The sequence below is a fragment of the Kitasatospora sp. NPDC086801 genome, assembly GCF_044745805.1.
Classification (GTDB): Bacteria; Actinomycetota; Actinomycetes; order Streptomycetales; family Streptomycetaceae; genus Kitasatospora.
Map to the genome: position 1 here is coordinate 149,687 of NZ_JBIVAX010000005.1, position 109,915 is coordinate 259,601.

At 71.5% G+C, this 109,915-nt stretch carries 108 protein-coding genes and 1 tRNA gene (1 of these 109 only partly in view); 63 read left to right on the top strand and 46 right to left on the bottom strand.

Going from position 1 to position 109,915, the window contains the following annotated elements:
- Window positions 1–134 precede the first annotated feature (134 nt).
- On the bottom strand, window positions 135–902 hold the full coding sequence (locus ACIPLC_RS09155) for an alpha/beta hydrolase (RefSeq protein ID WP_400472301.1): 768 nt from the start codon (window positions 900–902) through the stop codon (window positions 135–137).
- Between the two features lie 219 nt (window positions 903–1,121).
- Window positions 1,122–1,313, bottom strand: coding sequence for a DUF397 domain-containing protein (locus ACIPLC_RS09160; RefSeq protein WP_400472302.1), 192 nt, complete (start codon window positions 1,311–1,313; stop codon window positions 1,122–1,124).
- A 150-nt stretch (window positions 1,314–1,463) separates the two neighbouring features.
- Between ACIPLC_RS09160 and ACIPLC_RS09165 the strand changes: the two genes are divergently transcribed.
- Window positions 1,464–1,841: a nuclear transport factor 2 family protein gene (locus tag ACIPLC_RS09165; RefSeq protein ID WP_363582862.1), complete on the top strand. Its 378-nt coding sequence runs from the start codon at window positions 1,464–1,466 to the stop codon at window positions 1,839–1,841.
- 130 nt (window positions 1,842–1,971) lie between these two features.
- Here the strand turns inward: ACIPLC_RS09165 and ACIPLC_RS09170 are convergent, their stop codons facing one another.
- The 3 genes from ACIPLC_RS09170 to ACIPLC_RS09180 form a co-directional block, all read right to left on the bottom strand.
- On the bottom strand, window positions 1,972–2,163 hold the full coding sequence (locus ACIPLC_RS09170) for a DUF397 domain-containing protein (RefSeq protein ID WP_400472303.1): 192 nt from the start codon (window positions 2,161–2,163) through the stop codon (window positions 1,972–1,974).
- A gap of 65 nt (window positions 2,164–2,228) precedes the next feature.
- Complete coding sequence (locus ACIPLC_RS09175; RefSeq protein WP_400472304.1) at window positions 2,229–2,420, bottom strand: DUF397 domain-containing protein; 192 nt, start codon at window positions 2,418–2,420, stop codon at window positions 2,229–2,231.
- Window positions 2,421–2,430: 10 nt separating this feature from the next.
- Entirely contained in the window at window positions 2,431–3,279 is an 849-nt protein-coding gene (locus tag ACIPLC_RS09180) for a helix-turn-helix domain-containing protein (RefSeq protein WP_400472305.1), read from the bottom strand.
- Between the two features lie 239 nt (window positions 3,280–3,518).
- Between ACIPLC_RS09180 and ACIPLC_RS09185 the strand changes: the two genes are divergently transcribed.
- From ACIPLC_RS09185 to dnaE, 4 genes are all read left to right on the top strand, one after another.
- On the top strand, window positions 3,519–3,884 hold the full coding sequence (locus tag ACIPLC_RS09185; RefSeq protein WP_400472306.1) for an ATP-binding protein: 366 nt from the start codon (window positions 3,519–3,521) through the stop codon (window positions 3,882–3,884).
- Window positions 3,884–4,144, top strand: coding sequence for a hypothetical protein (locus tag ACIPLC_RS09190; RefSeq protein ID WP_400472307.1), 261 nt, complete (start codon window positions 3,884–3,886; stop codon window positions 4,142–4,144). Before ACIPLC_RS09185 ends, ACIPLC_RS09190 begins: the two co-directional genes overlap by 1 nt.
- A 170-nt stretch (window positions 4,145–4,314) precedes the next feature.
- A complete protein-coding gene (locus ACIPLC_RS09195; RefSeq protein WP_400472308.1) occupies window positions 4,315–5,280 on the top strand; it encodes a hypothetical protein in 966 nt (321 codons plus the stop codon).
- A gap of 139 nt (window positions 5,281–5,419) precedes the next feature.
- Window positions 5,420–8,953, top strand: coding sequence for a DNA polymerase III subunit alpha (gene dnaE / locus ACIPLC_RS09200; protein ID WP_400472309.1), 3,534 nt, complete (start codon window positions 5,420–5,422; stop codon window positions 8,951–8,953).
- A gap of 31 nt (window positions 8,954–8,984) precedes the next feature.
- Here dnaE and ACIPLC_RS09205 read toward each other — a convergent pair whose 3' ends face one another.
- Entirely contained in the window at window positions 8,985–9,872 is an 888-nt protein-coding gene (locus ACIPLC_RS09205) for a LysR family transcriptional regulator (RefSeq protein WP_400472310.1), read from the bottom strand.
- A 72-nt stretch (window positions 9,873–9,944) separates the two neighbouring features.
- Between ACIPLC_RS09205 and ACIPLC_RS09210 the strand changes: the two genes are divergently transcribed.
- The 6 genes from ACIPLC_RS09210 to ACIPLC_RS09235 all read left to right on the top strand — a co-directional run bounded on the left by ACIPLC_RS09210 (window position 9,945) and on the right by ACIPLC_RS09235 (window position 16,526).
- Window positions 9,945–10,835 carry a dihydrodipicolinate synthase family protein gene (locus ACIPLC_RS09210; protein WP_400472311.1) on the top strand — a complete coding sequence of 297 codons (891 nt, stop codon included), beginning with the start codon at window positions 9,945–9,947 and terminating at the stop codon, window positions 10,833–10,835.
- A gap of 101 nt (window positions 10,836–10,936) precedes the next feature.
- The gene (locus ACIPLC_RS09215; RefSeq protein WP_363582845.1) at window positions 10,937–11,983 is read left to right on the top strand and encodes an aspartate-semialdehyde dehydrogenase; all 1,047 of its coding nucleotides are present in this window, start codon (window positions 10,937–10,939) and stop codon (window positions 11,981–11,983) included.
- Window positions 11,984–12,277: 294 nt separating this feature from the next.
- Window positions 12,278–13,663, top strand: coding sequence for an NYN domain-containing protein (locus ACIPLC_RS09220; RefSeq protein ID WP_400472312.1), 1,386 nt, complete (start codon window positions 12,278–12,280; stop codon window positions 13,661–13,663).
- Window positions 13,664–13,765: 102 nt separating this feature from the next.
- Window positions 13,766–14,764: an ABC transporter ATP-binding protein gene (locus tag ACIPLC_RS09225; protein WP_400472313.1), complete on the top strand. Its 999-nt coding sequence runs from the start codon at window positions 13,766–13,768 to the stop codon at window positions 14,762–14,764.
- A complete protein-coding gene (locus ACIPLC_RS09230; RefSeq protein WP_400472314.1) occupies window positions 14,761–15,576 on the top strand; it encodes an ABC transporter permease in 816 nt (271 codons plus the stop codon). Before ACIPLC_RS09225 ends, ACIPLC_RS09230 begins: the two co-directional genes overlap by 4 nt.
- Window positions 15,577–15,674: 98 nt before the next feature.
- Window positions 15,675–16,526 carry a hypothetical protein gene (locus ACIPLC_RS09235; protein WP_400472315.1) on the top strand — a complete coding sequence of 284 codons (852 nt, stop codon included), beginning with the start codon at window positions 15,675–15,677 and terminating at the stop codon, window positions 16,524–16,526.
- Between the two features lie 144 nt (window positions 16,527–16,670).
- Here the strand turns inward: ACIPLC_RS09235 and ybaK are convergent, their stop codons facing one another.
- The 3 genes from ybaK to ACIPLC_RS09250 all read right to left on the bottom strand — a co-directional run bounded on the left by ybaK (window position 16,671) and on the right by ACIPLC_RS09250 (window position 19,621).
- Window positions 16,671–17,165 (bottom strand): Cys-tRNA(Pro) deacylase, encoded by a 495-nt coding sequence (gene ybaK / locus ACIPLC_RS09240; RefSeq protein WP_400472316.1) that lies wholly within the window; start codon window positions 17,163–17,165, stop codon window positions 16,671–16,673.
- Between the two features lie 80 nt (window positions 17,166–17,245).
- Window positions 17,246–17,974 carry an LON peptidase substrate-binding domain-containing protein gene (locus tag ACIPLC_RS09245; protein WP_400472317.1) on the bottom strand — a complete coding sequence of 243 codons (729 nt, stop codon included), beginning with the start codon at window positions 17,972–17,974 and terminating at the stop codon, window positions 17,246–17,248.
- A gap of 72 nt (window positions 17,975–18,046) precedes the next feature.
- Window positions 18,047–19,621, bottom strand: a complete 1,575-nt coding sequence (locus tag ACIPLC_RS09250) for an oxidoreductase (protein ID WP_400472318.1) — start codon at window positions 19,619–19,621, stop codon at window positions 18,047–18,049.
- A 94-nt stretch (window positions 19,622–19,715) separates the two neighbouring features.
- Between ACIPLC_RS09250 and hisD the strand changes: the two genes are divergently transcribed.
- Genes hisD through hisF form a run of 8 tightly spaced genes read left to right on the top strand, consistent with a single transcriptional unit; the run spans window position 19,716 to window position 25,500 of the window.
- The gene (gene hisD / locus ACIPLC_RS09255) at window positions 19,716–21,023 is read left to right on the top strand and encodes a histidinol dehydrogenase (RefSeq protein WP_400472319.1); all 1,308 of its coding nucleotides are present in this window, start codon (window positions 19,716–19,718) and stop codon (window positions 21,021–21,023) included.
- 5 nt (window positions 21,024–21,028) lie between these two features.
- Window positions 21,029–22,129, top strand: a complete 1,101-nt coding sequence (locus tag ACIPLC_RS09260) for a histidinol-phosphate transaminase (RefSeq protein WP_400472469.1) — start codon at window positions 21,029–21,031, stop codon at window positions 22,127–22,129.
- Between the two features lie 6 nt (window positions 22,130–22,135).
- Entirely contained in the window at window positions 22,136–22,729 is a 594-nt protein-coding gene (hisB, locus tag ACIPLC_RS09265; RefSeq protein WP_400472320.1) for an imidazoleglycerol-phosphate dehydratase HisB, read from the top strand.
- Complete coding sequence (locus ACIPLC_RS09270; RefSeq protein WP_350885740.1) at window positions 22,726–22,878, top strand: hypothetical protein; 153 nt, start codon at window positions 22,726–22,728, stop codon at window positions 22,876–22,878. The genes hisB and ACIPLC_RS09270 overlap by 4 nt, the downstream gene beginning before the upstream one ends.
- A gap of 46 nt (window positions 22,879–22,924) precedes the next feature.
- Entirely contained in the window at window positions 22,925–23,560 is a 636-nt protein-coding gene (gene hisH / locus ACIPLC_RS09275) for an imidazole glycerol phosphate synthase subunit HisH (protein WP_400472321.1), read from the top strand.
- A gap of 19 nt (window positions 23,561–23,579) precedes the next feature.
- On the top strand, window positions 23,580–24,305 hold the full coding sequence (gene priA, locus ACIPLC_RS09280) for a bifunctional 1-(5-phosphoribosyl)-5-((5-phosphoribosylamino)methylideneamino)imidazole-4-carboxamide isomerase/phosphoribosylanthranilate isomerase PriA (protein WP_350885736.1): 726 nt from the start codon (window positions 23,580–23,582) through the stop codon (window positions 24,303–24,305).
- The gene (locus ACIPLC_RS09285; RefSeq protein WP_363582826.1) at window positions 24,302–24,733 is read left to right on the top strand and encodes a RidA family protein; all 432 of its coding nucleotides are present in this window, start codon (window positions 24,302–24,304) and stop codon (window positions 24,731–24,733) included. Before priA ends, ACIPLC_RS09285 begins: the two co-directional genes overlap by 4 nt.
- Window positions 24,730–25,500 carry an imidazole glycerol phosphate synthase subunit HisF gene (hisF, locus tag ACIPLC_RS09290; protein WP_400472322.1) on the top strand — a complete coding sequence of 257 codons (771 nt, stop codon included), beginning with the start codon at window positions 24,730–24,732 and terminating at the stop codon, window positions 25,498–25,500. Before ACIPLC_RS09285 ends, hisF begins: the two co-directional genes overlap by 4 nt.
- Before the next feature lie 76 nt (window positions 25,501–25,576).
- On the opposite strand, the gene ACIPLC_RS09295 is transcribed toward hisF, so the two are convergent.
- A complete protein-coding gene (locus tag ACIPLC_RS09295) occupies window positions 25,577–26,359 on the bottom strand; it encodes a VOC family protein (protein WP_400472323.1) in 783 nt (260 codons plus the stop codon).
- A gap of 131 nt (window positions 26,360–26,490) precedes the next feature.
- Window positions 26,491–26,823 carry a hypothetical protein gene (locus ACIPLC_RS09300; protein WP_400472324.1) on the bottom strand — a complete coding sequence of 111 codons (333 nt, stop codon included), beginning with the start codon at window positions 26,821–26,823 and terminating at the stop codon, window positions 26,491–26,493.
- Between the two features lie 143 nt (window positions 26,824–26,966).
- Between ACIPLC_RS09300 and ACIPLC_RS09305 the strand changes: the two genes are divergently transcribed.
- Complete coding sequence (locus tag ACIPLC_RS09305; RefSeq protein WP_400472325.1) at window positions 26,967–28,589, top strand: site-specific integrase; 1,623 nt, start codon at window positions 26,967–26,969, stop codon at window positions 28,587–28,589.
- A gap of 274 nt (window positions 28,590–28,863) precedes the next feature.
- Here the strand turns inward: ACIPLC_RS09305 and ACIPLC_RS09310 are convergent, their stop codons facing one another.
- Window positions 28,864–29,106, bottom strand: coding sequence for a hypothetical protein (locus tag ACIPLC_RS09310; protein ID WP_400472326.1), 243 nt, complete (start codon window positions 29,104–29,106; stop codon window positions 28,864–28,866).
- A gap of 964 nt (window positions 29,107–30,070) precedes the next feature.
- Here ACIPLC_RS09310 and ACIPLC_RS09315 point away from each other — a divergent pair.
- A complete protein-coding gene (locus ACIPLC_RS09315) occupies window positions 30,071–30,829 on the top strand; it encodes a hypothetical protein (protein ID WP_400472327.1) in 759 nt (252 codons plus the stop codon).
- Window positions 30,826–31,260: a hypothetical protein gene (locus ACIPLC_RS09320; protein ID WP_400472328.1), complete on the top strand. Its 435-nt coding sequence runs from the start codon at window positions 30,826–30,828 to the stop codon at window positions 31,258–31,260. The genes ACIPLC_RS09315 and ACIPLC_RS09320 overlap by 4 nt, the downstream gene beginning before the upstream one ends.
- A gap of 98 nt (window positions 31,261–31,358) precedes the next feature.
- Here the strand turns inward: ACIPLC_RS09320 and ACIPLC_RS09325 are convergent, their stop codons facing one another.
- Window positions 31,359–32,717, bottom strand: a complete 1,359-nt coding sequence (locus tag ACIPLC_RS09325) for a hypothetical protein (RefSeq protein WP_400472329.1) — start codon at window positions 32,715–32,717, stop codon at window positions 31,359–31,361.
- Window positions 32,718–33,504: 787 nt separating this feature from the next.
- On the opposite strand from ACIPLC_RS09325, the gene ACIPLC_RS09330 reads away from it, so the two are divergent.
- Window positions 33,505–34,383, top strand: coding sequence for a glycosyltransferase family 2 protein (locus tag ACIPLC_RS09330; protein ID WP_400472330.1), 879 nt, complete (start codon window positions 33,505–33,507; stop codon window positions 34,381–34,383).
- 21 nt (window positions 34,384–34,404) lie between these two features.
- Here ACIPLC_RS09330 and ACIPLC_RS09335 read toward each other — a convergent pair whose 3' ends face one another.
- From ACIPLC_RS09335 to ACIPLC_RS09350, 4 genes are read right to left on the bottom strand one after another with little or no spacing between them, the layout of a single operon-like run.
- Complete coding sequence (locus ACIPLC_RS09335; protein ID WP_400472331.1) at window positions 34,405–35,544, bottom strand: DegT/DnrJ/EryC1/StrS family aminotransferase; 1,140 nt, start codon at window positions 35,542–35,544, stop codon at window positions 34,405–34,407.
- Window positions 35,541–36,170: an NAD-dependent epimerase/dehydratase family protein gene (locus ACIPLC_RS09340; protein WP_400472332.1), complete on the bottom strand. Its 630-nt coding sequence runs from the start codon at window positions 36,168–36,170 to the stop codon at window positions 35,541–35,543. Before ACIPLC_RS09340 ends, ACIPLC_RS09335 begins: the two co-directional genes overlap by 4 nt.
- 19 nt (window positions 36,171–36,189) lie before the next feature.
- Complete coding sequence (locus tag ACIPLC_RS09345) at window positions 36,190–37,191, bottom strand: NAD-dependent epimerase/dehydratase family protein (protein ID WP_400472333.1); 1,002 nt, start codon at window positions 37,189–37,191, stop codon at window positions 36,190–36,192.
- A gap of 58 nt (window positions 37,192–37,249) precedes the next feature.
- The gene (locus ACIPLC_RS09350; protein ID WP_400472334.1) at window positions 37,250–37,942 is read right to left on the bottom strand and encodes an ATP-binding protein; all 693 of its coding nucleotides are present in this window, start codon (window positions 37,940–37,942) and stop codon (window positions 37,250–37,252) included.
- Window positions 37,943–38,301: 359 nt separating this feature from the next.
- Here ACIPLC_RS09350 and ACIPLC_RS09355 point away from each other — a divergent pair, with 359 nt between their 5' ends.
- Window positions 38,302–39,159: a hypothetical protein gene (locus ACIPLC_RS09355; protein WP_400472335.1), complete on the top strand. Its 858-nt coding sequence runs from the start codon at window positions 38,302–38,304 to the stop codon at window positions 39,157–39,159.
- 254 nt (window positions 39,160–39,413) lie between these two features.
- Here the strand turns inward: ACIPLC_RS09355 and ACIPLC_RS09360 are convergent, their stop codons facing one another.
- Window positions 39,414–39,947 carry an NUDIX hydrolase gene (locus ACIPLC_RS09360; RefSeq protein ID WP_400472336.1) on the bottom strand — a complete coding sequence of 178 codons (534 nt, stop codon included), beginning with the start codon at window positions 39,945–39,947 and terminating at the stop codon, window positions 39,414–39,416.
- Between the two features lie 70 nt (window positions 39,948–40,017).
- Between ACIPLC_RS09360 and ACIPLC_RS09365 the strand changes: the two genes are divergently transcribed.
- Entirely contained in the window at window positions 40,018–40,551 is a 534-nt protein-coding gene (locus ACIPLC_RS09365; RefSeq protein WP_400472337.1) for an NUDIX domain-containing protein, read from the top strand.
- 102 nt (window positions 40,552–40,653) lie between these two features.
- On the opposite strand, the gene ACIPLC_RS09370 is transcribed toward ACIPLC_RS09365, so the two are convergent.
- Entirely contained in the window at window positions 40,654–41,292 is a 639-nt protein-coding gene (locus ACIPLC_RS09370; protein ID WP_400472338.1) for a TIGR03085 family metal-binding protein, read from the bottom strand.
- A gap of 19 nt (window positions 41,293–41,311) precedes the next feature.
- On the bottom strand, window positions 41,312–41,887 hold the full coding sequence (locus tag ACIPLC_RS09375; protein WP_400472339.1) for a hypothetical protein: 576 nt from the start codon (window positions 41,885–41,887) through the stop codon (window positions 41,312–41,314).
- 204 nt (window positions 41,888–42,091) lie between these two features.
- Between ACIPLC_RS09375 and hisI the strand changes: the two genes are divergently transcribed.
- The 19 genes from hisI (at window position 42,092) to ACIPLC_RS09470 (ending at window position 63,289) form a co-directional block, all read left to right on the top strand.
- A complete protein-coding gene (hisI, locus tag ACIPLC_RS09380; protein ID WP_063347172.1) occupies window positions 42,092–42,463 on the top strand; it encodes a phosphoribosyl-AMP cyclohydrolase in 372 nt (123 codons plus the stop codon).
- 48 nt (window positions 42,464–42,511) lie between these two features.
- Window positions 42,512–44,035, top strand: a complete 1,524-nt coding sequence (locus tag ACIPLC_RS09385; RefSeq protein ID WP_400472340.1) for an anthranilate synthase component I — start codon at window positions 42,512–42,514, stop codon at window positions 44,033–44,035.
- Between the two features lie 22 nt (window positions 44,036–44,057).
- Entirely contained in the window at window positions 44,058–44,618 is a 561-nt protein-coding gene (locus tag ACIPLC_RS09390; protein ID WP_400472341.1) for a Uma2 family endonuclease, read from the top strand.
- Window positions 44,615–45,217 (top strand): TIGR02234 family membrane protein, encoded by a 603-nt coding sequence (locus ACIPLC_RS09395; protein ID WP_400472342.1) that lies wholly within the window; start codon window positions 44,615–44,617, stop codon window positions 45,215–45,217. The genes ACIPLC_RS09390 and ACIPLC_RS09395 overlap by 4 nt, the downstream gene beginning before the upstream one ends.
- A gap of 209 nt (window positions 45,218–45,426) precedes the next feature.
- Window positions 45,427–45,681 carry an HGxxPAAW family protein gene (locus ACIPLC_RS09400; RefSeq protein ID WP_400472343.1) on the top strand — a complete coding sequence of 85 codons (255 nt, stop codon included), beginning with the start codon at window positions 45,427–45,429 and terminating at the stop codon, window positions 45,679–45,681.
- Between the two features lie 89 nt (window positions 45,682–45,770).
- Window positions 45,771–46,214: a DUF2752 domain-containing protein gene (locus tag ACIPLC_RS09405; protein ID WP_400472344.1), complete on the top strand. Its 444-nt coding sequence runs from the start codon at window positions 45,771–45,773 to the stop codon at window positions 46,212–46,214.
- A 347-nt stretch (window positions 46,215–46,561) separates the two neighbouring features.
- Entirely contained in the window at window positions 46,562–47,368 is an 807-nt protein-coding gene (gene trpC / locus ACIPLC_RS09410) for an indole-3-glycerol phosphate synthase TrpC (RefSeq protein ID WP_400472345.1), read from the top strand.
- 9 nt (window positions 47,369–47,377) lie between these two features.
- Window positions 47,378–47,527 (top strand): tryptophan biosynthesis modulator TrpM, encoded by a 150-nt coding sequence (gene trpM / locus ACIPLC_RS09415; RefSeq protein ID WP_400472346.1) that lies wholly within the window; start codon window positions 47,378–47,380, stop codon window positions 47,525–47,527.
- Between the two features lie 47 nt (window positions 47,528–47,574).
- Window positions 47,575–48,846 (top strand): tryptophan synthase subunit beta, encoded by a 1,272-nt coding sequence (gene trpB / locus ACIPLC_RS09420; protein WP_400472347.1) that lies wholly within the window; start codon window positions 47,575–47,577, stop codon window positions 48,844–48,846.
- 2 nt (window positions 48,847–48,848) lie between these two features.
- Entirely contained in the window at window positions 48,849–49,658 is an 810-nt protein-coding gene (gene trpA, locus ACIPLC_RS09425; RefSeq protein ID WP_400472348.1) for a tryptophan synthase subunit alpha, read from the top strand.
- Between the two features lie 277 nt (window positions 49,659–49,935).
- Complete coding sequence (locus ACIPLC_RS09430) at window positions 49,936–50,181, top strand: hypothetical protein (RefSeq protein ID WP_400472349.1); 246 nt, start codon at window positions 49,936–49,938, stop codon at window positions 50,179–50,181.
- A gap of 187 nt (window positions 50,182–50,368) precedes the next feature.
- Window positions 50,369–50,887 carry a MauE/DoxX family redox-associated membrane protein gene (locus tag ACIPLC_RS09435; protein WP_400472350.1) on the top strand — a complete coding sequence of 173 codons (519 nt, stop codon included), beginning with the start codon at window positions 50,369–50,371 and terminating at the stop codon, window positions 50,885–50,887.
- 67 nt (window positions 50,888–50,954) lie between these two features.
- Window positions 50,955–51,818, top strand: coding sequence for a DsbA family protein (locus ACIPLC_RS09440; protein WP_400472351.1), 864 nt, complete (start codon window positions 50,955–50,957; stop codon window positions 51,816–51,818).
- A gap of 141 nt (window positions 51,819–51,959) precedes the next feature.
- Window positions 51,960–53,093, top strand: a complete 1,134-nt coding sequence (lgt, locus tag ACIPLC_RS09445; RefSeq protein ID WP_400472352.1) for a prolipoprotein diacylglyceryl transferase — start codon at window positions 51,960–51,962, stop codon at window positions 53,091–53,093.
- Window positions 53,094–53,223: 130 nt separating this feature from the next.
- The gene (locus ACIPLC_RS09450; protein WP_400472353.1) at window positions 53,224–53,976 is read left to right on the top strand and encodes a VIT1/CCC1 transporter family protein; all 753 of its coding nucleotides are present in this window, start codon (window positions 53,224–53,226) and stop codon (window positions 53,974–53,976) included.
- 452 nt (window positions 53,977–54,428) lie between these two features.
- Window positions 54,429–59,030 carry a glutamate synthase large subunit gene (gltB, locus tag ACIPLC_RS09455; protein ID WP_400472470.1) on the top strand — a complete coding sequence of 1,534 codons (4,602 nt, stop codon included), beginning with the start codon at window positions 54,429–54,431 and terminating at the stop codon, window positions 59,028–59,030.
- A complete protein-coding gene (locus ACIPLC_RS09460) occupies window positions 59,023–60,501 on the top strand; it encodes a glutamate synthase subunit beta (RefSeq protein ID WP_400472354.1) in 1,479 nt (492 codons plus the stop codon). The genes gltB and ACIPLC_RS09460 overlap by 8 nt, the downstream gene beginning before the upstream one ends.
- A 377-nt stretch (window positions 60,502–60,878) precedes the next feature.
- Window positions 60,879–61,745, top strand: a complete 867-nt coding sequence (locus tag ACIPLC_RS09465) for a helix-turn-helix domain-containing protein (RefSeq protein ID WP_400472355.1) — start codon at window positions 60,879–60,881, stop codon at window positions 61,743–61,745.
- 86 nt (window positions 61,746–61,831) lie between these two features.
- Window positions 61,832–63,289, top strand: a complete 1,458-nt coding sequence (locus tag ACIPLC_RS09470; RefSeq protein WP_400472356.1) for an aldehyde dehydrogenase family protein — start codon at window positions 61,832–61,834, stop codon at window positions 63,287–63,289.
- 202 nt (window positions 63,290–63,491) lie between these two features.
- On the opposite strand, the gene ACIPLC_RS09475 is transcribed toward ACIPLC_RS09470, so the two are convergent.
- The 5 genes from ACIPLC_RS09475 to ACIPLC_RS09495 all read right to left on the bottom strand — a co-directional run bounded on the left by ACIPLC_RS09475 (window position 63,492) and on the right by ACIPLC_RS09495 (window position 69,584).
- A complete protein-coding gene (locus ACIPLC_RS09475; protein WP_400472357.1) occupies window positions 63,492–64,061 on the bottom strand; it encodes a Uma2 family endonuclease in 570 nt (189 codons plus the stop codon).
- Between the two features lie 84 nt (window positions 64,062–64,145).
- Window positions 64,146–65,978 carry a bifunctional metallophosphatase/5'-nucleotidase gene (locus ACIPLC_RS09480; protein WP_400472358.1) on the bottom strand — a complete coding sequence of 611 codons (1,833 nt, stop codon included), beginning with the start codon at window positions 65,976–65,978 and terminating at the stop codon, window positions 64,146–64,148.
- A 282-nt stretch (window positions 65,979–66,260) separates the two neighbouring features.
- The gene (locus ACIPLC_RS09485) at window positions 66,261–66,881 is read right to left on the bottom strand and encodes a hypothetical protein (RefSeq protein WP_400472359.1); all 621 of its coding nucleotides are present in this window, start codon (window positions 66,879–66,881) and stop codon (window positions 66,261–66,263) included.
- Window positions 66,868–68,499, bottom strand: a complete 1,632-nt coding sequence (locus ACIPLC_RS09490; protein ID WP_400472360.1) for a VWA domain-containing protein — start codon at window positions 68,497–68,499, stop codon at window positions 66,868–66,870. Before ACIPLC_RS09490 ends, ACIPLC_RS09485 begins: the two co-directional genes overlap by 14 nt.
- An 8-nt stretch (window positions 68,500–68,507) precedes the next feature.
- Window positions 68,508–69,584: a hypothetical protein gene (locus ACIPLC_RS09495; protein WP_400472361.1), complete on the bottom strand. Its 1,077-nt coding sequence runs from the start codon at window positions 69,582–69,584 to the stop codon at window positions 68,508–68,510.
- A 281-nt stretch (window positions 69,585–69,865) separates the two neighbouring features.
- Between ACIPLC_RS09495 and pyk the strand changes: the two genes are divergently transcribed.
- The 3 genes from pyk to ACIPLC_RS09510 all read left to right on the top strand — a co-directional run bounded on the left by pyk (window position 69,866) and on the right by ACIPLC_RS09510 (window position 72,062).
- Entirely contained in the window at window positions 69,866–71,296 is a 1,431-nt protein-coding gene (gene pyk, locus ACIPLC_RS09500) for a pyruvate kinase (RefSeq protein ID WP_400472362.1), read from the top strand.
- A 110-nt stretch (window positions 71,297–71,406) separates the two neighbouring features.
- A complete protein-coding gene (locus ACIPLC_RS09505; RefSeq protein ID WP_363588913.1) occupies window positions 71,407–71,766 on the top strand; it encodes a type II toxin-antitoxin system RelE/ParE family toxin in 360 nt (119 codons plus the stop codon).
- Window positions 71,763–72,062 carry a helix-turn-helix transcriptional regulator gene (locus ACIPLC_RS09510; RefSeq protein WP_350881736.1) on the top strand — a complete coding sequence of 100 codons (300 nt, stop codon included), beginning with the start codon at window positions 71,763–71,765 and terminating at the stop codon, window positions 72,060–72,062. The genes ACIPLC_RS09505 and ACIPLC_RS09510 overlap by 4 nt, the downstream gene beginning before the upstream one ends.
- 82 nt (window positions 72,063–72,144) lie before the next feature.
- On the opposite strand, the gene ACIPLC_RS09515 is transcribed toward ACIPLC_RS09510, so the two are convergent.
- Window positions 72,145–72,227 (bottom strand) — tRNA-Leu (locus ACIPLC_RS09515).
- A 94-nt stretch (window positions 72,228–72,321) separates the two neighbouring features.
- Between ACIPLC_RS09515 and ACIPLC_RS09520 the strand changes: the two genes are divergently transcribed.
- Window positions 72,322–72,978 carry an ANTAR domain-containing response regulator gene (locus ACIPLC_RS09520; protein ID WP_400472363.1) on the top strand — a complete coding sequence of 219 codons (657 nt, stop codon included), beginning with the start codon at window positions 72,322–72,324 and terminating at the stop codon, window positions 72,976–72,978.
- 61 nt (window positions 72,979–73,039) lie between these two features.
- Here the strand turns inward: ACIPLC_RS09520 and ACIPLC_RS09525 are convergent, their stop codons facing one another.
- From ACIPLC_RS09525 to ACIPLC_RS09550, 6 genes are all read right to left on the bottom strand, one after another.
- Window positions 73,040–73,756: an ABC transporter ATP-binding protein gene (locus ACIPLC_RS09525; protein ID WP_350881732.1), complete on the bottom strand. Its 717-nt coding sequence runs from the start codon at window positions 73,754–73,756 to the stop codon at window positions 73,040–73,042.
- Window positions 73,753–74,574, bottom strand: coding sequence for an ABC transporter ATP-binding protein (locus ACIPLC_RS09530; RefSeq protein ID WP_400472471.1), 822 nt, complete (start codon window positions 74,572–74,574; stop codon window positions 73,753–73,755). The genes ACIPLC_RS09525 and ACIPLC_RS09530 overlap by 4 nt, the downstream gene beginning before the upstream one ends.
- Window positions 74,575–74,582: 8 nt before the next feature.
- Entirely contained in the window at window positions 74,583–76,511 is a 1,929-nt protein-coding gene (locus ACIPLC_RS09535) for a branched-chain amino acid ABC transporter permease (RefSeq protein ID WP_400472364.1), read from the bottom strand.
- Window positions 76,512–76,516: 5 nt separating this feature from the next.
- On the bottom strand, window positions 76,517–77,446 hold the full coding sequence (locus ACIPLC_RS09540; protein ID WP_196951530.1) for a branched-chain amino acid ABC transporter permease: 930 nt from the start codon (window positions 77,444–77,446) through the stop codon (window positions 76,517–76,519).
- 207 nt (window positions 77,447–77,653) lie between these two features.
- Window positions 77,654–78,892, bottom strand: a complete 1,239-nt coding sequence (locus ACIPLC_RS09545) for a branched-chain amino acid ABC transporter substrate-binding protein (protein WP_400472365.1) — start codon at window positions 78,890–78,892, stop codon at window positions 77,654–77,656.
- A 591-nt stretch (window positions 78,893–79,483) separates the two neighbouring features.
- On the bottom strand, window positions 79,484–79,948 hold the full coding sequence (locus tag ACIPLC_RS09550) for a PaaI family thioesterase (protein WP_400472366.1): 465 nt from the start codon (window positions 79,946–79,948) through the stop codon (window positions 79,484–79,486).
- Between the two features lie 283 nt (window positions 79,949–80,231).
- Between ACIPLC_RS09550 and polA the strand changes: the two genes are divergently transcribed.
- On the top strand, window positions 80,232–82,919 hold the full coding sequence (gene polA, locus ACIPLC_RS09555) for a DNA polymerase I (RefSeq protein WP_400472472.1): 2,688 nt from the start codon (window positions 80,232–80,234) through the stop codon (window positions 82,917–82,919).
- A 636-nt stretch (window positions 82,920–83,555) separates the two neighbouring features.
- Here the strand turns inward: polA and ACIPLC_RS09560 are convergent.
- Both ACIPLC_RS09560 and ACIPLC_RS09565 read right to left on the bottom strand, forming a co-directional pair.
- Window positions 83,556–83,900, bottom strand: coding sequence for a hypothetical protein (locus tag ACIPLC_RS09560; RefSeq protein WP_400472367.1), 345 nt, complete (start codon window positions 83,898–83,900; stop codon window positions 83,556–83,558).
- Between the two features lie 295 nt (window positions 83,901–84,195).
- Window positions 84,196–84,657, bottom strand: coding sequence for a hypothetical protein (locus tag ACIPLC_RS09565; RefSeq protein WP_400472368.1), 462 nt, complete (start codon window positions 84,655–84,657; stop codon window positions 84,196–84,198).
- 383 nt (window positions 84,658–85,040) lie between these two features.
- Between ACIPLC_RS09565 and ACIPLC_RS09570 the strand changes: the two genes are divergently transcribed.
- Window positions 85,041–85,646 (top strand): TetR/AcrR family transcriptional regulator, encoded by a 606-nt coding sequence (locus tag ACIPLC_RS09570; protein ID WP_400472369.1) that lies wholly within the window; start codon window positions 85,041–85,043, stop codon window positions 85,644–85,646.
- 464 nt (window positions 85,647–86,110) lie between these two features.
- Here ACIPLC_RS09570 and ACIPLC_RS09575 read toward each other — a convergent pair whose 3' ends face one another.
- The gene (locus tag ACIPLC_RS09575; RefSeq protein ID WP_400472370.1) at window positions 86,111–86,689 is read right to left on the bottom strand and encodes a hypothetical protein; all 579 of its coding nucleotides are present in this window, start codon (window positions 86,687–86,689) and stop codon (window positions 86,111–86,113) included.
- A gap of 13 nt (window positions 86,690–86,702) precedes the next feature.
- On the bottom strand, window positions 86,703–87,152 hold the full coding sequence (locus tag ACIPLC_RS09580) for an ATP-binding protein (protein WP_400472371.1): 450 nt from the start codon (window positions 87,150–87,152) through the stop codon (window positions 86,703–86,705).
- 162 nt (window positions 87,153–87,314) lie between these two features.
- Here ACIPLC_RS09580 and ACIPLC_RS09585 point away from each other — a divergent pair, with 162 nt between their 5' ends.
- The 3 genes from ACIPLC_RS09585 (at window position 87,315) to ACIPLC_RS09595 (ending at window position 89,889) form a co-directional block, all read left to right on the top strand.
- On the top strand, window positions 87,315–88,145 hold the full coding sequence (locus ACIPLC_RS09585; RefSeq protein WP_400472372.1) for a Scr1 family TA system antitoxin-like transcriptional regulator: 831 nt from the start codon (window positions 87,315–87,317) through the stop codon (window positions 88,143–88,145).
- Complete coding sequence (locus tag ACIPLC_RS09590; RefSeq protein WP_400472373.1) at window positions 88,142–88,333, top strand: DUF397 domain-containing protein; 192 nt, start codon at window positions 88,142–88,144, stop codon at window positions 88,331–88,333. Before ACIPLC_RS09585 ends, ACIPLC_RS09590 begins: the two co-directional genes overlap by 4 nt.
- A 305-nt stretch (window positions 88,334–88,638) precedes the next feature.
- Entirely contained in the window at window positions 88,639–89,889 is a 1,251-nt protein-coding gene (locus tag ACIPLC_RS09595) for a hypothetical protein (protein ID WP_400472374.1), read from the top strand.
- 43 nt (window positions 89,890–89,932) lie between these two features.
- Here ACIPLC_RS09595 and hrpB read toward each other — a convergent pair whose 3' ends face one another.
- On the bottom strand, window positions 89,933–92,446 hold the full coding sequence (gene hrpB / locus ACIPLC_RS09600) for an ATP-dependent helicase HrpB (protein WP_400472375.1): 2,514 nt from the start codon (window positions 92,444–92,446) through the stop codon (window positions 89,933–89,935).
- Between the two features lie 5 nt (window positions 92,447–92,451).
- A complete protein-coding gene (locus tag ACIPLC_RS09605) occupies window positions 92,452–93,306 on the bottom strand; it encodes a class I SAM-dependent methyltransferase (RefSeq protein ID WP_400472376.1) in 855 nt (284 codons plus the stop codon).
- A gap of 415 nt (window positions 93,307–93,721) precedes the next feature.
- Here ACIPLC_RS09605 and rpsA point away from each other — a divergent pair, with 415 nt between their 5' ends.
- Both rpsA and ACIPLC_RS09615 read left to right on the top strand, forming a co-directional pair.
- Entirely contained in the window at window positions 93,722–95,212 is a 1,491-nt protein-coding gene (rpsA, locus tag ACIPLC_RS09610) for a 30S ribosomal protein S1 (RefSeq protein ID WP_063347134.1), read from the top strand.
- 247 nt (window positions 95,213–95,459) lie between these two features.
- Entirely contained in the window at window positions 95,460–97,712 is a 2,253-nt protein-coding gene (locus ACIPLC_RS09615; RefSeq protein ID WP_400472377.1) for an MMPL family transporter, read from the top strand.
- Here the strand turns inward: ACIPLC_RS09615 and ACIPLC_RS09620 are convergent.
- Complete coding sequence (locus ACIPLC_RS09620) at window positions 97,692–98,117, bottom strand: MarR family winged helix-turn-helix transcriptional regulator (protein ID WP_400472378.1); 426 nt, start codon at window positions 98,115–98,117, stop codon at window positions 97,692–97,694. The genes ACIPLC_RS09615 and ACIPLC_RS09620 overlap by 21 nt on opposite strands.
- Before the next feature lie 62 nt (window positions 98,118–98,179).
- On the opposite strand from ACIPLC_RS09620, the gene ACIPLC_RS09625 reads away from it, so the two are divergent.
- Both ACIPLC_RS09625 and coaE read left to right on the top strand, forming a co-directional pair.
- The gene (locus ACIPLC_RS09625) at window positions 98,180–98,821 is read left to right on the top strand and encodes an MBL fold metallo-hydrolase (RefSeq protein WP_400472379.1); all 642 of its coding nucleotides are present in this window, start codon (window positions 98,180–98,182) and stop codon (window positions 98,819–98,821) included.
- Between the two features lie 84 nt (window positions 98,822–98,905).
- The gene (gene coaE / locus ACIPLC_RS09630; RefSeq protein ID WP_400472380.1) at window positions 98,906–99,535 is read left to right on the top strand and encodes a dephospho-CoA kinase; all 630 of its coding nucleotides are present in this window, start codon (window positions 98,906–98,908) and stop codon (window positions 99,533–99,535) included.
- On the opposite strand, the gene ACIPLC_RS09635 is transcribed toward coaE, so the two are convergent.
- Entirely contained in the window at window positions 99,515–100,846 is a 1,332-nt protein-coding gene (locus tag ACIPLC_RS09635) for a sensor histidine kinase (protein WP_400472381.1), read from the bottom strand. The two genes, coaE and ACIPLC_RS09635, sit on opposite strands and share 21 nt — an antisense overlap.
- A 101-nt stretch (window positions 100,847–100,947) precedes the next feature.
- Between ACIPLC_RS09635 and ACIPLC_RS09640 the strand changes: the two genes are divergently transcribed.
- Window positions 100,948–101,487, top strand: coding sequence for a GNAT family N-acetyltransferase (locus ACIPLC_RS09640; RefSeq protein WP_400472382.1), 540 nt, complete (start codon window positions 100,948–100,950; stop codon window positions 101,485–101,487).
- Between the two features lie 43 nt (window positions 101,488–101,530).
- Here ACIPLC_RS09640 and ACIPLC_RS09645 read toward each other — a convergent pair whose 3' ends face one another.
- A complete protein-coding gene (locus ACIPLC_RS09645) occupies window positions 101,531–102,334 on the bottom strand; it encodes a hypothetical protein (protein ID WP_400472383.1) in 804 nt (267 codons plus the stop codon).
- A gap of 70 nt (window positions 102,335–102,404) precedes the next feature.
- Here ACIPLC_RS09645 and ACIPLC_RS09650 point away from each other — a divergent pair, with 70 nt between their 5' ends.
- Complete coding sequence (locus ACIPLC_RS09650) at window positions 102,405–103,295, top strand: LysR family transcriptional regulator (RefSeq protein WP_400472384.1); 891 nt, start codon at window positions 102,405–102,407, stop codon at window positions 103,293–103,295.
- Between the two features lie 196 nt (window positions 103,296–103,491).
- Window positions 103,492–104,046 (top strand): hypothetical protein, encoded by a 555-nt coding sequence (locus ACIPLC_RS09655; protein WP_400472385.1) that lies wholly within the window; start codon window positions 103,492–103,494, stop codon window positions 104,044–104,046.
- Window positions 104,047–104,808: 762 nt separating this feature from the next.
- Here the strand turns inward: ACIPLC_RS09655 and ACIPLC_RS09660 are convergent.
- The 3 genes from ACIPLC_RS09660 to ACIPLC_RS09670 form a co-directional block, all read right to left on the bottom strand.
- The gene (locus ACIPLC_RS09660; RefSeq protein ID WP_400472386.1) at window positions 104,809–106,068 is read right to left on the bottom strand and encodes an alpha/beta hydrolase; all 1,260 of its coding nucleotides are present in this window, start codon (window positions 106,066–106,068) and stop codon (window positions 104,809–104,811) included.
- A 170-nt stretch (window positions 106,069–106,238) separates the two neighbouring features.
- Window positions 106,239–106,460 carry a DUF397 domain-containing protein gene (locus tag ACIPLC_RS09665; protein WP_400472387.1) on the bottom strand — a complete coding sequence of 74 codons (222 nt, stop codon included), beginning with the start codon at window positions 106,458–106,460 and terminating at the stop codon, window positions 106,239–106,241.
- On the bottom strand, window positions 106,457–107,302 hold the full coding sequence (locus ACIPLC_RS09670; protein WP_400472388.1) for a helix-turn-helix domain-containing protein: 846 nt from the start codon (window positions 107,300–107,302) through the stop codon (window positions 106,457–106,459). The genes ACIPLC_RS09665 and ACIPLC_RS09670 overlap by 4 nt, the downstream gene beginning before the upstream one ends.
- Window positions 107,303–107,602: 300 nt before the next feature.
- On the opposite strand from ACIPLC_RS09670, the gene ACIPLC_RS09675 reads away from it, so the two are divergent.
- From ACIPLC_RS09675 to ACIPLC_RS09685, 3 genes are all read left to right on the top strand, one after another.
- A complete protein-coding gene (locus ACIPLC_RS09675; protein ID WP_400472389.1) occupies window positions 107,603–108,073 on the top strand; it encodes an ATP-binding protein in 471 nt (156 codons plus the stop codon).
- Window positions 108,070–108,357, top strand: coding sequence for a hypothetical protein (locus tag ACIPLC_RS09680; protein ID WP_400472390.1), 288 nt, complete (start codon window positions 108,070–108,072; stop codon window positions 108,355–108,357). The genes ACIPLC_RS09675 and ACIPLC_RS09680 overlap by 4 nt, the downstream gene beginning before the upstream one ends.
- Window positions 108,358–108,449: 92 nt before the next feature.
- Window positions 108,450–108,911, top strand: coding sequence for a hypothetical protein (locus ACIPLC_RS09685; RefSeq protein WP_371516531.1), 462 nt, complete (start codon window positions 108,450–108,452; stop codon window positions 108,909–108,911).
- 22 nt (window positions 108,912–108,933) lie between these two features.
- Here the strand turns inward: ACIPLC_RS09685 and ACIPLC_RS09690 are convergent, their stop codons facing one another.
- Window positions 108,934–109,365, bottom strand: a complete 432-nt coding sequence (locus ACIPLC_RS09690) for an SRPBCC family protein (RefSeq protein WP_400472391.1) — start codon at window positions 109,363–109,365, stop codon at window positions 108,934–108,936.
- 95 nt (window positions 109,366–109,460) lie between these two features.
- Window positions 109,461–109,915, bottom strand: the 3' portion of a protein-coding gene (locus tag ACIPLC_RS09695) for a CatB-related O-acetyltransferase (protein WP_400472392.1). 190 nt of this gene lie beyond the right edge of the window; 455 of the gene's 645 nt are visible here — the last part of the coding sequence; the start codon falls outside the window, past its right edge — the gene reads right to left on this strand; it ends in the stop codon at window positions 109,461–109,463.

Genomic DNA, 109,915 nt, shown 5'->3' on the forward strand with positions numbered 1-109,915 from the left:
GTACCTGGGGGGGGGCGGGGGGGCGGCCGGTATCCGCCCCCGCGGGTGCCCCCGCCAGGGCCCCGGCCGCGCCCCCCGGCCGGGGGGGGGGGGGGCGGGGCTGCCCCCCCGGCCCCCCGCCACCGCTCATCTCATCAGGCCGATGAAGTGACCGCCTGGCCGAGATGCCGGGCGAGGAACCGGGTCGCGCTGTCGGCCTCGAACCTGGGCCATTCGAAGTGCTTGCCCGCGTTGGCGTGCAACGTCTTCTCCTTCGAGGCGAAGGCGTCGAACAGCGCGAGGCCGGCCTCGCGCGGGATGAGCTCGTCGTCCCACTGCAGGCCGAACTCGATCGGGACGGTGATCTGCTTCGCCTTCTCGAACAGGGCATCGGGCCACATCAGGCCGAAGACCGCGGCCGTGATCCGGGGCTCGGCCGCCACCAGCGGCACCCCGAGCGCGGTGCCCATGGCGATGCCGACGTAGCCCACCGGCCCGTCGGCGCCGATCTCCGGGAGTTCCTGAAGGGCGTCCAGGGTCGCCTGCCACTCGGGCACGGCGAGCTCCGCCAGGCGGGCGTTGTAGCGGACGACGATCGGGCCTTCCGGCTCGCCCGCCGCCTGCGCCTTGCGCAGTTCGGCGATCTCCTGCTCGTCCTGCGCGGTGCGGGGCCGGTCGCCGTGACCGGGCGCGTCGATGACGGCGACACGGTAGCCGCAGCCGGTCACGAGACGCTGGGCGCGGCCCACCATCGCCGGGTGCTTCTTGTGGGCGCCGCCGCCGTGGCCCATCAGGACCAGGGGTGCGCGATCGGTCGCGTCGGAGGCCGGAGACCAGAGAACGCCGGGGACGTCGCCCACGGTGAAGTCGCGTTCGAGCATGCCGTCCGACGACGACTCGGCGGTGAAGTGCAGAGAGTTCATGGGTGTTGCCTTTCGGGAGTGCCTTGTTGTCGAGGCGCTCCCGGCGACACCTACGTCAGTCGCCGGCCGTAACGGAAAGGGGGAGCACCCACGTCGATACAGCGTTCATGGGTCTCACCTCCTCGGGCGGTGTCACGGTCAACTGCAAGCTACAAGCCCGAGCACCGCCCCGTCCAATCCTTTTTCCGGCCACGTGATCACGACTCCAAGCGGGCCCTACTAGGCGTGGTGGTCGAACTCGCCGGTCTTGGCGGCCTGGAGGAAGGCGGCGAAGTGGGTGGGGGTGGTGGGGATGATGAGGTGGCCCTGGTCGGACTCGCGGACTTCGACCAGGCCGTCGGCGGTGCGGATCTCCACGCACTCGTTGTTCGCGGCGCTGTAGCTGGACTTCTGCCAGTTGGTGTCGGTCATCTGGGGTCCCGTTGGTTGTTCGGCGCAGGAAGTCGGGTTGGCCGACTTCCTGCGCTGTGGTGTGTCCAGCGCTGTGACCGGGATGGTCCACCGTGATCGGAAGGCGGCTCGCGGGACGAGCGTACGCGCAACGGCTGGTATTACTGGGGCATGCAGGAAGAGACGGCACGCTCCGCGATCGACACGTTCATCTCCGCGTTCAACGCCTCGGACGACAGCTATGTGACTGCCCTGCTCTCCCAGGCCCTGACCTCAGACGTGGTCTTCTGGGGGCCGTTGGGTCGCAGCGAAGGAATCGCGGCGGTCGAGCAGTTCGTGCTGGACATCCGGCGCCACCCGGCGGGGGCCGGCACGATGGCGCGCTGCTCGGCGGTGGACATGCCTGGCGAGTGGGCCCGGTACCAGTGGGTCTTCACCACGCCGGATGGAGGCCCCCGCCTGGCGGGAACGGACGTCGTCCATCTGCGGCGGAGCCTCATCGACCAGGTCATCGTCTTCGCGGGGGAGATCGAGCCGTCCGCCTCCTGAGCCGTCCTTCTGCCGCTGTCCTTCTCGTGAACCTGTCCCTTTCGGCACTCCGGGGCTGCGGTTCGCGGTCGGTCAGGCTGCGGCGTCGAGGGGGCGTCCGCCCTAGCGGCGAACCTACGCGGTCACAGCCCTAGGCGTGGTGGTCGAACTCGCCGGATTTGGCGGCCTGGAGGAAGGCGGCGAAGTGGGCGGGGGTGGTGGGGATGGTGAGGTGGCCCTGGTCGGACTCGCGGAGTTCGACCAGGCCGTCGGCGGTGCGGATCTCCACGCACTCGTTGTTCGCGGCGCTGTAGCTGGACTTCTGCCAGTTGGTGTCGGTCACCTGGGGTCCCGTTGGTTGTTTGGCGCAGGAAGTCGGGTTGGCCGACTTCCTGCGCTGTGGTGCGTCTAAGCGTGGTGGTCGAACTCGCCGGTCTTGGCGGCTTGGAGGAAGGCGGCGAAGTGGGCGGGGGTGGTGGGGATGATGACATGGCCCTCGTCCGACTCGCGGAGTTCGACTGCCCCGTTGACCGTTCGGACCTCCACACAGTTCTCGACGCTGCCGCTGAAGGAAGACTTCTGCCACTCGGTGTCGGTCATGATGGGCCTTTCATAGGTCTCGTGCGATTTTGCGGATCAGGTCGCGAGAGCCGCTCTCGCTCAGCGCAACCGATTCAGTGCGCTCGAAGATGTACCGGTAGCTGGCCAGCTCGTTGACGGCGTCGAGGTATTCGGGGCCCTGGGAGAGTTCCCGCTCGACAGTGTCGAGCTCAGGGACCGAGCCGAACGCGTAGGCGAGGTTCTCGGCGGCCCCGGGGAAGGTCTCGACGTCGAACGGTACGACTCGAATGGTCATCCAGGGCAGCTCGGAGTCTTCGAGTAGAGAGCCGAGTTGTTCCTTGAGGATCTGGGTACCGCCGAACCGGGTCCACAGTACCGACTCGTAGATGAAGGCGGTCAGCGGCTTCGGATTGCGGCGCAGGTCGGCCTTGCGCTGCATTCTGAACGCAGTGCGGGCCTCCAACTCGTGCCGAGGGAGCGGAGGAAATACTCGCCCGAAGACTGACGAGGCGTAGTTGATGGTCTGGCAAGGGCCCGGCATGTGGGTGAGGAGCCACATCATGAGCCCGTTCGAACGCTTCTCCAGCTCCGCGTTCTCAAGGATGCCGTCAGGGAGGGACCCTCGGTACTCCTCCCACCAGCCCTTGGAGCGGTCCTGGACCATGGACTCCAGCGCCTCGACCAAGGGCATGTTCGCGCACTTGCAAGCTGCTGCGAAGGAACGGAGCCGTTCTGGGCTCACGCCGATCTTGCCCGACTCCATTTGGCTGACCTGAGTTCTGTCGATGCCAAGGGCCCTGCTCAGGTTTACGGTCTGAAGGCCGGCGGCCTCGCGCATCTTCCGAAGCTCGGCACCGATACGACGTTGACGGAGCGTCGGATTGAGTCGTGGCGGCATTGGGTCCTTCCTTGCCGGTGTGCTCCAAGTCTGCCGCGCCGCTTGGGCGCGGGTCCACCTGGGGGCGGAGGGTGGCACTTGAGGGTGAACCTATCCGGTTTTCGTTCTACACGTGATACCAGTGCTGTATGTTCGGCGTCATGGCGATCCGACGGATCGTCAATAGCACCCTATTGCTGGGGCTTTCGGCGGCATGCCCGCCGGTTCTTCCCTCACCATCACGCCTCGGGAGAACTCCCATGCGCCACCTCAACACGCCCTCCCTCGCTATCGCCCGCCAGTCCCTCCGGGACGCGATGGGTCGTTGCGGGTACTCGCCCTCGGCCACTGCGGACGCCGAACTCGCGCTCGTCGAAATGCTCGTGAACGCCTGGCGGCACGGCGGCACCCCCGCGCCGCTCGTCCTCATCCTCGCTGTCGGCCCCACCCTCCGGGTGTCCGTCAGCGACGAGAGCCCGGACCTCCCCAAGAAGCAAGAGCCGGCGCCCCTCGCCCAGTCCGGTCGGGGCCTCCTGCTCATCGAAGGCCTCACCCACCGCTGGGGCGTGGACCCCCAGGAACGTGGCAAATCCGTCTGGTTCGAGCTGGAGTTGGAGGCCGCCTGATGTCCCTCCCGCGCCGTCGCCCCATGCTGCCGACCGACCCCCGGATCCGGCTCTACACCGACGAGAACATCCACACCCTCCTCGCCGAAGTCGACGAGCGCGGCCGCAAGTTCGGCCTCATCTGGCCCTCGGCCACCACCGACCGCACCATCGACGGCCGCATCCTCGTCCGCTTCAACACCGCCCCCGCGTCCACCCTCCTCAACCTCCTCTCCCTCCTCCTCGCCGCCGAACGAGACGCCGACCGGTGCGATTCCTGATCGGAGCCGCCTTCGCGGTCCTCCTCGCCCTGGCGATCGCCACCGTCGTCCTGGGCGTCATCACCGCCCTCCGCGCGACCCCGCCCGACGAGGACACCTAACCCCCAGCCCCCACCCCCACCCCCAGCCCCCGCCGCCCAGCCGTCGGGGGCTGGGGGACGATTGGGCACGTGGCACAGCGGAGATACGAGTACGCCCCGGCAGGCACCCTGCCCGGGCTGTTGCAGCGCGGCCGGGGCCTGGGCGCGCGGATGGCGGCGGAGGACCCGGCGGCAGCCGCCGACCTGGTCTACGGGTGCATCCGCTGGGACTGGCGCTGGGACCGGCAGGTGGACGACCGGCACCTCTACCTGGCGCGGCTCGTCCGGGACCTGGAACTGCCGGTCGGACCGATCGTCGAACTGCTGACCGGGGACGAGGACACCTGCCTGCGGGCCACCGGAGTCCTGGAGCTGCTGGCGCTCGGCGGCTCCGCCGAGGCCCGGGACGCACTCCGTACCCACGTCCGCGAGGGCGAGCACCGGGTGGCCGTCCTGGAGTCGGTGGCCGTGGTCTGGCCGCCCCAGTGGTGGGAGGATCTGGCGGCCGGGCAGGACGTCCGTGAGCGGCGTGGCCCTCGCGGCTCGACGGACCCGGCCCCCGAGCGGGACAGCGCGAGCCCGCGCGCCCTGCTGTCCGAGCACGGCGGCGCGAGTGATCCCGGTCTGCCCATGGCGACGGGCGAGCTGGAGCGGCAGTGGGCGGCCCAGGAGTGGTGCGGCCCGATGCACACCGCCCGGGGCCTGGCCCGGTTCGGCCCCGAAGCGGCCGGGGCCGGGTCGCTGCTGCGCCGCTTCTGGCTGTGGACGCCGCACTCCTCCGAGCGCCCCGGCTACCTGGAGTCACTGGCCGCCATCGCCCCCGCCGGGCTGGCCGAGGTGTACACCGAGTGCCTCTGGGACTGCGAGGCCGACGCCCGCCTCCTGGCCGTCGCGCACGCCCCCGACCGCCCCCACGTCCGGGAACGCCTCGCCCACCTGCGGGACGACCCGATGGAGGTACCGGAGGTCCGCGAGGCCGCCGGGGCGCGACTCGCCGGGCTGAGCTCGGGAGGCTCCGAGCCGGAGGGAGCCGCCTCCGAAGGGGAGCTAGAGTAGACGCGTGAACGTGTGAGTGATGGTCCGGACCCCACGAGGTGGTCCGGGCCACATCCGTTTCCAGGCACCTTCCGTGACCTGCGCGTACCTGCGCGTTCGCCGGCCCACCAGACCCGCACTCGCCTCCGGAGGCCCCGCCTTGAGCGATCAGCCGTTCGCGCATCTGCACGTCCACACCGAGTACTCGATGCTGGACGGTGCCGCCCGGCTGAAGCAGATGTTCAAGGAGGTCGAGCGGTTGGGCCAGACCCACGTCGCGATGACCGACCACGGGAACATGTACGGCGCCGCCGAGTTCCACAAGCAGGCGACCGCCGCCGGGATCACCCCGGTGATCGGCATCGAGGCGTACGTCGCGCCGGAGTCCCGCTCCAACACCAAGCGCATCCTGTGGGGCCAGCCGCACCAGAAGCGGGATGACGTCTCCGCCTCCGGCGCCTACACCCACAAGACCATCTGGGCCCGCAACAAGGAGGGCCTGCACAACCTCTTCAAGCTGACCTCGCGCTCCTACGCCGAGGGCTGGCTGGTGAAGTGGCCCCGGATGGACAAGGAGCTGATCTCCGACCTGTCCGGCGGCCTGATGGCCACCACCGGCTGCCCGTCCGGCGAGGTGCAGACCCGGCTGCGCCTGGGCCAGTTCGACGAGGCGGTGAAGTCGGCCGCCGACTACCAGGACATCTTCGGCAAGGAGAACTACTTCCTGGAGCTGATGGACCACGGCCTCGACATCGAGAAGCGGGTCCGCGACGGGCTGCTGGAGATCAGCAAGAAGCTGAACATCCCCCCGGTCGTCACCAACGACTCGCACTACACCACCGAGGCCGACGCCGGGGCGCACGACCTGCTGCTCTGCGTGCAGACCGGCAAGAACCTCTCCGACCCGGACCGCTTCCGCTTCGACGGCACCGGCTACTACATCAAGTCGGCCGCCGAGATGTACGCCCTGGACTCCTCGGACGCCTGGCAGGAGGGCTGCCGCAACAGCCAGCTCCTCGTCGCCTCCCGGGTCGACACCGAGGGCATGTTCAAGTTCCGCAACCTCATGCCGCGCTTCCCGATCCCGGAGGGCTTCGAGTCCGAGGCGGACTTCTTCAAGTCCCAGGTGTGGAAGGGCATGGACTGGCGCTTCCCGGGCGGGTACGACGAGGAGCACAAGAAGCTCGCCGAGTACGAGATGGACACCATCATCCAGATGGGGTTCCCGGCGTACTTCCTCGTGGTCGCCGACTTCATCATGTGGGCCAAGGAGCAGGGCATCGCGGTGGGCCCCGGCCGTGGTTCGGCGGCCGGCTCGCTGGTCGCGTACGCGATGGGCATCACCGACCTCGACCCCATCCCGCACGGGCTGATCTTCGAGCGCTTCCTCAACCCCGAGCGCATCTCCATGCCCGATGTCGACATCGACTTCGACGAGCGCCGGCGTGGTGACGTGATCCGGTACGTGACCGAGAAGTGGGGATCCGACAAGGTCGCCATGATCGTCACGTACGGCACCATCAAGGCGAAGGCCGCCATCAAGGACTCCTCGCGCGTCCTCGGCTACCCGTACGCGATGGGCGACCGGATCACCAAGGCGATGCCGCCGGACGTGATGGGCAAGGGCATCCCGCTCTCCGGCATCACCGACTCCTCGCACCCGCGCTACAGCGAGGCCGGCGAGATCCGGGGGCTGTACGAGTCCGACCCGGACGTGAAGAAGGTCATCGACACCGCGCGCGGCATCGAGGGCCTGATCCGCCAGCCCGGTGTGCACGCGGCCGGCGTCATCATGTCCGCCGAGCCGCTGACCGACCACATCCCGGTCTGGACCCGGCACACCGACGGCGTCACCATCACGCAGTTCGACTACCCCACCTGCGAGGGCCTCGGCCTTCTCAAGATGGACTTCCTCGGCCTGCGCAACCTGACGATCATGGACGACGCCGTCAAGGCGATCGAGAAGAACAAGGGCATCAAGATCAACCTGCTTGATCTGCCCCTGGACGACAAGCCGACCTACGAACTGCTGGCGCGCGGCGACACGCTCGGCGTCTTCCAGCTCGACGGCGGCCCCATGCGCTCGCTGCTGCGGCTGATGAAGCCCGACAACTTCGAAGACATCTCCGCCGTCCTCGCGCTGTACCGACCGGGCCCGATGGGCGTCAACTCGCACACCAACTACGCGCTGCGCAAGAACGGCCAGCAGGAGATCACCCCGATCCACCCGGAGCTGGAGAAGCCCCTGGAGGAGATCCTCAAGCCGACGTACGGCCTGATCGTCTACCAGGAGCAGGTGCAGAAGGCCGCCCAGATCCTCGCCGGCTACTCGCTCGGCCAGGCCGACCTGCTGCGCCGGGCCATGGGCAAGAAGAAGAAGGAGATCCTGGAGGCCGAGTTCGTGCCCTTCCAGAAGGGCTGCCGGGACCACGGCTACTCGGACGCGGCGATCCAGGCGGTGTGGGACGTTCTGGTCCCCTTCTCCGGCTACGCGTTCAACAAGGCGCACACCGCCGGGTACGGGCTGGTCTCGTACTGGACGGCCTACCTCAAGGCGAACTACCCGGCCGAGTACATGTCCGGCCTGCTGACGTCCGTCAAGGACGACAAGGACAAGTCGGCGATCTACCTCAACGAGTGCCGCAAGATGGGCATCCAGGTGCTGCCGCCGGACGTCAACGAGTCGGACTCGGACTTCACCCCGCACGGTGACACGCTCGTCCGGTTCGGCCTCACCGCGATCCGCAACGTCGGCGGCCCCGTCGTCGACTCGATGATCCGCACCCGCAAGTCGAAGGGGAAGTTCAGCTCCTTCCCGGACTTCCTCGACAAGGTGGAGTCGGTGGTCTGCAACAAGCGGACCGTCGAATCGCTGATCAAGGCGGGCTCCTTCGACTCGCTCGGGCACACCCGCAAGGGCCTCAGCGCGCAGTTCGAGCCGATGATCGACAACGTCGTCGGGGTCAAGCGCAAGGAGGCCGAGGGCCAGTTCGACCTGTTCGGCGGGGACGCCGTCTCCGACGAGCCCAGCTTCGGCCTCGACGTCGTCTTCTCCGAGGAGGAGTGGGAGAAGGCCTTCCTGCTCACCCAGGAGCGGGAGATGCTCGGCCTGTACGTCTCCTCGCACCCGCTGCACGGCATCGAGCACGTCCTCGCGGACAAGGCGGACTGCGCGGTGGCCGACCTCGCCGAACGGCCCGACGGCACCATCGTCACCATCGGCGGCATCATCTCGGGCCTCCAGCGCAAGATGACCAAGCAGGGCAACGCCTGGGCCATCGCGACCGTCGAGGACCTGGCGGGCTCGATCGACTGCATGTTCTTCCCCGCCAGCTACCAGCTGGTCTCGGCCCAACTCGTCGAGGACGCCGTGGTGTTCGTGCGCGGCAAGCTGGACAAGCGGGAGGACGTGCCGCGACTGATGGGGATGGAGCTGTCCGTCCCGGACCTGTCGAACGCGCACGCCGAGGCGCCGATCGTCATCAACATCCCGAGCGTGAAGATCACCCCGCCGCTGATCGCCCGGCTCGGCGAGGTGCTGGGCAGCCACCGGGGCACCACGGAGGTCCGGGTGCGGCTGGAGGGCCGGAACAAGACGACCGTGCTGCGGCTGGACCGGCACCGGGTGAAGTCGGACCCGGCGCTGTTCGGGGACCTCAAGCAGCTGCTCGGGCCGAGCTGCCTGGCGGGCTGAGCCGGTGACCTGATCCCCCGGGCCCGGGGGATCAGCCGTGCCCGCCCAGGCCCGGGGGGACGGCCGTGTGCAGGGCGGAGACGAAGGCCGAGATGGCCGGGTGGGAGCCGGCGCCCGCGCGGAAGGCGGCCCGGGTGCGGCGGTACATCGGCAGCCGGGTGAGGACCACACCGGGCGGGGGCTGCGCGGCGCCCAGCTGCGGGACCAGGGCCACGCCCTGGCCGGCCGCCACCAGGGCCAGGACGGTCGCGAAGTCGTCGATCTGGTGCCGGATCCGGGGCGCGAACCCGGCGGACTCGCAGGCCCGGACGGCCATGCTGTGGCAGAGCGTGCCCGGCGGGGCCATGATCCACGGCGCGCCGCGCTGCTCGGCGACCGTACCGGGGGCGCGGGCCGCCAGGTACATCGGCTCGGTGAACACCGGACGGGTCACCGCCAGGCCCGGCTCCGGATCGGCCGGGACCAGGTCGTACTCGTGGACCAGAGCGACGTCCAGCTCGCCCGCGCGCAGCGCCGCCGCGACGCCCGCCGGATCCACCTCGGTCACCATCGGCTCCAGGCCCGGATGCCAGGCGGCCAGCTCGGCCAGCACCGCCGGGATGATCGCGCGGGCCGCCGACGGGTAGGTGCCGATCCGCAGCGGGCCGGCCAACCCCCGCCGGGCGTGGGCGAGTTCGGCGCCCGCCTGCTCCAGCAGGGCGAGCACCGCCTCGGCGTGCCGGACGAGGTTGCGCCCGGCCGGAGTGAGCGCGACCCGCCGCCCGGTGCGCTCCAGCAGCGGGACGCCCGCCTCCTTCTCCAGGACGGACAGCTGCTGGGACACCGCCGAAGGGCTGAAGGAGAGCGCCTCGGCGACGGCGGCGATGGTGCCGAGGTGGGCGAGTTCGCGCAGCAGGCGCAGGCGTCGGACGTCGAGCATCGGCTCAGCTTACGAGAAGCATCACGAATGTGAACTGGACCTGGGCGATCGGCGGGCCGCAGGATCGTGGCCATGGAACTCACCGGCATCCACGTCCCCCTGATCACGCCCTTCGCCGCGGACGGCACGGTCGCGCTGGACGCCCTCGCCGTGCTCGCCGCCGAACTGCTGGAGGCCGGCGCGGCCGGGCTGGTCGCCCTCGGGACCACCGGCGAGCCCGCCGCGCTGAGCGAGGACGAGCGCTGGGCCGTGGTCGAGACCGCCGCGGCCGCCTGCGCCGCCCGCAGGGCCCTCCTGACCGTCGGCGCGCACGGCGGCGACACCCGCTCCACCGCCGAGTCGCTGGCCGCGCTCGGCAAGCGGGTGCCGCAGGCCGCGGCCGCGCTGGTCACCGTCCCGGCGTTCCTGCGGCCGGGCGAGGCCGGGACGGTCGCGCACTTCCGGGCGCTCGCCGGGAGCAGCCCGCTGCCGCTGGTCGTCTACCACATCCCGTACCGCACCGGGCAGCAGCTGTCCGCCGCCGCGCTGCTCGAACTCGCCGCGCTGGACGGCGTGGCGGGCGTCAAGTACGCGACCGGGGGAGTGGACCAGACGGCGGTGGAACTGCTCGCCGCCGCCCCCGCCGACTTCGCGGTGCTGACCGGGGAGGACGCCTTCCTGTCGCCGCTGCTGGCGCTCGGCGCGGCCGGCGGCATCCTCGCCTCCGCCCATCTGGCCACCGCCCGGTTCGTCGAGCTGACGGAGGCCTGGCAGGCCGGGGACGCCGCCCGGGCCCGGGCGCTCGGGCACCGGCTCACCGGGCTGGCGCTGGCCGCGTTCGCCGCGCCGAACCCGACGGTGATCAAGGGCGTGCTGCACGCCCAGGGCCGGATCCCCACCCCGGACGTCCGGCTGCCGCTGCTGCCGGCCGGGGAGGCGGAGGTCGAGGCCGCGCTGAAGCTGGTGAGTGGTCTGGACCACTAGCCCTCTCTCATAGCGTGGAACACCAGGCCGCCGCACCCGCGTGACAAGGCATGATGGGCAGAGTGCGGCTGTAGACAGCACCATCCAGAGGAGTAGTCGGAATGAAGATCGGCATTGTCGGGGCCACCGGCCAGGTCGGCGGAGTGGTCCGCGAGATCCTGGCGGAGCGCGCTGGTCGTGAAGGCGGACTGGGCCCGGTCGAGCAGCTGCGGCTGTTCGCCTCGGCCCGCTCGGCCGGACGCACCCTGCCGTGGCAGGGCACCGAGGTCACCGTCGAGGACGCGGCCACGGCCGACTACACGGGCCTGGACATCGTGATCTTCTCGGCCGGCGGCTCCACCTCCAAGGCCCTCGCCCCCAAGGCCGCCGCGGCCGGCGCCGTCGTCATCGACAACTCCTCCGCCTGGCGCCGCGACCCCGACGTCCCGCTGGTCGTCTCCGAGGTCAACCCCGGCGCCATCGCCGACCGGCCCAAGGGCATCATCGCCAACCCGAACTGCACCACCATGGCCGCCATGCCCGTGCTGCGCCCGCTGCACGAGGAGGCCGGCCTCGCCGCGCTCGTCGTCTCCACCTACCAGGCCGTCTCCGGCAGCGGCGTGGCCGGCGTGGCCGAACTCCAGGACCAGGCCGCCAAGGTCGTCGACGGTGCCGCCGCGCTCGCCCACGACGGCTCCGCCGTCGAGTTCCCCGAGCCCAAGGTCTACCAGCGCCCGATCGCCTTCAACGTGGTGCCGCTGGCCGGCTCCATCGTCGAGGACGGCTCCAACGAGACCGACGAGGAGCAGAAGCTCCGCCACGAGAGCCGCAAGATCCTCGGCATCCCGGACCTCAAGGTCGCCGGCACCTGCGTGCGCGTCCCGGTCTTCTCCGGCCACTCGCTCCAGATCAACGCCCGCTTCGAGCGCCCGATCAGCCCCGAGCGCGCCGCCGAACTGCTCGCCGCCGCCCCCGGCGTCGAGCTGTCCGACATCCCCACCCCGCTCCAGGCCGCCGGCCGGGACCCGAGCTACGTCGGCCGCATCCGGGCCGACGAGACCGTCGAGCACGGCCTGTCGCTGTTCGTGTCCAACGACAACCTGCGCAAGGGCGCCGCGCTCAACGCCGTCCAGCTGGCCGAGCTGGTCGCCGCCGAGCTCAAGGGCTGACACCCGGCCCCGCCGGGCCGCGGGCGCCCGCACCCCCGGGCTTGCGCCCGCTTGCACCCCCCGGCGTGACCAAGGGCGGGCCCCGTCGTTGAACGGGGCCCGCCTTTGCGTTCCGTTGGGCTTGCCGTTGCGGTACCGCGACATCCGTCGAGGTTCGGCGCGCGAACCAGGGGGAAAAGGTGACCCAACGATCGGGCGGCCACGGGGGCCCCTCACCCCACCACGCTCGGACGACGGGCGGATCCGCGCCCACCGGCCCGACCCCCCACGAGGGCGAGTGGAAAGAGGTGCGCGATGGACCGCTGTGTCGTCCTGGTGGATGCCGGATACCTGCTGGGCGCCGCCGCCAGCCTGCTCGCCGGTGACCCGTCCCGCTCCAGAGTCACCGTCGACCACACCGCGCTGATCACCGCGCTGCGCGAACGCGCCGAGGCCGAGACCGGGCTGCCGCTGCTGCGCATCTACTGGTTCGACGCCGCCCCCGACCGGCGCCCGATGCCCGAACACCGCCGGCTGCGCGTCCTGCCCCGCGTCACCGTGCGGCTCGGCGCCCTCACCCGTGCCGAAGGGCGCTGGGTGCAGAAGGGCGTGGACGCCGCCATGCACGCCGAACTCTCCGAACTCGCCCGCAACCGGGCCTGCGCCGACGTCGTCCTGATCACCGGCGACGGCGACCTGCTGCCCGGCATGATGACCGCCAAGGAACACGGCGTGGCCGTCCACCTGTGGGCGTTGCAGGCCGCCGACGGCGACTTCAACCAGTCCGAGGACCTGGTCGGCGAGGCCGACGAGCGCAGAGTGCTCGACCGCGAGTGGATCGAGGGCTCCTTCAGCCTCCGCGAGAACGCCAACGTCTTCCCCGCGCCCGGCGCCCGCCAGGAGATCGCCAAGATCCTCGCCGCTCCGCCCGCCGCCCCGCCCGTCGTGGCACCCGTCGTGGCGCCCCCGGCCGTCCGTCCGGCCGCCGTCGCCCCGGCCCCCGCGGCCGTCGCCGGGGTCGGTGCCGGGGCCGTCGCCGGGGTCGGGGTCGGTGCCGTCCCAGGGGCCGGACGGCCCCAGCCGGCCACCGCGCTCAAGGTCGTCCCCACCCCCAAGGACCTCGCCGGGCGCACCCCCGCCGTCGCCCCGGCCGTCAACGGGCACGGTGCCAACGGGCAGCTGAACGGGCACACCAACGGACAGACCAACGGGCACGTGAACGGGCACGGCACCAACGGGCAGGCCGTCGGCGCTGCGGGCGCCGCAGGACAGGCCGGCCCGGTCCTGCGCTGGTCCTCCGACCGCGGCTGGGTCGACCGCCCCACCCCCGAACCAGCCGTCACCGCCGGCGACAGCCTCCCCACCCTCGCCCACCTGACCACCGCCGAACAGCGCTGGGCCGACCGCGAGGAGGACATCACCTCCATCGGCGGCGACGCCCACGAAGTCGGCCAGGTCTTCGCCCGCCGCTGGAGCGAACGACTAGGCGACGTCGAACGGCTCACCGCGCTCTGGCCCGACTACCCCCGTATCCCGCACCGGGTCGACGGCGAACTCCTCCGCTACGCCGCCCGCTTCGGGCTGCTCGCGCACAAGGACGACCAGATCGACGAACACGACCGCTACGCCATCCGGGCCGGATTCTGGAAGGAACTCGCGGTGCGGGTGCCCGGCGGATCAATGGTCGTCGTGGACGACTGACGGACGCACGGCTCGGGTTGGACCCGGCGGGCCGCGCGCCGGTTTTCGGTGATCAGGCCCCCTTGTCCGGTTCGCCCGTGCGAACGCGTAAAGTCTTCGGTCGTGAACGAGTCGGCAGGGCGAGCACCCCAGAACACCCCGCCGTGCGTCGCCGTGCGCGACCTCGTCCGGACCTTCCGGACCGGGCGCGGGGCCGCCGCCGCCGAGATCCGGGCCAACGACGGAATCAGCCTCACCGTCCGCCAGGGCGAGGTCTTCGGACTGCTCGGACCCAACGGGGCCGGCAAATCCACCCTCGTCCGCCAGCTCACCGGCCTGCTGCGGCCGGACTCCGGGTCCGTCGAACTCCTCGGCCACGACATCGTCCGCCACCCCGAACGGGCCGCCCGGCTGCTCGGCTACCTCGGCCAGGAATCCAGCGCCCTCGACGAACTGACCGTCGCGCTCGCCGCCGAGACCACCGGACGGCTGCGCGGCCTCACCCGGGCCCGGGCCCGCGCCGAAGCCGCCGACATCCTCACCGAACTCGGGCTCGAACCCCTCGCCCAGCGGCCGCTCGCCAAGCTCTCCGGCGGTCAGCGCCGGCTCGCCTGCGTCGCCGCCGCCCTCGTCGGGGAACGGCCGCTGCTCGTCCTCGACGAACCCACCACCGGCATGGACCCGGTCGCCCGGCGGGCCGTCTGGACGGCCGTCGACCGGCGCCGCACCGAACGCGGCGCCACCGTCCTGCTGGTCACCCACAACGTCATCGAGGCCGAGACCGTGCTCGACCGGGTCGCCGTCATCGACGACGGGCGGGTCATCGCCTGCGACACCCCCGGCGGACTCAAAGCCCTCGTCGACGGCGACGTCCGGCTCGACCTGGTCTGGCGGGACGAGGCGCCGCTCGCCGTCCCCGCCGTCGCCGAACTCGCCGAACGGGCCGAACGCACCGGCCGCCGCTGGACCGTCCGCACCACCCCGGAACAGGCCCGCGAACTGGTCGCCGCCGTCACCACCGGCCCGGCCTTCGCCGCCCTCGACGACTTCACCCTCGCCACCCCGAGCCTTGAGGACGCCTACCTCAAGCTCGGGGGCCGCCACGGAGGACTGGCCAAGTGACGCTGCTCTCGGTGCCGCCGCAGGCCACCGCCCCCGCGACCGGCGCCACCCCCGCCCCGCTCGCCCCCGCGGCCCGGCTGCTGCCCGCCCTCGCCGCCGTCTACCGGGCCCAGCTCGCCCGGGCCCGGGTGGCGCGGATCCCGCTGCTGTTCGTCGCCACCTTCCAGTCCGTCGGCATCCTGGTGATGATGCGGGGCGTGGTGGACGCCGGGCAGACCTCGGCGGCGCGGTCCGTGGTCGCCGGGTCCAGCGTGCTGGTGGTGGCGTTCGTCGCGCTCAACCTGCTCGCCCAGTACTTCGGGAAGCTGCGGGCCACCGGCGGACTCGACCACTACGCGACGCTGCCCGTCCCCGCCGCCTCCGTGGTGCTCGGCGCGGCCGCCGCCTACGCCTCGTTCACGCTGCCCGGGACGGTCGCCACCGCGGCCCTGGGCGCCGTGATGTTCGGGCTGCCGCTCGGGCAGCTGTGGGTCCTGCTGGCCGTCGTCCCACTCGCCGGAGCCGCCCTGTCCGGGCTCGGGGCCGCCTGCGGGCTGCTCGCGCCCCGCCAGGAGATCGCCACCATGCTCGGGCAGCTCGGCATGTCGGCGGCGCTGCTGCTCGGCGTGCTGCCCGTCGACCACCTCCCGCAGCCCGTCCTGTGGCTGCGCGACCTGCTGCCCTCCACGTACGGCGTCGAGGCCTTCGCCCGGACCTTCGACCCCGACCCGGACTGGGCGCTGGTCGTGGGCGACCTGGCCGTCTGCGCGGGCGTCGGCGTGGTGTCGCTGGCGATCGCCACCTGGGCCTACCGGCGGGCCGTCTCCCGGTAGGGCGCGTCCCGGGGCCGTCCTCGGCGGGACCCAGGGTCCGGCTCCGCGAGGCACGGGCGACGGCTCGTCCCGGCCGCGATCGTGAAACGATGGGGCCTGTGACCGTACCGAACACACCTCCGGACCCCACCCGCGCCGACGTGGACGCGGTGCCGGACATCACCCCCGACCCGTACGCGCCGCCGCCCGCCCCCGACGCCGGGACCCTGCCGCCGGCCGGCCTCGCGGTCGCGCAGTCGCCGGGCCCCACGCTCAAGGAGCGGCTGCTGCCCGAACTGCGGCTCGGCGCGGGCACGGTGCTGGCCTGCATCGCGGTGGGACTGGTGATGGCGGGGCTGTGGGTCTGGCTGGCGCCCAAGGTGCCGCTGATCGTGGACGGCGACCGCATCCTCTACGCCGACCCCGAAGGCGAACAGCGGGCGGGGGCCGACGCGGTCTTCGTCCTGATCGCGCTCGGCGCGGGCCTCCTGACCGCGCTCGGGGCCTTCCTGGTCACCCGGCGGCGGGGCGGCGGCATCGCCGTCGCGCTCGGCCTGGTGATCGGCGGACTGCTCGGCTCGGTCGGCGCCTGGCGGCTCGGGCGGTGGCTCGGCCCCAGCGACAACCTGATCGCCGAAGCCCGGCGGGTCGGCAACGGCGGGCACTTCGACGCGAGCATCGACCTCGGCGCGCTGGGGGCGCTGCTGGTGTGGCCGATGGTGGCGATGGTGGTGCTGCTGGCGCTGTCGGCGGCGTTCGGCAAGCGCGAGGAGGACCCGCCGCCGTACTGGGCGGGGCCGGGGCCGTACGGGGTGGCTGCGCCGCATGCTCCTGCGGAGGGTGCTGGTGCTGCGGGGCCGGAGGACGCCGTGCCGTCGGACGGCGTTGCGCGGCCGGGGGATGTTGTGCGGCCGAACGATGCTGCAAGGCCGGAGGGCGCTGCGCGGCCGGGGGAGCGGGGGCAGGACTGATCGCGTAGGCGGGGGGCGAGGCCGGGGCCGGGTGCGGGCCCGGCCTGCCGGTTCGCGCAGTTCCCCGCGCCCCCGGGGTGGGCGCTTCCCGAGGCGGAGAGCCGGGTCGGGCCCGGGGAGCTCGGCAGCCCCGTCGGCCGGGGGTCAGCGCGCGATGGGGGCGGTGCGGGCGCTGGTGAGGGTGACCAGGTCGGTGGGGGCCAGCTCGACCTCCAGGCCGCGGCGGCCGGCGGAGACGTAGACGGTGGGGTGGGTGAGCGCGCTGGCGTCGACGACGGTGCGCAGCGGGCGGCGCTGGCCGAGCGGGGAGATGCCGCCGCGGACGTAGCCGCTGCTGCGCTCGGCGGCGGCCGGGTCGGCCATGGCGGCGCGCTTGCCGCCGACGGCGGCGGCGAGGGCCTTGAGGTCGAGCTGGCCGACGACCGGGACCACGCCGACGGTGAGGACGCCGTCCACGTCGGCGACCAGGGTCTTGAAGACCCGATCGGCGGCGACGCCCAGGGCCTCGGCGGCCTCGCCGCCGTAGGAGGCGGCGGCCGGGTCGTGCTCGTAGGCGTGCACGGTGAACGGGACGGCGGCGGTCTCCAGAGCGACGGTGGCGGGGGTGCCCTGGCCGCCCTTCTTCGATTTCTTCGCCATGCGGGTTCCTGGGCTCTCGTCGGGGCTGCTGGGCAGGGCTGCTGGGCGGTGCTGTTGGGCGGTGCTGTTGGGCGGGGCTGCTAGTTGGGGCTGAACGACTGGCGGGTGAGGTCGACCGCGGGCAGCGACGGCAGCCAGCTGAGCACGGCGCTCTCGCGGCGCAGCAGGTCGAGTTCGACGCGCAGCCGCTGGGCGGTGTCGGGGCAGGCCAGCAGCTGCTGCTTGACCGGGGTCTCGAACACCGAGGCGGCGGCGACCAGGTAGGAGAGCACCTGCGGGTCGTCGGGGAGTTCCTGGCGCCCGACGGTACTGGCCTCGCGGGCGCCGGCGAGGCGCTTCTGGTAGACCCGGAAGGCCCGCTCGACCTCGGAGGCGAGGGCGCCGGAGCCTTCGCCGGACTGTTCCTCGACGAGTTCGGCCTCGCCGGTCAGGTACGGGCCGGAGACGTCCACCGAGCGGAGCCGGAACCGGGTGGTGCCGGTGACCAGCAGCTCGTAGCGGCCGTCCGGCTGCTCCTGGACGGAGGCGACATCGGCGACGCAGCCGATGTGGAACATCGCCTCCAGCGGGTCCCCGGTGGCGGTGCCGAGGCCGTCGAGCGGCCCGGCCGGGCCCTCCTCGGGGCGGACCGGGGCGACCTCGCGGCCGTCCTTGATGGCGAGCACGCCGAAGCGGCGCGGCGTGTCGGCCGGTAGTTGGAGCAGGTCGGCGACGAGACGGCGGTAGCGCTCCTCGAAGACGTTCAGGGGCAGCACGAGGCCCGGGTAGAGCACGTTGTTCAGCGGGAAGAGCGGCAGCCGTTCTGTCACGGCGGACAGCGTAGTTCCCCGGGCGGTCGCGGCGCGTCGGGGTTGTGCCCGCCGGGAGGCCCGCGGCGGCGGTCAGCCCCGTTGCAGCATGCGGGTGGCGCCGGCCACGACGGTGGTGGCGAGCAGCCAGCCGACGACCACCAGCCCGGCCGAGACGTACTGGCTGAGGCCCCCGGGGTTCCAGCCCTGCTGGCCGAGGTCGACGACCGGGACCAGCTGGCTGAGCGTGTACAGCACCGGGTTCCAGTGCGGGCGCTCGTCGGCCTTCAGCGGCTCCAGCGGGTGGGTGGCGAACCAGACGCTGCCCAGCGCCCAGGCGAGCAGCAGCCACAGGCCGGCCCGGCCGGGGCGGTAGCCGTAGCCGACGGTGGCGTCCTGGACCCGGCCCCAGATCCGGGCGGGCAGCGGGAGGGTCCGGTGGCGGCGGCGCTGCTTGGCGTACAGCACCTCGCGGGCGTCGTCGTCGGCGCCGTCGCGGCGCAGGGCGGCGGCGAGCTGCTCGTAGGACTCGGGCTGGAAGTCCACCGAGGAGCCCTCCAGCCAGGCGATCCGCTGCTGGACGGTGAAGTGGCCGACCGGGCGCAGCACCTCGTAGACGAAGCCGGTGAGGCCGAGGTGGCGGCCGCGCGGCCAGGCGTCCGGGGTGTCGACGAGGTTGCCGACCCGGGCGCGGGAGAGCGAGACGGTGCCGGTGGGGCGGATCCGGCAGGTGAACCGCAGCTCGGGGGTGTGGATGCGGCGCAGCGAGAGCTCGTCGTCACCCTCCAGGTGGAACTCGCCGGAGATCAGGCAGGCGCTCTCGAAGCGGGCGTCGGAGAGCCGGACCCGGCCGTAGGCGCGGAACGGGGTGCTGGGGGCGCCGGGGGGAGGGTTCTGGCCGTAGCCGGAGCCGTAGTAGCTGCGGGAGCCGAACCAGCCGCCGTCGGCGGAGCTGGTCAGGTAGAGGGTGTGGCCGACGGTGAGCCGGACGGCGTTGAGGCAGGTGCGGTTCTGCGGGACGGCGCGCAGCTGGGCGCCGCGCAGCGACAGCCGGCCGCCTATCCGAGCCGTGCGCAGGCTCAACTCGCCCTCCACGTCGACGCGTTCGGCCTCGAAGTCCTGGTGGACGGCCAAGCCGTCGGCGGACAGCGCGCGGCCGTAGCGGTCGCCGCCCAGGACGGTCTGGTTGAGCAGCAGGTCGGTGCCGATCTTGGCGTCGGTGAGCCGTACGCCCTCGGGTATCCGGCAGCGGGCCAGGTGGAGGTCGCCGGTGGTGGTGAGCCGGGAGGCCTCCAGGCGGGGGATCAGGCAGGTGACGAAGCGCAGCGTGGAGGCCGAGGCCTCCGAGATGAGGACCTTGCGCTCGAAACGGCACTCGCGGAGTTCGACGTAGTGGCCGATGGCGCCGCCGGCCAGGTTGAGCGCGCCGGTGACCAGCACGCCGTTGAGCCGCAGCGACGCGACCCGCCCGGTGGCGGCGGCCGGGCCGGCCAGCAGCAGATGGGCGAGGACCTTGGCCCGGACGGTCCGCCCGGGGCCCCAGACGGCGTCCCCGAAGGGGTCGTCGGCGGCGGCGTCGCCACTCCGCCGGTCGAAGACGTTGCCGCGGCGGAAGGCCTCCCAGAGCTCCCGTTCGGTGTCGGTCCAGCCCTCCGGAACGCGCTCCACCGTGCCTTCCCCCGTCCCCCCGGTCGTCTCGCCTTTCGTATCACGGACTGAAATACGGGACCAGTGGTTCCGGCCACTCCTTACACTGGGTGGCGTGATCTCTCGAATCGACCTCCGCGGCTCGCTGGACGACCCGCGTGACCTGCTGCCCCGTGCCGAGTTCGACGTGGCGGCCGCCCTGGAGAAGGTGCGGCCGATCGCCGAGGACGTACGCCATCGCGGGGTCGCGGCGGTGATCGAGATCACGGAGCGCTTCGACGGCGTGCGGCTGACGTCCACCCGCGTCCCGGCCGAGCAGCTGGCCGAGGCCCTGGAGACGCTGGACCCGAAGGTGCGGGCCGCGCTGGAGGAGTCGATCCGCCGGGCCCGCGCCGTGCACGCCGACCAGCGCCGCACCGAGCACACCACCCGGGTGGTGCCGGGCGGCACCGTCACCCAGCGCTGGGTGCCCGTGGAGCGCGTCGGCCTCTACGTGCCGGGCGGGCTGGCGGTCTACCCGTCCTCCGTGGTGATGAACGTGGTGCCGGCCCAGGAGGCGGGCGTGCGGGGCATCGCCGTCACCTCCCCGCCGCAGAAGGAGTTCGACGGCCGCGTCCACCCGACCATCCTGGCGGCCTGCGCGCTGCTCGGCGTGGACGAGGTGTACGCCGTCGGCGGCGCCCAGGCCGTGGCGATGTTCGCGCTGGGCACCGAGGAGTGCGCGCCGGTCACCATGGTCACCGGCCCCGGCAACATCTACGTGGCCGCCGCCAAGCGCCTGTTCGCCGGCCGGATCGGCATCGACTCGGAGGCCGGCCCGACCGAGATCGCCGTCCTCGCCGACGACAGCGCGCTGCCCTCCGACGTGGCCGCCGACCTGATCAGCCAGGCCGAGCACGGCCCGACCTCCGGCTCGGTGCTGGTCACCGACTCGCCGGCGCTGGCCGACGCCGTCGAGGCCGAACTCGCCGTACAGGTCGCCAGGACCAAGCACAGCGAGCGGGTGGCCGAGGCGCTGGGCGGCCGGCAGTCCGGGATCATCCTGGTCGACGACCTGGAGCAGGGCCTCGCGGTGGTCAACGCCTACGCGGCGGAGCACCTGGAGATCCAGACCCGGGACCCGCACGCGGCGGCCGCCAAGGTCGTCAACGCGGGCGCGATCTTCATCGGCCGCTGGACCCCGGTCTCGCTGGGCGACTACGCGGCCGGCTCCAACCACGTGCTGCCCACCGGCGGCTGCGCCTGCCACTCCTCCGGCCTGTCCGTGCAGACCTTCCTGCGCGGCGTCCAGGTCGTCGAGTACGACCGGGACGCGCTCGCGGACGTCGCCGCGCACGTGGTCAACCTCGCCAACGCCGAGGACCTGCCCGGGCACGGCGACGCGATCAAGGCGCGCTTCGACTGGACGGTGCCGGGATCGTGACCGCCGTGACCCGCATCGACGACCTCCCCATCCGCGACGAGCTGCGCGGCCAGTCCCCGTACGGCGCGCCGCAGCTGGACGTGCCCGTCCAGCTGAACACCAACGAGAACCCGTACCCGCTCCCCGAGGAGCTGGTCGCCCGGATCGCCGAGCGCGTCGCCGAGGCGGCCCGCGGCCTCAACCGCTACCCCGACCGGGACGCGGTCGAACTGCGCGAAGGCCTCGCCGCGTACCTCAGCCGGACCACCGGCTTCGCGGTCACCCGGCAGCAGGTCTGGGCCGCCAACGGCTCCAACGAGGTGCTCCAGCAACTGCTGCAGACCTTCGGCGGCCCCGGCCGCAGCGCACTCGGCTTCGAGCCCTCCTACTCGATGCACGCGCTGATCTCCCGGGGCACCGGCACCGAGTGGATCTCCGGCCCGCGCAACGACGACTTCACCATCGACGTCGACGCCGCCCTCGGCGCGATCGCCGAGCACCGGCCGAACGTGGTCTTCGTCTGCTCGCCGAACAACCCGACCGGCACCGCCGTCGCCGCCGACACCGTGCTGCGGCTGTACGAGGCCGCGCAGGCCGCTGGGCCCAGCCTGGTCGTCGTCGACGAGGCGTACGTCGAGTTCTCGCACCGGGCCTCGCTGCTGCCGCTCATCGAGGGCCGCCCCAACCTGGTGGTCTCCCGCACCATGTCCAAGGCCTTCGGCGCGGCCGGGCTGCGCCTGGGCTACCTGGCCGCCGACCCGGCGGTGGTGGACGCGGTGCAACTGGTCCGCCTGCCGTACCACCTGTCGTCCGTCACCCAGGCCACCGCGCTGGCCTGCCTGGAGCACACCGACACCCTGCTCGGGTACGTCGGCCGGCTCAAGGCGGAGCGCGACCGGCTGGTCGACGCGCTGCGCGGGCTCGGCCTGGAGGTCACCGACTCGGACGCCAACTTCGTCCAGTTCGGCCGCTTCGCCGACACCCACGCCGTCTGGCAGGCCATCCTCGACCAGGGCGTCCTGGTCCGGGACAACGGCGTCCCCGGGTGGCTGCGCGTCACCGCCGGCACGCCCGCCGAGAACGACGCCTTCCTGGGCGCCGTCTCAACCGTGATCAAGGAGCTGTAACCCCGTATGTCCCGCATCGGACGCGTCGAGCGCACCACCAAGGAGACCGCGGTCCTGGTCGAGATCGACCTCGACGGCACCGGAAAGACCGACATCTCCACGGGCGTCGGGTTCTACGACCACATGCTCGACCAGCTCGGCCGCCACGGTCTCTTCGACCTCACCGTCAAGACCGACGGCGACCTGCACATCGACACCCACCACACCATCGAGGACACCGCCCTCGCGCTCGGCGCCGCCTTCAAGCAGGCGCTCGGCGACAAGGTCGGCATCTACCGCTTCGGCAACTGCACGGTGCCGCTGGACGAGTCGCTCGCCCAGGTCACCGTGGACCTCTCCGGCCGGCCGTACCTGGTGCACACCGAGCCCGAGCACATGGCGCCGATGATCGGCTCGTACGACACCACGATGACCCGGCACATCCTGGAGTCCTTCGTGGCCCAGGCGCAGATCGCCCTGCACGTCCACGTGCCGTACGGACGCAACGCCCACCACATCGTGGAGTGCCAGTTCAAGGCGCTGGCCCGAGCCCTGCGCTACGCCGCCGAGCGCGACCAGCGCGCGGCCGGAATCCTCCCCTCGACCAAGGGTGCACTGTGAGCAAGGCTGCCCTCGCCCTCATCTTCGTCGGCCTCTTCCTGGCCGGCGGCGTGATCTCGTTCTGGAAGCAGAAGCTGCCCAAGGGCGTCATCCTGGTGCTCGCGTTCGGCTCGGTCATGTGCCTGGCCTCCGGCATCATGCGTCTGTAGACCCGCAGTAGAGAGACTGCGCAGTAGAGAGACTGGACACCTGAACATGGGCAAGAACGTCGTCGTCCTCGACTACGGGTCGGGCAACCTCCGCTCCGCGCAGCGCGCGCTCGAACGGACCGGGGCGGATGTCACCGTCACCTCCGACTACGACACCGCGATGAACGCGGACGGCCTGCTCGTCCCCGGCGTCGGCGCCTTCGAGGCCTGCATGCGCGGCCTGAAGGCCGTCCGCGGCGACTGGATCATCGACCGCCGGCTCGCCGGGGGCCGCCCCGTCATGGGCATCTGCGTCGGCATGCAGATCCTCTTCGAGAAGGGGGTCGAGCACGGCGTGGAGACGGCCGGCTGCGACGAGTGGCCCGGCGTCGTCGAGCCTCTGGACGCCCCCGTCATCCCGCACATGGGCTGGAACACCGTGGACGCGCCCGAGGACAGCCGGATGTTCGCCGGCCTCGACCCGCAGACCCGCTACTACTTCGTGCACTCCTACGGTGTGCGGCACTGGGAGCTGGAGACCCACAGCGCGCGGATCCACCCCCCGCTCGTCACCTGGGCCACGCACGGGCAGCCGTTCGTCGCCGCCGTCGAGAACGGCCCGCTCTGGGCCACCCAGTTCCACCCCGAGAAGTCCGGCGACGCCGGCGCCGCCCTCCTGACCAACTGGGTCAACACCCTCTGAGCTTGGAAGAGTTGTGACTATGAGCCGCCTCGAACTGCTTCCCGCCGTCGACGTCCGGGACGGCCAGGCCGTCCGCCTGGTCAAGGGCGCCTCCGGCACCGAGACCTCCTTCGGCGAACCGCTGGCCGCCGCCCTCGCCTGGCAGAACGCCGGCGCCGAGTGGCTGCACCTGGTCGACCTCGACGCCGCCTTCGGCACCGGCACCAACTACGAGCTGCTGCGCGAGGTCACCGGCCGCCTCGACATCAAGGTCGAGCTGTCCGGCGGCATCCGCGACGACGAGTCGCTCGCCAACGCGCTCGCCACCGGCTGCACCCGGGTCAACCTCGGCACCGCCGCCCTGGAAGCCCCCGAGTGGGTCGCCAAGGCCATCGCCGAGCACGGCGACAAGATCGCCGTCGGCCTGGACGTCGTCGGCACCACCCTGCGCGGCCGCGGCTGGACCCGCGACGGCGGCCAGCTCTTCGAGGTGCTGGAGCGGCTCAACCAGGAGGGCTGCGCCCGCTACGTCGTCACCGACGTCAACCGGGACGGCACCCTGACCGGCCCCAACCTGCAACTGCTGCGCGACGTCTGCGCCGCCACCGACCGCCCCGTCGTCGCCTCCGGCGGCGTCTCCTCGCTCGACGACCTGCGCGCCATCGCCGGCCTGGTCGGTGCGGGTGTCGAGGGCGCCATCGTGGGCAAGGCACTCTACGAGCAGAAGTTCACCCTCGAAGAGGCCCTGGAGGCGGTTTCAGGATGACGGAACGTCGGATCGTGCGTGGCAGGGTCGGCGGATTCTCCCCCTGGGAGGACCAGTTCGGCTACTCGCGGGCGGTCGCCGCGGGAGACCACGTGCACGTGGCCGGCTCCACCGCCTGGGTGAACGGCCGGATCGAGCACGAGGGCGACCCCTACCGGCAGACCCTCGCCGCGTTCGGCGTCGGCCTCAGCGCCCTCGCCGCGTACGGTCTGACGGCGGACGACGTGGTCCGCACCCGGATGTACATCACCCACGCCCGCGACGCCGACGAGGTGGGCCGCGCCCACCACCAACTCTTCGACGCCGCCCGCCCGGCGGCCACCATGGTGGTGGTCGACGGGCTGATCGACTCCCGGATGATGGTCGAGGTCGAGCTCGACGCCTATCGTGCCGGGCTGGCAAAGACCCTGGAAGGCAACCAGCCGTGACCCTCGCCGTACGTGTCATCCCCTGCCTGGACGTCGACGCCGGGCGGGTGGTCAAGGGCGTCAACTTCCAGAACCTGCGCGACGCCGGCGACCCGGTCGAGATGGCCAAGCTCTACGACGCCGAGGGCGCCGACGAGTTGACCTTCCTCGACATCACCGCCTCCTCCGGCGACCGGGAGACCACCTACGACGTGGTCCGCCGCACCGCCGAACAGGTCTTCATCCCGCTCACCGTCGGCGGCGGCATCCGCGCCGTCGAGGACGTCGACAAGCTGCTGCGGGCCGGCGCCGACAAGGTCGGCGTCAACACCGCCGCCATCGCCCGGCCGGAGCTGGTCCGCGAGATCGCCCGGCGCTTCGGGCGGCAGGTGCTGGTGCTGTCCGTGGACGCCCGGCGCTGCCCTCCCGGTACCGAGACCGCGTCCGGCTACGAGGTCACCACCCACGGCGGGCGCAAGGGCACCGGCCTCGACGCCGTCGAATGGGCCGGCCGCGCGGCCGAACTGGGCGCGGGCGAGATCCTGCTCAACTCGATGGACGCCGACGGCACCAAGGACGGCTACGACCTGGAGATGATCCGGGCCGTCCGCAAGACCGTCTCCGTGCCGGTCATCGCCTCCGGCGGCGCCGGCAAGCTCGCGGACTTCGCGCCGGCCGTCGAGGCGGGTGCGGACGCGGTGCTCGCCGCGAGCGTCTTCCACTTCGGGGACCTGCGGATCGGGCAGGTCAAGGACGCGCTGCGGGAGGCCGGGCACCCGGTGCGGTGACCGTCCGCACGGCTTGGGGGCCCGCCGTTCCGCCCGGAACGGCGGGCCCTTTCGTGTTCTCAGGTCTCCTGCGTTCTCAGGCCTGTGGCGGCTCGCCCTTGATCAGCGCGAACGGGGTGCCGTGCGGGTCCGCCAGCCAGGCCAGCCGGCCGACGTTCGGCACGGACTCGGCGGGCATCAGCACCGAGCCGCCGGCCGCCGTCGCCTTCGCGATCACCGCGTCCACGTCGTCGGCGGCGAAGTACGGCGTCCAGGCGGAGGGCTGGCCCGGCTGCATGGTCGGGGCGATGCCGCCGAAGGCAGTGGCGTGCTGGTCGCCCTCGGAGGTCGAGATCACCCGGTAGGCCATGCCCGGGGCCGGCTCGAATTTCTCCACCCGCCAGCCGAACAACGCCTGGTAGAAGCCGAACCCGGCGCTCGGGTCCGCGGTGTGCAGTTCGGACCAGACCAGCGCGCCGTCCTCCGTCACCACGTCCAGGCCGGTGGTCCTGCCCGGCTGCCAGACCGCGAACCTGGCCCCCTGCGGGTCGGCGAACTGGGCGAGCCACCCCTCGCCCATGACGTCCATCGGCGGCACCAGGACCGAGCCGCCCGCCTGCTCGGCGGCCTTCGCGGTGGCGTTCACGTCGGCGGTGCGGAAGTACGTCGTCCAGGTCGGCTGGTCGCCCTCGTCGAGCGGGCCGACGGCGCCGACCGTCCTGCCGTTCAGCTGGAAGAAGCCGTAGCCGCCCGCCTCCGGGCCGGCGGACTGGAACGTCCAGCCGAAGACCTTGCCGTAGAACTCGGCCGTGGCGGGGATGTCCGGGCTGCCGAGGTCGATCCAGCAGGGCGCGCCCGCCGGAAAGTCGGTGGTGAGCATGAGGTGGTGCCCCTTCGACGGAAGACGTGACCGGGCCGGGTCCGCTGGGCGCGCACACGCCCTTCCCCGACCCTCTGCGAGTCTGCACCCGCCCACTGACATCCGCAGCCGGGGAGCGCGGCCGGGAGACCTCAGCCACGCCCCCGGAAACGGGCCCATCGCTGAGCTGCCCGGTTCAGCCCATCGGTCCACGGGTCCGGATCGTCTCCGGCGATCTCGGCCCACATCCGGGTCTGAGCCTGCGCGAAGACGTCCACCACCGCCGGATCGCCGCCCTGCCAGGCCGGGACCCTGGCAGCCCACGCTTCCGCCCCAGCCGGGCTGTGGCCGCCCGCAGCGATCAACCAGATCACCCACAGGGCCGGGTCGATCCAGGGCGCTCCCCGGGTGGCCCACGCCCAGTCGACCAGGAGGGCCTGACCCCTGTGGATCAGGGCGTTCTCGTTGTTCAGGTCGGTGTGCAACAGGGACTACCGCCGAACCGGGCCAGCACCTCGGGGTCGTCCACTCGTCCAGGCCGGCAAATCGCTTCTCTCCGAGGTAACAGTGTTCACAGCTTCTCTAGGCTACGTTGAACTGTCGGTTCGACACTCCTGGAGGGGGATCTGTGTCTGCCTTCGACGGCTGGACGGTGGACTTCTACGACTTCACTGCTGAGGTTCCCGAGCTCGATACTGATCAACTGTCAGGCTTTGGTGATCTCCATGCCCGTGCGGCAGGGAACGGTGCCCGGCACGGTACGCCTGTGCTCCTCGATCCCCAGGGTCGTCCCGATCCAAGGGTCAACCTCTTCTTCCGTACGGGAGCCATGGCGGATGCCCGGCCGAGCACTTGGCGCCGGTACGCGTACTCACTGGTGGTGTGGCTGCAGTTCCTGGATGTCTTCGGTCAGCACTGGGAGGACGCGACGCCACGCGATGTCGAAGCCTTCAAGGACTGGCGGCTGACGGACATTCGCAACGACGAGCGGGTGCAGGCCACGAGCTTCGATACCGACCGAGCCGCGTTGAACAGCTTCTACGCGTGGGCGGGGCAGCGGTACGGGGTGTCGAACCCGGTGGCCAGTGCCGGGGCTCGCGCCGGAAGGTGGCCGTCACCGGTTGACGGCGGCCATGAATACAGCGCCGGCAGTCGCTACCCCTTGAGGCCGGCTGGTTCATCCCGGAGGCAGGTGAAGTGGATGCTCAGGGTGGCCTTCGAGCAGTGGAGGAACATCGGACTCTGCGGATACACGTTCGAGGGGGTCCGTCGGGCGGGCTGGCGGGGTGCAAACGAGGACCGCGATGCCGCCTTCGTGGACGGCCTGTACGGGACCGGTCTGCGGCTGCTGGAGTGGGCGAGCGTCCTGGACGTGGAGATTCCCGCGGTCGGATCTGCCCGCTTCGCCTCCGCGTGGTTGTCGGCGGCGTGCATCAAGCGGGGCCGGGAAGGCCGGGTCTACCGGATTCCTCGCAGCGTCCTCACCGCGGTAGCCGCGTACGCGGACCCGCTGGAGGGATCACGCATCGAGGCCGTACGACGGGCTCAGCAGGCTCGACGCTACGAGTCGCTGTACGGCCGTCGGATCGTCACCGGTTACAACGCCCGCAATCGAACGCTGATGATCGAGGGTGGTAGCGGGCCGGTGCCGGTCTCGGTGGACGTGCTGGGACCGGACGGGCGCCGGCTGCTGTTCCGCCGAACGCCGCAGGGCCTGGAGCCGCTGTGGCTGTGGCTGGCGCCCAACGGGCTGCCGAAGAAGCCGTACGGCTGGGAGGACACATTCCAGGCGGCTAACGAGCGAATCGCCGAGGCATGGGTCAAGAACGCAGGTGAGGGGCTGTCCGCCGTGGAGCGGGAGCGACGCAAAGCGGAGTGCCCGTTGTGGGCCCGGCCGCACATGCTGCGGCACAGCTTCTGCTTGAAGTGGTTCTCGATCCTGTCGGCTGTGTGGCAGCGCAGGGTCGATGGCTTCTCGGAGGAGGAGATGCGTGACTTGCGCGACCAACTGGGCGATATCTGGTACCAGTTGGCGATGTTGATGGGCCATCGCGACCCGATGACCACGAGAGAGATCTACCTGGAGCCGTTCACCGCGCTCGAAGTGGACTATCTCATGGAGCTGTTGGACGGCGAGGAGGCTGCGGGCGTGGATGCGCTCCTGCGGGCAGTCGCGCGCGAGGGCGGTCGTACGCTCACCGGCATACCTGGTCCGCGCGGCGAGGCCGCCCAGGCAGGAGTTGGTCGGTGAGCGCCCGATCTCGTGGTGGTCGCCGCGCGGCTCAGCCGGCACCGAGTGGCAGCAGATCTTGACGGCCGCGCGGCGCGACGTTCGTATGGCACGTGATCGGATTCGCCACGGTCGTGAGCTGCTCTCTCGGTTTCGCGAGGGGCTGTCGGAACCCGGCAGTGACGAGGAGGCGGTCGGCCGCTTCCTCGATGTCTTCGAGCGGACAGGTGACGTGCCCCGCTACCTGGATGGACTTCAGCCGAACGCGGTCACCAAAGCCGGCGGGCTGGTGCAGCTATCGTCCTTGCTCTGCCTGTCTCTCAACGAGCTGACGGCCTTCGCGCTGCTGCTGACCGCGATGACCGGGCAGAACTTCGGCACTGTGGCGGCGTGGCCCGCCGCGCATTGCCGCCCGGACGGAGTCCTGACGCAGGAGGGAGCCGCACTGATCGAGGCCGTCAAGCCTCGCCGCGGTCCCGAACGCGAGCACATGGTTGTTCCCTTGGAGGATGTTCTGGCTGGCGATGACCAGGAACATCGGCTCTTCCGGTCACCGTTGCGGATCTACCTGTTGCTCTTGGACTTGGGTAGCACCGCCCGCCGCCATGGCCGGCTGACCACGCTCTTCGCTGGCTACACCGCACGCCCAGGTCGGTACGGTTCCTCGCGGTGGGCCAGCGCCCTCGGCCCGCACCACGTGAAGCGCTGGGCCGCCGACCACGGCTTTCCCGTTGCAGAAGCCGCCGCGCAATCCGGTCGCCCGGCGGTGTCGGTGCGACGCCTACGTGCCACGGTCATCGAGCGCCGCCGGCGGCCGGTGGCCCATAGCCCCCGGACCATGCAAGACATGTATCTGATGTCCAGTTCAATCGTGCAGGAGGAGAGCCGACAGGTGGTCGTCGCTGCCCTCCAGGGCGAGGTGGACAAGGCACGGGGACACCAGGCCGTTCGAGTGCTGACCTCGTCGTTCATCGAGTTGGCTGCCGCCGACCCGAAGGCTGCAGCCGCATCCGCCGGGGTCGAGCCCCAGCAGCTGAAGGGGTTGCTGAGCGGCGCCCAGGACACGGTGCTGGCCTCCTGCACCGACCATATGGCCGGACCGGACACGCCCGCCGGGCAACCATGCTCGGCATCCTTTCTCGCGTGCCTGGACTGCGTGAACGCTCGGGCGCTGCCCCACCAGCTCCCGGTCCAACTCGCGGCCATCGAAGAGCTTGAGGCCTTGAGGCCGCACATGGAGCCGCAGTTGTGGAACCTGCGATTCGCTCCCCGGCTGCAGCAGCTGGGCGACATCGTGTCGGCCTACGTACCCGGCGAGATCATCCAGTCCCGTGCCGCGATCAGTCCTGCCCAACGGCGGCTGGTAACCGAACTCTTGGAGGGCCGATGGGACCTGCGCCATACTCGAATCGCTGTCCGACTCCCCGTTCCTCTTTCCCTCCAGCTTCGTGTCCGCCCACGCACGCCGACCCGCCCACGAGCATGCCCGCGTCGCCCGATATATGACCCGTGCCCTGGACAAGTTCATCGGCTGGCTGAACAGCAGCTTCCGGCGCCCCGACGGTCAGCCGGTTGTCCCGCCCGACCCGACCCGCAACATCCACCCGTCCAGGTTCAGACGGACTCTGGCCTACTTCATCGTCCGCAGGCCCCGCGGACTGATCGCGGCAGCACTTCAGTACGCACACGTCTCAACCAAGGTCACCTTGAGCTACGCGGGACAGGCGAACGCCTCCTGGTTGGAGGACGTGGCCGTCGAGCGGCTGGAGCTGATCGTCGAGCAGAGCGAGCGGGACTGGTCGCTCCTGGAGCAGGGTGAACAGATCAGCGGCCCGGCAGCTCCGGAGTACAGGTCGAGAGTGGCGCGCGCCCACCGGTTCGCCGGCCGCGTCGTCAACCGTGTCCGCAACGTCGAGCGGCTGGTCTCCCAGGTCGACCCCAGCATCCACCACGGCGACGGCATGACCTGTGTCTGGCAGGCGGAGACAGCTGCCTGCCGCAACACCCGGATCGCCCAGAGGCTCCCGGTCGGTGACGCGCCGATCGAGGCCGAGTGCCAATCGACCTGCCAGAACCTCGCGCACACCGACCGGGATATCGCCCAACTGCACGAGAGGCTTTCAGTGTTGGAGGCGGCAGTCACCGACCCGCTCGCCCCTCATCCGCTTCGGGATCGTGCCGAAGCCCAGGTCGCCCAGGTCCGCAAGGTCCTGGAACGGCACGCAGGCACCCCTACCACTGCCACGGAGAACAGCAAATGACCCGCAAGCCCCGCGACCACGAAGCCGAGCGGGCAGCGCTCCAGGCCGCCACAGAACGGCTGCTGGCAGGTACACCCCTGCGGTCGGTCACCGGAAAGCTCACCGGATCGGAGCTGATCACCGAGTCGGGGCTTCGCCGCGACGTGGTCTACGGCGATCACAAGGACCTCGTGCACGAGTTCCAGGCCCGGGTGAAGGCCCAGAGCTCGGTGCCCGCCGCTGTGGAGAAGGTCCACGAGCAGAACAGGGTCCTCAAGGAAGAGATCAAGTCCCTCACGGCAGATCTGGCTACCGAACGTGAGAAGGGCAAGGTCCTGACGAAGATCGCCGTAGAGCTGTCGCTGGAGTTGGACCAGGCCAGGCAGGAGCTCGGCAGTGTATCGGCGGTCACTCCCTTGCCTACGAGCCGCGGCAGGTCGCGTCACCCGTAGCAGGTGGGGACCTCGGGGAATCCGAGGGCCCCACCACACCCGCGCCCTTTCCGGGGAAGCGATGTTGCCCCTGTACACGATCAACCGAGGGCGGCCGCTCACCCTGGGGCCAAGTGTCGCTTCATCCATCGCGCCTCCTCCGTGCGGTCCCGCAGTGGAGCGACCAGCCACGGCACGAGCCGGGGCGCCGGCACGGCCGCCACCTCCTCGACCGGGTGGAGGAGCCCCCGTTCGCAGGTCTCCGCCCTCCAAACTGCGAAGGTGGCGTCCGGGTAAGCGGGGTTGATGCCGATCTCCCCTTTGGGGCAGGTGCCGTTGAATGGCGTCGCGATGCGCTCGGAGTTCCAGTAGCTCCACGCCTCCAGGGCCTTGGCTTGCTCGAAGCAGTGGTAGAGCTGCGGGTAGCGGTCGATAGTCCGGACCTCCCGGAAGAGCAGCTGCCCGAGAAGATGCGGAACGCTGTCGGCGAGCGTGTCCAAGTCCACCCGGTGGAAGGCGAACGTGGCGGCATCCTGACCCGGTGCGAGGGCTGTCGCGGCGAACAGGTGCGACATGCGGCGCCGAACGTATCTGGGGAGGGAGGCTGTCAGGCCGGCCTCGATGCGTTCGACAAGTTCGAGGAGCCGCCTGTAGCCGGGATCGAATCGGCCCAAATCGAACAGGATGCCCATGCCCCGCACTGCGGAGAATGCGAGCTCCTTGTAGAGGCGGTTGTTCATCTCCCCACGGTCGGCATACCCCTTGGTCGCCGGGCTGGTGGAGTGGAGCATCAGGTACTCGGCGACCGTCTCGAAGTAGAGGTACCCGAGGTAGGGGAAGACCGGGACCGTGGCGGCCAGGGCGTCGATGAACGACTCCTCCGGCGTCGTGCCGCCGCTGGCATTGTGCAGGAGCATGTTGAGGAACGGGGCGGCGACGCGCACCCGGTCCACGACGGACCGCAGCACCTGGTCGTCCTCGGCTGCGGTGAGGACATGCCGATACGCCTGGTAGCTCCGCAGGTGGATGCCGCCGAGCCGCATGTAGTCCAGGCCTTTGGGCGGTGCCGGGCAGCTGGGGGTGACTTGGATGACCAGGGGTGTGCTGTCCCGGCGGCTGGCCAGGGCGTGGCGAGCGTCCAGCAGGTAGGAGCCGAGGTTGTGGGGCCGCAGGGCGCCGCCGGGCAACGGCGTGAGGGGCGAGCCGTAGACGGCCCCGACCAGGCAGCCGGTGGACGCGAGGAGTTGGCCGCTGGAGTGGATGGCGTCCAGGGATCGGGTCAGGTGCAGTAGGTAGACCGGGTGGCCGGCGGCAAGCGAGCCGAGCATGGCATTGGCGCTCTCGCGAAGCAGGTATCCGTTGGGAGCCAGATCGAGGCGCTGGCGCCAGTCGGCCTCGGTGTCGGTGAGTCCGGCGGGTGCCGGGCGGTCCGGCGGTGCGCTGTAGTCGGTGTGGGCGAGATCCCATTCGGTGTGCACGGGGGCTTCTCCTGCTCGGGCATCACGGCCTGGAGCGCTTGCTCCAAGGCCTGGGTGTCGGTCGCGCCGTCGAGGTGGGCTTGCTCGCTGCCCACCACCAGGTCGTGGGCGAGGACCGGCGTCCAGGCGGGAACCTGCAGGCGCAGGCGTGCGAGGTCGGGCCACCAGCGGGCCAGCGGCAGCCGGTAGCGGTCGAGCGCGTCGGCTGCCTTGAGGAGGTCCACCGCTACCTGGTGCTGCCGGTAGGCGCGTTCCTGTTCGCGGGTGAAGGCGTGGTGTGGCACGTCGTGGAGGGCGACCGCGGTGATCGCCTCCTTCGTGGCCGCCGTGCCGAAGGTCGTCTCCAGGTTCGCGGTGTGCTCGGTCAGCCAGTCGGCGGCGCGGCGGCCATGGCCGGGGTCGTCGCGGTCGCATCGCCGCCGGCAGTCGTGGCAGGCCGCCGCAGCCGCGAGCGCCAGCCCCCGGTCCAGCGTGAGGCCGTGGCCGGCGGCGAGCAGCTGCGTGAGGACGGCGACCCGGGCACCGTGGCGTATGCCGTGGATCGAGGCTGCCGTCTGCGTGCGGGCGAACCAGGAGGCGTTCGCTAACAGCAAGAGCGGCCGGTGTGGCAGTCTGGCCCGGACGCCAGGGCCAGCGGGCCGGTGGCGGGCGATCCAGTCGAGCGTTGGCCGGTCCATCACCTGGTGGTCCGGCAGACGGCCGGTGCTAGCCAGCTCGCGCAGCGATGGCCCGCCGCCTGTCCGAGGTGTCTGCGAGATCATGAAGGTTCCTCGAAGGGTCGGGTGCGATGGGCGTCACGCTGGGCGTGGTGGTGCTGACGATGGGGAACCGGCCTGCGGAGCTGACCGCGCTGCTGGCCTCGGTACGGGCCCAGGACGGCGGCGACAGCGGCGTTCGGACCGTCGTGCTGGGGCAGGGCGTGAGGCTGCCCGAGCTGCCCGGCTGGGTGGACGCGGTGGAGCTGCCGGAGAACCTCGGTATCCCTGGCGGGCGCAACGCTGGCGTCGAGCGGCTGCGCGAGCTGGGCGGCACGGACGTGCTGGTCGTTCTGGACGACGACGGGCTGGTGCCCCACACCGACACGTTCCGGCTGATCCGGGACGCCTTCGACCGGGACTCGAAGCTGGGTATTGTCAGTTTCCGGATCGCGAATGAGACCGGGTTCACCCAGCGCCGCCACGTGCCCCGCTTCGGCGCGAGCGATCCGCTGCAGTCCGGTCCGGTCACGACGTTCCTGGGCGGCGGGCACGCCATCCGGATGAGCGTGATCGACCAGGTCGGCCTGTTCCCCGCCGAGTTCTTCTACGCACACGAGGAGACGGACTTCGCCTGGCGTGCGCTGGACGCGGGCTGGCGGATCGACTACCGGGCCGACCTCGTGCTGCAGCATCCCCGCACCGACCCCGCCCGTCATGCCGCCTACTACCGGATGACGGCCCGTAACCGGGTATGGCTGGCTAAGCGCCACTTGCCCGCCCCTCTGGTGCCGATCTACCTCACCTCCTGGGCGCTCTATACGCTGGTCCGCCGGCCGCCGCTGTCCGGGCTCAAGGCGTGGTGGTCTGGATTCTTCGAGGGTGTTCGGGTGCCGTGCCCGCCGCGACGGCCGATGCGGTGGTCCACCGTGTGGCGGATGACGCGGCTGGGCCGGCCGCCGGTGATCTGACGGCCGACCCGGCGCATCCGGTCAGTTCCAGACGGCGTGGAGGGCGTCGATGACGCGCTGCACGTCCGTGCTGGTCATGGCCGGGTAGCAGGGCAGGGACAGCTGCCGTGCCGCGATGTGCTCGGTGATGGGCAGATGGCAGTCCAGGTAGCGGTACGCGGCCAAGCGGTGGACCGGCTTGAAGTGCACGCTGGTGCCGATCCCGTGGTCATTCAGGAGCAGGTCTGCTATGGCGTCCCGGGTCCGGCCGCCGATGGGTTCGATCAGGACGGGGTAGAGGAACCAGCCGTGCTGGACGCCGTCCGCGACGGTGGGCAGTTGCAGGCCCTGCATGTCGGCGAGGGAGCGGTCGTAGGACGCGGCGATCAGGGCTCGGCGTGAGGTGAACTCGGGCAGCTTGTGGAACTGCTGGATGCCGACCGCGGCCGTGATGTCCGGCATCGTGTACTTCAGGCCCGGCACGGTGACCTCGTAGTCGGCGGTGTTCCGCTTGCCGTGCCGCTGCCACACGGAGGTGTCGATGCCGTGTCGGCCCAGCAGGCGGGCGGCTTGGACGAGGTCCGCGCGACCGACGATCATCCCGCCTTCACCGCAGGTGATGACCTTGTTGGCGTAGAAGGAGAACACCGCCAGGTCGCCGACGCTGCCGGCCCGAAGGCCGTCGCGCCAGGCGTGCAGGGTGTGGGCTGCGTCCTCGATCAGGACCAGGCCGTGGTCGTCGGCGAGCTTGCGGAAGGCCAGTAGGTCGCAGGGTTGGCCGCCGTAGTGCATGACCACGACGGCCTTCGTCCTGGAGGTGATCGCCTGCTCGGCCGCCTCGGGGTCGATGGTGAATGTGACCGGATCGACCTCGGTGAACACCGGCTTGGCACCGCACTGGACGATGGCGTTCGGTGCCGCGCAGAAGGTCAGGCTCGGGGTGATCACCTCGTCGCCCGGCTTGATCCCGGCCGCCAGCAGGGCGAGGTGCAGCGCGGCGGTGCACGAGGAGACCGCGAACGCGTCCTCGACGCCGAGGTCGGACTTCACGGCCTCCTCGAACCGGCTGGCCTTCGGGCCGTGGGTGAGCCAGCCCGAGCGCAGGGTGTCCATGACCTCGGCCTCCTCCTCCTGCCCGAGGGAGGGCCGGTTCCACGGAAGGAACGGAGCGACGGTGGTCACTGCTGCCCCCAAGCGGCGGTGTAGTCGGCCAGGTAGCGTCGGCAGCCAGGGGTGCGCAGGCTGGCAACCATGCCGGCGGTGAAGGCCTCCGCCAGTCCCCGGTGGTTGTCGTACTGGGGCTCCGCCGGGTCGATGATCTGACGGGTCACCAGGAGATCGGCGATCTCCTGCACGCCGTCCTTGAGGGTGGCGGAGCACGCCCCGGGGATGCGCTGCTGGAGCCGGGTGAAGCTCACGCGGTAGTCGCGGGCGTCGGCTTCGTCCCGCTCCGGGCCGCGCTGGATCTTCGATCCGGGCACGACGGCAGCCACGGTCTCGGCGGCGAGCATCGGAGCGGCGTAGTTCAGTTCGACGGCCAGTTCCTCGTCCAGTTGGCAGGCCGGCTCTCCGACAATCCCGCCGAGGTGCACGACGGCGTCGGCGCTGTCCGAGACCCGAGCGAGCAGGTCCAGGTCGCGCAGGTCCCCGTTGACGAACGTGGCGGCACCCGGCAGGAGCCGGCCGGGGTGGTCCCCGCGGTTGTAGATCAGGCCGTCCACGACGGTGACGTGGTGGCCGAGCGAGACGAGGTGGTGGGAGGCGACAGAGCCGATGTATCCGGCTCCGCCGAGCAGCACGACGCGCATGGTGTGGTGATCCCTTCGTTCAGGCGGCCGAGGCAGCTGCGGTGGTCGGGGCGGTGAACCAGTCCGGGACGGCGTCTGGCGTGGTGTTGAGCCAGTGCACGTATCGGTCGATGCCCTCGCTGAGGGTGATGGCGGGGTGCCAGCCGAGCAGGTCGGTGGCTCGGCGGGTGTCAGCGCATCCTCCGCGCGGGTCGCCGTCGGGCGTGGGCGTCTCGACGAACGCGGCCTCGGGGTAGTGGGCGGCGATCAACTCGGCGATCCGTCGGACCGAGGTGGGGATGCCAGTACCGATGTTGATGGCCTGTCCAGCGGCCCGGTCAGTGACGAGCGCCAGGATGGTGGCGTGCGCGATGTCCTCGACGTGGACCATGTCGCGCACCTCGTGGCCGCCGCCGTTGAGCCTCATCGGCTGGCCGGTGTGGGCGGACAGGGCCAGCCAGGGCACCATCCAGGAGTGCGAGCCGGGCTTGGGGATCTGCGGGTCGCCGTAGACCGAGAAGTACCGGACGATCGAGTACTCGGTGCCGCTGCCGCCGAGCATCAGCCGCGCTTGGTGCTCTCCCCACAGCTTGGTGTTGGCATACACCGAGATCGGGGTCAGCGGCTGGTCCTCGGTGAATCGCACCACGCTGTCCTCAGCGGGGGTGCCATCGCCGTACACGGAGGCGGAGGACACGAACACGAGCCGCTTCACCGGCGAGGCCACCACGGCGTCCAGGACGGTCTGGGTGCCGTGCACGTTGGCGGCGAACGCGGTGTCAGGTCGGCGGGTGCAGGCGGCGACATCGGCGTACGCAGCAGCGTGGATCACATAGTCCGCGCGGCCCACGAGCCACTTCACGGTCGCCCGGACCAGGACGGCTTCACTCACCGGCCGGATCGCTAGTTCGGTGCCCCAGCGGGTGCGGGCGGCGTGCGCGAGCCAGAACGGGAGGTTGGCCCCGGAGTCGTGGGCGTGCTCCAGCTCCCGGAACCGTCGTTCGGGCAGCTTGGTGCCCTCCGGCCGGCCCGGTCGCAGCACAACGAAGTTTTTGAGGAGCGGACTTGCGATCAGGCTGTGCACTTTTCCTCCTCGACCGTCAGGTGTCTGAGTGGCGCAGCTGGGACTGGGCAGCCGACTTGGTGTAGAAGCGCCTGATCCGGTCCGAGGAGCCCGGAACGCGCACGTACTCGTGCTGTTCGCGGTCGTAGATCCCCCAGCACTCCAGCAGGAAGAAGTGGGGGCTTCGGGAGTCGATCAGGCGGATCTCGTACCGAGACAAGGCGGAAGGAGCGCTCACCGCGACTCCCGGCCGGGCATGAACGTGAGCCGGAAGGGTTGGTGCAGCGAGCCGCGAGTCGCCCGTCACGACCTGGTCGGGCGCCGCCTCGAACCAGATCATCTTGCCCTCCTCCGCCGGGTACCAGCCCCAGGAGTGGGTCAGCGCCTCCACCAGGAGCAGGCCGCGGCCGCCGGTGGCCATGTCGTCCGCCGTGCTCCTCACCGGTGGCAGCGGACTCCTGTCCGCGACCTCGACCCGGAGGCGGACGCCGGTCCACCGGACCGTGACGCGGCAGCGCTCCCTCACGTGCTCGATGGCGTTGGCCAGCAGTTCGTCGGCGCACAACTCCATGTCCCGCAACGCGGTGTCCGACAATGGCACACGCCAGGACTCGGCGATGCGACGAATCAGTTGACGCGCAGGCCGGACGGCCTCCGGATTCGGTTCGACATCCCAGGAACGCAGGGTTGGGATTGTGTCGGGCGACTGCTCAGTGGCGATGCTGGGCATGCGGGTTCCCAGGATGTACGGGCCGCTGGTAATCCACATCGCATGTGGAGGCCGGCGGCAGGACCGAGCGGGAATGCTGCCAAGTCTGGTAACTCTTCTGGATCTTCTGGCAGCTGATTAAGAGTCAATGAAGGATGGGTGTCTCCGCCATCGCGTAGCGGGTATCACCTGGACGCCCATACGCCGCAGACGCTACTGAAGGTCTTGGTAGATCAACGGCGCTGGCGATACGTTGACTTCGAGCGCCACTTTCGGCGCTCGGCAGCTGAACTCCTCGACGACGGAGCCCGGAACCTCACGGTGTCCGAGTCGCAGTTCCGCCGCTGGACCGCTGGCCGGGTCCGGACGCTTGCCGGGTCTTGGAGTACGTGTTCGGCATCAATGCCGCGACATTGTTCGGTCCGCCTCCCTCGGACCTACCCGCACCCGCGTTCAACCTGGAAGACGAGATCGACATGACTGCACGGGACGCCCAGAACGAGGCCAGCGCAGCCGCCGCTGCATCCATTTCCGACATCGCGCTTGACCAACTCCGCGACGACGTTGCCACCTTGGCGCGCGAGTACGTCACCACATCGACCTTCATCGTCTTCCAGAGGGCGAAGGAGATGAGGGAGCAGGCCGAGGCCCATCGCGACCGCACGCAAGTGCCTGCCCAGCAGTACGAATTGCTGATCCTCGCCGGGCAGGCGTGCGCGCTTCTCGCGACCGCGGCCTTCGATCTCGGCTCGCTCGACGGAGCGAGGCGACTCTCACGACCGGCTGCGCTGTACGGGGAAGCGGCCCGGTTCGATCCGCTGCGGGCGTTCGCCGGTGGCACACTTGCGTACATCGCCTACTTTTCCGGTCGGCCGGCCGAGGCCGCACGGCTCGCTCGCGCAGCGCAGACGTTCACCGGTCTGGGTGACGTGGCGCAGCGCAGACTGGCAGCGATCGAGGCCCGGGCCTTTGGTCACCTGGGAGATGTCGCCTCCGCGCAAAGGGCCCTGGACGCTTCCACCGCGGACGGAACCGGGCGGCGGAACGATCTCCACGACGATGTGGGAGGCGAGTTCGGATTCAGTCCGGAGCGCCTGGCGATGTCGAACGCGTCCACCTGCCTGCTCATCGGAGACGGGAGACCAAGCGGAGCAGATCGCAGTCCAGGCGTTGGAGCTGGTGCTTTCAAAGCCTGCGGCCGTCCGGTCCTCGCGGGTGGTCGGTGGTGCAGGCGCTGACCTGGCCACCGCTCGGCTTCTGCGAGACGACCTTGATGGTGCGGTGCAGGCCCTCGAAGCGATGTGGGCCGTGCCGAAGGAGCAGCGCGCCACCGGGCTTCTGGCCCGTGCGACGTGCGTTTGCCAGCGACCGGTACGTGCAAGCTGCACTCGCCGCCGAGTTGGGCGAGCGGATCGAGGACTTCGCTCGGCAGTCGGCCCCGGTCGCCCCGGTCGCGGAACTGGTCGACCGGATCGCCGGCATGGCCAGGTGATCAGAGACCGGCCTCGTCGAGTAGCAGGTAGAGCACGCCCACGAGCGTGCCGCTGCTGACGATCTCGCGGCGGTCGATCATGCCGCGCAGTTCGGTCAGGTGAATCCACTCGATCCGGTCGGACTCGTTGCGCTCGGTGGGTGGGCCCACGTACTCGACGGCATCCGAGCGAAAGACGAAGTGCTCGGAGTCGGTGATCCCGTTCGCAGGCTGGGCGTAGATCAGCGGTTTGACCTCACCGACCTTCCAACCGGTCTCCTCCAGCGCCTCCCGTGTTGCCGCCTCCGCAGGGGTCTCGTCGGGCTCGATCAGCCCCATCGGGAGTTCCCAGGCCCAGGTGTCGGTGATGAAGCGGTGCCGCCACATCATGAGGACCTGTTTCTCGCTGTTCACGACGGCGGCCACCGCGAGGTGCCGAAGCTTGACCACGTGGTGTTCCCAACGGTGCCCGTCGGGCTGTTCGACGTCGGCCAGCCACAGGTTCACCCATGGGTTCTCGTAGATCGGACGCTCCCCATGGATCTTCCACTGCATGGCTGCGGCCCCTCTCGATGGACCCACAGCATCTCAGAGACCGGGTGGATGATGTGTGTCCAGGCATGACATGACAGCCGCACCGCAGGAAGGACCCGACCGAGTGGACCAGCCGACCGCCGATCAGACGACTGCTCTCAAGCCCGCCACGGAGTCGATGACCCTGTTGGTCGCCGCCGTCATCGTCCATGACCTTGAAGCTCAACGTGTCGTTCTTCTCCGGCGGGGGCCCAAGGCCAAGTTCGCGCAAGGCCTGTGGGATCTTCCGGTCGGCAAGAGCGAACCAGGTGAGCCGATCACGGAGACTGCGGTTCGCGAGCTCAGGGAGGAGACCGGGCTCGTCGTTGCTTCCGAGGACTTGCAGCTTGCCCACGTCATCCACGGTGCTCGCGGCGTCGAGGCTCCCAACGGCTTCCTGACCGTCGTTTTCGCGGTTCACCGGTGGTCCGGTGAACTCGCGAACGGTGAACCGGCCAAGCACTCGGACGTCGTGTGGGTCGGCGTTGGCGCGGTACCGGAGGAATTCGTCTCCACTACCAGAGAAGCTCTGATCAGCTATCTCACCAATGGCCCGAGCGTCTCTCTCGATTCGTGGCAGAGCTGATAGCCAGCGGGGAGTTTCCGACCTCCTCCCAATCCTCTTGGTCTTGGGTCGTCGAGCGCTGCCCCTCGGTATTCCGAGGGGCAGCGCATCATTTTTCTCTCTTTAAGGCAGTGGCAGGACGTGGCGGAGGGCTTCGAGGGCGTCCGGGGGGCCGTCGACGGTGAGGGTGGTGTGGGCGCCGCGGCCGTAGGTGAAGAGGATCAGTTCGCCCGGGTCGCCGGTGAGTTGGACGGTGGGGGAGCCGGCCGGGCCGACGGTGAGGGACTGGCCGTCGGGGCGGCGCAGGGTCAGGCGGACGGGGGAGCGGCGGCCGGCTTCCAGGCGGGCCAGGAGCGGGAGTCGGCGCCACAGGGCTTCGGCGCGGCCGGCGGGGACCGGGGCGGGGGTCCAGTCGTCGGCGGCCCGCAGGACGTCCTCGGCGTGCACGTAGTACTCGACGGTGTTCGCGGCCTCGTCGGCGCCGGGCAGGGCGAACGGGGAGAGCACCGGCGGGCCGGAGCGGAACAGCTTCAGCAGGTCCTCGTACGGGCGCTCGGCGTACGCGGACTGCACCCGGCGGGCCCGGTCGGCGAGGGCGCCGATCAGCAGTCCGGCCGCCGCGTCCGGGCGGTGCTCGCGGACCACCAGGTGGGCGGCGAGGTCGCGGGTGGTCCACCCGGCGCAGAGGGTGGGGGCGTCCGGCCCGGCGGCGGCCAGGAGTGCGGCGAGGCGGTGGCGTTCGGCGAGGGCGTGGTTCGACATGGCGCCACGATAGAGGCTGTCAGTGCAGGGTGCCGGTGAGCTTGGGGCCGCCCTGCTTGTTGCTGGCGGTCAGGGTGCAGGTGTAGTCCCGCCAGCCCTGCTGGTAGTTGGCCTGGGCGGGGCCGAACTGGCGGCCGTAGTACGTCTTCCCGTCGTTCTGGCGGGCCTTGGCGGCCGCCTCGGCCTCCTTGCAGCCCTCGCGCATGGCGAGCGCGATCGGGATCTCGCCGGTCAGGCCGTCGGCCAGTTTCAGGTCGGCGATCACCTGGCCGTCGTGCTCGCCGGTGCAGGGGCGCTCCTCGGCCTTGGTGATCACCGGGCTGAGCTGCGGGTGGTCGAAGCAGGCGCCGACCGGGAAGAAGGCGTACGGCGGGGCCTTGGTCGGGGTGGGTGTCGGCGTGGGGGTGGGCGTCGGGGTCGGGGTGGCCGTGGGGGCGGGCGGGGGCGGCGCGGCGGCGGGCTTGCGCTCCTCCGGCCAGAGCAGGACGGTGGCCACCACCGCGAGCAGCACGGCCAGGACCGCCACGACGGCGAGGACCAGGCCCCGGGACGGGCGGGAGTCGGCGGCTGCGGGCGGCTGCTGCTCGGAGGTCATGGCCATGAGGATGGCCCACCCGGGGCCCGCCCGGCAGGCGGTTGGCCGAAATCGCCCGGTTGCCGCACAGTCGGGGGCCGGTCGGCTAGGCTCCCCGGCGGCACGGATCCGGCCCAGCGGTTGTGAGCGCACCGTGTAGGGGCACAGGGGCACAGGGGCCACAGGCCGCACCGGGGCTGCGGGCTGGACTGCAACAATGGCCCCATGTCCACCACACCCGCCACCCCCGGCACCACCGCCCTGGCCCCCGAGATCGCCGCGCGCCTCAAGCGCACCGAGGACGGCCTGCTCCCGGCGATCGCGCAGCAGTACGACACCGGCGAGGTGCTGATGCTGGGCTGGATGGACGACGAGGCGCTGCACCGCACGCTCACCACCGGCCGCTGCACCTACTGGAGCCGCAGCCGCCGCGAGTACTGGGTGAAGGGCGACACCTCCGGCCACGCCCAGGCGGTCAAGTCGGTGGCGCTGGACTGCGACGGCGACACCCTGCTGGTGAAGGTCGACCAGACCGGCGCCGCCTGCCACACCGGCGACCGCACCTGCTTCGACGCCGACGTGCTCCCGCTCGCCTGACCCCTCCTCCTGCTCCTCCTACCGGAACTCCAGAAGGTGCCGCCCGCCATGGATCTCGAAGCCTTCCGCAAGCTCGCCGTCGACACCCGGGTCATCCCGGTCACCCGCAGGCTCCTCGCGGACGGTCTCACCCCGATCGGCCTCTACCGCAGCCTCGCCGAGGAGCGGCCCGGCACCTTCCTGCTGGAGTCCGCCGAGCAGGGCCGCAGCTGGTCGCGCTACTCCTTCGTCGGCGTCCGCAGCGCCGCCGTCCTCACCGTCGGCGAGGACGGCGAGGCCCGCTGGCTGGGCACCCCGCCGGTCGGCATCCCGACCGGCGGCGACCCGTTGCAGGTGCTGCGCGCCGCGCTGGAGGCGCTGCACACGCCGCGCCGCGACGACGACGGCCTGCCGCCGCTCACCGGCGGCCTGGTCGGCTACCTGGGCTACGACGTCGTCCGCCGGCTGGAGAAGCTGCCCGACCTCAACCCGGACGACCTCAAGCTCCCCGAGCTGACCATGCTGCTCGCCACCGACCTCGCCGTGCTCGACCACGTCGACGGCACGGTGCTGCTGATCGCCAACGCCGTCAACCACAACGACCTGGCCAGCGGCGCGGACGAGGCCTACGCGGACGCGGTGGCCCGGCTGGACGCCATGGAGACCGACCTGCTCAAGCCGGTCGACCCGGGCCTGGCCACCTTCACCCCGGCCGGGCCGGGCGAGGCCCGCTCCCCGTTCGGCGGCGCGCCGTACCGGGCCGCGGTGGAGGAGGTCAAGGAGCGGATCCGGGCCGGCGAGGCCTTCCAGGTCGTCCCCTCGCAGCGTTTCGAGGCGCCCTGCCCGGCCTCCGCGCTGGACGTCTACCGCGTCCTGCGCACCACCAACCCCAGCCCGTACATGTACCTGTTCCGCTTCCCCGGGCCGGACGGCACCGCCGAGGGCGGCTTCGACGTGGTCGGCTCCAGCCCGGAGGCGCTGGTCAAGGTGACCGGCGGCGAGGCGATGGTGCACCCGATCGCCGGGACGAGGCACCGCGGCGCCACCCCGCACGAGGACGCGGCGCTGGCCGCCGAGCTGCTCGCCGACCCCAAGGAGCGGGCCGAGCACCTGATGCTGGTCGACCTGGGCCGCAACGACCTCGGGCGGGTCTGCGAGCCGGGCAGCGTGGAGGTGGTCGACTTCATGCACATCGAGCGCTACAGCCACGTGATGCACATCGTCTCCACCGTCACCGGCCGGGTGGCGCCCGGGCGGACCGCCTTCGACGTGCTGACCGCCTGCTTCCCGGCCGGCACGCTGTCCGGCGCGCCCAAGCCCCGCGCGATGCGGATCATCGAGGAGCTGGAGCCCACCCGCCGCGGCCTGTACGGCGGCTGCGTCGGCTACCTGGACTTCGCCGGGGACTCCGACACCGCGATCGCCATCCGCACCGCCGTGCTGCGCGACGGCACCGCCTTCGTGCAGGCCGGCGCGGGCGTGGTCGCCGACTCCGACCCGCACGGGGAGGACACCGAGTGCCGCAACAAGGCGGCCGCCGTGCTGCGGGCCGTCGCCACCGCCAATACGCTGCGGACGCCGGAACTGTCGTAAGTCGTCGAGGAAGGCGGCCGGGATGCCCGAGGTGCCGCTCGACGAACTGCGGCGGGTGGTCGTGCTCAGCGCGGCCGCCCAGGTCGAGGACCAGCTGGCCGGGCACGGCCGGGTCCTGTCCGACGCCGTGATCGACACCGTGATCGACGCCCCGCCCGGGGTCGGCGGCCTCGCCCCCGGCCTCGCCCCCGGCCTCGCCCCCGGCCTGACCCCTGGCCTGACCCCCGACCTGGCGGTGACCGCCCCGGGGGCGGAGCCCGACGGCCGGGGCCGGTACGCCGGGGGCGACGTCGAGGCCGTCCTGGAGGTGGCCCGGCCGCACCGCGCCGCGGCGGCGCGGGCGTACGCGCGCAGCGGGATCCCGCTGTACGTGGTGGTCGACCCGGCGGCGGCGGCCTGCACCGTGCACACCGCGCCGTCCGTCGACGACGGGTACCGGGAGGCGGAGCGGGTTCCGTTCGGCAACGATCTCTTCCTGCCGCTCGCCGGGCGGACGCTGGTGCTGCGGACGGACGAGTTCCCGGCCGGGCCGCCCACCCCGGGTGCGGGGCCGGACGCCGGGCGGGGGATAGTGGACGGGTGAGCGCACCTGACCAGACCCCCGTACCCGCCCCGCCGGCCCCCGCGTCGGGCCGCCGGACGCTCGGCGTGATGCTCCTGCTGACCGTGCTGAGCGCCGTACTGGTGCTGACCGCCGTCGGCCGGGTCTGGGCCGAGGGCCGGGCCGGCACCCTGGCGGTGTCCGTCTCCGGCGGCACGATCTCCGAACTCCCGGGCGGGCTGGCCCTGGTGGGGCTCGCGGCGGCCGTCGCGGTGTTCGCGGTGCGCGGCGTGGGCCGGCTCGCGGTGGGCGCGCTGACCCTGCTGGCGGGCCTCGGCGCGGCCGCCGCCTCGGCCGCGGGTGCAGGGGACACCGCCGCGCTGGACGCCGAGGCGGCCCGCAAGCTGGCGCTGTCCGGGTCGGCGGCCACCGAGGTCGGCCACACCGGCTGGCCCTGGGTGGCGCTGGTCGGCGGGCTGCTGCTGGCCGTCGCCGGGCTGCTCACCCTCCGCTACGGCCGGAGCTGGCCGGCCATGGGCAGCCGCTACGAGGCGCCCACCCGCAAGGCCCCGGCGAAGAGCGAGACCCCGGCCGACCTGTGGAAGGCGCTGGACCGGGGCGAGGACCCGACCACGGTCTGAGACGGCCCGAACAGGCCACAGCGGCCCCCGGCGCCGGCTCCGACGTCGAGCCCCGGCACGTGCGGCTTCCGTCGACCGGCGCGTGTGACGCGATAGACCCGCCACCCGCTTTGGGCCGCCGGTGTGTGGCCCGGCACAATGGAACCCGTCAACCCGCCGGCGGCCCCGCAGGCCCGGCCGGGCCCCGAGAGGCTAGGAGCACCACTCAGATGGCAGCAGCAGCACACGGTCACACCACCGCCGCCTGGACCGGCGTGACCATCACGTTCATCGGTTTCGGGATCGCGGGGGTCGCGATGATCCTTCCGTCGGTGATGCTGGTCTGGGCCGGCATCGCGGTCATCCTGGCCGGCGGTGTGGTCGGCAAGGCCATGTCGATGGCGGGCATGGGCCAGCAGCCGAGCACCAACGTGTACACCTCGCACGAGGAGCAGCGCGCGGCCCGGGCCGCCGTCGCCGCCTGACGACCGACTCCTCGCAGCAGTACCGAACGGCGGGCGCGCCACGCCCGCCGTTTCGTTCTGTCCGGGCCCCGTAAGGGCAGAATCGGGGCGTGACCTCTGCCCCCACCGCCTCCGCCCTGCCGCCCGTCCTGCGCCGGCTGGGCCCGCCGCTGGCCGCGCTGGCGGCGGTGGCCGTCCCCGCCGGCTACGTCGCCGCGGTGGACCCGAACGCCCCCGGGCACTACCCCGACTGCCCCTTCCTGGTCGCCACCGGCTGGTGGTGCCCCGGCTGCGGGGGGCTGCGCTGCGTCCACGCGCTGGCCCACGGGGACCTCACCGGCGCGCTGCACGACAACGCCGCGGCCGTCCTGTTGTTCGGCGTGCTGGCGCTGCTGTGGCTGCGCTGGGTCTGGGTCGCGCTGACCGGCGGCGGGCCGCGGCCCAGGCCCCCGGTCGGGGCTCGGCGCTGGGTGCTGATCCTCCTGCTGCTGCTGGTGTTCACGGTGGTGCGCAACCTGCCGGTCGGGGCGGGACTGGCGCCCCCGCTGGTTTGATCGCCCACGCCGACGGGTAGCGGCTCGCGCGGACTCGCGCACCGGTCCACACCGGGGCCCGTACATCGGTCCACTTGGTCCTCACCGCACGCTCGGGCACCGCCGGAGAACCGGTGAAACCGCAGTTGGGAGCCGCCCAGGGGGGCGTCCGGCACGCGAGACGCACACCGGGCGGATGCGCCCCGCGCCCCCGGGTGCCGATACCATCGAAGTGCCGCCGGGCCACCGCCCGGACGGCTCGTCGCCGGCGAACGAACAGAAATGTTGGGGGCACTTCGCGTGAGCGAGCGAACCATTGACAGGTGCGTGTTGCGCGCAGCGCCTGCTGAGCGAAGCGAGGTGTGCGCATGAGTGTGCTCGACACGATCATCGAGGGGGTCCGCGAGGACCTCGCCGAACGGCAGGCCCGGGTCTCCCTGGACCAGCTCAAGGAACTCGCCGCCAAGGCCCCCGAGGCCAAGGACGGCGTCGCCGCGCTCAAGGGCGACGGGGTCCGGGTGATCTGCGAGGTCAAGCGCTCCAGCCCGTCCAAGGGCGCGCTGGCCGCGATCGCCGACCCGGCCGCCCTGGCGAGCGACTACGCGGCCGGCGGTGCCGCCGCGATCAGCGTGCTCACCGAGCAGCGCCGCTTCGGCGGCTCGCTCGCCGACCTGGACGCCGTCCGCGCGGCGGTGGACACCCCGCTGCTGCGCAAGGACTTCATCGTCACCGCCTACCAGCTGTGGGAGGCCCGCGCGCACGGCGCCGACCTCGCGCTGCTGATCGTCGCCGCCCTCGACCAGTCGGCCCTGGTGTCGCTGATCGAGCGCGCCGAGTCGATCGGCCTCACCCCGCTGGTCGAGGCGCACGACGAGGAGGAGATCAAGCGCGCGGTGGACGCCGGGGCGCGGATCATCGGCGTCAACGCCCGCAACCTCAAGACCCTTGAGGTGGACCGCAACACCTTCGGCAACGTCGTCCACGCCATTCCGGACAGCGTCGTCAAGATCGCCGAGTCCGGCGTGCGCGGCCCGCTGGACGTGATCTCCTACGCCAACCTGGGCGCCGACGCCGTCCTGGTCGGCGAGTCCCTGGTGACCGGCAAGGACCCGCGCGCCGCGGTCGCCGACCTGGTCGCGGCCGGCGCCCACCCCGCCGTCCGGCACAAGGACTGACCCGCCGACATGAAGATCGCCACCCGCCTCGCCCCCGGCTGCCGCCCGCGCGGCTGCCGCGCGCCCGCGCGCCGGGTGCTGGGGCGGCGGGTGCGCTACGTGATCGGCTGCGAGCCCGGGCAGGTGCCGGGCCGCCGATGGCGGCACACGTCCGGCTGACTCCAGCCACGAGACGTCCCTGTCGTCATCTCCCAAAGGACTCCACCATGTCCGACAAGTCCGCGAAGGACTACCTGCCCGGTGCCCAGGTGCCGGACGCCCGAGGCTACTTCGGCGCGTACGGCGGCCGCTTCATCCCGGAGGCGCTGGTCGCCGCCGTGGAGCAGGTCGCCGAGGAGTACGAGAAGGCCAAGACCGACCCGGCCTTCGCCGCCGAACTCGACGGCCTGCTCAAGGACTACACCGGCCGCCCGAGCCCGCTGACCGACGTGCACCGCTTCTCCGCCGAGGCGGGCGGCGCGCGCGTCCTGCTCAAGCGCGAGGACCTCAACCACACCGGCTCGCACAAGATCAACAACGTGCTGGGCCAGGCCCTGCTCACCCGGCGGATGGGCAAGACCCGGATCATCGCCGAGACCGGCGCCGGCCAGCACGGCGTGGCCACCGCCACCGCCTGCGCCCTGTTCGGCTTCGACTGCACCATCTACATGGGCGAGGTCGACACCCAGCGCCAGGCGCTGAACGTCGCCCGGATGCGGATGCTCGGCGCCGAGGTGGTGTCCGTCACCTCCGGCAGCCGCACCCTCAAGGACGCCATCAACGAGGCGTTCCGCGACTGGGTCGCCAACGTGGACTCCACCCACTACCTGTTCGGCACGGTGGCCGGCCCGCACCCCTTCCCGATGATGGTCCGCGACTTCCACCGGGTCATCGGCATCGAGGCCCGCCAGCAGGTGCTCGACCGCACCGGGCGGCTGCCCGACGCCGTCGTCGCCTGCGTCGGCGGCGGTTCCAACGCGATGGGCATCTTCCACGAGTTCATCCCCGACGCCGGCGTGCGCCTGATCGGCTGCGAGGCCGCCGGCGAGGGCGCCGACACCCCCAAGCACGCCGCCACCCTCACCAAGGGCGACCCCGGCGTGCTGCACGGCTCGCGCACCTACGTCCTCCAGGACGAGGACGGCCAGACCATCGAGTCGCACTCCATCTCCGCCGGCCTCGACTACCCGGGCGTCGGCCCGGAGCACGCCTGGCTGAAGGACACCGGACGGGCCGAGTACCGCCCCGTCACCGACGACGCCGCCATGCAGGCACTGCGGCTGCTGTCCCGCACCGAGGGCATCATCCCGGCCATCGAGAGCGCCCACGCGCTGGCCGGCGCCCTGGAGCTGGGCCGCGAACTCGGGCCCGAGGCCACCATCCTGGTCTCGCTCTCCGGGCGCGGCGACAAGGACATGCACACCGCGGCCGAGTACTTCGGCCTGTACGACGAGCCGGCCGGCGGCTCGGCCCACGACGCGGCCCACGGGGGTAAGTGACCATGGCATCGAAGCTCAGTGGCATCCTGGCGGCCGCCAAGGCCGAGGACCGCGCCGCGCTGATCGGCTACCTGCCGGGCGGCTTCCCGACCGTCGACGGCGGCATCCGGGCGATCAACGCCCTGATCGAGGGCGGCTGCGACATCGTCGAGGTCGGCCTGCCGCACTCCGACCCGGTCCTGGACGGCGCCGTCATCCAGACCGCCGACGACATCGCGCTGCGCGGCGGCGTGCGGATCAAGGACGTGCTGCGCACCGTCCAGGAGGTCGCCACCGCCCACCCCGAGGCGGCGGTGCTGGTGATGACGTACTGGAACCCGGTCGACCGCTACGGCACCGCGCGCTTCGCCGCCGACCTCGCGGCCGCGGGCGGCGCCGGCTGCATCCTGCCGGACCTGCCGGTGGAGGAGTCCGAGGAGTGGCGCAAGGCGGCGGACGAGCACGGGCTGGACACCGTGTTCGTGGTCGCCCCCAGCAGCAAGGACCCGCGCCTGGCCGAGGTCACCGCCGCTGGCAGCGGTTTCGTCTACGCGGCCGCCGTGATGGGCGTGACCGGCACCCGCACCCAGGTCGGCTCGCTCGCCGAGGACCTGGTCGCCCGCACCCGGGCCACCACCGACCTGCCGGTCTGCGTCGGCCTCGGCGTCTCCACCGCCGAGCAGGCCGCCGAGGTGGCGGGCTTCGCCGACGGCGTGATCGTGGGCTCCGCGTTCGTGAAGCGGATCCTGGAGGCCGGCGACGACGAGGCGGCCGCGCTGGACGCGGTGCGCGCCCTGGCCGGCGACCTCGCGGCGGGCGTCCGCCGGCGCTGACCCTCGTATCACCTGACGGCCCGTCGCCCTCGGGGCGGCGGGCCGTCGCGCTTGGGGCGGCGGGCCGTCGCGCTTGGGGCGGCGGGCCGTCGCGCTTGGGGCGGCGGGCCGTCGCGCTTGGGTGCGCCCGGCTCGCCGGGCGGCGGCGCTCGCGCGGCCCCGAACGGGTGAACAGCGACGGGGACACGCATCAGGCGGGGTTGACCGGCGTTGAGTGGAGGGACGAGTGCACGAACGACGTGCACGGGGGTTGCCGAGCGAGCGAAGGAGTGAGCCGGTGCCGGGTCTCCATCGGGCCGTTCTGCTGCGGGCGGCCGCCGCCGCGCTGGCGCTCGGCGCCGCCGTCGGAGCGCACACCGAGGTGGGGCAGGCGCTGGCCAAGCGCGGTGCCGAGCGGGCCGTGCGGGACGCGTACGCCTGCGCCGAGGCGGCCCGCTGGGACGCCGCCGAGCGGGCCGCCCACGTGCGCCACGAGGGCCGCGCCGACCTGTTCGACCCGGGGCGCCCGCCCGGTTGCCGCTAGGGCGTGTCTGACAATTCCCGCCGGGCGCGAATGATGAGACCCGCCTTGGCGAACGGACGTTCGCCGGATTCGGACACACCATCACCAGACGTCACTCATCCGGCGTAATTCCTGAATATGGAGGAACCGCCCTTCATCCCTTACGGTTCATCAGGAAGTGAACGAGTTTCCCAAGGGGGGTTCCCTGATGGCCGGCCCGGCAGCGCAGCCCGGTGACTCGGCGCCCGCGCCGCCCGCACGGCGGCCGGTGCCGGCCTGGAGCCCGTGGCTGGGCACCGTCGTCCGGCTCGGTCTCGCGGTGGTCTGGGGCTGGGCCGGCCTGGCCAAGATCGCCGACCCGGCGGAGGCCGCCCAGGCCGTCCGCGCCTACGAGATCCTGCCCGAGGGCCTGGTCAAGCCGGTCGGCTACGCCCTGCCCTTCCTGGAGCTGGCGCTCGCCCTGCTGCTGGTGATCGGCCTCGGCGTCCGGCTCGTCGCCGGCGTCTCCGCGCTGCTGCTGCTCACCTTCATCGCCGGGATCGCCGCCGTCTGGGCGCGCGGCATCTCGATCGACTGCGGCTGCTTCGGCGGCGGCGGGCACGTCGACGCCTCGCAGACCGAGTACCTCCAGGAGATCCTGCGCGACACCGGATTCCTCCTGCTGGCCGGGTGGTTGCTGTGGCGGCCCCGCACCAGGTTCTCGGTGGACGGCTGGCTGGCGAGCTGACCGGCCGGCCCCGCCGCACCCCCACCCCACCCCACGAAGGCCCTCCCCGATTGTGGATGTCAAGGCAATGAGCGACAAGAACCGAGAAGGCAAGCGCACCGCCCGCGAGCGGATGCTGGAGCAGCGGGCGGCCGACGAGGCCACGTCCAAGCGCAGGAAGAAGCTGTTGGTGGGCGGCGCGGTGCTCGTGGTGATCGCCGCCGCCGTGGTCACCGGCGTCGTGGTGCAGAACGAGCGCTCCAAGCCGGAGACCCCGGTCGCCGCCCCCGCCGGGACGATCGGCGACAAGAACCTGGTCATCCCGGCCGGCTCGGCCAACGCCCCGGCCGTCCTCACCGTCTACGAGGACCCGCGCTGCCCGGCCTGCGGGATCTTCGAGCGCGAGTTCTCCTCGACCGTCGACCAGCTGGAAGACGCCGGCAAGATCTACACCAACTACCACATCGTGTCGTTCATCGACCGGGCCGTCCCGGGCAAGGGCTCCAAGGCCGGCGCCAACGCGCTGGCCTGCGCCCAGGACGCCGGGCACTTCCGGGACTTCCACGACGTGCTGTACCGCAACCAGCCGGACGAGACCAGCGACGCCTTCGGCGACAAGGCCGTCCTGATCAACCTCGCCAAGCAGGTCAACGGCCTCGACACGCCCGCCTTCCAGGCCTGCGTCAACGACAACAAGTACGGCGGATGGGTGTCGTCCGTGCAGCAGGACTTCGACAAGTCCAGCTACAAGTCCACCCCGACCGTGCTGCTCAACGGCCAGCCGATCTACCCCAAGAACGGCGCCGAGGAGATCACCCCGGCGAACCTGGTGAAGTGGGTCGACGCCGCCAACCAGGGCAAGCAGCTGGGCACCACGGGCTCCAACGGGCAGACCCCGGCGCCCACCAGCGCCGCTTCGGAGGCCAACAACCCGTCGCCGACCGCGGGCTGAGCCCCGTACACCGCCGGGTGACCGCCGCCGCCCCCTCCCCGTCCGGAGGGGGCGGCGGCGCCGTCCGGTGCCCGTTGTTCGGTATCTGTGACCCCGAGGGTGCCCAGCAGGGGCCGCAGACCCTGTAGCGTCGGAACCGCCATGGATATCGCCTACATTCCCAGCCCGTCGCGGGGCGTCCTGTACCTCGGACCGGTCCCGCTGCGCGCCTACGCCTTCTGCATCATCCTCGGTGTCGTCGTGGCCGTCTGGCTCGGCAGCAAGCGCTGGGTCGCCCGGGGCGGTGCCAAGCACACGGTCGGCGACATCGCCGTCTGGGCCGTGCCCTTCGGCCTGGTCGGCGGTCGGCTGTACCACGTGATCACCGACCACCAGCTGTACTTCGGGGACGGCAAGAACCCCTGGAACGCCTTCAAGATCTGGGAGGGCGGCCTCGGCATCTGGGGCGCCGTCGCGCTCGGCGCGGTCGGGGCCTGGATCGGCTGCCGCCGCCGGGGCGTGCCGCTGCCCGCGTACGCGGACGCCATCGCGCCGGGCATCGCGCTCGCGCAGGCGATGGGCCGCTGGGGCAACTACTTCAACCAGGAGCTGTACGGCCGGCCGACCACGCTGCCGTGGGGCCTGGAGATCGACAAGACGCTGCCGAGCGGCGAGGTCGTCAAGGGCGTCTACCACCCGACCTTCCTGTACGAGTCGATCTGGTGCGTCGGGGTCGCGCTGCTGGTGATCTGGGCGGACCGCCGCTTCAAGCTGGGGCACGGCCGGGCCTTCGCGCTGTACGTGGCCGCGTACACGGTGGGCCGGTTCTGGACCGAGTGGCTGCGGATCGACGAGGCGCACGTCTACTTCGGCCTGCGGCTGAACGACTGGACGTCGATCGTGGTGTTCATCGGCGCCGTGGTCTACCTGGTGGTCGTCGGCAAGAAGCGGCCCGGCCGGGAGGACCCGGCGAGCATCGACCCGCTGGCGAACGAGGAGGACGCGGCGCAGGGCCCGTCCGACCAGGCCGCGGCGTCCGGGAAGTCCGGCAAGGCCGCGGCGTCCGAGAAGTCCGAGAAGTCCGACAAGGCGGACAAGGCCGACAAGCTCGGGAAGGCCGACAAGGCCGTACCGGCGGAGAAGGCCGCCGGGGCCGGGAAGCCCGCGCCGTCCGAGAAGGTCGTCGGCGCCGGTGAGACCGCCGAACTGTCTCAGACCGCGGACGAAAAGGCGGACGCGGAGGAGGCCTCCGAGGCTGCCGAGAGCGCCGACAAGAATGCCAAGAACCTGACCTGACCTGGGAGTTCCCCCCCGCTTCGGCCGCCCCCGCGATGCTCGCGCAGGGCGGCCGCAGCGCTGTTCGGACAGCCTTACTTTGCTGGAAATGCCCAGGTCAGACGGTCTACGGTCGGGGCAGACGGATCGAATGGAGGGAACTGCCGTGAGCGCGACCACCTTGGAGCCCGAGGCCGGGCACCACCCCCGCATACCTGCTGCCGGGCACCACCGGGACGTGAACGGCGGCTGGCTGCGGCCCGCCGTGTTCGGGGCGATGGACGGCCTGGTCTCCAACTTCGCGCTGATGACCGGCGTGGTCGGCGGCTCGGTGTCCAGCGGCACGGTGGTGCTGACCGGGCTCGCCGGGCTGGCGGCCGGCGCCTGCTCGATGGCGGCGGGGGAGTACACCTCGGTGGCCTCGCAGGCCGAGCTGGTGCAGGCCGAGATCGAGGCCGAGCGGCTGGAGCTGAGCCGCAACCCGCACGGCGAGCTGGCCGAGCTGGCGCAGCTCTACATCGCCCGCGGGTTGGAGCCCGACCTCGCCCACGAGGTGGCGCGGCAGCTGTCCGCGAACCCGGACCAGGCCCTGGAGATCCACGCCCGGGAGGAACTGGGCATCGACCCCAACGACCTGCCGTCGCCGTGGGTGGCCGCCGGGTCGTCCTTCGTCTGCTTCGCGGTGGGCGCGCTGCTGCCGCTGCTGCCGTACCTGCTGGGGGCGACCTCGCTGGTGCCGGCGCTGCTGCTGTCGGTGGTGGGGCTGTTCCTGTGCGGCGCGGTGGTGGCCCGGGTGACGGCACGCAGCTGGTGGTTCAGCGGGCTGCGGCAGCTGGTGCTGGGCGGGGCGGCGGCCGGGGTGACGTACCTGCTGGGGTGGCTGATCGGCGGGCACGTCGGCTAGGCCCCCTTGGGCCGGGCCGTCGGCCGAGGTCCGTGTGACGACCCGGAGGACTGCATGACTATGCTGGGCAGTGGGTGACGTTCCACACACGGGCGCCGGGCAGCGCCTGGCCTAGTCTCACCATCCGGGCCCCGGGGCCGAGGAATCGCATCCGTGGGCGAGCTCGGGGGATTGATTCGCAGGCGGCCTTGATCGTCGTGTGTGGCGATCGGGTTTCGCCCCTGTTTCGGGCGGCCGACCGCCGGGCACAATCGAGGGGACGCGCATTGTGGCGCGTCCTCTCACGCACCCCTTGACCTGCGGATCTCGTCCGCCATGTGGACGAGATATTCCACTTCCCGGGATCTTGGGCATCATGTAACTTGCACGGAATCGCATCAGGGCCAACGTCGTCCCTCCTTGCACCACACAGCCGAAAGACGACGACGGGAGAGCCGATGCTGCCTGCATCCATGCACTCCGCCAACGAGCCCCAGGCCGGCGCCGCCCGCCAGCCGTACGCGCTCGTTCCGGATGCGCGACCCACCGCTCAGGGCCTGTACGACCCGCGGAACGAGCACGACGCCTGCGGCGTCGGTTTCGTCGCCACGCTGACCGGCATCGCCGACCACACCATCGTCGAACAGGCGCTGACCGTCCTGCGCAACCTGGAGCACCGAGGCGCCACCGGCGCGGAGCCGGACTCCGGTGACGGCGCCGGCATCCTCACCCAGATCCCGGATGCCTTCCTGCGCGGCAAGGTCGACTTCGAGCTCCCCGCCGCCGGCTCCTACGCGGTCGGCATCGCCTTCCTCCCCGACGAGGACGCCGCCGCCGCGGACGCCGTCGCCCGGATCGAGGCCGTCGCGGCCGAGGAGGACCTCACCGTCCTCGGCTGGCGCGACGTCCCGGTCACCCCGGACCTGCTCGGCGCCACCGCCCGCAGCGTCATGCCGCGCTTCCGCCAGCTCTTCCTGGCCAAGGAGGGCCTGGCCGGCATCGAGCTCGACCGGACCGCCTTCGTCGTCCGCAAGCGCTCCGAGCGCGAGGTCGGGGTCTACTTCCCGTCGCTGTCCGCGCGCACCATCGTCTACAAGGGCATGCTGACCACCGGCCAGCTGGAGCCCTTCTTCCCCGACCTGTCGGACCGCTCCTACGCCTCCGCCGTCGGCCTGGTGCACTCGCGCTTCTCCACCAACACCTTCCCGAGCTGGCCGCTCGCCCACCCGTACCGGTTCGTCGCCCACAACGGCGAGATCAACACCGTCAAGGGCAACCGCAACTGGATGAGCGCCCGCGAGTCCCAGCTCGCCACCGACCTCATCCCCGCCAACCGCAACGGCCGGGGCCTGGAGCGGATCTTCCCGGTCTGCACCCCGGAGCACTCCGACTCCGCCTCCTTCGACGAGGTCCTGGAGCTGCTCCACCTCGGCGGCCGCTCGCTGCCGCACTCGGTGCTGATGATGATCCCGGAGGCGTGGGAGAACCACGCCACCATGGAGCCGGCCCGCCGCGCCTTCTACCAGTACCACTCCAACCTGATGGAGCCCTGGGACGGCCCGGCCTGCGTCACCTTCACCGACGGCACCCAGATCGGCGCCGTGCTCGACCGCAACGGCCTGCGCCCGGCCCGCTACTGGATCACCGAGGACGGCCTGGTCGTCCTCTCCTCCGAGGTCGGCGTGCTCGACATCGAGCAGGAGAAGGTCGCCAGGAAGGGCCGTCTCCAGCCGGGCAAGATGTTCCTCGTTGACACCGCCGAGGGGCGCATCGTCGAGGACGAGGAGATCAAGTCCGCCCTCGCCGCCGAGCACCCCTACGCGGAGTGGGTCGCCGCCGGGCAGATCCAGCTCGCCAAGCTGCCCGAGCGCGAGCACATCTTCCACACCCACGCCTCGGTCACCCGCCGCCAGCAGACCTTCGGCTACACCGAGGAGGAGCTGCGGGTCATCCTCGCGCCGATGGCCAAGACCGGTGGCGAAGCGCTCGGCTCGATGGGCACCGACTCGCCGATCGCCGCGCTCAGCGAGAAGCCGCGCCTGCTGTTCGACTACTTCGTCCAGCTCTTCGCGCAGGTCACCAACCCGCCGCTGGACGCCATCCGTGAGGAGCTCGTCACCTCGCTGCTCAGCAACCTCGGCCCCGAGGGCAACCTGCTGGCCGCCGAGGCCGCCGCCTGCCGCTCGGTCGGCATCACCTTCCCGGTGATCGACAACGACGAGCTGGCCAAGCTCGTCCACATCAACCACGACGGCGACCAGCCCGGCCTCAAGGCCGTCACGCTCTCCGGCCTCTACAAGGTCGCCGCCGGCGGCCGGGGCCTGGCCGCCCGCCTGGCCGAGATCGCCGCCGAGGCCGACGCCGCGATCGCCGACGGCGCCCGGATCGTCGTGCTCTCCGACCGGCACTCCGACGCCGAGCACGCCCCGATCCCCTCGCTGCTGCTCACCTCCGCGATCCACCACCACCTCATCCGCACCAAGCAGCGCACCCAGGTGTCGCTGCTGGTCGAGGCCGGCGACGTCCGCGAGGTGCACCACGTCGCGCTGCTGATCGGCTACGGCGCCGGCGCGGTCAACCCGTACCTGGCCATGGAGTCCGTCGAGGACCTCGTCGCCCAGAACGTGTTCATCCAGGGCGTCGAGGCCGAGAAGGCCATCAAGAACCTGATCAAGGCGCTCGGCAAGGGCGTGCTCAAGGTCATGTCCAAGATGGGCATCTCGACCGTCGCCTCCTACCGCGGCGCCCAGGTCTTCGAGGCCATCGGCCTCTCCCAGGAGCTGGTCGACGGCTACTTCGCCGGCACCACCACCAAGCTCGGCGGCATCGGCCTGGAGGAGATCGCGCGCGAAACGGCCGCGCGGCACGCCAAGGCCTACCCGGCCTCCGGCATCCCGGCCGCGCACCGCGCGCTGGAGATCGGCGGCGAGTACCAGTGGCGCCGCGAGGGCGAGCCGCACCTGTTCGACCCGGACACCGTCTTCCGGCTCCAGCACTCCACCCGCAACCGCCGGTACGACATCTTCAAGCAGTACACGGACCGGGTGAACGAGCAGTCCACCCGCCTGATGACGCTGCGCGGCCTGTTCCAGCTCGACGCCCTCGGCCGGACCCCGATCCCGGTCGAGGAGGTCGAGCCGGTCTCCGAGATCGTCAGGCGCTTCTCCACCGGCGCCATGTCGTACGGCTCCATCTCCCGCGAGGCGCACGAGACCCTCGCCATCGCGATGAACCGCCTCGGCGGCAAGTCCAACACCGGCGAGGGCGGCGAGGACCCGGACCGCCTGTACGACCCGGAGCGCCGCTCGGCGATCAAGCAGGTCGCCTCCGGCCGCTTCGGCGTCACCTCCGAGTACCTGGTCAACGCCGACGACATCCAGATCAAGATGGCCCAGGGCGCCAAGCCCGGCGAGGGCGGCCAGCTGCCCGGCCACAAGGTCTACCCGTGGGTCGCCAAGACCCGGCACTCCACCCCGGGTGTCGGCCTGATCTCGCCGCCGCCGCACCACGACATCTACTCGATCGAGGACCTGGCGCAGCTCATCCACGACCTCAAGAACGCCAACCCGGCCGCCCGCATCCACGTGAAGCTGGTGTCCGAGGTCGGCGTCGGCACGGTCGCCGCGGGCGTCTCCAAGGCGCACGCCGACGTGGTGCTGGTCTCCGGGCACGACGGCGGCACCGGCGCCTCCCCGCTGACCTCGCTGAAGCACGCGGGCGGCCCCTGGGAGCTCGGCCTCGCCGAGACCCAGCAGACCCTGCTGCTCAACGGCCTGCGCGACCGCATCGTCGTGCAGACCGACGGCCAGCTCAAGACCGGCCGCGACGTCGTCATCGCCGCGCTGCTCGGCGCCGAGGAATTCGGCTTCGCCACCGCGCCGCTGGTCGTCTCCGGCTGCATCATGATGCGCGTCTGCCACCTGGACACCTGCCCGGTCGGCGTCGCCACCCAGAACCCGGTGCTGCGCGAGCGCTTCTCCGGCAAGCCCGAGTTCGTGGTCAACTTCTTCGAGTTCATCGCCGAGGAGGTCCGGGAGATCCTCGCCGAGCTGGGCTTCCGCACGATCGAGGAGGCCGTCGGCCACGCCGAGCACATCAACGCGGCGGCCGCCATCGACCACTGGAAGGCCGCTGGGCTCGACCTGGCCCCGCTCTTCCACGTGCCGCAGCTGCCCGAGGGCGCGGCCCGCCACCGCACCACCGGCCAGGACCACGCGCTCGACAAGGCCCTGGACAACCAGCTGATCATGCTGGCCGAGGACGCCCTGGAGCGCGGCGAGACCGTCCGCATCCAGCTGCCGATCCGCAACGTCAACCGCACCGTCGGCACCATGCTCGGCCACCAGGTGACCAAGCGCTACCGCGGCGAGGGCCTGCCCGAGGGCACCATCGACGTCACCTTCACCGGCTCCGCCGGGCAGTCCTTCGGCGCCTTCGTGCCGCGCGGCGTGACCCTGCGGCTGGAGGGCGACGCCAACGACTACGTCGGCAAGGGCCTCTCCGGCGGCGTCGTGATCGTCCGCCCGGCCCGCGACGCCGCGGCCATCGGCAACGACGCGCAGAACCACGTCATCGCCGGCAACACCATCGGCTACGGCGCCACCTCCGGCCGGATCCACCTGCGCGGCAAGGCCGGCGAGCGCTTCGCCGTCCGCAACTCCGGCGCCACTCTGGTGGTCGAGGGCGTGGGCGACCACGGCCTGGAGTACATGACCGGCGGCCGGGTCGTCGTCCTCGGTGAGACCGGGCGCAACCTGGCGGCCGGCATGTCCGGCGGCATCGCCTACGTCCTGGACCTGCGCCCCGCGAACGTCAACGACGGCCTGGTGGGCATCGAGGCCCCCACCGCGGCCGACCGCGACTGGCTGCGCGAGACCGTGCAGCAGCACTACGAGGAGACCGGCTCCACCGTCGCCGCCGAGCTCCTGGCCGACTGGGGCGGCGGGGTCTCCCGCTTCTCCAAGATCATGCCGACCGACTACAAGGCCGTGCTCGCCGCCAAGGACGCCGCCGAGCGCGATGGCCTCTCCGAGGCCGAGACCACTCGCAAGATGATGGAGGCGGCTAATGGCTGACCCCAAGGGCTTCCTGACCACGGGTAAGAAGCTGGCCGAGCGGCGTCCGGTGGACGTCCGTCTGCGGGACTGGAGCGAGGTCTACGTCGAGCGCAGCCTCCTGCCGATCATCACCGAGCAGGCCGGCCGCTGCATGGACTGCGGCATCCCGTTCTGCCACAACGGCTGCCCGCTCGGGAACCTCATCCCCGAGTGGAACGACCTCGCCTACCGGGACGACTTCGTCGGCGCGATCGAGCGGCTGCACGCGACCAACAACTTCCCGGAGTTCACCGGCCGCCTCTGCCCGGCGCCCTGCGAGTCGGCCTGCGTGCTCGGCATCAACCAGGACGCGGTGACCATCAAGAACGTCGAGGTCACCATCATCGACAAGGCCTGGGACCGGGGCGGCGTCACGCCGCAGGTCCCGGAGCGGCTGTCCGGCAAGACCGTGGCCGTCGTCGGCTCCGGCCCGGCCGGCCTGGCCGTCGCCCAGCAGCTCACCCGGGCCGGGCACACCGTCGTCGTGTACGAGCGCGCCGACCGCATCGGCGGCCTGCTGCGCTACGGCATCCCCGAGTTCAAGATGGAGAAGCGCCACATCAACCGCCGCATCGAGCAGATGCGCGCGGAGGGCACCCGCTTCCGCACCGGCGTGCACGTCGGCGAGGACATCACCGGCCAGCAGCTGCGCGAGCGCTTCGACGCCGTCGTGGTCGCCGCCGGCGCCACCACCGCGCGCGACCTGGCGGTGCCCGGGCGCGAGCTCAAGGGCGTCCACCAGGCCATGGAGTACCTGCCGCTGGCCAACAAGGTGCAGGAGGGCGACTTCGTCGAGTCGCCGATCAGCGCCAAGGGCAAGCACGTCGTCGTCATCGGCGGCGGCGACACCGGCGCCGACTGCGTCGGCACCGCCCACCGCCAGGGCGCGGCCTCCGTCACCCAGCTGGAGATCATGCCGCGGCCCTCCGAGGAGCGCCCCGGCCACCAGCCCTGGCCGACCATGCCGATGACCTACAAGGTCACCTCCGCGCACGAGGAGGGCGGCGAGCGGATCTACTCCGTGAACACCACCCACTTCACCGGCTCCGCCCCCGAAGAGGGACAGGCGGTCGGCAACGTCCAGGAGCTGCACCTCGTCGAGGTCGAGTTCAAGGACGGCCGGTTCGAGCCCGTCCCCGGCACCGAGCGGGCCATCCCGGCGCAGCTCGTCACCCTGGCCATGGGCTTCACCGGCACCGACGTCCGCAACGGCCTGGTGGAGCAGCTCGGCGTGGACCTGGACGCGCGCGGTAACATTGGCCGCGACGGCCGGTTCGCCACCAATGTCGATGGCGTGTACGTCTGCGGCGACGCCGGTCGCGGTCAGTCGCTGATCGTCTGGGCCATCGCGGAAGGCCGCTCGGCCGCCGCCGCGGTGGACAAGTACCTCGGCGGCAAGACCCCGCTGCCGGCCCCGATCCGCCCCACCGACCGCCCGCTGGTCGTCTGACGGACCGACCGGCCCCCCGAACGCCCGGCACCGCATCGCCGGGAGCTCAACCCGCTGCCCCCGCCAGCGTCGCCGGGCCAACGCGGTCTCCTGGCGCCTGCCCTCTTCCCCGACCAGTTGGAGGGCGGGCGCCGTCGCGTTCCTCCGGGCGGTTCGCCGCCCGGCGCTCCACCCCGGGGGCGGCTCTCTACCGTGCGGGCGGGCGGCCTGTCAAGGGCTGTTTCAACTCTCAGAGATTTCCCAGGACTTGGGTCTACCGTAGGCCCGTTCCGGGCGCCGTGCGGGCGGGCCTCCCCGGACGGACTGTTGTTCGTCGGTGCCAGGTGGCAGACTGCCGCCGACGGCCGGGGGGCTGCGCGAGTGCGGAGGTTGACGCGATGAGCACGACTCAGACAAGCGGAGGCGCCACGGTACGGCGCCTGCTGCTCGGCACCCAGCTGCGCAAGCTCCGCGAGGCCCGGGGCGTCAGCCGCGAGGAGGCCGGCTACTCGATCCGCGCCTCCGAGTCCAAGATCAGCCGGATGGAGCTCGGCCGGGTCGGCTTCAAGGAGCGCGACGTCGCCGACCTGCTCACCCTGTACGGCGTGGAGGCCGAGCAGGAGCGCGCCACCGTCCTCGGACTCGTCCGGGACGCCAACGCCACCTCCTGGTGGCACGAGTACGGCGACGTGCTGCCCGCCTGGTTCCAGAACTACGTCGGCCTGGAAGAGGCCGTCGCCGAGATCCGCAGCTACGAGGTCCAGTTCGTCCACGGGCTGCTGCAGACCGCCGACTACGCCCGCGCCGTCATCGCCGCCGGCGGCCACGTCACCGACCCCGGCGAGATCGAGCGCCGGGTCGAGGTCCGGCTCAAACGCCAGGCCCTGCTCACCACCGAGAACGCCCCCCGCCTGCTCGCGATCCTCGACGAGGCCGCGCTGCGCCGCCCCTGGGGCGGCCCCGAGCTGATGCGCAACCAGATCGACCGGCTGCTGGAACTCGGCGAACTGCCCAACGTCCGGCTCCGGGTGCTGCCGCTGGGCTGTACCGGGCTGAGCGCCGAGAGCGGCGCGTTCACCGTGCTCGGCTTCGCCGAACCCGAACTCGCCGACGTCGTCTACGTGGAGCAGTTCACCACCGCGCTGTACCTCGACAAGCCGGTCGAGGTCGCCGAGTACCGCCACGCCATGGAGGGACTGCTCGCCGACAGCCTCGGCCCCGAACAGACCCGGCAGCTCCTGCACTCCGTACGCCAAGAGCTCTAACACGTCAGTACGATGATGCCCAATCAGACCGGGCCGTAGCGGCTCACCCCCGCCGACGTTCCCCGAACCGGCACGAGAGGGATCAGATGTCGTACTTTTCCGAGTTGGCGCTGCAGTACATCGACGGCGAATGGTGCAGCGGCAGCGGCTCCTGGGACATCGTCGACGTCGACCCCTACACCGGCGACAAGCTCGCGACCGTCACCGTCGCCACCATCGCCGAGGTCGACCGGGCCTACCGGGCCGCCGAACGGGCCCAGAAGCAGTGGGCCGCCACCACCCCCTACGCCCGCCGGCTCGTCTTCGAACGCGTGCTGCGCCTGATCGAGGAGCGCGAGGAGGAGATCACCCGCGCCATCATGGCCGAACTCGGCGGCACCGCGCTCAAGGCCGCCTTCGAACTCTCCCTGGTCAAGGACATGCTGAGGGACTGCCTGCGGGTGTCCCTGGGCCTGGAGGGCCGACTGCTGCCCTCGATCACGGAGGGCCAGGAGAACCGCCTCTACCGGCTGCCGGTCGGCGTCGTCGGCGTGATCAGCCCGTTCAACTTCCCGCTGTACCTCTCGATCAAGGCCGTCGCCCCCGCCCTCGCGCTCGGCAACGGCGTGGTGCTCAAGCCGCACCAGGAGACCCCGATCGTCGGCGGCACCCTGATCGCCCGGCTCTTCGAGGAGGCGGGCCTGCCGGCCGGCCTGTTCAACGTCGTGGTCACCGACATCGCCGAGATCGGCGACGCCTTCATCGAACACCCGGTGCCCAAGGTCATCGCCTTCACCGGCTCCGACCGGATCGGCCGGCACGTCGCCACTGTCGCCGCCGCCAACTTCAAGCGGACCGTGCTCGAACTCGGCGGCAACAGCGCGCTGATCGTGCTCGACGACGCCGACCTCGACTACGCCGTGGATGCCGCCGTGTTCAGCCGCTTCGCCCACCAGGGCCAGGTCTGCATGGCCGCCAACCGCGTCCTCGTCGACCGCTCCGTCGAGGCCGAGTTCACCGCCAAGTTCGTCGCGAAGATCGCCTCGCTCACCGTCGGGGACCCCAAGGACCCGGCCACCCAGATCGGCCCGCTGATCAACCCCGTCCAGGCCGACACCATCACCGCCCAGGTCGACCAGGCCATCGCCGCCGGCGCCACCGCGCTGCTGCGCGGCACCACGGTCGGGAGCCTGATGGAGCCCGTCGTGCTCACCGGCCTGGCCGAGGACGCGCCGATCCTCCAGCGCGAACTCTTCGGCCCGGTCGTGCTCGTGGTGCCCTTCGACGGCGAGGACGAGGCCGTCCGGCTCGCCAACGACAGCCCCTTCGGGCTCAGCGGCGCGGTGCACACCGCCGACGTCGAGCGCGGCGTGCGGGTCGCGCACCGGATCGAGACCGGCATGATCCACGTCAACGGCGGGACCATCGCCGACGAGCCGGCGGTGCCGTTCGGCGGGGAGAAGAACTCCGGCATCGGGCGGCTCAACGGGGAGTCCACGGTGGACGCGTTCACCACCGTGAAGTGGATCTCCGTCCAGCACGGGCGCACCGCCTTCCCGTTCTGACCGCGCGTCCTACGCGGCGCGGGCCCCCGGCGGTAGCCGCCGGGGGCCCGGCCGTACTCGCGCTTGTACGCCTTCGCGAAGGCGTACTCCGAGCCGTAGCCGGTCTGCGCCGCCACCGCGGTCAGCGGTGCGTCCGACTCGCGCAGCAGGCGGGCGCCGTCTTCGCCGAATGTCCGATCGTCTCGCCGGGTGACCTGATCGGTCAGGCCGGGTAGCGGATGAGGCCGTCGGTGGCGAGCTCGAAGCCGAAGGGGGCGGGGATCGGCACCCGGTCGCCGAACCTGCCGGTCCACTGCTGGTGGTAGACGCCGCCGGAGGGCTCGGAGTAGAGGGTGATGTCGCCCTTGCGCGGGTCGATCAGCAGGTACATCGGGATCCGCATCAGCGGATAGTCGCGCACCTTGCCGACCAGGTCGTTCTCCGGGTTCGACGGCGAGACGACCTCCACCGCGATCGCCGCCTCCTCGGCCGGCACCTCGTTGCCTCCCAGCTCGACGACCGAGAGCGGGATGTAGGTCAGGTCGGGGTTGCGCAGTTTGCCCACGTTCGGCGACGCCAGATCGGTGTTCTCGCTCGGCATCAGGTCGGACGGGCGGCGCGCGTCGAACTGCTCGCGGATGAGCAGCAGGTTGCGCTGGTGGATCACCGATGGGCCGGCCATCATGATGATCTCGTCGCCGGAGATCTCGATCTTCCACCCGGCCGGAGGCGTCAGGCTCTGCGCGTAGGCCAGCAGCCGCGCGTGGCGCTCTGGGATCTGGAACTCGCTCATGGCCCCATTCTTCCACTGCGAACAGCACGAAGGCCGTCGGCGCGGGACGGTTCGTCCCGCGCCGACGGCCTTCGGGGCCGGGTGTTAGAACACCGGCTGGCCGGCGCGGACCAGGCGCCAGGAGTCGGTGAAGAAGTCGGCCGGGTCGATGACGCCCTTGGCCTTCACCCAGGCGATCATCGTGTTGCGGATCTCGTCCGAGTTCGACCAGACCAGCTTGGCCTGCGCCACGTGCGGGAAGTTGCCGCCGCCGTTCGCCCGGTAGTTGTTGACCGCCAGGACGAACTGCGCGGCCGGGTCGATCGGCTTGCCCTGGAACGACAGGTTGACGATCCGCTGACCCTTCGGCTGCGCGATGTCGATGTCGTAGCTCAGCCCGTACAGCGAGTCGTAGTTGTAGTCCGGCGTGGTCTCCGCGCCGGTCATCGCGTCCTTGTCGACCGGCGCGCCCGGGGCCAGCTGGTTGTAGTACTTGGCCGAGAACTCCAGGTAGTCCTTCAGTTGCGCACCCGTCAGGACGCGCGCCTCCAGGGTGTTCTCGTAGATGTACAGACCCGCCGCGTCGCGCAGCTTCACCTGGCCCGCCGGGATCAGCGCGGTGCGGTTGAACGGCGCGGCCTGCGCCAGCACCGGCAGGCTGGCGTACTGCCCGCCCGCCAGCGCCGCCTTCACCGCGTCCGCCTGCACCCGGCCGATCAGGTCGATGATCGGGGTCGCCCGGAACCGCGCCTCGGCGATCGACAGATCCGTCTTGCAGGTGCCGATCTGCTGGTTGACGTACGCCACGACCTTCTTGTGCTGCTCGGTCAGCGCGTCCACGATCTCCGGGTTCTCCGGCACGGTGTTGGAGTTCAGCACCCGCGAGGACACCGAGAGGACCTTCCACGTGCCGTCGGCGAACTCGACGTCGAAGTCGAAGCAGCTCAGGCGCTGGCCCCAGCACAGCGGCTCGGAGAGCACCACGGTCCTGCCGGTCTTCTTGTTGACGATCAGCCGCTGCGCCACCTCCTTGTGGGTGTGGCCCACCAGCACCGCGTCGATGCCCGGAACGGTCTCGGCCATCTCGCCGGAGGCGTCCTCCGGCCAGGGCAGCTGGTCGCCGTAGGTGGTCGGCTCGTCGATGCCGGAGTGGGCGGAGACGACGATGACGTCCGCGCCCGCGGCCTTCATCCGGGGCACGTACTTGGCGGCCGTCTCGACGATGCCCGGGAAGACCATCTTGCCGGTGACGTTGGCCTTGTCCCAGATCGCGATGCCCGGGTTGGTGAGGCCGAGGATGCCGACCTTCAGCGGGGTGTCCTCGTCCAGCCACACCTCCTTGATCACGTACGGCTTGAAGGCCGGCTTCTCGTTCTTCGCGTGCAGCGCGTTGGCGCCCAGCAGCGGGAACTCCAGCTGGTCCTCGAAGGCCTTCACGGTGGGGATGCCGTAGTTGAACTCGTGGTTGCCGAGCGCGGCGGCGTCGTAGCCCATGAGGTTCATGGCGACGGCCATGGGGTGGTCGGGCACGTTGTCGCCGTCGGTGGCGATCGGCTCGATCCGGGCGTAGTAGTAGGTCAGCTGGGTGCCCTGGATGATGTCGCCGGAGTCGATCAGCAGGCAGCGGTCCCAGCCCTTCTCCTCGCGGACCTGGTTGGCCAGGGTGGAGATCTTGGCGAGGCCGACGTCGTTGTGCGCCTTGTCGGCGTACACGGCGTCGGTGAAGTAGTCCCAGTTGAGCACCCGGCCGTGCAGGTCGGTGGTGCCCATGACGGTGAAGGCCTGCTTGCGGCCCTTGCGCTTGCCCTTGGCGGCCGCCGGGGCCGGTTCGGCGGCCGCGGCGGCGGGGGCGGCGGCGACGACTGCTCCGCCGGTCAGGGCGGCGCCTGCTGCGGTGGCGGCGGACCGGGTGACGAAGTCACGGCGGTTCAGGGGCATGGACGACTCTCCCGGTGGGGACTGACGGGCCGACGGACCGTCAACTGGTGTTCGGGTGGCGTGCCGACGCGCATCGACGCGCGTAGAAGGACGCGCGTAGAAGTGTGCCGTGCGGGCCCGGCCGGTGGATAGCCCTCCGACGTTTCCAGCAGGTGAGATCTTGGCGACTCGTTCGTGACGGCGGTGGGTGGAGGCCGGGGTGGTAGGAGGACTCGGCCTGGGCTCGTCGATCCGGGTCCTGGGTCCTCGGTTCAGGTCCGCGACTCGATGCGGGTCCGCGCCTCAGCCCAGGTCCGCGACCAGCCGGCGCACCTCGCGGCCGAGCTCCGCCTCCGGGTCCGGCGCGTCCGGCCCCGCCCACGGCCGCCAGGTCAGCGCCCGCAGGTAGCCGGCCACCGCCACCGGCAGCCGGTGCCGCACGATCTCCTCCGGCACCGGCCCCGGCCCGGCCGCGCGCAGCGTCGCCAACAGGTCCGCCACCCCCGCCGAAGCGGGCAGCGGCACCGTGGCCAGGTACTCGGCCAGCGCCGCGAGTTCGGGATCGGGCCGCGGCGCGGGCTCCGGTACGGGGATGGCTCCGGGGCGGGTTCCGGGGGCGGCTCCGGGATCGGGCGTGGACCCCGAGGCCGGCCCCGGCGGCTCCGGCAGGAGCGGCGGTACCAGCGGGACGACCGGCAGGACGGGCGGTTCGACGGGCGGTTCGCCGGGCGGGCCGGTCCGCGGGCCCGGCGTCAGCAGCGCGCCCGCCCCGTACAGCCCCGCCACCACCGCCGGCCACCACGCCCCGCCCAGCCCGGCGAAGTGCAGCCCCAGCCCCACCGCGCCGCCCCCGCAGCCGACCAGGTTCCGGGCCGACTCCAGGTACCGCAGCACCCGCCGGCCGAACCCGTCACTGGTAGCCACGAATCTCCTCGAACACGCCGTCCAGCGACCCCGAGCCGTCGAACAGCTTGCCGCCGCTCGCGTCCGCGATCCCCTGCAACTGGCCCACCGCCGCCTCCCCGAACTTGATCGGGAACACCGGGATCGACTTCTGCCCGGCCGGCAGCCCGTCGTGGAACTTCTTGAAGTCGGCGTCCGTGGCGCCCTCGTTGCTCTCCCCGTCGGTCATCAGCACGATCGACGTGAACCGGTCGTCCCCCGCCGCCGACTGCTGCCGGTCGATCACCCGGTACGCCTCCTCCAGCGAGTCGTACAACGCCGTGCCGCCCGACGCCGACAGCGACTGCACGTCCGCGTCGATCGACGCCAGCTCCGCCTCCGGGCCCGGCTTGCTCCCCGAGGCCGGCACCGCGTGCGTCTTCGCCCACTTCACCTTCGACGCGAAGGAGATCAGCGTCACCTCCTCGCGGTCCCGGAACCGGCGCACCGCCCGGGTGTCGTCCGCCCCCGTCAACCGGCCCAGCGCCGACTTCAGCGCCGAGATCCGCGGCCCCTCCATCGACCCCGAGGTGTCCAGCACGTACACCGTCCGCGACGGCCGCCGCAGCTCGTTCTGGTACGAGGCCAGCAGCCCGTCCGCCACCGCCCGGCTCCCCGGGAACGGCAGCTCCCGCCGCCGGTCCGACGGCAGCCCGGCCGCCGGCGACACCCCCGGGGCCACCGGGCGGCGCAGCGTCACCTCGGAGATCCGTTTCTGCACGTCCTCCTTCAACAGGTACGCCGTCAACCGCTGGAAGGAGTCCCGCTCCCGCTGCGCGGACGAGGACAGCAGCGACAGCGGATAGTCCGCCGACACCACGCCGTCCACCGGGCGGATCACCGTCAACTGCTGGTCCGCGGCCAGCGACTTGTTCATCGACAGCAGCACCGACTCGTAGTTCACCAGCGCCCCGACCTTGCCCGGCTCCGCCCGGGTGTACGCCTGCGCCAACCAGCCCGAGGAGCCGGACGTCAGCTTCTGCCCAGCGAAGAACTGCTTCAGCTGCGGCGCCGCCTTCTGCACGTCCCCCTCGGTCAGCGCCGCCCCCGCACCCGAGAACGCCGAGGCCACCGCCACCAGCGTCGAGAAGCCCGAGTTCGACCGGGACGGGTCCGCCATCCCGTACGCCAGCTTCCCGGCCGACGCCGCATCCCCGATCTGCGCCCAGGAGACCTTCGAACCGTCCCCCCAGTCGAGCTCGTTGAGGACCGACGAGCGTACCCCCACCGCCACCGGCGACACCATCACCGGCGTCTCCGACAGCACCTTCGACTTCCCCGCGTCGTCCAGCCGCAGGTACTGGTTGGACGGGAACCACACCGCGTCGTACTTGCCGTCCGCCCGGCCCGAGGACACCGCGTCCGCGCCGTCCAGCGACCCCGTCCAGGAGAACTGCACCGTCACCCCGGTCGCCTTCCGGGCATCCTCCAGGATCGGCGCCAGATCCTGCAGCTCACTGCCGGCCAGCACCCGCAGCACCCCCGGCTGCGCCGTCGTCGCCGGCGGGTCGGACGGCTTCGGGCTCGGTGCGGGGGAGGTGCAGGCGGCGGCCGCCAGCAGGGACGCCAGCGCGGCGACCGGCCAACTGTGCTTCTTCATCCGGGAGTTCACTGGGCCTTCCCCTTGGCGGCTTTTATCAGCCTGGTCAGGATGTCGGGCACGGGGATCTGCGGCTGGTTGACCTTCGCCGCCGCGAGATTGGGCGCCAGGACCGGGGACTTGCCCTTCACCAGCGCGGCGAAGGCATCCGGGTCGTCCTGCGGACGGAAGCCGAACTTCGCCTCCAGCCTGCGCAACTCGGCGTTGTCGTGCAGCTGGGCGGCCAGCCGACGGCCGTTCGGCGTGCGGCCGACGATCGTGTGGTCGGTGTAGATGGTGGTGTCCGGGTACAGCACCACCATGTCGCCGGTCGACTCGCCCTTCAGCACCATCGCGGCGGCCTGCGACTCGTACGCGAGCACCAGCGGATTGCCGACGCCGGCCAGGAAGGCCTTGAACGGCTCGTCGCTGCTGCTCTTCTGGCCGCCCTGGACGGCGGTCGCCGTGCGCAGCACGTCCTTGGTGGCGTCGATCCCCGCCTGGTCGTAGACCACCTGACGGTTGTTCAGCAGGTACGACAACAAGGCGATGTGCAGCGCCCCCGAGGAGGACGTCTCCGGGTCGGTGGTGGTGAGGAACACCGGCCCCTTCAGCTCCGCGTGCTCGGACGCGCCCGCGAGATCGGGCCAGGTGCGGTTGGCCTTCAGCGCGGCCAGGTAGGCGTCCATCCGGAACGTCCACAGCCCGGTCGACTGGTCCAGGGTGGCCAGGCCGTTGCGCATCAGGACGTCCGCCACCGGGCGGTGCGCGAGGATCACCAGCGGGGAGTAGAACGGCTGGACCGGAACCTCCTTGATGTTCCAGTCCGCGCGCAGCTTCTCGGCCGGCGGCTGACTGGCCGGGAACGCGAAGTCCTTCGCATCGCCGTCCATCAGCCAGGAGCCGATGCTCTCCGCGTTCACCTTCATGCCCTGCTTGGCCAACTCGGCGACGACCTGCGGATCCTGGAAGAAGTCGCGCTTCTCCGAACCGATCAGGCCGGAAACGGTGACGATCTCGCCGCCCGGGTCGTCCTTCGGGATCAGCGCGTACGTCACCCCGCCCAGCAGGGCCAACGCCGCCAACACCCCCAGAGTGCGTCTCATGCCGAACGCCTCCCCCTCGCCCGCTACGTCGTCCGGGTGGTCACCCGGGGGTGACGAGCGTCCCGCCGGGAGCAGAGCGGCGGCCGAACCGACGGTGAACCAAGGGTGAACACCCCTTCACGGGTTCGCATCGGAGGGCCGGACGGCGACGGCGCCCGGGCAGCTGCTCGCACACCGGTCCGAGGATGTGTCAGATTGTTCAACTCGCCTTACGGCAAAGGTCATCCCGCCGTCCGGACCCGCGTCGTGGTTACGCGCCGGTAATGCCTACCCTCAGCAGTATGCGCCGAGCAAAAATCGTCTGCACCCTCGGGCCGGCCACCGACTCGTACGACCAGATCAAATCCCTGGTCGACGCCGGAATGGACATCGCCCGCTTCAACCTCAGCCACGGATCCCACGTCGAGCACGAGGAACGCTACCGCCGCGTCCGCAAGGCCGCCGACGAGACCGGCCGCAGCGTCGGCATCCTCGTCGACCTTCAAGGCCCGAAGATCCGGCTCGACACCTTCGCCCACGGCCCCGTACTTCTCGAACGCGGCGACGAGTTCACCATCTCCACCGACAACGGCGTCGTCGGAGACAAGGACCTCTGCGGCACCACCTACCCCGGCCTCGCCGCCGACGTCACCCGCGGCGAACGCATCCTCGTCGACGACGGCCGGGTCACCCTGGAGGTCGTCGAGGTCGACGGGCCGCGCGTGCGCTGCCTCGTCATCGAAGGCGGCCTCGTCTCCGACCACAAGGGCCTCAACCTCCCCGGCGTCGCCGTCTCCGTCCCCGCACTCAGCGACAAGGACGTCGCGGACCTGCGGTGGGGCCTGCGCACCGGCGCCGACCTGATCGCCCTCTCCTTCGTCCGCAGCGGCCGCGACATCGAGGACGTCCACCGGATCATGGCCGAGGAGGGGCGCTTCGTCCCCGTCATCGCCAAGATCGAGAAGCCGCAGGCGGTCGACAACCTGGAAGCCATCGTCGACGCCTTCGACGGCATCATGGTGGCCCGCGGCGACCTGGGCGTGGAGATGCCCCTCGAACAGGTCCCGCTCGTCCAGAAGCGCGCCGTCAAGCTCGCCAAGCGCAACGCCAAGCCGGTCATCGTCGCCACCCAGATGCTCGACTCGATGATCAACGCCTCCCGGCCCACCCGGGCCGAGGCCTCCGACGTCGCCAACGCCGTCCTCGACGGGACGGACGCGGTGATGCTCTCCGGCGAGACCTCCGTCGGCAAGTACCCCGTCGAGACCGTCAAGACCATGGGCCGCATCATCGAGGCCGCCGAAGCCGACATCCTCGCCGCCGGACTGCCCCCGCTGACCACCGGCAACAAGCCGCGGACCCAGGGCGGCGCCGTCGCCCGCGCGGCCGCCGAGATCGGCGACTTCCTGCACGCCAAGTACCTCATCGCTTTCACCCAGTCCGGCGACACCGCCCGCCGCCTCACCCGCTACCGCTCACCCATCCCCGTCCTCGCCTTCACCTACGAACCCGCCGTCCGCAGCCAACTCGCCCTCACCTGGGGCGTCGAGACCTTCCTCGGCCCCTTCGCCCCCACCACCGACCAGATGGTCGAACAGGTCGACGCGGCCCTCCTGTCGCTCGGCCGCTGCCAGAAGGGCGACATCGTCGTCATCACCGCCGGCTCCCCGCCCGGCCTCGCCGGCTCCACCAACCTGGTGCGCGTCCACCACGTGGGGACCCTGGACAACTGACCGGAGTCCGAACGGTCATTCGTGGGCGGCATCCCTCATCCGGAGGGATGCCGCCCGCCGGTCCTCGGATCCGGGCGAGGCGGCCCTGGCGGCTCCATAACATTCGTGTTATGACTTGGGGAGAGGTGGAGCTCGAGCCGGAGGTCCGGGACTGGATTCTCGGACTGGGCCACGACGGTCAGGAAACGGTGACGTTCTACGTCGACCTGCTCGCCGCCCGCGGCCCCCTGCTCGGGGAACCGCACACCAGGCAATTGGACGGCAAGCTCCGGGAGCTGCGCTTCCACCTGGACGAGCTGGACATGCGCATCACCTACTGGATCGCGTCCGGCAGGAGGATCATCCTGCTGACCGTGTTCCGTAAGACGCGGATGCGGGAGACGGCGGAGGTCGACCGGGCGAGGCGGGCGCTGCGTCGCTGCGTGGCCGAGCAGCACACGGCTGACGAGGACGAGGAGTGGGCGAGATGAGCGAACGCACGTCCTGGCGTGCTCTGCGCGAGGAGATCCTGAACCGACCGGGGGCGGGCGCGGCCTACGAGGCGGCCCGGATCCGATTCGAACTCGGGGAGGCCGTCCGCCTGCGCCGTGAGGCGCTCGGCATGACCCAGACCCAGCTGTCCGCGGCGGCTGGTATGCAGCAGCCTGCCGTGGCCCGCTTCGAGGCGGGCGGAACGATGCCGACCATCGTGGTGCTGGAACGGCTCGCGGCGGCGCTGGGCATGCGGCTCACTGTCGAGTTGGAGCCCTTGGAGAGGGCGAGCTGAGCCGGGTGCACGGGTGGAATGCAGGTGATTCCGGGAGTATCCGTCGTGATGAAGGCCGGACGAATGAGGGCGTTGCGTAGGGTGCCGGGTGCGGGATTCGAACCCGCAAGCCCTCTCGGGCAGATGTGTTTGAGACATCCGTGTATGCCGTTCCACCAACCCGGCGGGGCCAGTCCCGACAGAGCATACCGGCTGTGTGCGGGCAGCTGCTGCTAGGTACCCTCATTTATTGCAGTACCCCGCCGGAACTAGGAGCCCCGTGAGCACCGCCGACGAGCAGGCACAGCCGCTTGAGACCGATTCGCCCCAGATCACCCGGATTGTGATCGCCGAGGATGAGGCGCTGATCCGCCTCGACCTCAAGGAGATGCTCGAAGAGGAGGGGTACACCGTCGTCGGCGAGGCCGGGGACGGGGCGACGGCGGTGAGGCTCGTGGAGGAGCTCCGGCCGGACCTCGCGATCTTCGATGTGAAGATGCCGGTGCTGGACGGGCTCTCCGCCGCCGAGCAGATCCACGAGCAGCACCTGGCGCCGGTGCTGATGCTGACGGCGTTCTCGCAGCGGGAGCTGGTGGACCGGGCGCGGGACGCCGGGGCGATGGCGTACATCGTGAAGCCGTTCAGCAAGGCGGACCTGGTGCCGGCGATCGAGATGGCGGTGTCGCGGTACACCGAGATGCGGACGCTGGAGGAGGAGATCGCGGATCTCACCCAGCGGCTGGAGACCCGGAAGCTGGTGGACCGGGCGAAGGGCGTGCTGCAGACGAAGTTCGGGTTGAACGAGCCGGCGGCGTTCCGGTGGATCCAGAAGACGTCGATGGACCGTCGGATGACGATGGCCGCGGTGGCCGAGGCGGTCATCGAGGAGGGCGCGGCGCAGGACCGCAAGAAGGCGGACGAGGACACGTCCGAGTAGGGCGTGGATGCGAGAAGGGCCCGGCAGAGGGATCTGCCGGGCCCTTCGTGCGTACCGGGGCTCAGTCCTCGCCGAGGTAGGCCTTGCGGACGGACTCGTCGTGCAGGAGGTCGGCGCCCGTCCCGGAGAGGACGATGCGGCCGGTCTCCATGACGTAGCCGCGGTCGGAGAGGGAGAGGGCGGCCTGGGCGTTCTGCTCGACGAGCAGGATGGTCGTCCCGGCGGCCTTGAGTTCGATGATGGTCGCCATGATCTTCTGCATCATCAGCGGCGACAGGCCCATGGACGGCTCGTCGAGCATGAGCAGTTTGGGCTGGGACATCAGGGCCCGCCCCATGGCGAGCATCTGCTGTTCGCCGCCGGAGAGCGTGCCGGCGGCCTGGCGGCGGCGTTCGCCGAGGATGGGGAAGAGGTCGTAGGCGCGGTCGACGTCGGCGGTGATGCCGGCGGTGTCGGTGCGCAGGAAGGCGCCGAGGAGGAGGTTTTCCTCGATGGTCATGCGGGGGAAGATGTGCCGGCCTTCGGGGGAGTGGGCGAGGCCGAGGGCGACGATCTTGTGCGCGGGGACGGTGGTGAGGTCCTGGCCGTCGAAGGCGATGCGTCCGGCGGTGGGTTTGAGGAGTCCGGAGAGGGTGCGCAGGGTGGTGGTCTTGCCGGCGCCGTTGGTGCCGATGAGGGTGGTGACCTCGCCCTGGTTGACGGTGAAGCTGATGCCCTTGACGGCTTCGATCTTGCCGTAGGCGACGCGGAGGTCCTCGACCTCGAGGAGTGCGGTCACTGGTCGGTCTCCGTAACGGTCTCCGCGACTGCGGGGGCGGTGCCTTCGAGTGGGGCGCCGAGGTAGGCGGTGATGACGCGTTCGTCGTTCTGGACGGTTTCGCGGTCGCCCTCGACGATCTTCTGGCCTTGGACGAGGACGGCGGTGCGGTCGCAGAGGTTGAAGATGAAGCGCATGTCGTGCTCGATGACGAGGATCGAGACGCCCTGGTCGCGGATGGCGAAGACGAGTTCCTCGGCGGCGCGGGTCTCCTGGGGGTTCATGCCGGCGGTGGGTTCGTCGAGCAGGAGGAGGCCGGGGTCGGAGGCGAGGGCGCGGGCGATCTCCAGCTTGCGCTGTTCGCCGTAGGGGAGGTTGCGGGCGAGGTGGTCGGCCTTGTCGGCGAGGCCGGTGAAGGCGAGGAGTTCCATGGCCTTCTCGCGGCTCTCGGCTTCGGCGCGGTGGTAGCCGGGGCCGCGGAGGATGGCGGAGAAGATGCCTTCCTTGGTGCGGGTGTGGCGGCCGACGAGGACGTTCTCCAGGACGGTCATGTTGGCGAAGAGCCGGATGTTCTGGAAGGTGCGGGCGATGCCGGCCTGGGTGACGAGGTGGGGCTTGGGCGGCAGGAGGGCGCCGCGGTAGCGGACGGCGCCCTCGGTGGGGACGTAGAGGCCGGTGAGGCAGTTGAAGAAGGTGGTCTTGCCGGCGCCGTTGGGGCCGATGAGGCCGATGATCTCGCCTTCGCCGACGGTGAGGCTGACGTCGTTGACGGCGAGGAGGCCGCCGAAGCGCATGGTGACGCCGGTGACTTCGAGCAGGGGTGTGGCGGTGGTGGTCATCTGGGTGGTCACGCCCCTGCCTTGGTGAGTGCGGCGCCGTCGCTGGCGGCCTGGGCCGGGATGGCGGCCTCGTGGAACTCCAGTTGGCGGCGCCGGTTGGGGATGAGGCCCTCGGGGCGGACGCGCATCAGGATGATGAGGGCGGCGCCGAAGGCGAGCAGCTGGTAGTCGGAGAGGAATTCGAGCTTCTTGGGGATGAGGAAGAGGAGGGTGGCGCCGGCGAGGGGCCCGCTGATGGTGCCCATGCCACCGAGGATGACGGCGGCGAGCAGGAACGCGGAGTTGGGCGGGAGGGCCTCGGCGAAGGTGTACTGGTCGGGGGTGACGGTGTAGCTGACGTGGGCCTGGACGGTGCCGGCGAGGCCGGCGAGGCAGGCGCCGAGGGCGAAGGCGAGGAGTTTGAGGCGGAAGCCGTTGATGCCCATGGCTTCGGCGGCGGTCTCGTCCTCGCGGATGGCGACCCAGGCGCGGCCGATGCGGGAGTTGCCGACCCGGGCGAAGACGAGCACGACCAGGGCCGTGACGAGGAGCATCAGCAGGTAGTAGTTGGAGAAGCGGCCGAGTTCGATGCCGGCGACGGTGTGCGGCTTGCCGAGGTCGAAGCCGAGGATCTCCAGGTCGGGGATCCGGGGGATGCCGTTGGAGCCGTTGGTGACCTTGGGGCCGGTGGTGCCGTTGAGGTTGAGCATGGTGATGCGGAAGATCTCGCCGAAGCCGAGGGTGACGATGGCGAGGTAGTCGCCGCGCAGGCGCAGCGTGGGGGCGCCGATGAGGACGCCGAAGACCATGGAGACGGCGGCGCCGGTGAGCATCGCGGCCCAGAACGGGAACTGGACGTGGATGGGGGAGGCGGGGGAGCCGGAGACGAGTGCGGCGGCGTAGGCGCCGACGCCGAGGAAGGCGACGTAGCCGAGGTCGAGCAGGCCGGCGAGGCCGACGACGATGTTGAGGCCGAGGGCGACGGTGGCGAAGATCAGGATGTTGGTGGCGACGGAGGTGTACTGGTCGCTGGTCTGGGTGAACGGGAAGCTCGCGGCGGCGGCGAAGGCGGCGCCGGTGGTGACGGGGCGGTGCTTGACGGTCAGGGCGCGCAGTCGGGCGAGCAGGCCGGACCGGGTGAGGGCGGGGACGACGAGGGCGGCGAGCAGCAGGTAGCCGATGAAGAGTTCGCCGTACTCGGTGTCGATGCCGAAGGTGATCGCGAACAGTCCGAGGCCGAAGGCCAGGACGATGATCAGGACTTCGGCCCAGGAGGGGAGTCGGCGCGGCGCGGGCAGCGGCCGGTCGACGGTGCCCAGGCGCAGCCGGGTGTGGGCGAGGTGGCCGAGCTGGAGGAGCAGGACGACGCCGGCGGCGATGGCGAGGGCGCCGGCGAGGGCGGTCATCACGGGGGCGACGGGCTGGTCGCCGGGGATGGCGTGGGCGGCGAACCAGCCGGCGGGGGCGACGGGGACGAGCAGGAACAGGCGCTTGTCGAGGACGCGCAGCGGGACGCGGGTGCGGCGGTCGAGGGGGAGGCCGAGGGCGCCGAGGACGGTGAGGAGGCCGCCGGCGGCGAGGATCCAGCCGCCGGGTTCGAGGTTGGCGAGGCCGCCGAGTTCGGTGGCGATGGCGGCGACGGAGTAGACGCTGACGGCGAGGGCGCCGGTGGCGGTGTAGAGGACGGCGTTGTGGCTGCGGGCGGGGGCGGCCCAGCGCAGGCCGGGGGTGCCGTGGGTGGCGAGGAGCAGGAGGAGGGTGAGGAGGCCGGCGGCGAGGGCGAGCCATTGGAGGCCGGCGGGGGAGCCGGCGTAGGTGAGGTCGCCGGGGAAGTCGGAGGTCCAGGTCCAGGGGAGGGCGGCGGAGGCGGCGGTGGCGAGGGCGCCGAGGCCGGTGAGGGCGGTGGCGGCGCGGGCCGGCAGGGGGATGACCGGGGTGGTTTCGGTGCTGGTGGTCATGGTGGTCACGCCCTGTCCGCGACGCGCTCGCCGAGCAGGCCTTGGGGCCGGACGAGGAGCACGAGGATGAGGAGTACGAAGGCCCAGACGTCCTTCCAGGCGCCGCCTCCGAAGAGGTGCATGCCGGGGAGGTGTTGGATGTAGCCGGTGGCGAGGGCTTCGGCGAGGCCGAGGGCGATGCCGCCGAGCATGGCTCCGTAGATGTTGCCGATGCCGCCGAGGACGGCGGCGGTGAAGGCCTTGAGGCCGAGGATGAAGCCCATCCGGAAGTCGACCTGGCCGCTGCGCAGTCCGTAGGCGACGGCGGCGACGGCGGCGAACGCGGCGCCGATGGCGAAGGCCATGACGATGATGCGGTCGGTGTCGATGCCCATGAGCTTGGCGGTGTCGGGGTCCTGGCTGGTGGCCTGCATGGCGCGGCCGGAGCGGGTGCGGGTGACGAACCAGCCGAGGGCGAGCATGCACAGCGGGGCGGCGATGATCAGGAAGAGGTCGCTGCGCTGGATGGTGACGGAGCCGAGGCTGAAGGGGTCGCCGGGGATCTTGGGGAAGACCCGGGCCTTCTTGGCGTCGGGGTAGAAGGAGAAGACGAGTTGCTGGAGGAAGATGGACAGCCCGATCGCGGTGATGAGGGGGGCGAGTCGGGGGGCGTTGCGCAGGGGCCGGTAGGCGAAGCGCTCGGCGGCGACGGCGGTGAGGGTGGAGACCAGGATGCCGGCGATCAGCATGAGCGGCAGGGCCAGCCACAGGGTGGTGCCGCCGGGGAGGGCGAGGTAGGCGGTCAGGGCGCCGAAGCCGCCGACCATGACGATCTCGCCGTGGGCGAAGTTGATGAGCTGGACGATGCCGTAGACCATCGTGTAGCCGATCGCGACGAGTCCGTAGAGGGCGCCGAGGATCAGGCCGTTGGCCAGCTGCTGCGGTAGGTCGTGCACCGCTGGGCCTCCGTAGTGCGTTCGGGGGTGTCCGCGTGGGTGGTGGATGTGGGGGCGCGCGGGGGCACTCGTGGCGCCCCCGCGCGCTGTGCTGCTGGAAGGGTGGTGCGGGCCGGCTCGGCCGTTGGAGATCCAGCCGTTGAAGGTTCGGTCGGCGGAGGTTCGGTCGGCGGAGGTTCAGCCGTTGAAGGCTCGGTCGGCGGAGGTTCAGCCGTTGAAGGTGCCGGTCTTCTCCACGGCCCACTTGCCGTCCTTGACGGTGTAGACGGTGAGCTGCTTGTTGGTGGTGTCGCCGAACTCGTCGAAGGAGACCTTGCCGGTGACGCCGTCGAAGGAGACCTTCTGGACGGCGTCGACGACGGCGGCGCGCGGGTTGGCGGGCAGCTTGCCGCTGTTGGCGGCGGCGACGGCCTTGACGGCCTGGATGATGGCCCAGCCGCTGTCGTAGGAGTAGCCGCCGTAGGTCTCGTAGGGGTCCTTGTAGCCGGCGGCCTTGTAATCGGCGATGAACTTGGCGGCGGTGGGGAGTTGTTCGACGGCGCCGCCGACGGCGGTGGCGTAGTCGCCGGCGCTCTTGGGGTTGAGCTTGATGAAGTCGGCGCTCTGCATGCCGTCGCCGCCCATCAGCGGGATGTTGACGCCGGCGTCCTTGAGCTGGAGGGAGAGCGGGCCGGCGGCGGGGTACTCGCCGCCGTAGTAGACGGCTTCGGCGCCGGAGGTCTTGACCTTGGTGACGATGGCGGAGAAGTCGCGGTCGTCGGGGTTGACGTGCTCCTCGCCGACGATGTTGCCGCCCTGCTTGGTGAATTCGGCCTTGAAGGTGGCGGCGAGGCCGGCGCCGTAGGTCTTCTGGTCGTCGATCAGGAAGACCTTGGACTTCTTGGCGTCCTTGGCGAGGAACTGGGCGGCGAAGGGGCCCTGGACGGCGTCGGTGGTGGCGGTGCGGAAGTAGGTCTTGAAGGGGCGCTTCTTCTCGCCGGTGACCCACTTCTCGCCCTGGCTGAGGGCGACGCCGGTGTTGGCGGGGGAGATCTCGACGAGGTTGGCGTCGTTGAAGATCTGCTGCATCGACTGGGCGACGCTGGAGTTGAGCGGGCCGACGACGCCGAGGACGCTGTTGTCGGCGACCAGTTGGGTGGCGTTCTGCTGGCCGGGGCCGGGCTTGGCGGTGTCGTCCAGGGCCTTGACCTGGAACTTGACGCCGGGGACCTCGTTCTGTTCGTTGGCCTTCTTGACCGCGAGGTCGACGGAGTTGCGGATGCCGATACCGATGGCGGAGAGGTCGCCGGTGAGCGGGGCGTCGATGCCGATGGTGACGGTGGTGGTGGAGCCGCTGTTGCCGGTGCCTCCGTCGGCGGACTTCTTGTCGTCGCGGGAGCCGCACGCGCTGAGGCTCAGGGCGCCGATCACGGCAATGCTCACGACAATTGCGGAACGGTGACGCACGAGGGTCCCCTTCGGTTCGGGAGGCGCCGCGCCTGAGTGGCGGGAGCCGGGATGCGCGGAGGGCCGGGCCCAATCCGTTGGCGCGGTGACTGGCCGTGACTCTAGATGCCTCTGGGCGACTCGGGCAGTGCTGTGGCGAGGCTGTGATTCTCTTGTTATGAGCACACAGAGCAGTTGTCTCAGCATGTGGTCGTTTCGGCGCGACCGATCCGCTGATGTAGGGCGTTTAGGGGCTGTTGGGGCGATGTAAAGGCCGGAAATGGGGGGCTGCGGCCGGTCTCGCCGATAGTCGGACACTCGCGTCCGGTTCACTTGTTCCGGCCATGCTCGTCCGGATTCCGGACATCGAGGGAATGGCGAAGGGGCTTCGGGGTGCCTGCGGGCCTCGGAGCGGGCCATGGCGCGGATTTTCTGCCTGTTACGCAGCGTTACATGCGCGGAATCCGGGCATACAGCCGTATCGGCCGCGCCCGGACATGCCGCCGCCCCCTTGTCCAGACCAACGCCTGCCCAGGGTGGCGGAAGGTCAAACAAGGGGGCGGCCAAGGGATGTGACGAGCCGTCGGCACCGGGGAAGGGGCCGGGGCGGGGTCAGAGGTCGCGCAGCATGCAGGTCAGCCGGCAGCTGGTGACCCGCTTGCCCGTGTCGTCGGTGATCGCGATCTCGTACGTGGCGGCGGTGCGGCCCTTGAACACCGTCGTCGCCACCCCGGTGACCAGCCCGGAGGTGGCCGAGCGGTGGTGGGTGGCGTTGAGGTCCACCCCGACCGCGTACCGGCCGGGGCCCGCGTGCAGCATCGCGCCGATCGAGCCCAGCGTCTCGGCCAGCGCCGCCGACGCGCCGCCGTGCAGCAGCCCGTACGGCTGCTGGTTGCCCTCCACCGGCATGGTGCCGACCACCCGGTCGCCGGAGGCCTCGACGATCCGGATGCCGAGCTTCTCGCCGAGGGCGCCGCCGGAGAAGGTCTGCGGGTCGACGCCGAGCTTGGCGAAGTGGTCCAGCACGTCCTGCGGGACCTTCAGGACGGGGGCCGCGTCGGGGGCCGCGTCGGTCATGGGGAACTCCTGCCGCTCGGGGATCGTCGTCGTGCTGCCTGTGATCGTACGACCGTCCTACTCGGCGGTAGCAGCCGTGTCCGGGGTCAGGCGCGGCGGCCCCCGGCGCGCCCCCGCCGCCCGCGCCCCGCGCCCGACCGGCACGGCGCCCCTTTTGTCGGTGCCGGGCCATAGGATCGGTGGCCGGTAGTGGAATCGGCAGGAACGGGACGTTGACGTGGCTACGCAGAGTACGGACAAGGGCGCGACGGGTGGCGGCGGGGCCGGTCCGCGGCCCCGGCTGATGCTGCTCGACGGGCACTCGATGGCCTACCGGGCCTTCTACGCCCTGCCCGTGGAGAACTTCAACACCTCCACCGGCCAGCCCACCAACGCGGTCTACGGCTTCGCCTCGATGCTCGCCAACACCGTCCGGGACGAGCAGCCCACCCACCTCGCCGTCGCCTTCGACCTCTCCCGGCAGACCTTCCGCTCCGTCGAGTTCCCCGACTACAAGGCCAACCGCGCCAAGACGCCGGACGAGTTCCGCAGCCAGGTCCCCCTGATCGGCGAACTGCTCGACGCGATGAACGTCCCCCGGCTGACGGCCGAGGGCTTCGAGGCCGACGACATCATCGCCACCCTGGCCACCGCCGCCGAGGCGGCCGGCTACGACGTCGACATCGTCACCGGCGACCGCGACGCCCTCCAGCTGGTCACCGACCACGTCACCGTCCTCTACCCGACCAAGGGCGTCTCCGAACTCACCCGCTACACCCCGGAGAAGGTCGCCGAGAAGTACGGCGTCACCCCGCGCCAGTACCCGGACCTCGCCGCCCTGCGCGGGGACCCGTCCGACAACCTGCCCGGCATCCCCGGCGTCGGCGAGAAGACCGCCGCCAAGTGGGTCAACCAGTTCGGCTCCTTCGACGAACTCGTCTCCCGCGCCGACGAGGTGAAGGGCAAGATCGGCGAGAAGCTGCGCGAACACCTCGACTCGGTCAAGCGCAACCGCGTCCTCACCGAGCTCGTCCGCGACGTCGAACTCCCGCTCGGCGTAGGCGACCTGGCCCGCGCACCGTTCGACAAGGCCGCCGTCGGCACGCTGATGGAGTCGCTGGAGTTCCGCAACGCCAACTTCCGCGACCGCGTCCACGGCATCGACCCGGCCGCCGGCGAGGAGGAGGCCGCGGCCGAACTCGCCCCCGGCGTCGAGGTCGACGGCGAACTGCTCACCGACCCGGGCACGCTGGCCGGCTGGCTGCGCGAGCACGCCGCCGACACCAAGGCCCCCGTCGCCCTCGCCGCCGTCTACCAGTGGGCGCTCGGCACCGGCGAGGTCACCGAAGTCGCCCTGGCCGCAGGGGAAGCCGCCGCCTGGTTCGACCCGGCGCAGCTCGCCGAGGAGGACGAGCGGGCCTTCGCCGCCTGGCTCGCCGACCCGGCCGCCCCCAAGGCCCTGCACATCGCCAAGCAGGTCATGCGGGCCTTCGCTGAGCGCGGCTGGGCCATCGAGGGCGTCGTCGCCGACACCGCCCTCGCCGCCTACCTGGAGAAGCCCGGCCGCCGCACCTTCACCCTGGAGGTGCTCGCCGAGGAGTACCTGGCCCGCTCGCTCACCCCCGCCCCCGCCACCGAGGACGGCCAACTCGCCTTCGACGCCCCGGAGGAGGACCCGGCGGCCGGCGCCCAGGCGCTCATGCTCCAGGCCCGCGCCGTCCTCGACCTCGCCGCGCTCTTCGACACCCGCCTCGCCGAGGTCGGCGCCACCGGGCTGCTGCGCGACATGGAGCTGCCGATCGCCGCCCTGCTGGCCCGGATGGAGCGCACCGGCATCGCCGCCGACCGCCCCTGGCTCACCAGCCTGGAGGCGCAGTTCGCCACCGAGATCCAGCGCGTGGTCGAGGAGGCGCACGCCGCCGCCGGGCGCGAGTTCAACCTCGGCTCGCCCAAGCAGCTCCAGGAGATCCTCTTCGGCGAGCTCGCCCTCCCCAAGACCAAGAAGATCAAGACCGGCTACACCACCGACGCCGACGCGCTCACCTGGCTCGCCACCCAGACCGACAACGAACTGCCGGTCATCCTGCTGCGCCACCGCGACCAGGCCAAGCTGCGCACCACCGTCGAGGGCCTGCTCAAGACCGTCTCGCCCCAGGGCCGCATCCACACCACCTTCAACCAGATGGTCGCCGCCACCGGCCGGCTCTCCTCGCAGGACCCGAACCTGCAGAACATCCCCGTCCGCACCGAGGAGGGCCGTGCCATCCGCCGCGCCTTCGTGGTCGGCGAGGGCCACGAGTCGCTGCTCACCGCCGACTACTCGCAGATCGAACTGCGGATCATGGCCCACCTCTCCGAGGACGAGGCCCTGCTGGAGGCCTTCGCCACCGGCGAGGATCTGCACACCACCGTCGCCTCCCAGGTCTTCGAGGTCCCGGGCAGCGCGGTGGACGCCGAGATGCGCCGCAAGATCAAGGCGATGTCCTACGGCCTCGCCTACGGGCTGTCCGCGTACGGGCTCTCGCAGCAACTCGGCATCAAGCCCGGCGAGGCCCAGGGCCTGATGGACACCTACTTCGAGCGCTTCGGCGGGGTGCGCGACTACCTGCACCGGGTCGTCGAGGAGGCCCGCGCCACCGGCTACACCGAGACGCTGCTCGGCCGCCGCCGCTACCTGCCGGACCTCAACAGCGACAACCGCCAGCGCCGCGAGATGGCGGAGCGGATGGCCCTCAACGCCCCGATCCAGGGCTCGGCCGCCGACATCGTCAAGATCGCCATGCTGCGGGTGGACGAGGCGCTGCGCGCCGCCGGCCTCACCTCCCGGATGCTGCTCCAGGTGCACGACGAAATCGTGCTGGAGCTGGCCCCGGGCGAGCGCGAGCAGGTCGAGGCGATCGTCCGCGAGCAGATGGCCGGCGCCTACCCGCTGCGCGCCCCGCTGGACGTCTCGGTCGGCGTCGGCGCCAACTGGGAGGCCGCCGCGCACTGATACGGCGGTGCGGTTCGGCGGCGCGGTTCTCGGCGGGCCCGGACGCATGGAGTGTCCGGGCCCGCCGCTACGCCCTGCCGGTCCGCCGCGCGGTGGGGCGGCGGACGCGGAGACATCGGCAAGGCTGTTCAGCGGCTCTGCCCGCTGCTGGCGGGAGAGCGCCCGCTCCTGCTGGATCGCCGCGTTCAGGGCGCTCTGGCCATTCAGCCCATTGCGCGGCGCCATCCGGGGGAGGGCGCCCGTGTGCCTCGAACGGCCGACGGGGCGACGTGGAGAGTCTGCTTCTCCAACAGTCGAATCACCGGCTGACCGCGTCCCAGAGCTGAAGGGCTTCGTCCATGCGCCCCACGTGGTCCAGATCGCCGTCCCACGGTCGTCAAGGCGCTCGGCTGAGACCGCTGGTGATCGCGGTAGCCGCGGCGAGCACGTTCGCCGGCCCGTCGCTGGCCGTGGCCTCGGCAGGCACGGCCCGTCTGGTCGGGAGGTGGCCCCGGAAGGGGATCGGACCACGGCACGGCATGGCCGTCGCGAGCGCTGGCTTTCTGCGCGGCGGGGCTGTGGGGGTGGGGGCCGTGGGGGTGTGGGGCTGTGGGGTGAGCGCAGGAAGTCGATGGGGTCGACTTCCTGCGCGGCTGGTCAGTGGGTCGGGCGATCGGCGGGGGGCCTGGTGGGCAGAGTGCGGTCGGTGACGGTCATCAGGACCAGGGCGACGCTGACGCCGACCATGATCCAGGCGATCAGGTGCATGCCGTGGTCCGAGACGCCGGTGCGGAAGACGATGCCGGTGATCGCGGATGCGGCGATCGAGCCGATGTAGCCGGAGGTCCGCAGCAGGCCCGAGGCGGTGCCGAGCAGTTCGGCGGGTGCCTGGCTGTACAGGGCGGTCTGGTTGCCGGCGCCGGTCGTCCCCATGACGATGCCGAAGACCAGGGTGACCACCACGACCCAGCCGATCCAGGCCGACGCGCTGAACAGGAGCACTCCGGCCGATCCGACCAGGCAGGCCAGGGCCGCGACGATGACCGGGCCGCGGACCAGGTTGCGCCGCGAGACCGGCTGGTATCGCCAGGCCCGAGACGAGTGTCATGGGCACCAGCAGCCGCCCCGCCTCGGTCTCGGACAGACCCCGCACGGCCTGGACCCACTGCGTGACTAACGGTCGTCAGCAGTCGGAAGCCCAACGCGCGTCCGCAGGCGAAGAGACCAGTACCGACGTGCTCCACGACGCTGAACGCCATGCGCATGGGGACGGTGTCCTCACCCGGATGTCACACGGCTAATCCCGCTGGACGGGCAGGAACGCCCAGGCATGCTGGAGGTCGAAGTTGAAAGGCGCCAGTTCAAGCATGGGCGGGAAGATCGGCTTCGGCGAAATGACCACCATCAGATCTTTATCTGGAACACGGATGAAGAAGGGTGCCGGGACTGGCGCCAGCGGAGGTGGCTCGATCCTCCACTCACGGGTTGGGAAGTCGCTCACCGGCCCCAGGATCACCCTCTCGGCCTTCTCCGGCTCCTTGTAACTCAGGGAACGAGAGGGGAAGAGTCGGGCGGGGATCTGGATGGCGGCGAGGCCATCCTCGCCGACCTCCACGCTCCACTCTTGCTCTCGTTCCGGCGCAGCCCCCGGAGCCGTAACGGTCACACCATTTTCCCCGGCTGTGAGGACCCGCGCCTCGGGGACCAATTCGCCGGGCCAGCTGACGATGCGATAGACGCCAGATTTCACGATTTCCAAGGTGACTCCTTCGCCTGGTGATTGCCGCGACCCGCGACCGACTCCGGTCGACAGCCTTCCGCGGCAACAAGTGGGCCGGACCAAAGATCGGCCGGACCGCCAGGCAACACTGCAGAAGCCCTGAAGAAGCGGCACGAGACGGCAAACCACCCGAACGAGGGAAAAACCCTGGGGACCACGGGATCAGCCTCAGCAGGACGTCTTTCCGTGCGGGCCACCGGCAGACGGAGCCGTCCGCCGGAGCTACCCGCCCACCCCACTCAACGAACGTGTTCATGTGACTCCTTGGTGACGGAGAGTCCATGTAGACGGAATCGTTTACATCCAGACGTCACCGTAGCGCGGCCTCCCGGGTGAAGTAAACGATTGCGTATACTTCATTCATGGATACGACCGCGAGTGCGGCGGCCGCGACATCCCAGCGGCGGGGGCGTGGAGGGCGGGAGCGCATTCTGGCTGCCGCCGCCCGGCTGTTCGCGACCCAGGGCATCAACGCGACCGGCATGGAACAGATCGCGGAGGAGGCGCCGGTGTCCAAGCGGACGCTCTACGCGCACTTTCGCACCAAGAACGATCTCGTCATCGCCCACTTGCAGTACCTCGTGCTGTCGGGGGCCACGCTGGAAAGCGTGCTGACCCGCGAGGACATCCCGCCGCGTGACCGGATCCGCAAGCTGTTCGACCAGCCGGTGTCGGACGCGGCTCCGGCGCGCGGGTGTCCGTTCATTGATGCCGCAGCGGAGTTCCCCGACCCGGAGAGCGCGGTGCACTCCTACGCCCGGGAGCAGAAGCTGCGCATGCTGGAACTGATCGTCGCCTTGGTGACGGAGCTGGGCTGCCGCAACCCCCTCTCACTTGCCCAGCAATTGGCCACCCTCGCGGACGGGGCGGCCAGCCGCGCCATGGTGCTGGACGAAGCGGACTACGGCCGACACGCGTGGGCGGCAGCGGAAGTCCTCCTCGATCAAGCTCTACCGGGAACGAGCTGACGAGGAAGGAGCCGGCGCAGGCTTGCTCGCGGGGCCCGGGGTGCGCGGGTGATCCAAACGAAACTGCCTAGGTCAGGGACTGCGAACCCCAGCCGTGGTCCCGCGCGCGGGACCACCGTAACCACCAACTGACGTGTAGGTTCCGGCCCCCAGCGCTCAGGGCTCTGGGAACCCGCGTGCTTTCGCCCACACTGACACGAAGGCTTCGAAGGGGCCCGGACGCGCCTCGCGTCCGGGCCCCTTCAATGGCGCGGGCCGAGCTTCCGCATCGCCCGACTGCAGGGCACATGGCTACCGCCAGTGCATGGCGGAAGATGCGCCGGGGCCGGGGCCGGGGCCGGGGCCGGGGCCGGGGCCGGGGCCGGGGCCGCGGGCGTGGGCGTGGGAGGAGGAGCAGGGCGCTGGCTTTCTGCGCGGTGGGGCTGTGGGCTGCGCAGGAAGTCGGGTGGGTCGACTTCCTGTGCTCATGGGTGGGTGGCGTGGGCGGCTTGGGCTTGGGCTTTGGCTTGGGTGCGGCAGTGGGTGAGGGCGGGTTTGAGGCGGGGGTCGGGGTTGGGGGTGGTGGTGAGGAGTTCGCCGGCGGTGATGAGGGTGGTCCAGTAGTGGGCGGGGTCGCCGGTGGTGGGGTGGGGTTGGGTGGCGGCGAGGGAGAGGTAGGCGGTGGTGAGGTTGCCGGTGGTGAACCAGCGGGTGAGGCCGTGTTGGTGGCCGGCGCGGATGCTGCCGTGGGCGTCGATGGCGGTGAGGAAGAGTTCGATGACGGCGAGGTCGCGGTCGTCGGGGGTCTTGGGGATGTCGAAGACGCCGAGGGCTTCGAGGAGTTCGCCGGTGTCGTTCTCGGAGCCGGGGCGGGGGGTGGCGAGGAGGGCGTCGTAGCAGTCGTCGAGGCGGCGTTCCGTCTCGGCGGCGGGGATGCCGAGGGCGGTGCAGACGGCGCGGGCGGAGCGCAGGGGTTGGCGGGTGCGGCGGGCGAGGGTGGCGTAGGCGTCGGCAGGGGTGGAGCCGGTGTCGAACAGGTGCCGGGCGGTGAGGGGGAGTCGCATGGTGGGCACCTGTTCAGACGGTGAGGAGGGTGGAAGTGGGGGAGGGTGCGGGGGCGATCAGGGCCCAGACGAACTTGCCGACGCCGCCGGCGCGGGGGCAGCACCCCCACTTCTCGGCCAGCTCGTTGACGAGGAGGACGCCGCGTCCGTGTTCGTCCTCGGGCGTGGGGGTGCGGAGGGAGGGGCGGCCGGTGCCGGCGTCGTGGACTTCGAGTCGGAGGCGGTCGCCGGTGAGGGCGAAGCGGATCTCGATGAGGCGGTCGGCGGGGGCGTCGGTGTGCTGGACGGCGTTGGCGAAGAGTTCGCCGAGGAGGAGTTCGGCGGTGTCGGTGTAGCGGTCGCCGGTGGGGAGCGCGGCGAGGTAGGCGCGGAGCAACTGCCGGGCGACGGGGGTGGATTCCGTGCGGGAGTCCAGGCGCGCGGCGAACGTTCGGGGGCGGGGCGCGGTACGGATTTTGAGCATGGCGGGGCACCTCAGGGGGCGGATGGGGGAGCGCAAAGGGAGCGTGTGCGCCACAGCTTCGCTCCGGTCCGTAGTGCTGTGACTACTCGGTGCGTCCACTTTCCTCTAGGCTTCAGGACTGTTCAACTTGTCCGTGCTGTTTGATTGGTAGGGTGAATCGCCTTGAACAAAAGGGAGCTTGACCCTCACACCTCCCCGGCGGCTGAGTTCGGGGCCTTCCTCCGCACGTCGCGTGAGCAGCGAGGCTGGACGCAGGAGCACCTTGCGGGGCTATGTGGCTGCACGTCGTCCCACATTTCGGCCCTTGAAAATGGCCGTAGGAGACCAACTCAACGGATCGCCGCAGCACTTGACAGGGCATTCGGCACATCGCAGGCGGGTACCTTCAAGCACAGGGCGAGTGATGTCAAGTACAGCTCGCTGCTGGATGGGTTTGCCGAGTTCGTCACCCAAGAACATCGGGCCGTTGAACTGCGGCTCTTTGAACTCGGCATCGTGCCGGGCTTGCTGCAGACGAGGGAGTACGCAACCGCCATCGCGGCGGGCGCCGTGCGCCGGAGGAGCATCACGCAAGACCAGGCAGATGAACGAGTGCGCGTCCTCATGGGCCGCCAGGTCGGCATGCGCCGGGAACCGCCGCCCTTGGTCCACGTGGTCATGGATGAGAGTTGCATTCGTCGGGCCGTGGGCGGGGATGCTGTGATGGCGGCCCAGCTTGACCACCTCGTCGAGTTCGCTGGCGAGCCCACCGTAAGGCTCCAGATTGCCCCGTACCTGCTCGGAGAGGACAGGGCGTTCGATCTCCCGGTGTCCATTCTGACGCTGCCGGACCGATCGCTGATCTCCTACGCGGAGAGTGCGCATCAAGGGCGTTTGGAGCGGGATATCAACGCGGTGACAGCCGAGCTGGCGGCCTACTATCAGCTACAAACGCATGCCCTTTCACAGGCGGACTCGGTGGCGATGATCCGCGAGCTACGGAGGCAACTATGACCCTCGACTGGTTCAAGTCCAGCTACAGCAGCAACGGCGGACAGTGCATTGAGGTATCCAACAGCATGCCCGGCATCGTCCCCGTCCGCGATTCCAAGGACCCCGAGGGCCATGCCCTGGCCTTCCCTGCCGATGCATGGCGGTCGTTCGTTGCAGCTGTTCGAGTTGGTGAGTTCGGCGACGTCTGACGCACCTCGCGAGCTGCCTGAGACCCCACTGCCCGCAGATGGGTAGTGGGGTCTTCTGCTGCTACTTTCGGGCGTTGGTGCGGCGGGCGGGCTCCGCCGTCGACGGGTCCTCGGGCTGGGGGTGGCGGGGGTGGCGACCTCTCAACTCTGCGCGGACGGCGCGGTAGCTGCGGTGACCCGCTGCCGGGGGCGCGTCGCCTTCCGTGTGCGCCTGCCTCCGCCCGAAACGCGCCTTCTGACCAGGCGAAACGCGGTTCGGTCCCTACGCTGGATATCGGCCCGCCAGCTCCGTCGAAGGACCGCGTATGCGCCGCTCCCGTCTCATGCTGTCCCTGGCCCTGTCCGCCGTGACTGCCTCCGCCCTCGTCGCCGCCGACGCCGCGCCGGACGGGCCGGTCCCGTCGGTCAGCCTGCCGGTGCTCCGCGACCCGCAGGCCCAGCAGAAGCTCCACCGCATGACGGACCCGGTGCAGGACTGGGTGGAGTCCGGCGACCCGGCGGCGGACGGCTACGCCGGGACCGTGATCGACGCGTCGAACCAGCACGCCGACGTCTACTGGAAGGGCGAGGCCCCGGCCGAGGTCCGGGCGCTGCTCGACGCGAACGCGGGCCCCGGCTACACCGTCGACGTCCACCAAAGCCCTTACTCCCGCGCGGAGATGCGCGCCGCGATCGACCGGTTCACCGCCGCTGTGGCGCCCGAGGCGTGGACGTCGATCGGCCCGCAGGAGGACGGCACCGCCATCGCGATCACGTACGTGCCGACGAAGGCGACCCGGCCGACCGGCGGCGCCACGACCGAGCAGGCGTACTCCCGGACGGCCGCCGAGATCGCCGGGATGCCGGTGACGGCCACCGTCGAGGGCGTCCCGGCAGCGCTGTCCGGCAGCCGGCACTCCGACAGCGCGCCGTACTACGCGGGCGCCGAGGTCAACACCGGCAAGGCCTCGTTCTGCTCGACCGCGTTCAGCGGTTGGAAGGACGGGACGAAGGTGCTGCTGACCGCCGCACACTGCGGCGGCGGCCGGTACTACAACGGCACCGGCGGCTACATCGGCGACCTGTACGCGATCGGCGACGGTTTGGACGTCGGCATGATCGCGATCAACGGCAACGGCACCGGCCGGTTCTACGACGGTGCCTGGTCGGACAGCAGCGGTTCGTCGCGACGCACGTACGGGATCGGACGCAACAACGTGGGGGACCTCGTCTGCCTCAGCGGCGCCCAGTCGGGGTGGAAGTGCGATGTGGAGGTCAAGAAGGTCGATGTCGAGACGACGAACGACGAGGGGACGAAGATCAAGCCGGTGGACGTCGCGGAGTCGAAGGGTGGTGACCGTCGGGCGATCGGCGCGAAGGGTGACAGCGGCGGCCCCGCACTCGCCAACCCGTCCGGCGCGAACGGCGACATGGAGGCTCGCGGCGTGATCGTGGCCGGAAGGTCGGAGGTCGGTTGCCCGGCTGGATCGACGGCACACTCGACGGCCTGCTACGCGCAGGTGCTCTACGTGCCGATGACGCCGGTGGTGAACCAGATGGGCTTCTCGATCTCCTGACGGCAGCGCGAGCCGGGAATCCCGCCCCCGCCGAGGAGGAGTGTCAGTTCCGCGGGTTGAGGCGGCGGGTGGGCTCTGCTGTCGACGGGTCCTCGGGCCAGGGGTGGCGGGGGTAGCGGCCTCTCAGCTCTGCGCGGACGGCGCGGTAGCCGTTCTGCCAGAAGCTCTCCAGGTCGCCGGTGACGGCGGCGGGGCGGCCTGCGGGGGAGAGTAGGTGAATGGTCAGCGGGACGCGGCCGGCGGCCAGAGCGGGGGCCGCCGTCCAGCCGAAGAGTTCTTGCAACTTGACTGCGAGAAAAGGGCGTTCGGTGCTGTAGTCGACTCGTATCTTCGAGCCGGACGGCACGGTGATGCGCTCGGGGGCCAGCTCGTCCAGGCGGCCCGCCTCTCCGGTGGCCCAGGGGAGCAGACGCTGCAACGCCGCCGTGGTGTCGATGCGGGCGAGGTCGGCGCGGCGGCGGGCGCGGGACAGCTCGGGCTCCAGCCACTCCTCGGCGCGTTCCAGCAGCGCGGCGTCGGAGACGTCCGGCCAGGGGGCGCCGATGGCGGAGTAGAGGAAGGCGAGGCGTTCGCGCAGGCCCGGGGAGGGCCAGGTGAGGAGGGCGGAAACGCCCTCGCGGGCCAGGCCTTCGAGGACGGCCGTCCGGACGAGGGCCCGGTCGGGGCGGTTGAGCGGCTTCTCGGCGAGTTCGATCGCGCCCAGCGACTCGACCCGGCGGGAGACGACCTCGTCGCGGCGGGTGTCCCAGTGGACTTCCTCGCGGGATTCGAGCAGCGAGGCACCGGCAAGCCGGGCGGTGTCCTCGTCCAGTGCCGCAGCGTGCAGGATACGGGCGGAAGGGGAGCCGGCCGGGCGGTCGGCGGCTGCGATGGCGAGCCACGGCAGTGCGCCGAGCGCGGTGCCGGGCGCGAGTTCGGCCGCCGTCCCGGAGGCCATCAGGTACGGGCTGCGCTCGCCGGGGGCGGGGCGCTCTACCCGGGCGCGGGCGATGCGTTCGGGGAAGGCGAGGGCGACGACGAGGCCGGCGGCGGTCGTGTCGGGCAGTTGAGTGGCGGCCTCGGAGCCGGCGGCGCGCAGCAGGCGGCGGACTTCCTCGCGCCAGCGGCCGGCGTAGGGGTCGTTGGAGGAGCGGACCGTCCGCCAGACCGCGCCGAGGTCGTCGCCGAGGGCGCGCGGCGGTTCCTCGGAGAGCAGGGCGACCACCTCGGCCGCTCGACGGGCGCCGACGGCAGGGGCGCCGTCGACGAGCGCGCGGCCCAGCCGGGGGTGCAGCCCGGTGCGGGCGAGGCGGACGCCGCGCGGAGTCGCCCGGCCGTCGGCGTCGACGGCGCCGAGGGCCTGGAGGGTCTGCCGGGCGGCGGCCATCGCCCCGGCGGGCGGGGCGTCGGGCAGGGCGAGGCCGGTGGCGTCCGGGTCGCCCCAGCAGGAGGCCTGGAGAGCGAACGTGGTGAGGTCGGCGAGGGCGATCTCGGGGGTGGGGAAGCGGGCGGCGAGGGCGTCCTCGGCCTCGTTCCAGCAGCGGTAGACGGTGCCGGGGGCTTCGCGCCCGGCACGGCCGGCGCGCTGGCGGGCGGCGGCGAGCGAGGCGCGGACGGTGACCAGGCCGGCCAGGCTGCGGGCGTGGTCGGTGCGCGGTTCGCGGGCGAGCCCGGCGTCGACCACGATCCGCACGCCGGGCACGGTGAGCGAGGACTCGGCGACGGCGGTGGCGAGCACCACCCGCCGCGCGGCGGACGGGGTGAGGGCGGCGTCCTGGACGGCCTGCGGGGCGCGGCCGTGGAGTTGCAGCACCTCGGCGGGCACGCCCTGGAGCTGCCCCGCGACCCTGGCGATCTCGCCGACGCCGGGCAGGAAGCAGAGCACGTCGCCCGCCTGCTCGGCGAGCGCCCGCCGGACGGTGGCGGCGACGTGGTCGAGCAGCGCAGGGTCGACCCGGGTCCCGTGCGCGGGGCGGACGGCGCGCGGTGGCGGCGCCCACACCGTCTCGACCGGGTGGGAGACCCCGTGCGCCTCCACCACCGGCGCGCCGCCGAGGAGTCGGGCCCAGGCCCCGGTGTCGGAGGTGGCCGAGGCGCAGACCAGCCGCAGTTCGGGCCGCAGTGCCGCCCGGACGTCGAGGAGGAAGGCGAGCGAGGTGTCGGCGTCCAGGTGGCGTTCGTGGCACTCGTCCAGGACGACGACGTCGGCGCCGGGCAACTCCTGGTCGCGCTGGAGCCGTTGCAGCAGCACCCCGGTGGTGACCACCTCGACCACCGTCTCCGGGCCGACGCGACGCTCGCCGCGCACGGTGTAGCCGACCCGCCCGCCGACCGCCTCGCCCAGCAGCCAGGCCATCCGCCGGGCGGCGGCCCGGACGGCGAGCCGGCGCGGTTCGGCGACCAGCACGCGAAGCGTCGGACGCCCGGGATCGAGCAGACCGGCGAGCGCGAGCGGCACCAGGGTCGTCTTGCCGGTGCCGGGCGGGGCGGCGAGGACGGCGGTGCCGGGCCCGTCCAGCGCGTCGTGCAGGGCGGGCAGGGCGCTGCGGACGGGCAGTTCACGCCAGGCGGGGTTCAAGCGGCTCAGCCCCGCTCGGCGACGAAGATCGCGGTGCCGGGGATCAGCCGCCCGCGCAGCGGGGACCAGCCGCCCCACTCCTGTTCCAGGCCGGCCGGCCACTCGGGCTCGACCAGGTCGGTCAACCGGAAGCCGGCGCCGACGAGTTCGCGGACCCGGTCGCCGATGGTGCGGTGGTGCTCGACGTAGCTGGCGTGGCCGTGCTCGTCCTCCTCGACGTAGGGGGTGCGGTCGAAGTAGGAGGAGGCGGCGGTGAGGCCCTCGACGCCGGGCTCGTCGGGGAAGGCCCAGCGGATCGGGTGGGTGACCGAGAACACCCAGCGGCCGCCGGGGCGCAGCACCCGGTGCACCTCGCGCATCAGGGCGGCGGTGTCGGCGCTGAACGGGACGGCGCCGTAGGCGGAGCAGGCGAGGTCGAAGGAGGCGTCGGCGAAGGGCAGGACGGCGGCGTCGGCCTGGACGACGGCGACGGGGGCGGCGCCGCGGTCGAGGTCGATCCGGCGGGAGTGCTGCAGTTGGCGGTGGGAGATGTCCAGGGCGACCGGGCGGGCGCCGCGGGCGGCCAGCCAGCGGGAGCACTGGGCGGCGCCGGCGCCGATCTCCAGCACGTCCTTGCCCGCGACCTCGCCGAGCAGGTGGGCGTCGGCCTCGTCGAGGCCTTCGGGGCACCAGGTGAAGCGGTCGTCGCCGAGGAACTCCCCGTGCTCGTCCTGGTACTCGTCGGCGTTGCGGTCCCACCAGTGCCGGCTGGCGCGGCTGCTCTCACCGGTTCCGGCCGAACGCCTTACCGCGTCGTCGCCGTCGTCGTCAAGATCATGGAGCTCGGACTGGGGGGTGGTGGCCACGGTGATAATGCCCATCGCGTAGGGTGTGGACTGCGGAAGCGCCGCTGCCGCGAACCGGCCCGAAAGGGCCCGGGTCCTGGCGGTGGCATCCGGGGAAGGGCCTCCTTCCGGGCGCCACCACGAGGTGCGCAATCGGAGGATATGGCCTGATCCATACCGGGCTCCACCGTCTTGCCGCTCTTGGCGTTGACCGTGCCTGGCCGTCCCCGTATGCTACAAGTTGCGCTGCGGGCCTGCGCGCCTCGGACGGAGCAGGTCGCGCTCGCATCTGTCGAAGACCCCACGGTCGCAAGACGGACGCCGGATTTCTCGCTGTGCGGGAATGCCGGTGCGCCGTGTTCTTGGCTGTCCGGCTTTCGGTGGGAGCGATACGGGCCCTCCGCGTGGCATTACCTACGACTTTCATGTCCGTACCGGAGCCCTTTTCCTAATGACGAGCCCCACCGACTCCTCCCTCAGCACCACCCCGCAGGTCGCGGTCAACGACATCGGCGACGCCGAGGCGTTCCTCGCCGCCATCGACGAGACCATCAAGTACTTCAACGATGGCGACATCGTCGAGGGCGTCATCGTGAAGGTCGACCGTGACGAGGTCCTCCTCGACATCGGTTACAAGACCGAGGGCGTCATCCCGTCCCGCGAGCTCTCGATCAAGCACGACGTCGACCCCCACGAGGTCGTCGCCGTCGGTGACAACATCGAGGCCCTGGTTCTCCAGAAGGAGGACAAGGAGGGTCGTCTCATCCTGTCCAAGAAGCGCGCTCAGTACGAGCGCGCCTGGGGCACGATCGAGAAGATCAAGGAAGAGGACGGCATCGTCACCGGTACCGTCATCGAGGTCGTCAAGGGTGGTCTCATCCTCGACATCGGCCTCCGTGGCTTCCTGCCGGCCTCGCTCGTCGAGATGCGCCGCGTCCGCGACCTCCAGCCCTACGTGGGCAAGGAGCTCGAGGCCAAGATCATCGAGCTGGACAAGAACCGCAACAACGTGGTCCTGTCCCGCCGTGCCTGGCTGGAGCAGACCCAGAGCGAGGTCCGCCAGACCTTCCTCACCACCCTGCAGAAGGGCCAGGTGCGCTCCGGCGTCGTCTCCTCGATCGTCAACTTCGGTGCCTTCGTGGACCTGGGTGGCGTCGACGGCCTGGTGCACGTCTCCGAGCTGTCCTGGAAGCACATCGACCACCCGTCCGAGGTTGTCGAGGTCGGCCAGGAGGTCACCGTCGAGGTTCTCGACGTTGACATGGACCGCGAGCGCGTCTCCCTGTCGCTGAAGGCGACCCAGGAGGACCCGTGGCAGCAGTTCGCCCGTACCCACCAGATCGGCCAGGTCGTTCCGGGTAAGGTCACCAAGCTGGTTCCGTTCGGTGCGTTCGTCCGCGTGGACGAGGGCATCGAGGGTCTGGTCCACATCTCCGAGCTGGCCGAGCGCCACGTGGAGATCCCGGAGCAGGTCGTCCAGGTCGGCGACGAGATCTTCGTCAAGGTCATCGACATCGACCTCGAGCGTCGCCGCATCAGCCTGTCGCTCAAGCAGGCCAACGAGGCGCTGGGTGCCAACCCGGCCGAGGTCGAGTTCGACCCGACCCTGTACGGCATGGCCGCCTCGTACGACGACCAGGGCAACTACATCTACCCGGAGGGCTTCGACCCCGAGGCGAACGACTGGCTGGCCGGCTTCGAGAAGCAGCGTGAGGAGTGGGAGCGCCAGTACGCCGAGGCGCAGTCCCGCTTCGAGCAGCACCAGGCCCAGGTCATCAAGAGCCGTGAGGCCGACGCCGAGGCCGCTGCCGAGGGTGGCGACGCCGTCGCCGCCGCTGCCGGTGGCTCCTACTCGTCCAGCAGCGACGAGGGCTCCGGCGCTCTCGCCTCGGACGAGGCCCTGGCGGCCCTGCGCGAGAAGCTGGCGGGCGGCCAGAGCTGAAGCTCTGACCCGCTGCCAGTACCTGGCGCATAGCTGAACGGTGGGCCCCACCCGGAGAAATCCGGGTGGGGCCCATTTCGTTTTCCGCCTTTGGCCGGGGTCTTTTACTTCACGTTCTTTCGTTTTTCGCCTTCACTTATTTGTGGTTTATGTGAAGGAATTTTGTGAGATGTGGCTCATTGTCCGTCTATAGGTCGAACATCGGGTTGCACCTACATTGAGGGGAGCTGCCCGAAAGGCCTCCTTGATGCGCAACGCTCCCACCGCTGCCGGCGACCCCGCGGTCCCCGGGCGGCTCGCCGCCCTCGGCCGGTTCTGCTTCCGTCACCGCCGCTGGGTGCTCGGCCTCTGGGCCGTCGTCCTGGTCGTGGGCGTGCTGATCGGCGGCCGGGTCTTCGAAGGAACGGTGGCCGGTGCCTCCTCCGCCACCGCCGAAGCCGACCGGGGCAACGCGGTGGTCGCCGCGACCGACCCGGCCCGCGGCACCGTCACCGCCGTCGTGGACGGGAAAGCGGACGGGAAAGCGGACGGGAAACCCGTCGACGACCCGGCCGTACGGGCCGCCGTCACCAAGGCCACCGCCGACCTCGCCGCCCTCCCCGGCGTCTCCTCCGCGCTCGACGCCTACGGCACCGGCCCGGCGCCCGCCGCACTGCGCTCCGCCGACGGCACCGCGAGCCTGGTCACCGTACGGATGGCCGACACCAGCACCTCCGCCCAGGCCGACGCCGTCACCCAGCGCCTCGCCGCGCTGAACGGCGAGGCCGGCGCCCACGTCACCGTCGGCGGGGACCTGGTACTCCAGGACGAGGTCAAGAAGCAGACCGAACAGGACACCCGCTTCGGCGAGATGGTGACGCTGCCGCTCACCCTGATCGTCATGGTGCTGGTCTTCGGCGGCCTCGCCGCGGCCAGCCTGCCGGTGATCGGCGCGGTCGCCTCGGTGGGCGGCGCGCTGCTGGCCATGTTCGGTTTCAGCCGGATCATGGACATCGACACCAGCGTGCTGCCGATCGCCACCGTGCTCGGGCTCGGACTCTCGATCGACTACGCGTTGCTCATGGTGAACCGCTTTCGGGAGGAACGCGGGCACGGCGCGGGCATCGCCGCCGCCGTCGAACGCACCGCCGCGACCGCCGGGCGCACCGTCGCCTTCTCCGGCCTCACCGTCGCCGTCGCGCTCTCCGGCCTGTTCGTCTTCACCAGTCCGGTGCTCGGCGCGGTCGCCGCCGCCGGGGTGAGCGTGGTGGTGATCGCGGTCGCCGCCGCGCTGACCCTGATCCCCGCGCTGCTCGGCTTCGCCGGCTCCCGGATCAAGGCGCCCGCCGCGCCCGTCCCGGACGAGGGCTTCTTCAGCCGGACCGTCCGCCGGGTCCGCAAACGGGCGGTGCCGGTCGCGCTCGCCTGCGTGGCCCTGCTGATGGCCGCCGGCGCGCCCTTCCTGCACGCCGACATGCGCAACTCCGGCGCCGCCGTGCTGCCCGCCTCCTCGGCCGGGCGGCAGGTCGCCGACGCCGTCGACCAGCGCTTCCCGCAGGCCGCGGCCGCGCCGATCACCGTCGTCGTCGAGGGCGGCGCGCCCGTCGCCCAGGCGTACGCGGACGACGTCGTCGCCAAGTTGCCCGGGGTCGCCGGGGTGCGGGCGGTGACCCCGGTGAGCGCGTCGGTGTCCACCGTCGACGTGCTCGTCCACGGCGACCCGCAGGGCCACCAGGCCAAACAGGTCGTCCAGGAACTGCGGGCCGACCGTGGCGGGCTGAAGACCTACGTCACCGGCGGCGCGGCCTCGGTGGTCGACTTCAAGGACGAGCTGATGTCCCGGGGCCCCTGGGCACTCGGGCTGGTCGCGGTCGGCACGCTGGTGCTGCTCTTCCTGATGACCGGCTCGGTGGTGATGCCGGTCAAGGCGCTGCTGATGAACCTGCTGTCGCTGGGCGCCTCGCTCGGCGCGCTCACCCTGGTGTTCCAGGACGGGTACTTCAGCGGGCTGCTCGGCTTCAGCCCCACCGGCGGGCTGGAGACCTTCATCCCGGTGCTGGTCTTCGCCTTCGCGTTCGGGCTGTCCATGGACTACGAGGTGTTCCTGCTCGCCCGGATCAAGGAACTGCGGGACAAGGGCCACAGCTGCACCCGGGCGGTGGAGCTCGGGGTCCAGCGCAGTGGCCGGATCATCACCTCGGCGGCGCTGCTGATGGTGATCGTGTTCGCCGGGTTCGCCCTCGGGGACATGCTCATGGTCAAGCAGATGGGCATCGCGCTGGCCGTCGCCGTCGCGGTGGACGCCACCCTGGTGCGCTGCCTGCTGGTGCCCGCCGCGATGAGCCTGTTCGGCGAGTTCAACTGGTGGGCGCCCGCCCCGCTGCGGCGCCTGCACCGGCGGTTCGGACTGAGCGAGCACGTCGAGCTGCCGACCGTCGGCGCGGCGCCCGTCCCGGTCCCGGTCCCGGCCCCGAGGCCGGTGGCCAGGGACCTGGTGGGTTCAGCGCAGTCGGCGCAGTAGTTCGACGCTCGCTCTCAGGGCCTGCCGCTCCTCGGGGGTGAGGCGGGCCTCGATGGCGGTGGCGATCCGTCGTTCCCGGCGGGCGCGCTGCTCCAGCAGGGCGGCGCGGCCCGTTTCGGTGGCGGTGACCAGCAGTTTTCGGCCGTCGGTGGGGTGGGGCCGCTGGGTGACGAGACCGGCCTCGGTCAGCAGGGCGACGGTGCGGGCCATCGACTGGTGGCGGACGCGCTGGTGCTCGGCGAGTTCGGCGACGGTGCAGGCGCGTTCGTCGCGGACGAGGAGGCCGAGGACGCCGGCCTGGTTCTGCGGCAGCTCGTCGCCCGGGCGCAGGGAGCGGACCAGGTCGCCGATGGCGGCGCGCAGCTCGGCGGCGAGTTCGAGGGTTTCGGGAGCCGGACTGTTCATGGGAGAAGCGTACCGGGAATCTCCACAGCAAAACTGTGTAGCCTTGCTGTATGGTCTGCCGCATGAGGATCACCAAGTTCGGACACGCCTGCGTACGCCTGGAGCACGACGGGGCGACCGTCGTCGTCGACCCCGGGACGTTCACCGACCCCGCCGCGCTCACCGGGGCCGACGCCGTCCTGATCACCCACGAACACATGGACCACTTCGAGGAGGCCCGGCTGCGCGCCGCCCTGGAGGCCGACCCGGCCCTGCGGGTGTGGACCAACAGCGCGGTGGCCGCCCAACTGGACGGCGTGGCGCAGCGCGTCACCGTGGTCGGCGAGGGCGACGCCTTCGAGGTCGGCGGGATCGGGGTGAGCGTGCACGGCGAGTGGCACGCGGTGATCCACCGGGACATCCCGCAGGTGAAGAACATCGGCTTCCTCTTCGACGGCCGGCTGTTCCACCCCGGCGACGCCTTCACCGTGCCGCCGCACTCGGTGGACACCCTGCTGCTGCCGCTCGCGGCGCCGTGGAGCAAGGCCGGTGAGGTCGTCGACTACGTCCGGGAGGCGGGCCCGCGCGTGGCGGTGCCGGTGCACGAGGCGACCCTCAGCCCGATCGGGCACATGATCGCCACCCGGCTGCTCGGGCCGGACGGGCCGGGTACCGGCGCGGAGCTGACCGTGCTCGGCGAGGGCGAAAGCCTGGAGCTCGGCTGACGGCGCCGGGGGCCGGGGGCCGGGGCCGGTTGCGAGGTGGCCGGTCCCTGGTCCGGGCGGTCCGGGCGCCGGTAGCCTGACGCCATGCTGAAGATCGGACTGACGGGTGGCATCGGCGCCGGCAAGAGCGAGGTGTCCCGGCTCCTCGCCGCCCATGGCGCGGTGATCGTGGACTCCGACGTGATCGCCCGCGAGGTGGTCGAGCCCGGGACGGACGGTCTGGCGGCCGTGGTCGCCGAGTTCGGGCCGCAGGTGCTGCGCGAGGACGGCGCGCTCGACCGCCCGGCCCTCGGCGCGATCGTGTTCGCCGACCCGGAGCGGCTCCGGGCGCTGAACGCGATCGTCCACCCGCTGGTGCGCGCCCGGTCCGCCGAACTGGAGGCCGCGGCCGCGCCCGACGCGGTGGTGGTGCACGACGTGCCGCTGCTCGCGGAGAACGGCCTCGCCCCGCTGTACGACCTGGTCGTGGTGGTCGACGCGGCCGACGAGGTCCGGGTGGAGCGGCTGGTGCGGCTGCGCGGGATGGCCGAGGAGGAGGCCCGGGCCCGGATGGCCGCGCAGGCGAGCCGCGCGGACCGGCTGGCCGTCGCGGGCCTGGTGATCGACAACAGCGGGCCGCTGGAGGCCCTGGCGCCCCGGGTCGACGAGGTGTGGACGGAACTGACCGCGCGCGGCCGCCCGAACGGGGCCGGCTCAGGCGGCGGTCAGCGGTAGGCGGGCCCGGACCGCGAAGCCGCCCTCCGCGGTGGGGCCGGCGTCCAGGGTGCCGCCGAGGTCGTCGGCGCGGGTGCGCATGCCGTCCAGGCCGTGGCCGCCGGAGGGCAGTCGGGGCCCGTCGGGGTCGGCCGCCACGGCGGGGGAGTTGACGACGTCGAGGCGCAGCCCGTCCGGGTGGACCTCGACGGTGACGGCGACCTCGGCGGCCGGGGCGTGCTTGTGGGCGTTGGTCAGGGCCTCCTGGACGATCCGGTAGGTGGCGTACTGCACGGCCGGTCCGGGTGCGGGCAGTCCCTCGGTGGGACCGGTGACGGTGAGGCCGACCGCGAGCCCGGCCTGGCGGGACTCCTCGACCAGGGCGGGCAGTCCGTGCAGGGAGGGGCCCTGGTCGGAGGCCGGGGTGAGCACGCCGAGCAGGCCGCGCAGCTCGGTGAGGGCCTGGAGGCCGAGGGCGCGGATCAGGCCGAGGGTCTCCCGGACGGCGGCCGGGTCGTCGGCGGCCGCGACCTGGCAGGCGCCGGCGTGCAGGGTGATGAGGGAGACGCGGTTGGAGACGACGTCGTGCATCTCCCGGGCGAGCCGGGCGCGTTCGGCGGCGGCGGCGCGTTCCTCGGCGTGCCGGCGGGCCTCCTCCAGCAGCCGGTTGCGTTCGGCCAACGCGGCGACGGCGCGGGCGCGCTGGTGTGCGGTGAGGCCGAGCGCGAGCGGGACGGCGCCGAAGACCAGCGGGTCCTCGACCAGGTTGGCGAGGGCGGAGAGGCTGCTGACGTCCCCGAGGTCCATGGGGCCGAGCAGGCGCACCTCGGCCAGCACCGCCAGGACGGCCAGCACCCGGGTGGCGCCGCGCCGCGTGGCCAGCCCGTAGAGGGCGACGGTGAGCGGGAGTTGGCCGCTCAGCAGGGTGACGGCGGTGACGGCCGCCGGGTACCGCCGCCGGGCGGCGAGGGCGAGCGCGCCGGCCGCCACCAGGCCCGCGTTGACCGGTGCCGAGGTGGTCGGCCCGATGTCGGGGTCGCCCGCGGCGAGCGGGACGAGCACCAGCAGCACCAGGACGGTCGGCCCGAGCGCGACGACCGGACCGGGCAGTCGCAGCGGCGGGCCCGGCAGCGGTACCGCGGCGAGGGCGGAGTCCAACTGGTCGGCGGCGTGGGGCCGGTGGCCGGTGGGGTGGGGCTGCTGATCGGCGGGATGGGGCTGGTGGGCGGAGGGGTGGCTCTGCTGACCGGCGGGGTGGCGCTGCTGACCGGTGGGGTCCAACCGGCCGGTGGGGCGCCGGAGTCGGGGCCGCTGGTGGGTGGGCTGGCGCATGGGGGCATGCTCGCACACCCCGTCCGGCCCGGGGCGGCGAGCGGGCCGCAGTGGCCGGGAACAGCCTGGAATTCGGCGTCCCCGAAAGGGATCATGGTCGGATGGATGATCGTTCCTCTCCCGAGCCGCCGACCGTCGTCCGGCTGGCGCAGTACACCCGCGCCGACCAGGACGAGATCTTCGGTCCCGGCGACGACCCGTACGGAAACTCCTACACCGGGCTGACCTGGCTGCCCAAGGACATCCACTTCGGCATCCGGGCCGCCGACGGCCGGCTCGTCGCGCACACCGGCCTGCTGCCGCTCCCGCTCACCGTCGGCGGCACCGACCTGGTGGCGATCGGCGTCGGCGGCGTCGCCGTCGCCCCCGACCGGCGCGGCGCCGGCCTCGCGCACGCCGTGGTCCGGGCCGCCCTCGACCACGCCCGTACGCTCGGCCACCGCTACGCGCTGCTGTTCTGCCGCCCGCCGCTGGCCGCGTTCTACCGGGGGCTCGGATTCCGCGAGGTGGCGGAGGAAGTGACGGTGGAGCAGCCCGAGGGGCGGCTGGTGGTGATGCCGCTGCGCACCATGTGGGCGCCGCTGGCGGAGGGCGCCGGGTGGCCGGAGGGGCCGGTGCGGTTGCGCTCGCTGCCGATGTGACGCGCCCGGGTGCGGGGGCGCGACCCGGCGATCGCGGTGGCGGTCATGCGGTGGCGCCCAGGACGGTGGCGCCCAGGGGGGTGGCGCCCAGGGGGGTGGTCTCCGAGGTGCTGGCGGTCGGGGCGGCGGCAGTAGGCGAACCCGCCGCGTGGGCGACGGCGGCGCCGGCCAGCGCGCGGATCATGGCGTGCGCCCGGGTGCCGTCGCCGGACAGCTCCGGCTGGAACAGCGAGGCGAGGAAGAACGGGTGGTCCGGCAGCTCCAGGACGCGCACCTCGCCCGCGCCGTCCACGCCGCTGAACCGCAGCCCGTGCGCGCGCAGCCGGTCCAGGTAGTCGGCGTTGAGGCCGTACGCGCAGTGGTAGCGCTCCAGGGTGCGGGTGCTGCCGAGGACGCGTTCGGCGAGCGTGCCGGGGCTGATCGCGACCGCCCCTTCGTGGCCGACCAGGGAGCAGGCCAGCGGCACGATCACCTGCTCGCCCCGCTCGGGGTGCTCCTCGCCGTGGACGACCCCGCCCAGGCCGCAGACGTTGCGGGCGTACTCCAGCACCGCGTGCTGGAACCCGGCGCAGGTGCCGAGGAAGGGGATGCCGCGCTCGCGGGCGGTCCGGACGGCGGCCAGCGCGCCCGCCTCGCTGCGGTAGGGGCTGCCGGGGAGCAGCCAGATCGCGTCGAAGCCGTCCAGGGCGCCGGGTGCCCCGGCGTCCTCGGTGGGGATCCAGTAGGCGTCCAGGACGAGTTGCTCGCGCTCGGCGAGGGCGTCGAGCAGTCCGGGGATGCGGGCGTGCGAGCGGACGGCGGGGGAGCGGTCGCCGACCAGGGCGACCCGCGGGGTGAGGTAGGTCATGGGACTATCCTGACCCCGCATCCGAGATCAGTGCCAACGATGATTTCTTACCACTCGATCAGAAGAGTTGATGACCGTTGTGGATCCGCAGCAACTGCGCACCTTCGTCACCGTCACCCGCCTCGGCTCCTTCTCCGAGGCCGCGCGGGAACTCGGCTACACCCAGTCCGCGGTCTCCCAGCAGATCGCCGCCCTGGAGGCCGACCTCGGGACCGGCCTGCTCAGCCGCCGCCCGGTCGGCCCGACCGAGGCCGGCCTGCGACTGCTGGAGCACGCGGCGCCGCTGCTGGTCCGGCTGGAGGCGGCGCGCGCCGACGTCGCCCGCCTGGCTGGTGCCCCGAGCGCCCGGCTGGTGCTCGCCGCCACCCCGCTGGCGGTCGGACCGGCCCTGGGGCGCGCGCTCGGCGAAGTGCGCCGGGTCCATCCGACGGCCGACCTCGTCGTCCGGGTCCTCGCCCAGGACGCGCTGCCCGCCCAGGTCGCCACCGGTGAGGTCGACCTCGCCCTGATCGACGGCCTCGCCGCCCCCAGCGACCCGCTGCCGCTGCCCGACGTCGGCCCGCTCACCACCGTCGCCGTCGACGAGCAGCCCGTCGCCGTCGCCCTCCCGGTCGGCCACCCCCTGGCGGGCCGGACCGGCGTCGCGCTCGCCGACCTCTCCGCCGCCCGCTGGCTCGACGCCCCCGACCTCGCCCCCACGGCGGCCCGGCTGCGCGCCGCCGCCGGCGTCGACGGCTTCCGGCCCGCCACCCGCTACCGGGGCACCGACGTGCACGGGCTGCTCGCCCTGGTCGCCACCGGACACGGGCTCACCCTGCTCCCGGCGCCCGTCCTCGCCGGGGCGCCCGGCGTCGCGTCCGCGCCGATCGCCGCCCCGCGGCTGGTGCACCGCACCGAACTGGTGCACGGCAGCCTGCCGGAGGGGCCGGCCGCGCTGCTGGCGCGGCTGCTGGAGGATTAGGGCGGGTCTGACGATTCGCGGCGCGCGCTCGGCGGGAATCGTCGGACCCGCCCCGGGCCCGTCCTCAAACCCAACTGTTGTGGAGGCGCGATCACCAGGCGTTCACGTCCCGGGCCTGACGGGGGCCGCTCCGGTGGTGCTGTCATGGGCACAGTCGCCCGGCGAGAGGCCGGGCAAGGCCCAGGAGATCGCCCACATGATGCTCCGTCAGCGTCTCACCGTCGTCGTCGCGGCGGCCGCCCTCGCCGCCGCCGGGCTCGCGGCCGGCACCGCGCAGGCCGCCCCCGCGAAGGGTTCGCCGGTCAAGGTCCGTCCGCTCGCAGCGAGTTGTTCGCAGGCCTACCTGCCGCTGCCCGACCCGTCCTGCACGCCGGGCGCGTACAACCCGGACGTCACCCAGGCCACCATCGGCCAGACCATCTGCGTCTCCGGCTGGACCTCCACCGTGCGGCCGCCGACCAGCTACACCAACGCGCTGAAGGCGCAGCAGATCGCGCAGTACGGCTACACGGACACCAACCTGTCCGACTACGAGGAGGACCACTTCGTCCCGCTGGAGCTCGGCGGCGCCCCGCGCGACCCGAACAACCTCTGGCCCGAGCCCCGTTACGGCGACCAGACCGCGACGGGCAAGGACGGCGTGGAGACCAAGCTGAAGAACGCGGTCTGCAAGGGCAAGGTCGGCCTCGACGACGCCCGCAGCGCCATCGTGACCGACTGGACCACCGCGCTCAGCCGCCTCGGCCTCTGACCCTCGGACCCTCTGGTCCTCTGGTCCTCTGGTCCTCGTGCTGGTGTGGCGGTCGGTCCGTCCGGTCCCCTGTGCCGGACGGGCCGACCTGCCGTCCGCCCCGGGCGCCGCCTCGGCGGTGCGCGGGGCCGTCTGGGGTGGTTCTGTGGTGGTGGTCGGGGCGCGGCGCCGGGTCAGCGGACCGAGCGGCCCGAGCGGGCCGGGGCCGGGCCTGCGGTGGTCCCGGGCCGTGTGTGCGCGGAGCCGTCCGCCCGTTCCCGCTGCCCGGTCGCCTCGCGGATGCGGGCACTCGGCATGGCTGTTCCCTTCCCCCGTACGTTCTGCCGCCCGGCCGCCGGCCCGCTGCGCTCCTCTGTTCCGAGGGCCGGTCGGGCTCGGCCGCGTCGACGGCGGTCGAAACTTATGCCACCGGGCCGCCGGGAGCAAAGCGGGATACCGGCGGGTAGGCCGCCTTCCCCGGCCGCTGCGGGGGCGTTGGTGGTGAACGTGTGTGCGGGCGTGTCGGAAGGTATGGCGGGCCAGCGGCGGCCGGCCGGTCGGCGGGACGGCGCCCGTCGCGGATTCCCCCTGTCGGGCGGGGGTCTGCCGGTCGGCCGTAGCCCCGGCCGATCCGCCCGCGCGGGCCCGCGGCTGGTCTCCGCAGACGGCTGATGCCAAGGCTTTCCCCCGGCCGGATCCGCCGCCCTCCAGGTGCCCGACTCGGCCCCGTTCGGCCCGGTCCGGCCCCGCTCGGTCCGGTCCCGACCCCGGGCCGGTGGCGGATCAGGCGTGGGTGCCGGGGACGCCGAGCTGCTGGGCGAGCCAGGGGAGGGCCTGGGCGAAGGTGGCGGCGCCGGTCTGCCAGGTGTGCTTGCCGGAGCCGACGGCGGTGGTGGTGCGGATGCCGTCCTTCCGGGCGGCGTCGTTGAGGGCCCTGGCGGACTCGATCTGGCCGTGCTCCTCGTCGCCCTGCCCGAAGTAGCCGGAGACGCCCTGGTACTTGGGGCGGTGGGCGAGGACGGTCAGCGGGTCGTGGGCGGCCCAGGCGGCCGCGTCGCCGCCGTACAGCTCCTGGACGGTGTGGTCCTTGTCGCCGGTGGAGGGGCCCTTGTCGCCGGAGAAGTCGCCGAAGTGGGTGAAGACGTCGGGGTGTTCGACGGTGAGGTCGACGGCGCAGGTGCCGCCCATGGACCAGCCGGCCACACCCCACTTGTGCGGGTCGGTGGCGGCGTTGAAGGTCTTCTGGACGAACGGCGGGACGTCCTTGAGCAGGTGGCTCTCGGAGTTGCCGTGCGGGCCGTCGACGCACTCGGTGTCGACCCGGAAGCCGCCGGTCGCGTCGACGAAGACGAGGATCGGCGCGAAACCGTTGTGCTTGGCGGCGAAGTCGTCCGCGGTCCTCACGGCGTTGCCGGAGCGGATCCAGTTGTCGGGCGCGGCGAACTCGCCGCCGATCAGCTCCAGCGCCGGCAGCTTCGGCCGGTTCTGGCTGCGGAACCACGCGGGCGGCAGGTAGACGAGCTCCTGGCGGTGGGTGAAGCCGCTGGCCGTGCTCGGGATGTCCACCTGGACGATGCGGCCGGTCTTCGTCTTCCCGTGCAGGGAGCCGAGTTCGGCGAGCGTGATCTGCTCCGGCAGCGGCTGCCCGCTCAGTTCGCCGATCGCGTCGTCGAGGGTCGGGTAGTAGCCGGTGGCGATGTTCACGCTGTTGGCGGCGCAGAACAGGGCGAGCAGCGCGGCCGGCGGCGCGAGCGCCCGGCGCCACCAGCGGGCGCCCCGCCAGCCGAACCCGAGCGCGCTGACCGCCGCGACCGCGACCCCGCCCCACAGCCACACCCCGAACGGGATCGGATCGGTGATCCCGGCGAGCGTGAGCACCCCGACGGCGGCGAGGGCGGTGAGCAGCAGCGCCGTCCCGAGGGCGACCGGGCCCCACTTCAGCCGCCAGACCCGGTCCCGCCAGCCGAGCGCGGCCAGGAACAGGGTGAGGGCCACGGCCTGGACGGCCCAGGGGAACCAGCCGCCGAGCAGGGAGACGTTCATCTGGCGGAGGCTAGGGGTGCCGGATGAGAAGTCGATGAGAGGCTGGCAGGTCGCTGGAAGAAGGCTGGGAGCGCGAGTCCATGCACTCGGCGCGGTGTTGTGGACCGGGTGTGGACGTCAATCCGGGGGCGGCCCCGTGCTCGGCATGGGGCCGCCCAGGACAGTTGAGGCTAGCGAGCTGCCGGGAGCTCGCCCGCCTGGACGGCGGCGATGAAGGACTGCCAGGCCTCGGGGCTGAAGCTGAGGGCCGGGCCGTGCGGGTCCTTGCTGTCGCGGACCGGGACGATGCCGGTGAAGCCGTCGGCTACTTCGACGCAGTTCTCGTTTGGGTTGCTGGCGGTAGCCTTCGACCAGTTCACCGGCAGTGCAGATGCGACGGGGTAGTGGGTCACTTGAGCTGGTCTCTCTTCTCTCGGATGACGTTGAGGGATTCGTCGAGGCCAAGGGCTGTCGCCATGATCTCGCCGAAGGCTGTTCGGTAGACATCTACGTGCTCCGGCTTCTCCACCCAGTTGCTGGCGAGCATGTCGCTGAGCAGTGCGAGGTCGAGATCTCGTTGCCGAAACTCCAGGAGGGTGAACGGTCCGTTCATGCCGGGGTGAGGTGGGGCGAATGCCGGCATGACCTGGATGCTGATGTTCGGGAGGCCACTCCACTGGATCAACTTGTCGAGCTGATCGGCCATCACGCCCTCTGCCGCCTTCATGGTCAGGGCGGACTCGTGGATGACAGCCCAGAGTTTCAGCGGATTCTCCGCGCGAGTGAGCACTGACTGACGGTTGATTCGCACATCGACACGAGCCTCAACACTGGGTGTCTTGAAGACGCCGCTGGAGATGATGGCGTGTGCATAGCGGCGCGTCTGTAGCAGTCCGGGGATGTAGGCCGACTCATACGACTTGTTGCCGATAGCCGTCTCTTCCAAGCGGATCAGGTCGTGGTAGAGCGGGTTCAGCTGTTCGAGGCCGGCTACCCAGCCGGGCCGATGCCAGTCACGAAGGATCTCGACGAGGACTTCCTTGAGCTCCGGATCGCACTCGTAGAAGTCGAGGAGCTTCTGAACGACATCCGGCTTGAGTTGGACCCGGGCGTTCTCGTAGCGGGACAGCTTCACGAGGTTGACGCCGTCGACTTGGGCGGCCACTTCCTCTGCCGACAGGTTCTTGAGCTCGCGGAGCCTTCTGAGCTCGGCTGCAATGCGGCGGTAGCGCACTGCTGGCACTGCAACTGCCATAGACGTAACCCCTTCAGACCTCTCGGCATCCAGTGTGCATGCCCTGTGTGATGGTTCGCCACCACCCGCGTGAGTCTAGGGGCCGGACCTTGCCCTGAGATTTGAAAGTTTTCATATTTGTCAAGCTCACCTTGCGCCGCGGGTGTGATGTGATCCATGCTGTGAGTGATGGAAAGCTAGCTGACCGTGAACGTCCTGTGCGGTCTGCGGGCTTGCTTTCCGATGCATTGCGCCGGGCGCTCGCAGAGTCGGCAGCTCGGCCTTGGATCTTCTCCACTCGCTCCCGAAGGTGGCTTCGCCATGTTCGAATCGCCTGACAATCCCCCCGAGTTCGTGTCCAGCTGCTGGCTGCTGGCTGCTGGCTGCTGGCTGCTGCGCAGTCGGCGGTCGCCGGCGAAGGCCCGGCAGGTGCTCTTGCGGCTCCTCGACTCGACCCCTGCCGGTGAACTCTTCGCGGACTCCGGTCTGTTGGTGGTCTCCGAGCTCGTCACCAATGCCGTCGTGCATGGCACTCCGATCGGCAACCGGCTGTGGCTCTCCCTCTCCCTCATCCCCTCGCGACTGCGCATCGAGGTGCACGACGCGCGCCGTGACCGCGCGCCGCTCCTTCGCCCTGCGTCCGCCGAAGACGAGTCCGGGCGGGGCCTTCTCCTCGTCAAGCTCCTGTCCGAGCGCTGGGGTTGCTGCCCGCGCGTGCCCATCGGCAAGATCGTGTGGTCGGAGATCGGTTCCGCCGCCGCCTCCTCCGCCCCCGTGGAGCGTGTGGCGTGAACGAGGACCGCCTGGTCACCGCCGAGATCACCGGCGGTCTGATGCCGCCGACGATCTATGCCCTCCTCCCCAAGGCGCTCGACGCCCTCTGGCGTTCCCTCCAGTTCCAGCCCATGAGCCGCCCCCAGTGGCTCTGGTTCGAGCGCTACCTCACCGGCCCGTCCGCCGACCGCTTCGTCGCCGGTCACCTCGCCAGTGCGGGCCCGCTCGACCTCCCTGTCGTTCTCCCCGACTCCCTCCACCACCTGCGTCTCGGCTGGACGCCCCCCGGAGGCGAATGGTGAGCCGTCGCGCGACGGGCCGGCCCTGCCGCTCCTCTCGGCGTGGTGCGTGCTAGCTTTGAACGCGTTCAAATAAGTGGGTGCAAGGGGGAGCCGTGGCCGTGGTGCCGGGGAGTGCGAGGGTGCTGGCGGGGCTGGCGGCCGCGGTGTGTCTGCTCCCGCTGGCGCTCGTGGCGGTGGCGTTCGGCCTGGGCGGCTCGTTCTCGTTCCTGCACGTGATCGCGCTGGTCAGCGCTGCGGCCGCCGCCGTGCCGGTGTGCTACCGGGAGCTCGGCCCGTTCCGGATCGCCTGTGCGGCGGCGGGCGCGGTGGTGGCGGTCGCCTCGGTGCCGCTGCTGTTCGTGGGCATCTGGTTCGTGATCGGGTTCGGCGCGTGGCTCATGCTGGCGGCCTTCCTGTTCCTGCCGGTCGCCGCGATCCCCGCGCTGGTGGCCGCGTTCCAGCGCGCCCGCGGCCCCGAGTACGGCCAGACGGCGGCCGTCCTCGGGTGGACCGTGGGGGTGCTGTCGCTGCTGGGCTGGTCGCTGGTCGCGCTCTACGCGGTGATGGGGCGCTGAACTCCCGGACGGCCCGCCGTCGTCAGCCGGCGAACCGCTCGCGCAGGGCCGCCAGGCCGGCCGTGAACACCCCGTGGAGGCGGTCGGCGGAGTCCTTGCGGTGCTCGGCCTCGACGTCGTACGTGGCGCTCCACTCCACGAAGCTGGCGTCGAGCGCGGTGACCGGGGTGACCCGCAGCGTAGCCCGGTAGCCGTACAGCTCGAACGCCCCTTCGGGGAAGCTGTAGGTGTAGCTGCGGGCGTCCTCGTCGTAGGCGAGCAGCGTCTCGCGCAGCGCCGCGCCGTCGATCTCGAACACCCGGACCGACCCGATCGCGTTGCCCGTCAGCTCGTTGCCGAGGCTGCTGGCCGGCAGGCCCGGGTGCCAGCCGCCGAGGTTGTGGAAGTCCCCCAGCAGCTCCCACACCCGCTCGGCCGGAGCCTCCACGACCGTGCTGACCTTCGTACCCGTCATCGTCGTCGCCTTTCGCCAGCCTTCGTACGGACGGGCACCATCCTCGGGCCGCCGCACGCCGGGCGCCAGGGGGCCCGGCGGTCGGCGCCGGAAGATCACCTTCCCGGCGCGGCCGCTTCGAGGTCGTCGACGGTGCCGGACATGACGGTGCGCAGGTGCCGGGTGAGGTGGTCGGTCGGCCAGTCCCACCAGGCGAGGGCGAGCAGGCGGGCGATGTCCGGCTCGCTGTAGCGGGTGCGGATGAGCTTGGCCGGGTTGCCGCCGACGATCCCGTAGTCGGGGACGTCGTCGACGACGACGGCGCCGGAGGCGATGATCGCGCCGTGGCCGATGCGCACGCCGGGCATCACCATGGCGCCGTAGCCGATCCAGACGTCGCTGCCGACCACCGTGTCCCCCCGGCCGGCGAGGCCGGTGATCAGGTCGAAGTGCTCGGCCCAGCTTCCGCCCATGATGGGGAACGGGAAGGTCGAGGGGCCGTCCATGCGGTGGTTCGCCCCGTTCATGATGAACCGGACCCCCGTGCCCAGCGCGCAGAACTTCCCGATCA

What these genes read in the sequence shown, in the direction of transcription:
- ACIPLC_RS09505 (WP_363588913.1), top strand. Translation starts at nt 71,407, where the DNA reads ATGACTTGGGGAGAGGTGGAGCTCGAGCCGGAGGTCCGGGACTGGATT.
- ACIPLC_RS09580 (WP_400472371.1), bottom strand. Translation starts at nt 87,152, where the DNA reads ATGCTCAAAATCCGTACCGCGCCCCGCCCCCGAACGTTCGCCGCGCGC.
- ACIPLC_RS09440 (WP_400472351.1), top strand. Translation starts at nt 50,955, where the DNA reads ATGAGCGACAAGAACCGAGAAGGCAAGCGCACCGCCCGCGAGCGGATG.
- ACIPLC_RS09435 (WP_400472350.1), top strand. Translation starts at nt 50,369, where the DNA reads ATGGCCGGCCCGGCAGCGCAGCCCGGTGACTCGGCGCCCGCGCCGCCC.
- trpC (WP_400472345.1), top strand. Translation starts at nt 46,562, where the DNA reads ATGAGTGTGCTCGACACGATCATCGAGGGGGTCCGCGAGGACCTCGCC.
- ACIPLC_RS09350 (WP_400472334.1), bottom strand. Translation starts at nt 37,942, where the DNA reads ATGCCCAGCATCGCCACTGAGCAGTCGCCCGACACAATCCCAACCCTG.
- ACIPLC_RS09670 (WP_400472388.1), bottom strand. Translation starts at nt 107,302, where the DNA reads ATGGCAGTTGCAGTGCCAGCAGTGCGCTACCGCCGCATTGCAGCCGAG.
- ACIPLC_RS09650 (WP_400472384.1), top strand. Translation starts at nt 102,405, where the DNA reads ATGACCGTTGTGGATCCGCAGCAACTGCGCACCTTCGTCACCGTCACC.
- ACIPLC_RS09400 (WP_400472343.1), top strand. Translation starts at nt 45,427, where the DNA reads ATGGCAGCAGCAGCACACGGTCACACCACCGCCGCCTGGACCGGCGTG.
- hisI (WP_063347172.1), top strand. Translation starts at nt 42,092, where the DNA reads ATGTCCACCACACCCGCCACCCCCGGCACCACCGCCCTGGCCCCCGAG.
- ACIPLC_RS09655 (WP_400472385.1), top strand. Translation starts at nt 103,492, where the DNA reads ATGATGCTCCGTCAGCGTCTCACCGTCGTCGTCGCGGCGGCCGCCCTC.
- gltB (WP_400472470.1), top strand. Translation starts at nt 54,429, where the DNA reads ATGCACTCCGCCAACGAGCCCCAGGCCGGCGCCGCCCGCCAGCCGTAC.
- ACIPLC_RS09625 (WP_400472379.1), top strand. Translation starts at nt 98,180, where the DNA reads ATGAGGATCACCAAGTTCGGACACGCCTGCGTACGCCTGGAGCACGAC.
- ACIPLC_RS09340 (WP_400472332.1), bottom strand. Translation starts at nt 36,170, where the DNA reads ATGCGCGTCGTGCTGCTCGGCGGAGCCGGATACATCGGCTCTGTCGCC.
- ACIPLC_RS09465 (WP_400472355.1), top strand. Translation starts at nt 60,879, where the DNA reads ATGAGCACGACTCAGACAAGCGGAGGCGCCACGGTACGGCGCCTGCTG.
- trpA (WP_400472348.1), top strand. Translation starts at nt 48,849, where the DNA reads ATGGCATCGAAGCTCAGTGGCATCCTGGCGGCCGCCAAGGCCGAGGAC.
- ACIPLC_RS09155 (WP_400472301.1), bottom strand. Translation starts at nt 902, where the DNA reads ATGAACTCTCTGCACTTCACCGCCGAGTCGTCGTCGGACGGCATGCTC.
- ACIPLC_RS09375 (WP_400472339.1), bottom strand. Translation starts at nt 41,887, where the DNA reads ATGACCTCCGAGCAGCAGCCGCCCGCAGCCGCCGACTCCCGCCCGTCC.
- ACIPLC_RS09165 (WP_363582862.1), top strand. Translation starts at nt 1,464, where the DNA reads ATGCAGGAAGAGACGGCACGCTCCGCGATCGACACGTTCATCTCCGCG.
- coaE (WP_400472380.1), top strand. Translation starts at nt 98,906, where the DNA reads ATGCTGAAGATCGGACTGACGGGTGGCATCGGCGCCGGCAAGAGCGAG.
- pyk (WP_400472362.1), top strand. Translation starts at nt 69,866, where the DNA reads ATGCGCCGAGCAAAAATCGTCTGCACCCTCGGGCCGGCCACCGACTCG.
- ACIPLC_RS09620 (WP_400472378.1), bottom strand. Translation starts at nt 98,117, where the DNA reads ATGAACAGTCCGGCTCCCGAAACCCTCGAACTCGCCGCCGAGCTGCGC.
- ACIPLC_RS09215 (WP_363582845.1), top strand. Translation starts at nt 10,937, where the DNA reads ATGAAGATCGGCATTGTCGGGGCCACCGGCCAGGTCGGCGGAGTGGTC.
- hisH (WP_400472321.1), top strand. Translation starts at nt 22,925, where the DNA reads ATGGGCAAGAACGTCGTCGTCCTCGACTACGGGTCGGGCAACCTCCGC.
- polA (WP_400472472.1), top strand. Translation starts at nt 80,232, where the DNA reads ATGCTGCTCGACGGGCACTCGATGGCCTACCGGGCCTTCTACGCCCTG.
- hisB (WP_400472320.1), top strand. Translation starts at nt 22,136, where the DNA reads ATGTCCCGCATCGGACGCGTCGAGCGCACCACCAAGGAGACCGCGGTC.
- ACIPLC_RS09480 (WP_400472358.1), bottom strand. Translation starts at nt 65,978, where the DNA reads ATGCCCCTGAACCGCCGTGACTTCGTCACCCGGTCCGCCGCCACCGCA.
- ACIPLC_RS09190 (WP_400472307.1), top strand. Translation starts at nt 3,884, where the DNA reads ATGTCCCTCCCGCGCCGTCGCCCCATGCTGCCGACCGACCCCCGGATC.
- ACIPLC_RS09160 (WP_400472302.1), bottom strand. Translation starts at nt 1,313, where the DNA reads ATGACCGACACCAACTGGCAGAAGTCCAGCTACAGCGCCGCGAACAAC.
- ACIPLC_RS09175 (WP_400472304.1), bottom strand. Translation starts at nt 2,420, where the DNA reads ATGACCGACACCGAGTGGCAGAAGTCTTCCTTCAGCGGCAGCGTCGAG.
- ACIPLC_RS09385 (WP_400472340.1), top strand. Translation starts at nt 42,512, where the DNA reads ATGGATCTCGAAGCCTTCCGCAAGCTCGCCGTCGACACCCGGGTCATC.
- trpB (WP_400472347.1), top strand. Translation starts at nt 47,575, where the DNA reads ATGTCCGACAAGTCCGCGAAGGACTACCTGCCCGGTGCCCAGGTGCCG.
- ACIPLC_RS09660 (WP_400472386.1), bottom strand. Translation starts at nt 106,068, where the DNA reads ATGAACGTCTCCCTGCTCGGCGGCTGGTTCCCCTGGGCCGTCCAGGCC.
- ACIPLC_RS09370 (WP_400472338.1), bottom strand. Translation starts at nt 41,292, where the DNA reads ATGTCGAACCACGCCCTCGCCGAACGCCACCGCCTCGCCGCACTCCTG.
- trpM (WP_400472346.1), top strand. Translation starts at nt 47,378, where the DNA reads ATGAAGATCGCCACCCGCCTCGCCCCCGGCTGCCGCCCGCGCGGCTGC.
- ACIPLC_RS09535 (WP_400472364.1), bottom strand. Translation starts at nt 76,511, where the DNA reads ATGACCACCAGCACCGAAACCACCCCGGTCATCCCCCTGCCGGCCCGC.
- ACIPLC_RS09675 (WP_400472389.1), top strand. Translation starts at nt 107,603, where the DNA reads ATGTTCGAATCGCCTGACAATCCCCCCGAGTTCGTGTCCAGCTGCTGG.
- ACIPLC_RS09605 (WP_400472376.1), bottom strand. Translation starts at nt 93,306, where the DNA reads ATGGGCATTATCACCGTGGCCACCACCCCCCAGTCCGAGCTCCATGAT.
- ACIPLC_RS09285 (WP_363582826.1), top strand. Translation starts at nt 24,302, where the DNA reads ATGACGGAACGTCGGATCGTGCGTGGCAGGGTCGGCGGATTCTCCCCC.
- rpsA (WP_063347134.1), top strand. Translation starts at nt 93,722, where the DNA reads ATGACGAGCCCCACCGACTCCTCCCTCAGCACCACCCCGCAGGTCGCG.
- ACIPLC_RS09330 (WP_400472330.1), top strand. Translation starts at nt 33,505, where the DNA reads ATGGGCGTCACGCTGGGCGTGGTGGTGCTGACGATGGGGAACCGGCCT.
- ACIPLC_RS09180 (WP_400472305.1), bottom strand. Translation starts at nt 3,279, where the DNA reads ATGCCGCCACGACTCAATCCGACGCTCCGTCAACGTCGTATCGGTGCC.
- ACIPLC_RS09205 (WP_400472310.1), bottom strand. Translation starts at nt 9,872, where the DNA reads ATGCTCGACGTCCGACGCCTGCGCCTGCTGCGCGAACTCGCCCACCTC.
- ACIPLC_RS09495 (WP_400472361.1), bottom strand. Translation starts at nt 69,584, where the DNA reads ATGAGACGCACTCTGGGGGTGTTGGCGGCGTTGGCCCTGCTGGGCGGG.
- ACIPLC_RS09530 (WP_400472471.1), bottom strand. Translation starts at nt 74,574, where the DNA reads ATGACCACCACCGCCACACCCCTGCTCGAAGTCACCGGCGTCACCATG.
- ACIPLC_RS09475 (WP_400472357.1), bottom strand. Translation starts at nt 64,061, where the DNA reads ATGAGCGAGTTCCAGATCCCAGAGCGCCACGCGCGGCTGCTGGCCTAC.
- ACIPLC_RS09590 (WP_400472373.1), top strand. Translation starts at nt 88,142, where the DNA reads ATGACCCTCGACTGGTTCAAGTCCAGCTACAGCAGCAACGGCGGACAG.
- ACIPLC_RS09575 (WP_400472370.1), bottom strand. Translation starts at nt 86,689, where the DNA reads ATGCGACTCCCCCTCACCGCCCGGCACCTGTTCGACACCGGCTCCACC.
- ACIPLC_RS09490 (WP_400472360.1), bottom strand. Translation starts at nt 68,499, where the DNA reads ATGAAGAAGCACAGTTGGCCGGTCGCCGCGCTGGCGTCCCTGCTGGCG.
- ACIPLC_RS09320 (WP_400472328.1), top strand. Translation starts at nt 30,826, where the DNA reads ATGACCCGCAAGCCCCGCGACCACGAAGCCGAGCGGGCAGCGCTCCAG.
- ACIPLC_RS09295 (WP_400472323.1), bottom strand. Translation starts at nt 26,359, where the DNA reads ATGCTCACCACCGACTTTCCGGCGGGCGCGCCCTGCTGGATCGACCTC.
- ACIPLC_RS09360 (WP_400472336.1), bottom strand. Translation starts at nt 39,947, where the DNA reads ATGCAGTGGAAGATCCATGGGGAGCGTCCGATCTACGAGAACCCATGG.
- ybaK (WP_400472316.1), bottom strand. Translation starts at nt 17,165, where the DNA reads ATGGCGAAGAAATCGAAGAAGGGCGGCCAGGGCACCCCCGCCACCGTC.
- ACIPLC_RS09550 (WP_400472366.1), bottom strand. Translation starts at nt 79,948, where the DNA reads ATGACCGACGCGGCCCCCGACGCGGCCCCCGTCCTGAAGGTCCCGCAG.
- ACIPLC_RS09460 (WP_400472354.1), top strand. Translation starts at nt 59,023, where the DNA reads ATGGCTGACCCCAAGGGCTTCCTGACCACGGGTAAGAAGCTGGCCGAG.
- ACIPLC_RS09310 (WP_400472326.1), bottom strand. Translation starts at nt 29,106, where the DNA reads ATGTTCCTGGTCATCGCCAGCCAGAACATCCTCCAAGGGAACAACCAT.
- ACIPLC_RS09615 (WP_400472377.1), top strand. Translation starts at nt 95,460, where the DNA reads ATGCGCAACGCTCCCACCGCTGCCGGCGACCCCGCGGTCCCCGGGCGG.
- ACIPLC_RS09315 (WP_400472327.1), top strand. Translation starts at nt 30,071, where the DNA reads ATGACCCGTGCCCTGGACAAGTTCATCGGCTGGCTGAACAGCAGCTTC.
- ACIPLC_RS09220 (WP_400472312.1), top strand. Translation starts at nt 12,278, where the DNA reads ATGGACCGCTGTGTCGTCCTGGTGGATGCCGGATACCTGCTGGGCGCC.
- ACIPLC_RS09470 (WP_400472356.1), top strand. Translation starts at nt 61,832, where the DNA reads ATGTCGTACTTTTCCGAGTTGGCGCTGCAGTACATCGACGGCGAATGG.
- ACIPLC_RS09185 (WP_400472306.1), top strand. Translation starts at nt 3,519, where the DNA reads ATGCGCCACCTCAACACGCCCTCCCTCGCTATCGCCCGCCAGTCCCTC.
- priA (WP_350885736.1), top strand. Translation starts at nt 23,580, where the DNA reads ATGAGCCGCCTCGAACTGCTTCCCGCCGTCGACGTCCGGGACGGCCAG.
- ACIPLC_RS09450 (WP_400472353.1), top strand. Translation starts at nt 53,224, where the DNA reads ATGGAGGGAACTGCCGTGAGCGCGACCACCTTGGAGCCCGAGGCCGGG.
- ACIPLC_RS09210 (WP_400472311.1), top strand. Translation starts at nt 9,945, where the DNA reads ATGGAACTCACCGGCATCCACGTCCCCCTGATCACGCCCTTCGCCGCG.
- ACIPLC_RS09595 (WP_400472374.1), top strand. Translation starts at nt 88,639, where the DNA reads ATGCGCCGCTCCCGTCTCATGCTGTCCCTGGCCCTGTCCGCCGTGACT.
- ACIPLC_RS09510 (WP_350881736.1), top strand. Translation starts at nt 71,763, where the DNA reads ATGAGCGAACGCACGTCCTGGCGTGCTCTGCGCGAGGAGATCCTGAAC.
- ACIPLC_RS09635 (WP_400472381.1), bottom strand. Translation starts at nt 100,846, where the DNA reads ATGCGCCAGCCCACCCACCAGCGGCCCCGACTCCGGCGCCCCACCGGC.
- ACIPLC_RS09365 (WP_400472337.1), top strand. Translation starts at nt 40,018, where the DNA reads ATGACAGCCGCACCGCAGGAAGGACCCGACCGAGTGGACCAGCCGACC.
- ACIPLC_RS09570 (WP_400472369.1), top strand. Translation starts at nt 85,041, where the DNA reads ATGGATACGACCGCGAGTGCGGCGGCCGCGACATCCCAGCGGCGGGGG.
- lgt (WP_400472352.1), top strand. Translation starts at nt 51,960, where the DNA reads ATGGATATCGCCTACATTCCCAGCCCGTCGCGGGGCGTCCTGTACCTC.
- ACIPLC_RS09390 (WP_400472341.1), top strand. Translation starts at nt 44,058, where the DNA reads ATGCCCGAGGTGCCGCTCGACGAACTGCGGCGGGTGGTCGTGCTCAGC.
- ACIPLC_RS09645 (WP_400472383.1), bottom strand. Translation starts at nt 102,334, where the DNA reads ATGACCTACCTCACCCCGCGGGTCGCCCTGGTCGGCGACCGCTCCCCC.
- ACIPLC_RS09690 (WP_400472391.1), bottom strand. Translation starts at nt 109,365, where the DNA reads ATGACGGGTACGAAGGTCAGCACGGTCGTGGAGGCTCCGGCCGAGCGG.
- ACIPLC_RS09640 (WP_400472382.1), top strand. Translation starts at nt 100,948, where the DNA reads ATGGATGATCGTTCCTCTCCCGAGCCGCCGACCGTCGTCCGGCTGGCG.